This is a genomic window from Deferribacter autotrophicus, from assembly GCF_008362905.1.
Taxonomy (GTDB): Bacteria; Chrysiogenota; Deferribacteres; order Deferribacterales; family Deferribacteraceae; genus Deferribacter; species Deferribacter autotrophicus.
Genome location: NZ_VFJB01000001.1, coordinates 173,014 through 288,356, shown reverse-complemented (window position 1 = coordinate 288,356; position 115,343 = coordinate 173,014). Strand labels below are relative to the sequence as shown.

Annotated in this window: 108 protein-coding genes, 3 tRNA genes, 1 pseudogene and 1 riboswitch (2 of these 113 only partly in view); of the genes and pseudogenes, 83 read left to right on the top strand and 29 right to left on the bottom strand. The window is 31.4% G+C overall.

What is annotated here, in order from left to right; all coding sequences use genetic code 11:
• The 7 genes from FHQ18_RS01330 to truA all read left to right on the top strand — a co-directional run.
• Nucleotides 1–118: the final stretch of a lipid-A-disaccharide synthase N-terminal domain-containing protein gene (locus tag FHQ18_RS01330; protein ID WP_149265367.1), read on the top strand. It extends 170 nt beyond the left edge of the window; only the last 118 of its 288 coding nucleotides appear in the window; its start codon lies beyond the left edge, outside the window; its stop codon occupies nt 116–118.
• On the top strand, nt 105–1,709 hold the full coding sequence (locus tag FHQ18_RS01325; protein ID WP_149265366.1) for an ArnT family glycosyltransferase: 1,605 nt from the start codon (nt 105–107) through the stop codon (nt 1,707–1,709). The genes FHQ18_RS01330 and FHQ18_RS01325 overlap by 14 nt, the downstream gene beginning before the upstream one ends.
• The gene (gene lnt / locus FHQ18_RS01320; protein WP_149265365.1) at nt 1,688–3,151 is read left to right on the top strand and encodes an apolipoprotein N-acyltransferase; all 1,464 of its coding nucleotides are present in this window, start codon (nt 1,688–1,690) and stop codon (nt 3,149–3,151) included. The genes FHQ18_RS01325 and lnt overlap by 22 nt, the downstream gene beginning before the upstream one ends.
• 54 nt (nt 3,152–3,205) lie before the next feature.
• Complete coding sequence (gene tatA, locus FHQ18_RS01315; protein ID WP_149265364.1) at nt 3,206–3,418, top strand: twin-arginine translocase TatA/TatE family subunit; 213 nt, start codon at nt 3,206–3,208, stop codon at nt 3,416–3,418.
• A 3-nt stretch (nt 3,419–3,421) separates the two neighbouring features.
• Nucleotides 3,422–4,438: a DUF1786 family protein gene (locus FHQ18_RS01310; RefSeq protein ID WP_149265363.1), complete on the top strand. Its 1,017-nt coding sequence runs from the start codon at nt 3,422–3,424 to the stop codon at nt 4,436–4,438.
• Complete coding sequence (locus tag FHQ18_RS01305; protein ID WP_149265362.1) at nt 4,435–5,184, top strand: energy-coupling factor transporter transmembrane component T family protein; 750 nt, start codon at nt 4,435–4,437, stop codon at nt 5,182–5,184. The genes FHQ18_RS01310 and FHQ18_RS01305 overlap by 4 nt, the downstream gene beginning before the upstream one ends.
• A gap of 372 nt (nt 5,185–5,556) precedes the next feature.
• On the top strand, nt 5,557–6,294 hold the full coding sequence (gene truA / locus FHQ18_RS01300; protein ID WP_149265361.1) for a tRNA pseudouridine(38-40) synthase TruA: 738 nt from the start codon (nt 5,557–5,559) through the stop codon (nt 6,292–6,294).
• 137 nt (nt 6,295–6,431) lie between these two features.
• On the opposite strand, the gene FHQ18_RS01295 is transcribed toward truA, so the two are convergent.
• Nucleotides 6,432–6,665 (bottom strand): hypothetical protein, encoded by a 234-nt coding sequence (locus tag FHQ18_RS01295; RefSeq protein ID WP_149265360.1) that lies wholly within the window; start codon nt 6,663–6,665, stop codon nt 6,432–6,434.
• Between the two features lie 125 nt (nt 6,666–6,790).
• On the opposite strand from FHQ18_RS01295, the gene FHQ18_RS01290 reads away from it, so the two are divergent.
• Genes FHQ18_RS01290 through nusG form a run of 4 tightly spaced genes read left to right on the top strand, consistent with a single transcriptional unit; the run spans nt 6,791 to nt 9,339 of the window.
• Nucleotides 6,791–7,630, top strand: coding sequence for a zinc dependent phospholipase C family protein (locus FHQ18_RS01290; protein WP_149265359.1), 840 nt, complete (start codon nt 6,791–6,793; stop codon nt 7,628–7,630).
• A 46-nt stretch (nt 7,631–7,676) separates the two neighbouring features.
• A complete protein-coding gene (locus FHQ18_RS01285) occupies nt 7,677–8,501 on the top strand; it encodes a sulfite exporter TauE/SafE family protein (protein WP_149265358.1) in 825 nt (274 codons plus the stop codon).
• Complete coding sequence (locus tag FHQ18_RS01280) at nt 8,498–8,830, top strand: DUF1634 domain-containing protein (RefSeq protein ID WP_149265357.1); 333 nt, start codon at nt 8,498–8,500, stop codon at nt 8,828–8,830. The genes FHQ18_RS01285 and FHQ18_RS01280 overlap by 4 nt, the downstream gene beginning before the upstream one ends.
• An 11-nt stretch (nt 8,831–8,841) precedes the next feature.
• Nucleotides 8,842–9,339, top strand: a complete 498-nt coding sequence (gene nusG, locus FHQ18_RS01275; RefSeq protein ID WP_149265356.1) for a transcription termination/antitermination protein NusG — start codon at nt 8,842–8,844, stop codon at nt 9,337–9,339.
• Nucleotides 9,340–9,582: 243 nt separating this feature from the next.
• Here nusG and FHQ18_RS01270 read toward each other — a convergent pair whose 3' ends face one another.
• From FHQ18_RS01270 to FHQ18_RS01260, 3 genes are all read right to left on the bottom strand, one after another.
• Nucleotides 9,583–10,770, bottom strand: coding sequence for an IS110 family RNA-guided transposase (locus FHQ18_RS01270; protein WP_149265355.1), 1,188 nt, complete (start codon nt 10,768–10,770; stop codon nt 9,583–9,585).
• A 262-nt stretch (nt 10,771–11,032) separates the two neighbouring features.
• A complete protein-coding gene (ldhH, locus tag FHQ18_RS01265; protein ID WP_149265354.1) occupies nt 11,033–13,162 on the bottom strand; it encodes an L-lactate dehydrogenase (quinone) large subunit LdhH in 2,130 nt (709 codons plus the stop codon).
• Between the two features lie 11 nt (nt 13,163–13,173).
• Entirely contained in the window at nt 13,174–13,638 is a 465-nt protein-coding gene (locus tag FHQ18_RS01260) for an LUD domain-containing protein (protein ID WP_149265353.1), read from the bottom strand.
• Nucleotides 13,639–13,811: 173 nt separating this feature from the next.
• Between FHQ18_RS01260 and FHQ18_RS01255 the strand changes: the two genes are divergently transcribed.
• The 9 genes from FHQ18_RS01255 (at nt 13,812) to FHQ18_RS01215 (ending at nt 24,718) form a co-directional block, all read left to right on the top strand.
• Nucleotides 13,812–14,891, top strand: coding sequence for a TRAP transporter substrate-binding protein (locus FHQ18_RS01255; protein ID WP_149265352.1), 1,080 nt, complete (start codon nt 13,812–13,814; stop codon nt 14,889–14,891).
• A gap of 46 nt (nt 14,892–14,937) precedes the next feature.
• Nucleotides 14,938–15,441 (top strand): TRAP transporter small permease subunit, encoded by a 504-nt coding sequence (locus FHQ18_RS01250; protein WP_149265351.1) that lies wholly within the window; start codon nt 14,938–14,940, stop codon nt 15,439–15,441.
• Nucleotides 15,438–16,766, top strand: a complete 1,329-nt coding sequence (locus FHQ18_RS01245) for a TRAP transporter large permease (protein WP_149265350.1) — start codon at nt 15,438–15,440, stop codon at nt 16,764–16,766. The genes FHQ18_RS01250 and FHQ18_RS01245 overlap by 4 nt, the downstream gene beginning before the upstream one ends.
• Before the next feature lie 13 nt (nt 16,767–16,779).
• Complete coding sequence (locus tag FHQ18_RS01240; RefSeq protein WP_149265349.1) at nt 16,780–18,153, top strand: FAD-linked oxidase C-terminal domain-containing protein; 1,374 nt, start codon at nt 16,780–16,782, stop codon at nt 18,151–18,153.
• Nucleotides 18,153–19,406, top strand: a complete 1,254-nt coding sequence (locus FHQ18_RS01235; protein WP_149265348.1) for a (Fe-S)-binding protein — start codon at nt 18,153–18,155, stop codon at nt 19,404–19,406. Before FHQ18_RS01240 ends, FHQ18_RS01235 begins: the two co-directional genes overlap by 1 nt.
• On the top strand, nt 19,375–20,094 hold the full coding sequence (locus FHQ18_RS01230; protein ID WP_149265347.1) for a FadR/GntR family transcriptional regulator: 720 nt from the start codon (nt 19,375–19,377) through the stop codon (nt 20,092–20,094). The genes FHQ18_RS01235 and FHQ18_RS01230 overlap by 32 nt, the downstream gene beginning before the upstream one ends.
• An 802-nt stretch (nt 20,095–20,896) precedes the next feature.
• A complete protein-coding gene (locus tag FHQ18_RS01225) occupies nt 20,897–22,591 on the top strand; it encodes a sensor domain-containing protein (protein ID WP_149265346.1) in 1,695 nt (564 codons plus the stop codon).
• 251 nt (nt 22,592–22,842) lie between these two features.
• Nucleotides 22,843–24,072: a diguanylate cyclase gene (locus FHQ18_RS01220; RefSeq protein ID WP_223144561.1), complete on the top strand. Its 1,230-nt coding sequence runs from the start codon at nt 22,843–22,845 to the stop codon at nt 24,070–24,072.
• 343 nt (nt 24,073–24,415) lie between these two features.
• On the top strand, nt 24,416–24,718 hold the full coding sequence (locus FHQ18_RS01215; protein WP_149265344.1) for a hypothetical protein: 303 nt from the start codon (nt 24,416–24,418) through the stop codon (nt 24,716–24,718).
• 5 nt (nt 24,719–24,723) lie between these two features.
• Here FHQ18_RS01215 and FHQ18_RS01210 read toward each other — a convergent pair whose 3' ends face one another.
• Entirely contained in the window at nt 24,724–25,275 is a 552-nt protein-coding gene (locus tag FHQ18_RS01210; protein WP_149265343.1) for a helix-turn-helix domain-containing protein, read from the bottom strand.
• A 105-nt stretch (nt 25,276–25,380) separates the two neighbouring features.
• On the opposite strand from FHQ18_RS01210, the gene FHQ18_RS01205 reads away from it, so the two are divergent.
• The 6 genes from FHQ18_RS01205 to FHQ18_RS01185 all read left to right on the top strand — a co-directional run bounded on the left by FHQ18_RS01205 (nt 25,381) and on the right by FHQ18_RS01185 (nt 28,203).
• Nucleotides 25,381–26,058: an AzlC family ABC transporter permease gene (locus FHQ18_RS01205; RefSeq protein ID WP_149265342.1), complete on the top strand. Its 678-nt coding sequence runs from the start codon at nt 25,381–25,383 to the stop codon at nt 26,056–26,058.
• Complete coding sequence (locus tag FHQ18_RS01200; RefSeq protein ID WP_149265341.1) at nt 26,048–26,380, top strand: AzlD domain-containing protein; 333 nt, start codon at nt 26,048–26,050, stop codon at nt 26,378–26,380. Before FHQ18_RS01205 ends, FHQ18_RS01200 begins: the two co-directional genes overlap by 11 nt.
• A gap of 223 nt (nt 26,381–26,603) precedes the next feature.
• Nucleotides 26,604–27,350, top strand: a complete 747-nt coding sequence (locus FHQ18_RS01195; RefSeq protein ID WP_149265340.1) for an XRE family transcriptional regulator — start codon at nt 26,604–26,606, stop codon at nt 27,348–27,350.
• Nucleotides 27,351–27,375: 25 nt separating this feature from the next.
• On the top strand, nt 27,376–27,831 hold the full coding sequence (locus tag FHQ18_RS01190; protein WP_149265339.1) for an SOS response-associated peptidase family protein: 456 nt from the start codon (nt 27,376–27,378) through the stop codon (nt 27,829–27,831).
• 20 nt (nt 27,832–27,851) lie between these two features.
• Nucleotides 27,852–27,995: a hypothetical protein gene (locus FHQ18_RS12565; protein ID WP_188020310.1), complete on the top strand. Its 144-nt coding sequence runs from the start codon at nt 27,852–27,854 to the stop codon at nt 27,993–27,995.
• A gap of 135 nt (nt 27,996–28,130) precedes the next feature.
• Nucleotides 28,131–28,203: transfer RNA gene (locus tag FHQ18_RS01185), tRNA-Arg, on the top strand.
• A gap of 285 nt (nt 28,204–28,488) precedes the next feature.
• Here the strand turns inward: FHQ18_RS01185 and FHQ18_RS01180 are convergent.
• Nucleotides 28,489–28,911: a PPC domain-containing DNA-binding protein gene (locus FHQ18_RS01180; RefSeq protein ID WP_149265338.1), complete on the bottom strand. Its 423-nt coding sequence runs from the start codon at nt 28,909–28,911 to the stop codon at nt 28,489–28,491.
• A 99-nt stretch (nt 28,912–29,010) separates the two neighbouring features.
• Here FHQ18_RS01180 and hisS point away from each other — a divergent pair, with 99 nt between their 5' ends.
• From hisS to FHQ18_RS01105, 15 genes are all read left to right on the top strand, one after another.
• On the top strand, nt 29,011–30,264 hold the full coding sequence (gene hisS, locus FHQ18_RS01175) for a histidine--tRNA ligase (protein WP_149265337.1): 1,254 nt from the start codon (nt 29,011–29,013) through the stop codon (nt 30,262–30,264).
• An 11-nt stretch (nt 30,265–30,275) separates the two neighbouring features.
• A complete protein-coding gene (gene aspS, locus FHQ18_RS01170) occupies nt 30,276–32,072 on the top strand; it encodes an aspartate--tRNA ligase (protein WP_149265336.1) in 1,797 nt (598 codons plus the stop codon).
• A 77-nt stretch (nt 32,073–32,149) separates the two neighbouring features.
• The gene (locus FHQ18_RS01165) at nt 32,150–32,971 is read left to right on the top strand and encodes a DUF4398 domain-containing protein (protein ID WP_149265335.1); all 822 of its coding nucleotides are present in this window, start codon (nt 32,150–32,152) and stop codon (nt 32,969–32,971) included.
• 33 nt (nt 32,972–33,004) lie between these two features.
• Nucleotides 33,005–33,138: riboswitch (molybdenum cofactor riboswitch) on the top strand.
• A 56-nt stretch (nt 33,139–33,194) separates the two neighbouring features.
• Complete coding sequence (locus tag FHQ18_RS01160) at nt 33,195–34,223, top strand: molybdopterin-binding protein (protein ID WP_149265334.1); 1,029 nt, start codon at nt 33,195–33,197, stop codon at nt 34,221–34,223.
• Nucleotides 34,223–35,278 carry an ABC transporter ATP-binding protein gene (locus FHQ18_RS01155; protein ID WP_149265333.1) on the top strand — a complete coding sequence of 352 codons (1,056 nt, stop codon included), beginning with the start codon at nt 34,223–34,225 and terminating at the stop codon, nt 35,276–35,278. The genes FHQ18_RS01160 and FHQ18_RS01155 overlap by 1 nt, the downstream gene beginning before the upstream one ends.
• On the top strand, nt 35,275–36,012 hold the full coding sequence (gene modA / locus FHQ18_RS01150; RefSeq protein ID WP_149265332.1) for a molybdate ABC transporter substrate-binding protein: 738 nt from the start codon (nt 35,275–35,277) through the stop codon (nt 36,010–36,012). The genes FHQ18_RS01155 and modA overlap by 4 nt, the downstream gene beginning before the upstream one ends.
• A complete protein-coding gene (locus FHQ18_RS01145) occupies nt 36,009–36,779 on the top strand; it encodes a molybdate ABC transporter permease subunit (RefSeq protein WP_149265331.1) in 771 nt (256 codons plus the stop codon). Before modA ends, FHQ18_RS01145 begins: the two co-directional genes overlap by 4 nt.
• Nucleotides 36,772–37,968 carry a molybdopterin molybdotransferase MoeA gene (locus FHQ18_RS01140; RefSeq protein ID WP_246798613.1) on the top strand — a complete coding sequence of 399 codons (1,197 nt, stop codon included), beginning with the start codon at nt 36,772–36,774 and terminating at the stop codon, nt 37,966–37,968. The genes FHQ18_RS01145 and FHQ18_RS01140 overlap by 8 nt, the downstream gene beginning before the upstream one ends.
• Nucleotides 37,965–38,888 (top strand): radical SAM protein, encoded by a 924-nt coding sequence (locus FHQ18_RS01135; protein WP_149265329.1) that lies wholly within the window; start codon nt 37,965–37,967, stop codon nt 38,886–38,888. The genes FHQ18_RS01140 and FHQ18_RS01135 overlap by 4 nt, the downstream gene beginning before the upstream one ends.
• Nucleotides 38,889–38,946: 58 nt before the next feature.
• Entirely contained in the window at nt 38,947–39,459 is a 513-nt protein-coding gene (locus FHQ18_RS01130; protein WP_149265328.1) for a ferritin, read from the top strand.
• A gap of 601 nt (nt 39,460–40,060) precedes the next feature.
• Complete coding sequence (aroF, locus tag FHQ18_RS01125; protein WP_149265327.1) at nt 40,061–41,080, top strand: 3-deoxy-7-phosphoheptulonate synthase; 1,020 nt, start codon at nt 40,061–40,063, stop codon at nt 41,078–41,080.
• Between the two features lie 79 nt (nt 41,081–41,159).
• Entirely contained in the window at nt 41,160–43,769 is a 2,610-nt protein-coding gene (locus FHQ18_RS01120) for a tetratricopeptide repeat protein (protein ID WP_149265326.1), read from the top strand.
• Entirely contained in the window at nt 43,739–44,866 is a 1,128-nt protein-coding gene (locus tag FHQ18_RS01115) for a sensor histidine kinase (RefSeq protein WP_149265325.1), read from the top strand. Before FHQ18_RS01120 ends, FHQ18_RS01115 begins: the two co-directional genes overlap by 31 nt.
• On the top strand, nt 44,856–46,298 hold the full coding sequence (locus FHQ18_RS01110; RefSeq protein WP_149265324.1) for a sigma-54-dependent transcriptional regulator: 1,443 nt from the start codon (nt 44,856–44,858) through the stop codon (nt 46,296–46,298). Before FHQ18_RS01115 ends, FHQ18_RS01110 begins: the two co-directional genes overlap by 11 nt.
• Nucleotides 46,299–46,344: 46 nt before the next feature.
• A complete protein-coding gene (locus FHQ18_RS01105; protein ID WP_149265323.1) occupies nt 46,345–47,577 on the top strand; it encodes an EAL and HDOD domain-containing protein in 1,233 nt (410 codons plus the stop codon).
• A 10-nt stretch (nt 47,578–47,587) separates the two neighbouring features.
• On the opposite strand, the gene FHQ18_RS01100 is transcribed toward FHQ18_RS01105, so the two are convergent.
• Genes FHQ18_RS01100 through FHQ18_RS01075 form a run of 6 tightly spaced genes read right to left on the bottom strand, consistent with a single transcriptional unit; the run spans nt 47,588 to nt 53,005 of the window.
• Complete coding sequence (locus tag FHQ18_RS01100; RefSeq protein ID WP_149265322.1) at nt 47,588–48,331, bottom strand: DUF815 domain-containing protein; 744 nt, start codon at nt 48,329–48,331, stop codon at nt 47,588–47,590.
• A 2-nt stretch (nt 48,332–48,333) separates the two neighbouring features.
• The gene (hemB, locus tag FHQ18_RS01095; RefSeq protein WP_149265321.1) at nt 48,334–49,299 is read right to left on the bottom strand and encodes a porphobilinogen synthase; all 966 of its coding nucleotides are present in this window, start codon (nt 49,297–49,299) and stop codon (nt 48,334–48,336) included.
• Between the two features lie 15 nt (nt 49,300–49,314).
• Nucleotides 49,315–50,034: a uroporphyrinogen-III synthase gene (locus tag FHQ18_RS01090; protein ID WP_149265320.1), complete on the bottom strand. Its 720-nt coding sequence runs from the start codon at nt 50,032–50,034 to the stop codon at nt 49,315–49,317.
• Complete coding sequence (hemC, locus tag FHQ18_RS01085) at nt 50,018–50,944, bottom strand: hydroxymethylbilane synthase (protein ID WP_149265319.1); 927 nt, start codon at nt 50,942–50,944, stop codon at nt 50,018–50,020. The genes FHQ18_RS01090 and hemC overlap by 17 nt, the downstream gene beginning before the upstream one ends.
• Before the next feature lie 2 nt (nt 50,945–50,946).
• The gene (gene hemA / locus FHQ18_RS01080) at nt 50,947–52,212 is read right to left on the bottom strand and encodes a glutamyl-tRNA reductase (protein ID WP_149265318.1); all 1,266 of its coding nucleotides are present in this window, start codon (nt 52,210–52,212) and stop codon (nt 50,947–50,949) included.
• 4 nt (nt 52,213–52,216) lie between these two features.
• A complete protein-coding gene (locus FHQ18_RS01075; protein WP_149265317.1) occupies nt 52,217–53,005 on the bottom strand; it encodes a cytochrome C assembly family protein in 789 nt (262 codons plus the stop codon).
• A gap of 195 nt (nt 53,006–53,200) precedes the next feature.
• Here FHQ18_RS01075 and FHQ18_RS01070 point away from each other — a divergent pair, with 195 nt between their 5' ends.
• The 13 genes from FHQ18_RS01070 to FHQ18_RS01010 all read left to right on the top strand — a co-directional run bounded on the left by FHQ18_RS01070 (nt 53,201) and on the right by FHQ18_RS01010 (nt 65,719).
• A complete protein-coding gene (locus FHQ18_RS01070) occupies nt 53,201–54,460 on the top strand; it encodes an MATE family efflux transporter (protein WP_246798612.1) in 1,260 nt (419 codons plus the stop codon).
• Nucleotides 54,450–55,316, top strand: a complete 867-nt coding sequence (locus FHQ18_RS01065) for a DUF2156 domain-containing protein (RefSeq protein ID WP_149265315.1) — start codon at nt 54,450–54,452, stop codon at nt 55,314–55,316. The genes FHQ18_RS01070 and FHQ18_RS01065 overlap by 11 nt, the downstream gene beginning before the upstream one ends.
• A 27-nt stretch (nt 55,317–55,343) precedes the next feature.
• Nucleotides 55,344–57,032 carry a 2-oxoacid:acceptor oxidoreductase subunit alpha gene (locus FHQ18_RS01060; RefSeq protein WP_149265314.1) on the top strand — a complete coding sequence of 563 codons (1,689 nt, stop codon included), beginning with the start codon at nt 55,344–55,346 and terminating at the stop codon, nt 57,030–57,032.
• Nucleotides 57,032–57,883 (top strand): thiamine pyrophosphate-dependent enzyme, encoded by an 852-nt coding sequence (locus tag FHQ18_RS01055; protein ID WP_149265313.1) that lies wholly within the window; start codon nt 57,032–57,034, stop codon nt 57,881–57,883. The genes FHQ18_RS01060 and FHQ18_RS01055 overlap by 1 nt, the downstream gene beginning before the upstream one ends.
• A gap of 288 nt (nt 57,884–58,171) precedes the next feature.
• Nucleotides 58,172–58,375: a DUF1858 domain-containing protein gene (locus FHQ18_RS01050; RefSeq protein ID WP_149265312.1), complete on the top strand. Its 204-nt coding sequence runs from the start codon at nt 58,172–58,174 to the stop codon at nt 58,373–58,375.
• Nucleotides 58,362–59,237, top strand: coding sequence for an MBL fold metallo-hydrolase (locus tag FHQ18_RS01045; RefSeq protein ID WP_149265311.1), 876 nt, complete (start codon nt 58,362–58,364; stop codon nt 59,235–59,237). The genes FHQ18_RS01050 and FHQ18_RS01045 overlap by 14 nt, the downstream gene beginning before the upstream one ends.
• The gene (gene trmB, locus FHQ18_RS01040; RefSeq protein WP_149265310.1) at nt 59,222–59,887 is read left to right on the top strand and encodes a tRNA (guanosine(46)-N7)-methyltransferase TrmB; all 666 of its coding nucleotides are present in this window, start codon (nt 59,222–59,224) and stop codon (nt 59,885–59,887) included. Before FHQ18_RS01045 ends, trmB begins: the two co-directional genes overlap by 16 nt.
• Complete coding sequence (locus FHQ18_RS01035) at nt 59,877–61,130, top strand: NfeD family protein (RefSeq protein WP_149265309.1); 1,254 nt, start codon at nt 59,877–59,879, stop codon at nt 61,128–61,130. The genes trmB and FHQ18_RS01035 overlap by 11 nt, the downstream gene beginning before the upstream one ends.
• A complete protein-coding gene (locus FHQ18_RS01030; protein WP_149265308.1) occupies nt 61,123–62,280 on the top strand; it encodes a TIGR04013 family B12-binding domain/radical SAM domain-containing protein in 1,158 nt (385 codons plus the stop codon). Before FHQ18_RS01035 ends, FHQ18_RS01030 begins: the two co-directional genes overlap by 8 nt.
• A 37-nt stretch (nt 62,281–62,317) precedes the next feature.
• Entirely contained in the window at nt 62,318–62,587 is a 270-nt protein-coding gene (locus FHQ18_RS01025; protein WP_149265307.1) for an HP0495 family protein, read from the top strand.
• Between the two features lie 57 nt (nt 62,588–62,644).
• The gene (locus FHQ18_RS01020; RefSeq protein ID WP_246798611.1) at nt 62,645–64,387 is read left to right on the top strand and encodes a methyl-accepting chemotaxis protein; all 1,743 of its coding nucleotides are present in this window, start codon (nt 62,645–62,647) and stop codon (nt 64,385–64,387) included.
• Between the two features lie 403 nt (nt 64,388–64,790).
• Complete coding sequence (locus FHQ18_RS01015; RefSeq protein WP_149265305.1) at nt 64,791–65,576, top strand: IclR family transcriptional regulator; 786 nt, start codon at nt 64,791–64,793, stop codon at nt 65,574–65,576.
• 67 nt (nt 65,577–65,643) lie between these two features.
• Nucleotides 65,644–65,719: transfer RNA gene (locus FHQ18_RS01010), tRNA-Phe, on the top strand.
• 611 nt (nt 65,720–66,330) lie between these two features.
• On the opposite strand, the gene FHQ18_RS01005 is transcribed toward FHQ18_RS01010, so the two are convergent.
• Entirely contained in the window at nt 66,331–67,638 is a 1,308-nt protein-coding gene (locus FHQ18_RS01005; protein WP_149265304.1) for a GGDEF domain-containing response regulator, read from the bottom strand.
• 74 nt (nt 67,639–67,712) lie between these two features.
• Between FHQ18_RS01005 and gltX the strand changes: the two genes are divergently transcribed.
• Both gltX and der read left to right on the top strand, forming a co-directional pair.
• Complete coding sequence (gene gltX, locus FHQ18_RS01000) at nt 67,713–69,170, top strand: glutamate--tRNA ligase (protein ID WP_149265303.1); 1,458 nt, start codon at nt 67,713–67,715, stop codon at nt 69,168–69,170.
• 31 nt (nt 69,171–69,201) lie between these two features.
• A complete protein-coding gene (gene der / locus FHQ18_RS00995; protein WP_149265302.1) occupies nt 69,202–70,521 on the top strand; it encodes a ribosome biogenesis GTPase Der in 1,320 nt (439 codons plus the stop codon).
• A 4-nt stretch (nt 70,522–70,525) separates the two neighbouring features.
• Here the strand turns inward: der and FHQ18_RS00990 are convergent, their stop codons facing one another.
• Together FHQ18_RS00990 and FHQ18_RS12815 are read right to left on the bottom strand one after the other, a co-directional pair.
• Nucleotides 70,526–71,758, bottom strand: coding sequence for an NAD(P)/FAD-dependent oxidoreductase (locus FHQ18_RS00990; RefSeq protein ID WP_149265301.1), 1,233 nt, complete (start codon nt 71,756–71,758; stop codon nt 70,526–70,528).
• Nucleotides 71,759–71,907: 149 nt separating this feature from the next.
• Nucleotides 71,908–74,202 (bottom strand): NADP-dependent malic enzyme, encoded by a 2,295-nt coding sequence (locus FHQ18_RS12815; protein WP_149265300.1) that lies wholly within the window; start codon nt 74,200–74,202, stop codon nt 71,908–71,910.
• Nucleotides 74,203–74,319: 117 nt separating this feature from the next.
• Here FHQ18_RS12815 and deoC point away from each other — a divergent pair, with 117 nt between their 5' ends.
• From deoC to recO, 10 genes are read left to right on the top strand one after another with little or no spacing between them, the layout of a single operon-like run.
• Complete coding sequence (gene deoC / locus FHQ18_RS00980; RefSeq protein ID WP_188020308.1) at nt 74,320–74,994, top strand: deoxyribose-phosphate aldolase; 675 nt, start codon at nt 74,320–74,322, stop codon at nt 74,992–74,994.
• Complete coding sequence (xerD, locus tag FHQ18_RS00975) at nt 74,981–75,862, top strand: site-specific tyrosine recombinase XerD (RefSeq protein ID WP_149265298.1); 882 nt, start codon at nt 74,981–74,983, stop codon at nt 75,860–75,862. Before deoC ends, xerD begins: the two co-directional genes overlap by 14 nt.
• Nucleotides 75,863–75,864: 2 nt before the next feature.
• Entirely contained in the window at nt 75,865–78,498 is a 2,634-nt protein-coding gene (locus tag FHQ18_RS00970) for a CBS domain-containing protein (RefSeq protein ID WP_149265297.1), read from the top strand.
• Nucleotides 78,482–79,453 carry a PhoH family protein gene (locus FHQ18_RS00965; RefSeq protein WP_149265296.1) on the top strand — a complete coding sequence of 324 codons (972 nt, stop codon included), beginning with the start codon at nt 78,482–78,484 and terminating at the stop codon, nt 79,451–79,453. Before FHQ18_RS00970 ends, FHQ18_RS00965 begins: the two co-directional genes overlap by 17 nt.
• The gene (ybeY, locus tag FHQ18_RS00960; RefSeq protein WP_223144560.1) at nt 79,443–79,901 is read left to right on the top strand and encodes an rRNA maturation RNase YbeY; all 459 of its coding nucleotides are present in this window, start codon (nt 79,443–79,445) and stop codon (nt 79,899–79,901) included. The genes FHQ18_RS00965 and ybeY overlap by 11 nt, the downstream gene beginning before the upstream one ends.
• 3 nt (nt 79,902–79,904) lie before the next feature.
• Entirely contained in the window at nt 79,905–80,603 is a 699-nt protein-coding gene (locus FHQ18_RS00955; protein WP_149265295.1) for a diacylglycerol kinase, read from the top strand.
• Between the two features lie 11 nt (nt 80,604–80,614).
• Nucleotides 80,615–81,892 carry a hemolysin family protein gene (locus FHQ18_RS00950; protein WP_149265294.1) on the top strand — a complete coding sequence of 426 codons (1,278 nt, stop codon included), beginning with the start codon at nt 80,615–80,617 and terminating at the stop codon, nt 81,890–81,892.
• Nucleotides 81,892–82,776 carry a GTPase Era gene (gene era / locus FHQ18_RS00945; RefSeq protein ID WP_149265293.1) on the top strand — a complete coding sequence of 295 codons (885 nt, stop codon included), beginning with the start codon at nt 81,892–81,894 and terminating at the stop codon, nt 82,774–82,776. The genes FHQ18_RS00950 and era overlap by 1 nt, the downstream gene beginning before the upstream one ends.
• Entirely contained in the window at nt 82,777–84,132 is a 1,356-nt protein-coding gene (gene mgtE / locus FHQ18_RS00940; RefSeq protein WP_149265292.1) for a magnesium transporter, read from the top strand. It abuts the gene before it with no gap.
• Entirely contained in the window at nt 84,132–84,821 is a 690-nt protein-coding gene (gene recO, locus FHQ18_RS00935; protein ID WP_149265291.1) for a DNA repair protein RecO, read from the top strand. Before mgtE ends, recO begins: the two co-directional genes overlap by 1 nt.
• Nucleotides 84,822–84,840: 19 nt before the next feature.
• On the opposite strand, the gene FHQ18_RS00930 is transcribed toward recO, so the two are convergent.
• The 4 genes and pseudogenes from FHQ18_RS00930 to FHQ18_RS12910 form a co-directional block, all read right to left on the bottom strand.
• Nucleotides 84,841–85,668 carry a DUF4405 domain-containing protein gene (locus FHQ18_RS00930; protein ID WP_149265290.1) on the bottom strand — a complete coding sequence of 276 codons (828 nt, stop codon included), beginning with the start codon at nt 85,666–85,668 and terminating at the stop codon, nt 84,841–84,843.
• A 258-nt stretch (nt 85,669–85,926) separates the two neighbouring features.
• Nucleotides 85,927–86,346 carry a PIN domain-containing protein gene (locus FHQ18_RS00925; RefSeq protein WP_149265289.1) on the bottom strand — a complete coding sequence of 140 codons (420 nt, stop codon included), beginning with the start codon at nt 86,344–86,346 and terminating at the stop codon, nt 85,927–85,929.
• A 72-nt stretch (nt 86,347–86,418) separates the two neighbouring features.
• A complete protein-coding gene (locus tag FHQ18_RS00920) occupies nt 86,419–87,429 on the bottom strand; it encodes an IS110 family RNA-guided transposase (RefSeq protein WP_149265288.1) in 1,011 nt (336 codons plus the stop codon).
• A gap of 354 nt (nt 87,430–87,783) precedes the next feature.
• A pseudogene (locus tag FHQ18_RS12910) lies at nt 87,784–87,990 on the bottom strand (DUF6364 family protein); the annotation flags it as partial.
• A 495-nt stretch (nt 87,991–88,485) separates the two neighbouring features.
• Here FHQ18_RS12910 and FHQ18_RS00910 point away from each other — a divergent pair.
• A complete protein-coding gene (locus FHQ18_RS00910; RefSeq protein WP_188020307.1) occupies nt 88,486–89,907 on the top strand; it encodes a nitronate monooxygenase in 1,422 nt (473 codons plus the stop codon).
• 43 nt (nt 89,908–89,950) lie between these two features.
• Here the strand turns inward: FHQ18_RS00910 and nhaB are convergent, their stop codons facing one another.
• The 7 genes from nhaB to bioB form a co-directional block, all read right to left on the bottom strand.
• Nucleotides 89,951–91,450: a sodium/proton antiporter NhaB gene (gene nhaB, locus FHQ18_RS00905; protein ID WP_149265286.1), complete on the bottom strand. Its 1,500-nt coding sequence runs from the start codon at nt 91,448–91,450 to the stop codon at nt 89,951–89,953.
• A 177-nt stretch (nt 91,451–91,627) separates the two neighbouring features.
• Nucleotides 91,628–92,242 (bottom strand): aminotransferase class IV, encoded by a 615-nt coding sequence (locus tag FHQ18_RS00900; RefSeq protein WP_149265285.1) that lies wholly within the window; start codon nt 92,240–92,242, stop codon nt 91,628–91,630.
• Nucleotides 92,226–93,230, bottom strand: coding sequence for an aminodeoxychorismate synthase component I (locus FHQ18_RS00895; RefSeq protein ID WP_223144559.1), 1,005 nt, complete (start codon nt 93,228–93,230; stop codon nt 92,226–92,228). Before FHQ18_RS00895 ends, FHQ18_RS00900 begins: the two co-directional genes overlap by 17 nt.
• The gene (locus FHQ18_RS00890) at nt 93,231–93,986 is read right to left on the bottom strand and encodes a class I SAM-dependent DNA methyltransferase (protein WP_149265284.1); all 756 of its coding nucleotides are present in this window, start codon (nt 93,984–93,986) and stop codon (nt 93,231–93,233) included.
• Entirely contained in the window at nt 93,958–94,563 is a 606-nt protein-coding gene (locus FHQ18_RS00885) for an alpha/beta hydrolase family protein (RefSeq protein ID WP_149265283.1), read from the bottom strand. The genes FHQ18_RS00890 and FHQ18_RS00885 overlap by 29 nt, the downstream gene beginning before the upstream one ends.
• Nucleotides 94,554–95,720, bottom strand: coding sequence for an 8-amino-7-oxononanoate synthase (bioF, locus tag FHQ18_RS00880; RefSeq protein WP_188020306.1), 1,167 nt, complete (start codon nt 95,718–95,720; stop codon nt 94,554–94,556). Before bioF ends, FHQ18_RS00885 begins: the two co-directional genes overlap by 10 nt.
• Complete coding sequence (gene bioB, locus FHQ18_RS00875) at nt 95,717–96,676, bottom strand: biotin synthase BioB (protein WP_149265282.1); 960 nt, start codon at nt 96,674–96,676, stop codon at nt 95,717–95,719. Before bioB ends, bioF begins: the two co-directional genes overlap by 4 nt.
• Before the next feature lie 227 nt (nt 96,677–96,903).
• Between bioB and bioA the strand changes: the two genes are divergently transcribed.
• Together bioA and bioD are read left to right on the top strand one after the other, a co-directional pair.
• Nucleotides 96,904–98,229: an adenosylmethionine--8-amino-7-oxononanoate transaminase gene (bioA, locus tag FHQ18_RS00870; protein WP_149265281.1), complete on the top strand. Its 1,326-nt coding sequence runs from the start codon at nt 96,904–96,906 to the stop codon at nt 98,227–98,229.
• Nucleotides 98,222–98,839 (top strand): dethiobiotin synthase, encoded by a 618-nt coding sequence (bioD, locus tag FHQ18_RS00865; RefSeq protein WP_149265280.1) that lies wholly within the window; start codon nt 98,222–98,224, stop codon nt 98,837–98,839. The genes bioA and bioD overlap by 8 nt, the downstream gene beginning before the upstream one ends.
• On the opposite strand, the gene FHQ18_RS00860 is transcribed toward bioD, so the two are convergent.
• From FHQ18_RS00860 to FHQ18_RS00850, 3 genes are all read right to left on the bottom strand, one after another.
• Nucleotides 98,814–99,011 carry an Rpb4 family DNA-directed RNA polymerase subunit gene (locus FHQ18_RS00860; RefSeq protein WP_149265279.1) on the bottom strand — a complete coding sequence of 66 codons (198 nt, stop codon included), beginning with the start codon at nt 99,009–99,011 and terminating at the stop codon, nt 98,814–98,816. The two genes, bioD and FHQ18_RS00860, sit on opposite strands and share 26 nt — an antisense overlap.
• Nucleotides 99,004–100,689, bottom strand: coding sequence for a thioredoxin domain-containing protein (locus FHQ18_RS00855; protein WP_149265278.1), 1,686 nt, complete (start codon nt 100,687–100,689; stop codon nt 99,004–99,006). Before FHQ18_RS00855 ends, FHQ18_RS00860 begins: the two co-directional genes overlap by 8 nt.
• 155 nt (nt 100,690–100,844) lie before the next feature.
• Nucleotides 100,845–101,369 carry a nitroreductase family protein gene (locus FHQ18_RS00850; RefSeq protein ID WP_149265277.1) on the bottom strand — a complete coding sequence of 175 codons (525 nt, stop codon included), beginning with the start codon at nt 101,367–101,369 and terminating at the stop codon, nt 100,845–100,847.
• Nucleotides 101,370–101,487: 118 nt separating this feature from the next.
• Between FHQ18_RS00850 and FHQ18_RS00845 the strand changes: the two genes are divergently transcribed.
• The 14 genes from FHQ18_RS00845 to FHQ18_RS00780 all read left to right on the top strand — a co-directional run.
• Nucleotides 101,488–104,250: a response regulator gene (locus FHQ18_RS00845; RefSeq protein WP_149265276.1), complete on the top strand. Its 2,763-nt coding sequence runs from the start codon at nt 101,488–101,490 to the stop codon at nt 104,248–104,250.
• Between the two features lie 51 nt (nt 104,251–104,301).
• Nucleotides 104,302–104,374 (top strand) — tRNA-Gln (locus FHQ18_RS00840).
• 11 nt (nt 104,375–104,385) lie between these two features.
• The gene (gene proB / locus FHQ18_RS00835) at nt 104,386–105,528 is read left to right on the top strand and encodes a glutamate 5-kinase (protein WP_149265275.1); all 1,143 of its coding nucleotides are present in this window, start codon (nt 104,386–104,388) and stop codon (nt 105,526–105,528) included.
• Nucleotides 105,529–106,770: a glutamate-5-semialdehyde dehydrogenase gene (locus tag FHQ18_RS00830; protein ID WP_149265274.1), complete on the top strand. Its 1,242-nt coding sequence runs from the start codon at nt 105,529–105,531 to the stop codon at nt 106,768–106,770.
• 12 nt (nt 106,771–106,782) lie between these two features.
• A complete protein-coding gene (gene nadD / locus FHQ18_RS00825) occupies nt 106,783–107,421 on the top strand; it encodes a nicotinate-nucleotide adenylyltransferase (RefSeq protein ID WP_149265273.1) in 639 nt (212 codons plus the stop codon).
• Complete coding sequence (rsfS, locus tag FHQ18_RS00820; RefSeq protein ID WP_149265272.1) at nt 107,421–107,765, top strand: ribosome silencing factor; 345 nt, start codon at nt 107,421–107,423, stop codon at nt 107,763–107,765. Before nadD ends, rsfS begins: the two co-directional genes overlap by 1 nt.
• A 2-nt stretch (nt 107,766–107,767) precedes the next feature.
• Nucleotides 107,768–108,040 (top strand): HTH domain-containing protein, encoded by a 273-nt coding sequence (locus FHQ18_RS00815; protein WP_149265271.1) that lies wholly within the window; start codon nt 107,768–107,770, stop codon nt 108,038–108,040.
• Nucleotides 108,037–108,507 carry a tRNA (cytidine(34)-2'-O)-methyltransferase gene (locus FHQ18_RS00810; RefSeq protein ID WP_149265270.1) on the top strand — a complete coding sequence of 157 codons (471 nt, stop codon included), beginning with the start codon at nt 108,037–108,039 and terminating at the stop codon, nt 108,505–108,507. Before FHQ18_RS00815 ends, FHQ18_RS00810 begins: the two co-directional genes overlap by 4 nt.
• Complete coding sequence (locus tag FHQ18_RS00805) at nt 108,494–110,662, top strand: PAS domain-containing sensor histidine kinase (RefSeq protein WP_149265269.1); 2,169 nt, start codon at nt 108,494–108,496, stop codon at nt 110,660–110,662. The genes FHQ18_RS00810 and FHQ18_RS00805 overlap by 14 nt, the downstream gene beginning before the upstream one ends.
• Nucleotides 110,663–110,669: 7 nt before the next feature.
• Nucleotides 110,670–112,013, top strand: a complete 1,344-nt coding sequence (locus tag FHQ18_RS00800; RefSeq protein WP_149265268.1) for a sigma-54-dependent transcriptional regulator — start codon at nt 110,670–110,672, stop codon at nt 112,011–112,013.
• Nucleotides 112,010–112,987 carry a DctP family TRAP transporter solute-binding subunit gene (locus tag FHQ18_RS00795; RefSeq protein WP_149265267.1) on the top strand — a complete coding sequence of 326 codons (978 nt, stop codon included), beginning with the start codon at nt 112,010–112,012 and terminating at the stop codon, nt 112,985–112,987. Before FHQ18_RS00800 ends, FHQ18_RS00795 begins: the two co-directional genes overlap by 4 nt.
• A 285-nt stretch (nt 112,988–113,272) precedes the next feature.
• Nucleotides 113,273–114,457 carry a hypothetical protein gene (locus tag FHQ18_RS00790; RefSeq protein ID WP_149265266.1) on the top strand — a complete coding sequence of 395 codons (1,185 nt, stop codon included), beginning with the start codon at nt 113,273–113,275 and terminating at the stop codon, nt 114,455–114,457.
• 7 nt (nt 114,458–114,464) lie between these two features.
• The gene (locus FHQ18_RS00785) at nt 114,465–115,241 is read left to right on the top strand and encodes a 50S ribosomal protein L11 methyltransferase (RefSeq protein WP_149265265.1); all 777 of its coding nucleotides are present in this window, start codon (nt 114,465–114,467) and stop codon (nt 115,239–115,241) included.
• A protein-coding gene (locus FHQ18_RS00780) for a metallophosphoesterase family protein (RefSeq protein ID WP_149265264.1) crosses the window boundary here: on the top strand, nt 115,211–115,343 show its beginning. Its footprint extends 653 nt past the window's final position; only the first 133 of its 786 coding nucleotides appear in the window; the start codon lies at nt 115,211–115,213; the stop codon falls past the right edge of the window. Before FHQ18_RS00785 ends, FHQ18_RS00780 begins: the two co-directional genes overlap by 31 nt.

Here is a 115,343-nt window from a genome sequence, read left to right as displayed (position 1 = left end):
TATTATGCGTAAAGATATTGTGTTTATTGTGGGACAATCAACAGGATTTTTAATATACACAAGGAACTTGTATTTTATTTATAAAGAGAGGAATAGAAAACTTAATGAATCAAAATAGAAGAGTTTATCTCTTTTTGATATTTTACTTTTTTATATTGATTTACCCCCTAAAACTCATCCCTCTTTTTGAAACTACGGAAGCAAGATATTCAGAGATTGCGAGGGAGATGGTAGTTTCAGGCGATTATATAGAGCCAAGATTTAACGGTATAAAGCACTTTCATAAACCTCCTTTTGCTTATTGGATGATAGCAGCAGGTTTAAAACTTTTTGGAATAAACGGGCTTGGTGCAAGATTTTTTGGAGTATTAGCTGCTGTTATCTCGATTTTCTTTTTATACAAGATGTCTAAGATTTTTCTCAAGCAAGATGAGGACTGTTATAATGTTGCATTGATATATGCTTCGAGTTTTCTTTTTCTTGCTATTTCACGAGTGGTTTCCACAGATATTTATTTGACTATGTGGACGGTAGTTGCACAATATTTTTTATTTCGACAGATTTATTATGAAAAACAATTTGTAAATGCGGTTTTTTATGGTTTAGCTTTGGGCTTTGGATTTTTGACAAAAGGTCCCATAATTTTTCTCTTTACTTTACTTCCTTTTTTTATTGCTAAAATTTATGATAAGAATCATAGAAAAGTTTTTAAAGTATCTGAAATATTAACAGCTTTTTTTATATTTATGGTTATATCATTGCCGTGGTATGTAGCTGTGATAATCAAGAATCCTGATTTGCTTAATTATTTCTTAAAGGTACAAACCATAGATAGAGTGGCTACCAATAGATTTCATCGTTATAAGCCGTTTTATTTCTTCATTCTTGTATTTATCGGAGGCTTCATCCCTTATTCATTTTATTTTTTAAAAGGATTATTTAATTTAAAGAAAATGAGTGTAAATTATAAAGTGCTTTTTATTTATATGTTTGTTCCTTTTGTGATTTTCAGCATAGCGAAAAGTAAACTTGCCACATATATTTTACCGTTGTTTCCTGTGTCATCGATTTTTGCCTATATTGGTATTAAGGAATATGATAATAAAATTATTAGATACCTATCTCTTGTTTTTCTAGTGATAATTGTATTTGCGGTAATGTTCAGTGGCTTTTTTTATAAACCTTTAATCCCTTATAAAAAGACCATAGTTTTATACGGTATTTTGGTGATGTTGACGCTTGCGCCGGTGATTATCAATTTAAATAATGAAAAATTTATCAAGTCTGTAGCTTTTTCGATAATTTCGCTTTCTTTTATTATATATCTGGTTTTGCCCTCAATAGGTCCCAGTATAAAAGGTTATAGATTGATGACTTTTAAAATTAATGAACTTGATCCTGAAAAAAAATTAAACGTCTTGGTGTATAATGATTTTATTCCTTCTATTTCATTTTATAGAAATAAGCTTGTTGTTATTGCATATGGCAAGGAAAGGGAGATTCAATTTGAAAAGGATGAAAAGTATAAACAGTTTTATTTGACAAATGATAAAGAGATCAAAGAGTTTGTTAAGAAAAATAATAAATTCTTCCTTGTTACAAGGCCCAAAAGAATCGATATCTTTCAAAAGAAATTTAATGTAAAATGTGAAAAAATCTTTGAACAACGGAAGCAAAGTGCATACCTATGCAATCGATTGGAAAAATAGTTTTTCCCATTTTATCTGCCATTCTACTTATTTTCTCTACACCAGGTTATGACTTTTATCCTTTTGCCTTTATCGCATTTGTTCCTGTCCTATTTACAATAAGCAAAAGTAATAAGATCTTTCTTCCTTCTATCTTATTTGGCACTCTTTTTTATGTATTTACTTTGAAGTGGATAATAATAACGATTAGTGACTTTGGTAATGCACCAAAAATTGTAGGTCTACTAATTCTTGTTGCCTTTTCTATTTATCTATCTTTGTATTATTATCTTTTTTTCTTATGTTTTAAGAAAAAGTTTAATATTATTTTATTAGCATCAATATTTGTAATTTTAGAAATTGTTAAGGGGTATTTATTTACTGGATTTCCTTGGCTAAATTTAGGCTTGACTCAATATAATAATCATTTGTTTAAAAATATATATTCTGTTATTGGAGAAAATGGGGTTTCTTTTCTTATAATTTTGTTTAATTTAGCGTTGTTCAACTTGTTTTTTAAAAAGAAATATTTACCGGTAATTTTTACTATTTTATTTTTAGTTTGTTTGATTTTTGTGGGAAATTTTGGGGTGAAAGATTTCAAAAAATCAAGTGAAATAAATGTTGCAGTGATTCAACCTGCATATGATCAGAAAGAGAAATGGAATCCTTTTAAAAAAGATGATCTTATAAATGATGTGTTGGATTTGTTAAATCAAATCAAAATAGAAGATGTAGAAATAGTGGTGATGCCTGAATCAGTTTTTCCAACGTTTTGCAACAATGAAAAGGAGTTAATCGATTATTTAGCGAATTCCTTACATGATAAGTCTTTGATTTTTGGTTGTTTAAGGTATGAAGGTGAGGTGAAGAAAAAATATTATAACAGCGTATTTTTCATAAATAGGAATGAGCTCTTTATTTATGATAAAATTCATCTTGTCCCTTTTGGTGAGTATTTCCCTTTAAAGAGCTTATTAAAACCTATTGAATACTACTTTTTCCAAGGTGCTGAAGATTTTTCACATGGAAATGAATTTGTAGTGTTTAATGATGGTAACATAAAATATGCTACGCCATTATGTTACGAGTCAGCTTATACTTTTCTTATAAGAAAGTTTTTAAAAAGAGGAGCTAATGTTTTGGTATTTCTCACAAATGATAGCTGGTTTGGTTATTCGAATGGTAGAAAACAGCATCTTGCCATCGATATTGTAAGAAGTTATGAGTTTTACAAACCGGTAATAAGAGGAACACAATCAGGGATTTCAGCTTGCATTAATCCAATAAATAATGACATAAAGTTATTACCTGTAGGTGAAAAAGGGATATTAGAGTGTAAAATATCATTGATAAGTGGAAGCACAATATTTAATAAAATAACGTATTGGTGGTTGTTAATTTTTATTGTTTTAGGAATAATTATAGAAATTAAATGGAAAAAATCAAAGAAAACATATTGATAATTTTTAATAAAAAGAGTAAATATGCTAATGCTAAAAACAAGGAGGTAATGTATGTTTGGATTAGGAACACAAGAGCTTTTAATTATACTTGTGATAGTGCTTGTGATTTTTGGAGCTGGTAAGCTTCCACAGATTGGAGAGGGGCTTGGTAAGGCTATCAAAAACTTTAAAAAAGCCGCACATGAAGCTGAAAATGCTGTGGATATAACTCCAGAAGAAGAAAAGAAACAAGTGGAAGCTAAAAAGGAAGACAAAGACGCATAATAAATGCAAGTTTTAGCAATTGATATAGGTTTAGGTACATCAGATCTTTTATTGTACGATAGTAAAGAAAAAAATCCTGAGAATTATTTAAAACTTATTTTACCATCACCTACGAAATATTTTTCCAGGCAAGTTTCAAGTTTAAAAGGTGATATCTTTGTTGGTGGATACACTGTGGGTGGTGGTTTAATAAACAAAGCATTGAAGAGGCATTTGAAAGGCAACAAAGTATTTATTTCCAAAGAGGCCTCTAAAACGATCAGTGATGATATTAGTGAAGTAAAAGCTGATGGTTTTTTGGTGGTGGAGGATGTATTACATCCTGATATCTTTCTAAAAGAGGTGGATAAAGAAGTTTTGTATTTTATTGAAAGTAGGTGTCAATGTAATATTGACAAAGTGTTGATTGCTGCGCAGGATCACGGGTTTCGCAAAGGGGTGTCTGATAGGGAAGTACGTATCGAATTTCTGAAAAGTTTTTTAAAAAACGGATTGAAAAGTGCTAAGTTTGAGGCTGAAGATATAATTCCTGAAAATTTTACAAGGTGGAATTCCTTAAAAAAACAGTTTAATGATTTTGATATTAAAAATTTTGCCATTTCAGATACTTCCGTTGTGGCTGCTCTTGGAGCCGCTTTTTGTGCGAAGAAATTTCCAGTAATAACTGTGGATGTGGGAAACGGACATACTTTTGCAGCTATTGTGGATGAGAATTATAATGTTTCTGCATTTTTGGAGCATCATACATCGAAATTGACGACAGAAAAATTGATAAGTTTTTTGAAAAAGATGGTTGATTATAACTTGTCACATAATGAAATTTTTGATGATAAAGGGCATGGTGCACATACGTTTTTCAAAATTGAAAACATATCTTATGATAAAATAGATATTTTTGTAACAGGTCCAAGGAGAGAAGAGCTGTTTTGCGAAAATGATAGAGTAAAGTTTGCAAACCCTTTTGGTGATGTAATGATTACAGGTTGTGTAGGATTACTTATGCAACAGTCATTGGTATGAATAATCTTTATTTTGGCAGATACCTTCCTAAAAATTCCATAATTCATAATTTTCATCCTCTTTTGAAATTTTTGATTGGTATGAGCTTGATTTTGTTAATAGGGGTATCTAGCAATATTTATTTCCTACTTTTTAATATAATTTTGCTGTTAATTATATCAAAGACGGCAAAAATACAGGTTTCCTCACTACTGAAATCTGTTAGGCCATTTATTTTTTTGCTTATGTTTACTTTTTTTATACAGCTTTTTTTTACAAGTGCCGGTGATTTTCAATTTAATCTAAACAACTTACAGTTTAGCATAGTCTATACATTGAGATTTTTCATAATCATTTTAGTTTCATCTCTTTTGACAGTTACTACTCCGCCTTATGATTTTGTCAAAATTATTTATTTTCTTTTGCGCCCACTAAAGTTTTTGAAGGTAAATGTGAATGATATAGCTATTTCGAGTATTATTGCTTTAAGATTTATTCCTTTACTTTTTGAGGAGAGTGAAAAGATTCGCATTGCCCAAAAAATCAGAGGTGAAGAAAAAAGTTTTTTAAAAAATTTAATGAGTTTGGATGATTTTTTGATTCCTCTGTTTCATAGAATTTTTTATTATTCTGAGCAGTTATCGATCACTTTAATGTATAAACGAGATTGGGAGAAGGTGTTGAAAATATCAAAACCTGTCAAAACAGATATTCTATTTTTTTTGTTTTTTGAATGTTTGATTTTTATTGGGGTACTATATGTTTGATTTGTGGTTGTAGAGGTATTAAAGGTATTAGGGGTAGTATGGGTTGTAAGAGCAAAGGATAAGTAGAAAATGTATAAGGTTCAAAGTTCAAGGTTCAAGGTTAAAAATAGGTTGAGGGGAATAGGAAAATAATGAATGATCAATTTTAATGTTGAATTATTTGGTAATTAAGAAGTTATTCATGGTTATTAATAGGTAAGTGTAGGTGTGAATGAACGTGCTAATGAACGCTGAATATTTTGAACATTTTATATCTCCCCATTTCCCTATTTCTCCAATTCACTTAATTTGTGTGAATAGAATTTTTGCAGAAATAGGGGCGCTGGGAGAGCAGGTATACCCCAGAATTATTGTTTAGAAAGGAGTTTTTCTGTGAAAGTTAAGAAGAAATGTGTTGTGGAATATGATGGAACCAATTTTTATGGATGGCAAAGGCAGAAAAACGTAAGAACAGTGCAAAAGGTCATAGAAGATGCATTATCAAAAATTTATAAAGCTGAGATAAAAATAGTGGGGTCAGGTAGAACAGATACAGGTGTTCATGCATTGGGGCAAGTATTTCATTTTACAGCATCAAGATATCTTGAAAACAGATCTGTTTTGATGGGATTAAACAGTATATTACCGGATGATGTGGTTATTAAAAAAGTGGATGATGTGGACAACAATTTTCATGCTCAAAAGTCAGCAAAAAGTAAAACCTATCTATACAAAATTTATAATCATCCGGTACGCTCGGCTATTTACAGAAATAGGGCCTGGTGGATTAGAGAAGAAATTAGATTAGAAAAATTTGAGGAATTGTTAAACTGTTTTGTTGGAGAAAAGGATTTTAGTGCGATGTGCCTTAAAAGAAGTGTGCCTGAAAATCCAGTAAGGAAAATTAATTTTGTTAATATTTCTAAAGAAGATACCTTTATTAATATTGAGATAAATGCCAATGGTTTTTTACATAACATGGTAAGAAATATTGTAGGAACTGTAGTGGATATTTATTTTAATAATGGTTGTGTTGATGATATTGAAAAAATACTTGAAAGCCGTGATAGAGAACAGGCAGGTAGGACTGCTCCTGCCCATGGGCTTTATTTGAAAGAAGTTTTTTATTAAAAAATATTTAGTCAACGTTAAAAGGTTTTTTCCCACGAAAAGTGGGGGGTATCCCTAATTCCTGACAAAATTAGCAATTCTTGCAAACAACAAAATTAATACTTTTGGGTATTTAGTTAATGCTATTTATAGCGTTATTAGCCTGTTTTTGGTTTGATGAAAACAAGGGTTTCCATCATGATATATTTTTCATACCACTCTTTAAATTGTTCGTCAACCCATGCTAAATCTTCATCATTTAATTTGCTTTCAAGTAATTTCATCTCTTTTTGGTAATTTTCCAAATCTTCTCTTTCCTCCACATTTAAAAATTCATAGGAATCATTCATTTCGACTACTATTTTTTTTAATTCAAGGTAACGTTCTTTCATAAAACTCCTCTTTCAAATTTTTAATCATTATAAATTAGAATTTTTGTCATTTCAAGTAAAAAAAGACCAAAAAAGTATTATTAAAAAAGATTGAACATTTTTTTAAAAAGAATAAGTTAGTAACTATGGTGTTAGTAGTAGTTTTGCTTTTTTTAATTTTTCCTGTGTCTGTTTTTGCCTGGGGTTTTGAAACGCATATCACTATCGGTTTAAAAATCCTTGAGAATACAAGTTTTAGCTTGATTAAAGAATTTCCGGTTCATTTTTTGCTTGGGAATATATTTCCAGATTTTTTTAATCTTTTTAAAGAGTTATCTACGTTTAAAAAGCAACTTGAGACTCACAGTTGGAATACAGTGTCTAAACTTTTTAAAAATGCAAAAAGAGATTATGAGAAATCTTTTGTCCATGGCTACGCTGCGCATCTTTCTGCTGATATTGTGGCACATAATTATTTTGTTCCTCATAATATTCTGTTAGTAAGTAAAAAGAAATTGTTTTCCCATTTCTTAGTAGAATATGCGGAAGAATCTATTAACAGTAATGAGGTGTATTATACTTTGAGATATCTTCTTGATCATGCTTCTGAAAATGGCGAACTTTTTTTGAGAACTTTTAATGTGGACAAAAAATACTTTGAAAAACAGATAAATCTTTTGAAAAGAGGAGTAACTTATCAAAGAATTTTTGGGATTGCAAAAATTGCTGAAAAGATAAAAAGACTTCGTGTAAAGAAGTTTGAAGATAGGTGCGCTTATTTTGGTGAACAGGCTTATTTTGTAGCAAAGAATGCAGTTGAGAAAGGTTTTTTTAATCTTATAAAATATGATCCAAGTGGCAAGAGAAGGATGATAGTTGCTAGATTACAAAGGGATGTTTTGAAAAGTGATATTGGTAAGAAGAAATTACGAGAATATGATAGGAACTATCTTTTTATAGAAACTCATAAACCTGAATTTAAATAGATACAACTGTTTGATTTATTAGCTGAAATGTTGTAAATAATTTGGCATGTTCTTCTTATTGCTATTTGTAAGCGGCTTTGTGGTAGGGCTTTTGAGCGCTTTTTTGGGTATTGGGGGTGGCTCTATCATTGTGCCCGTTTTAACATTACTTTTTCACATTCCCATCCATGTAGCTATTGCAACAAGCCTAATCTCTGTAATATTTGCAAGTAGCAATGCTTCGGCAACCTATATTAGAAAAGGGTTGACTAATTTAAGATTAGGATTGTTTCTGGAGATAATTACCACAATTTTTGCCATTATAGGTGGTATTATTTCAGTTTCAGTTAGTGAAAAATATCTGTTTATTTCCTTTGGTTCTGTTCTTTTAATAACGGCTTATTTTTATATAAGGAATATTAAAAGGGGAGATCAAGAGAAATTGCTTAATTTACGTCCAGATTCAAAAAGTTTCTTCTCGGGAAAATATTATGATGAAAGATTAAATAAAGAAATTCATTATGTACCCATCAATTTATTTTTGACTTCTACGGTTTCGGGGATTGCCGGTTTACTATCTGGGATGCTTGGGATAGGGGGAGGCGTATTCAAAGTACCAGCTATGAATCTCATTTCTAAAATACCTATTAAGGCAGCCACAACGACCAGCAATTTTATGATGACTCTCACAGCGGCTGCAGCATCTATTGTGTATTTAAAAACAAATCTTATTAATCCTGTCATTGCTTCTTTTGTGGTGATGGGGGTGTTTTTAGGTTCGAATATTGGAATCAGGTTTTTCCCGAAATTAAAAGATAGTAGAATAAAAATTCTTTTTACAGCTTTTTTAATTGTTATTGCATTTCAGATGTTTTATAGGGGGATTCGTTGAAGATTTTAAGAGAAAAGGTTGCAAAAATTTATGGGCTCGGCGTTAAAATTTCGATTTTTTTAATGGTTGTTGGCTTAGTTATTTTTGTTTTAAAAGGAGAAAGATTTGATCTTTATAATCAATTTGCTGGGATAAAGGAAATATTTTTTGGTATTTTAAATTTGAAAGCCATTTCATTTTTTTTATTAGCTATTCTAGTAATAATTTTTACCCCGATTTTAGCTGGTTTTTATATGTTAATTGATTTTTTAAAAAAGAATGATTATAAAAGTGCCTTTATGTGTTTGATAATATTTTTGGTATTTGGAATTTATATTTTTATAAGTTGAAAGGATTATGTATGCAAAAGAGGTGGCGCTGTATTTATTGTAAACCGAAATCCGCGAAAATAGCAAAATTCCATTTAGAAAGAGCTGGATATGAAGTATTTCATCCTCTATTCAAAGAGAAAAAAAGAGTTGCTGGGAAATTAAATGAAGTAACAAGTGAACTTTTTCCTAACTATCTTTTTGTTAGATTTGAACTTGAAGATTATAGACTGGTTAAATACACAAGAGGGGTAAGTAAGGTAATTATGGGGGAGAATGGGGAGCCTGCTGAAGTGCCTGAAGAGATCATACTGTCTATTAAGAACCAGATGAAAGATGGTTTTGTGGTGTTGGAAAAAAGCTTCGAAAAAGGGGAAAAGGTTTATATTACCGATGGTCCATTTAAAGGTTTTGAAGCCATTTTCCTAGAAGAGATAAAACCGAAAGACAGGGTACTCATTTTATTGAAGACCATTAGCGGTGAGCTAAAAGTTGAAATTGATGAATCTTATTTACAAGCAAAAAAATAATTAGTTGCCACTGAAAAAGTGGCAACTAATTATTAATAATTGATTTATTTCAGTTTTACCATAAAAATTCCTCCAGTCTTTGAATATTTTTTATAAAAAAGCTGGGGGATGAAAATTATAATATTGTGCCATATTTCATGTTTTCATATGTGTGTCATTCTTCTTTAAATATTTGCTAGCAACTAATTTAAAAGTTATAAAGATTTTATTTAGTAATTAGTCAACTATAAATATTAAAAATTATTAAGATAATTTAGGCATATGAAAAACCTCTTTTTTTGTAAGCATGGCATAAAGTACACGCACAAGTTTGTTACACAATGCAATCATAGCTTTTCTATGAGGCATACCTTCCTCCTTCTTTTTCAAATAATACGCTCTAAAATACTCATTAAACTTCATAACACCACTTGCCATAAGATAAAGAATACGCCTAAGGGACCGGGATCCTTTTTTACTTATTCTGCCGTTACTATACATACTTCCGGATTGTTTAATAGCAGGATCTATCCCGGCATAGGCAGCAAGTTTACCTTTGTTGGCAAATCTGTTTATATCTTTAATTTCTGCAAGAAAATGGGCAGCGGTAATATCATTAATTCCTTTGATAGAAGTAATAATCTCCATATCATCTTTTTTGGAAGATTTTATTTTATCAATAAATTCCTTCGTAATATTATCAAGTCGGCTATTAAGAAATATGAGCATTTCAACATCTTCTTTGATGACAGTAGCCCAGATATCAGAGGAAATACCAATGGAGGATTTAGCAAGGGATATGAGCTTCTGAGGGGTAATATTTGACTTATGTGCAAACTTCAATTCATCAAGAATCTTTTGAATATCATCTTCATTAGCATTCCTGATGATTTCAGCTGTAGGCATATGTTTAAGGATATGCAAAATGGATTGAGTAAATACATTGGCATTTGCCACAAGTTCAGGAAATACTACAGTAAGATGCTGTTTAAGCTGAGTCTTAACTCTTGCAATCTGCTGAGTAATATGTTCTCTCATCCTGGCAAGTGCGATAATATCATTGGACTCAGGAAGAGCAAAATAATTGAAATGTTCAATATTCTTAGCTATAAATTTAGCAATGATAACAGCATCAATTTTATCGGTTTTGGTTTTTCTGAGAGTAACGGATTGGGCAAATTTTTTGATGAGAGCTGGATTAATAAGACAGACATCTTTCTTTTTGGATACAAGGGATGCTAAGAGGTTAATGTGATAGCTGCCAGTAGATTCAAGAGCAATGATAGAGGAGTCATACTTTTTAATCAAGTCATAGAAGCTGTTAAAACCATCAATGTCCATTTGAAATTCAGCTTCTTTGAGAAGTTCAAGCTTATTGTTAATAATAGCGCAATTAAACTTATCTTTGGAAACATCAACACCTATAAAGAAAGCAAATTTGTCATTTTTCATGTCAAACCTCACTTAAAATATTTTAGTCCCGAATCCAAACTCCCGTTTGACAGTGGCTTGATAGCCAAATCAACCAATAGGGACTTTCGGGACGGGGGACAGACTAAATATGAAGCTTTTAAGCTTATTCCCACTGTAGTCCTCTGTCCCATTCTTAATTCATTACATAATATAATTTTCTTATACAACAAAAAAACGTAGGAGTTCTCACTGAAAAAGTGAGAACTAATTAGAGATTGTCTAGTAAATCGAGTTTATCAAATTATTTTTTTTCTATAATTTTCGTATAATTTTCAAGAAACTCGGAGACATGCATTACTTTCACATTAACCCCTTTCTTGATGAGCCCACCTTCAATTTGCATTATACATCCCGGGCAATCTGTTAGGAGGATTTCTGCGTTAGTATTCTTTATATTGTTTATTTTATTCTCAAGTATTTTTGATGAAATTTCTGCAAAGTCAAAGGAGAATGAGCCACCAAATCCACAACATACATCGCTATCTTTAAGTGGTATAAAATAATCTTTTAAAATTTCTTGTAAAAAGTTTTCTGTTGAAAAGCACAACCCTCTTTTTTGGTGGCAAGGGGTGTGGTATGTGACTTTGTATTTTGCAGTGTATTTGAGCTCTAACCGGTTTTCTGCAAGAAATTGAGATAAAGATTTGACTTTGTTAGCCATTTTTTCACTTTTTTTATAGTCTTGTGGTGAGTTAATGGTGTATTTAGGAAATTCTTCTTTGATTGCCATTCCACAGCTTGGACAGAGAGTGATTATATCTTCATTAATTTTTTCATCAAAATATTTCAGATTTTTAATGATGGTTTTTTTACCATTTTCCCCATCTCCAGCATGAATGGCAGGAAGTCCGCAGCAGACCATTTTCTCAGGAATGTTCACTTTGATATTTGCTCTATCAAGGAGCTTCAAAAGAGTTAGTCCCATTTCCGGATAAAAATATTCAATGGCACAACCAGAATAGAAAGTAACTGATTTTTTATATTTCTTTGATGGTTTTGAGCTGTAAAAATCTTTATAAAGTGCGGTAAAACTTTTTGGTGCTATGGATGGTAATGCCCTGAAGTTTTTCTCTTTTCCCATAAAAGGGATCTTTTCGATTTTTTCATTTTTTAAGAGAGGCCTTTGAAGATATTTGCCTATCTTTGTAATTGTTTTGAATAATGCAGGGTTTGGCATAACATATGAATAAACTGCTTTTTTGGGAAGACTTAGGCCGTATTTTGGTGTAATTGTGGCGTTGATATCTGAGATGAGGCTTTGTAAATCTATTCCTGCTGGACAATTTACAGAACAGGTTTTACAGCCGATACATAGCTTTAAAATCTCATTTGCCTTCTTTTCGTCTCCATAAAATGATGTGAGAATCAATCCTATGGCACCCACATAAGTATCACCGAAAACATGTCCGCCAATTATTTCATATACGGGGCATACGTTGGCACAGCTTCCACATCTGATACATTTTAAAGCTTCTTTTAAATTTTTATTTTTGAATAGAGGGAGTCTACCATTGTCAAGGAAAACGAAATGTACTTCTTTATTTTTATCGTTTTTTGCCGGATAACTTCCTGATATCCATGTGACATAAGTACTTATAATCTGACCTGTGGCACTCTTTGGCAGTGCTCTAATTATCTGTAAAGCATCTTTAAATGTATTTACAAGTTTTTCATATCCAAGAATAATAATATGAACATCTGGGATGGTAGTTGAGAGTCTTGCGTTACCTTCGTTTGTTACAATTCCTATTGTTGCAGTTTCTGCTACGGCCACATTGGCACCGGTTATTCCTACTTTGGCATTAAAATAGTAGTCTCTAAGCTGTTTTCTTGCAATTTTTACCATTGCTTCTATATCATTTTCGTCAATCTTATTCCCTGTGACCTTTTCAAAAAGTTTTGCCACCTGTTTTCTGCTTTTATGTATGGCGGGCATAACCATATGGCTTGGCGTTTCGCCGGCAAGCTGTAAAATCCATTCTCCCAGATCCGTTTCTATGGGGGTAATACCATTTTTTTCCAGAAACTCGTTTAATTTGATTTCTTCTGAAGTCATGGACTTTGATTTAACAATGATATCGGTATTGTGTTTTTTGCAGACTTCCAAAATGTAGTTGTTTGCATCTTCTGCTGTGGCTGCTTCATAGACATAACAACCTTTTTTTAAGGCATTTTCTTTAAATTTATTATAAAGATTTATAATTTCCTCATAACTTAAATCTTTAATATTATTTATTTTCGTTCTGATTTTTTCAAAGTTTAGACCCTGGTAGGCTTTTTCTTTAGATATTTTATAGCTTTCAGCAAAGGTTTTTAAATTTTCGGATAAAATTTTATCATTAATTTTTTCTTTAATTAATTGCTTCAACATGGTAGCTACTCCTATCTGTCATTAATTATAAAAATGTTAGTTTCACAAGGACCATGTACGCCGATTGTGAGGACTCGTTCGATATCTGCCGTTCTACTGGCGCCTGTAATGAATGCGATATAGCTGTCTTCAGATGTTTTTTCTTTTAGAAATGTAGATATATCTTCAAGTTTTTTCAAAATCTTTGACTTGAAGATTACAATATCCAGCTTTTCAGCAAGACAAGTTGCTTTCCTTAAATTGTAATTCTTCGAATCAATTACAGCAGTTCCGGTTTCTGCAATTCCAAAATCAGCTTCTATAACAGCAGCAGCGATACCGTTTTTGTCAATCTCTAGGGTTTTATGTATAGAGTATGAAGGTAAATAAATAAAATCGTATTCTTTTTTTAAATCTATTTTTAAAAAGTCTTCTTCATTTAAAACATGATTTTTATTTCCCACTAATTTTGAATATTGAATAAATGTTTCAACCATATAGCCCTCCGAAATGGTAAGACCATTATAAATACATGTTGTAATGGTTGTCAATATTTTATTTATTTATAAAAATATTCTAAATATCAAGGAGAAAAGAGCTTGACAAAATATAGGTAATATTATTATATGGTATTACCAATTGTTGGTAATAAAAAATGGGAGGTCATTTTATGAAACGTTTTTTGAAAACCTTGCTTATTGCGCTGTTTGTAATTTTTATGTTTAATCAGGTTTATGCAAAAACTTACCGCTGGAAACTTATAACTACTTGGCCTACCGGGATTCCTTGGCATGAAACAGTTTTGCATTTTGCAAAAACTGTTGAGGAACTGTCTAATGGTGAGTTGAAAATTAAAGTTTTTCCTGCTGGTTCAATTGTTCCTGCGTTTCAGGTTTTCGATGCAGTAAGGAATGGTGTTGCTGAAATGGGGCATGATTGGCCAGGTTATTGGAAGGGGAAAGATCAGGCTTTTGTTGCATTTGCTTCTGTTCCTTTCGGAATGAACAATATTGAGTATTCCATTTGGCTTATGGCTGGAGATGGAATGAAGCTTGCAAAAGAGCTTTATGGGAAATACGGACTTGTACCACTTTTGGGAGGAAATTCCGGACAAGAGATGGGCTTTTTTACTAAAAAGCCTATTACTGAAGTGTCTCAACTAAAAGGTATGAAAGTAAGAACAGTGGGTTGGGCTGCTGATATTCTTAAAAATATGGGTGTATCAGTTACACCGCTTCCTGGTGGTGAAATATATCTTGCTTTTGAGAGAGGCGTGTTGGATTCTGCAGAATTTTCTACTCCATTTATTACTTATCCTATGGGTTTTCAAGAGATTGCAAAGAATGTTATGGTACCTGGATGGCACCAAACTGCAGTTCAGTTGATGTTTGAAGTAAACAAACGCGCTTATGATAAACTTCCAGATCATCTCAAAAAGGTTCTTGAGGTTGCTTCAAGAGAGACTCAACTTTGGGATTTGGCAAGAAGTGAATATAATAATGCAAAGGCAATAGAAAAATATTTGAAAGAAGGGGTAAAATTTAATAAACTTTCAGACGAGTCTTTAAATGAATTAAGAAAAACTACAAAGGCTTATTTGGATAATCTTAGAAAGCAAAGTCCGTTTCTTGATAAAGTTCTTAAATCTCAAGAAGATTTCATCGCTGAATACTCAAAATGGAAAGATTTACGCAGCGGTGTTTCTGCTTATCCATATCAAGAATACATTAATGGTAAACATTACGAGTAGTTAAAGGGGGGAGTTTACTCCCCTTTTTTTTCAATCGGAGGTTCTAATGAGAAAAATCGTAAAATTTATTGATGCTATTAATGAAGTTATAGGTAAAATAACGAGTATTTTGGTATTCGTGTTACTTTTTGTGGTGGTTTTTGAGGTTGTAAGAAGAAAAGTATTTAACAGCCCTACAATGTGGGCTTTTGAGTTAAGCTATATGCTTTATGCAGTTATGTTTTTAATGGGGTTTGGTTATACTCTAAAGCATAAAATGCATATAGGGATAGATGTTATATACTCAAGATTGAGCAAAAAAACTCAAGGTATCTTAGAATTAATAACCTTTGTTATATTTTTTCTTCCTTTTACATTGGTTGCTATAAAATCAACCTGGACTTTTATGCTGCAATCTTGGCAAGGGTTAGAACATAGCCAATCGCCTTGGGCTCCACCTGTATATCCTTTTAAAACTTTTATGCCAATAGCATTCTTTTTCTTATTGTTACAAGGAATATCAGAAGCAATCAAATCTTTTTACAAAATAAAAGGTGAGGAGATAGAATGAGTCCTGAATTTTTATCTGTTGCAATGTTTGTTGTTCTATTGATAGCTGTTTTTTTAGGTCATCCATTAGGAATTACTCTTGGTGGTCTTGGTATAATTTTTGGTATTTTGGGTTATGGTCCAGGTGCTTTTTTCATATTGGCAAATAAAACATACGGATTAATGACGAATTATGTGCTTGTGGCAATACCTCTTTTTATCTTAATGGCACAGTTTCTCGATAAATCAGGGGTAGCTGAAGAACTTTATGAAACAATGTACATAGTTTTAGGGCCTGTAAAAGGAGGGCTTGCACTTGCAACTGTTGTAGTTTGTACGGTTTTTGCAGCTACAACAGGTATTATAGGTGCTTCCGTGGTGGCAATGGGACTTTTGGCAGCTCCTTCAATGTTAAAAAAAGGATATTCCAAGGAGTTGACGGCTGGTGTTATCACAGCAGGTGGAACACTTGGTATATTAATTCCTCCTTCCATTATGTTGGTGGTTTATGGTGGGTTGATTGGAATGTCTGTTGGAAAGCTTTTTATGGCTGCATTTATGCCGGGACTATTATTATCTACACTGTATTTAATATATACATGGGTTTACTGTACATTTATAAATCCTGAAGCCGGACCTCCTATTCCAGAAAAAGAGCGTGTTCATACAACAGGTCAAAAATTATTAATGACGCTGAAATCTATGGTGCCACCTCTATTTTTAATTTTTGCAGTTCTTGGTAGTATTGCAGGTGGTATTGCTACTCCTACTGAGGCTGCTGGTTTGGGTTGTATTGGAGCTTTGGTTTTGGCTGCTTTAAACAAGAGATTGGATTTGAAAATGTTAAAAGAGGCTGGGTATTCTACTTTGAAAATTACTTGTATGGTTATGCTTATCTTTGTTGGTGCTAACTTTTATACATCTATTTTTATGGGTTTAGGTGGTGGTGACGTCTTTACAAGTATACTCTTTTCAATCAGTTCGAATAAATGGGTGATTTTAGGTATTATGATGTTTATTATTTTTATCCTTGGTATGTTTGTGGATTGGCTCGGTATATTGCTTTTGTGTGTTCCTATTTTTACTCCTATAGCTGTTGATCAGTTGAAGTTTGATCCATTATGGTTTGCAATGATTGTTTCTGTAAATTTGCAGATGTCATTTTTAACACCTCCTTTCGGATATGCACTGTTTTACTTAAAAGGGGTTGCCCCAGAAGGTATGACAATGGGACATATATACAGAGGTATTATACCATTTGTTATCCTCCAATTAATAGGGCTTGCATTATGCCTAATTTTCCCAGAGATTATTACATGGTTGCCATCTGTTGTGTTTAAACAATAACAAAGAGGTATTTATGAAGAAAAGTTTGGTCAAAGAGCTTGAAAAGAGGTTGGGCAAAAGCAGTGTTTTGATAGATGAAGGTGATAGAGCGCTTTTCAGTTATGATGCTGCTTATGGCGAAAAGGTGTTGCCTGATATTGTGGTGTTTCCTGAAAATAAAGATGATTTGCAGTTTGTTATTAACCTGATGAGTGAAAATGAGATTCCAATAATTACAAGAGGTGCAGGTACCAATTTAAGTGGTGGGACTGTTCCTGTGTCCGGTGGTTGTGTGTTGGTGACTACTAAAATGAACAGAATTTTGGAGATAAATGAAAAAGATCTTTATGCAGTTGTGGAAGCTGGGGTTGTTACAAAACAGCTTGCGGATAAAGTTGAAGAGTATGGACTTTTTTACCCACCGGATCCAGGAAGTATGAATATTTCAACCATTGGCGGTAATGTTGCGGAAAATGCTGGTGGATTAAGAGGTTTGAAATACGGTGTCACCAAAGATTATGTGATGGGTGTGAAACTATTTGATATGGCAGGCAATGAGGTAATAGGGGGCGGAAAAACGGTAAAACTCGTAACCGGTTTTAATATCCCAGGTTTGATGATTAGCTCTGAAGGGATGCTTGGTATTATGTATGAGGTGATACTAAAGCTTGTTCCAAAGCCTGCGACATCGAAATCTATGCTTGTAGAGTATTCATCGGTGATAGATGCATGTAATACGGTTTCAGAAATAATTGCTTCAAAAATTTTGCCAAGTACGCTGGAATTGATGGATAATTTTACTATTAATGCAGTGGAAGAGTCGGAAAAAATCGGATTACCGGTGAAGGCTGATGCTTTATTGTTAATAGAAGTGGATGGTCATCCTGCTGTGGTAGAAGATGAGTTTATCATGGTTAAGAAGATTTGTGAGAAAAATAAAGGGAATGTAAAGGTTGCAGATAATAATGAGGAAAGGGATAAGCTCTGGACTGCAAGGAGAAAAGCCTTAAGCTGCCTTGCAAGGTTGAAGCCAACTCTTATTTTAGAGGATGCTACGGTGCCTCGCAGCAAAATTCCTGATATGATGAAAGCTATCAAAGAGATTGCTTCTAAATATAATATAACGATTGGAACGTTTGGTCATGCAGGTGATGGTAATCTTCACCCTACAATTCTTACAGATAAAAGGGATGAGGATGAATTTAGAAGGGTAGAGAAGGCCATTGATGAAATATTTGAAAAAGCTCTTTTATTTGGAGGTACGCTGAGCGGAGAGCATGGAGTTGGCTTATTAAAGGCAAAATATATGGAAATGGAAGTGGGGAAAGGTACACTTAATTTTATGAAAAACTTAAAAATGGGAGTTGATTCGAAAAATTTATTAAATCCACACAAGATGGGGCTTTAATGAAAAAGTTAGTGGAAGATTTGAAACAGTTAGAAGATTTGATCATAAGGTGTATGAAGTGTGGTACATGCCAGGCGCATTGCCCTCTTTATAAGAAAGATTTGTTTGAAGGATCTGTGGCAAGAGGGAAAATTTCTTTATTAGAGTCTATTTATGAAGGAAAAATTGAAAATGTGGAAACTGTTTTAAAGTATCTTGATTATTGTATTTTATGCGGAAGATGTGAGACTAACTGTCCAAGTGGCGTTAAGACTGTTGAAATTTTTCTAAAAGGGAAATCAATACTGAGAGAAGTTAAAGATTTGCCGGTTTATCAAAAAGTACTTTTGGAGATTTTGCTTGGTAAACCTGAATTGATGAGTAGATTTGCTCCTCTTTTTCACATGGGGTTTAAACTTGGAACGAAAAAAGTCAAAGATGATATTTATAAACCAATATTTAAAGGAATTGGTGAGAGATTTACCAAAGGGATAAAAAAGAGGTTTTTTACAGGCGAATATGGTGGGGAGAACAGAGCTGAAAACGAAAAGATGAAAGTGATTTTTTATCCTGGCTGCGCAATAAATATGATTTATTTCGAATGGGGAGAGAAAATAGTTAAGCTTTTAAATAAGTTGGGAGTTACGGTTATTGTTCCTGAAGTAAATTACTGTTGTGGAATTCCTGCTGCTACCATGGGTAAACAGGAGATGATGAAAGCGTTGCTTGAGAAAAATTATGAGTATTTCGAAAAATATGATACGGAATATGTGATAACGGCTTGTCCAACTTGCAATCATTCTCTGGCTGATTTAGGCGAGAATCTAGGGTTAGAAGTGCCTGATAAGAAATTTATGGATATTCTGATTTTTCTTGATAAGGTGCTTGATATCAGGCTATCTAGTATTACTGATAAGAAGGTTACACTTCATATCCCGTGTCATTATGATAAAGATTTTGTGGATGATATGACAGAGTATGTTGCTAGTATCTCATCAGATTTTGTTTCTCTGGAAAATCAAAGCTGCTGCGGTTTTGGTGGTACTTTTAATTTAAAAAATTATGATAAATCGGTGGTTTTTTCAGTTGATAAAGCTAAAGAGGTAGAGAGTAAAGAGATTGAAATTCTGTTTACACCTTGTCCCGGTTGTGCTATTAATTTAACGGATGGGGTAATGCATGTAAATGCAAATTGCAAGGTTTTACACCCAGTAGAAGTAATTTACGAGGTGATTGCTGAAGATGTTTCAAAGGATCAAGCCAAAAAGAATTAGTGATGAAATTTTTGAGCAGATAAAACAGTTGATTATAGAAGGGATGTTGAAACCGGGGGATAAGCTCCCCCCTGAAAGGGAACTAGCAGCTCAGATGGGGGTGAGCAGGCCCACATTAAGAGAGGCCATCAATAAACTCGAAGCAAAAGGGTTTCTTGAGCAGGTGCAGGGTGGTGGCACTTATGTAAAATCCCTTGGTGATACTGCTCTGGATAATGCTTTTGAAGAGTATGCAAAAAAGAAGGATGCTATTCTTGAGATTATGGAAGTTAGAAAAATATTAGAAACGTGGGCTGCCTATACAGCGGCAGAGCGAATTACGGAAGAAGAGCTGAAACAGCTTGAGCAATATCTGAATGAAATGGAAGTGGCCTTAAAGGATGGGCAGATAGGTTATGATTCTGATGCAGATTTTCACTCTATAATTTCTTATGCCACAAAAAATATTTTTCTTATACATATTATGAACACAATATATCAATGGATTGAAAAAATTTCTTTTGAAGTGAGAAAGAGACTTTATAATGATTATTACGAACATGATTTGTTATATAAACAGCACAAAGCCATCTTTGTTGCCATTAAAAATCAAGATCCTTTAGAAGCTTACAATGCGATGTTAAATCATATGAACTATGTTCTTGAAAAAGTGAAAGAGATCATTTCAGAAGACGATTCTGCTAATTAGTTCCTGCTGAAAAAGTGTATTTTATTGATAATTAAAAAATTATTCATTTGTGATATTTGCAAAAATGATACTTAAAGGGGGCAAGCCCCCTTTAAAACCCCCAAAAAGATTTAGAGTTTACAATAAATTATATAAGACAATAGATTTTAGTAATTGATGGATAACAATCAGTATAATAAGGAAAAACGTATTAACTATTAATTAGTTGCCACTTTTTCAGTGGCAACTAATTAAACTTTCTAAAAATTTTATAAAAGAGGGTGGTTAGATCAACAGGATAGAGCTCGGGTATCCTGAATCTGTAGAAAATACTTATTTTATGCATTTTTTTGAATAGGTTTAACAAATGTTTAACGGAAGTCAATTTTTGTGGAAGTCTATATTAACGACTTTTGGGATAATTTCTGTACCAAATTAACGACAGCAAAGGTTTTCTCACTAACAAGTAAAGCAATAATAAAAATATTATTTTATTTTTTCTTACTTTTAACTCCAATACTATCAGGAAATTTACTTAAACAGAAGGTTTGAGGTCCATGATAGATAAATTAGTATGACATCAAATTAATAAAATATTATATATACAGAGAATATTAAAAGTTTCTTCATAAAGCCTTTTAATATTCACCTATCGTTATTGTCTAAACATATAATGAAAAAATATTGCATATCATTTTTTGGTTTCAAAGAGATGTGAATAGAAATTTGTAAAGATAATTAAAACGCTTTTATATTTGACTTTTAATTTTGTGTCATATATGATAATTAAAAAATAATAAAATACAATAAGTTACAAGGTTAGATGATTAATTTATTGAATAGTGAGATTACGTATTTATTGTTGAAATTGATTGATTCTACTGATGACCTCGTATTCATAAAAAAAAGGGAAAAAGATGATAAATTTAGGATTATATTTGTAAATAGGGCGTTTACTAATTTTTTTGAGTTAAAAGATGAAGAAATAATTGGTAAAACTAACTTTGAATTTTTACCATACGATATAGCTAGAATGTGTGAAATATCTGATAAAAATGCTTGGAAAAAAGGTACATTTAATCATTCTTTAGAAAAAGCAATCAAAGGTAATAAAACCCACTATCTTCATGTCATAAAAATTCCCATAAAAAACAAGATGGGTGAAGTGATTGCTATTGTTGGTCATGCAAGGGATGTGACTAAACTAGTAAAAGCAAAAGAAAATCTTCAGATACTTAATAAAAAATTAATTTTTATGGCAGAATGTGATCAGCTGACAGGTTTATACAATAGAATGAAGTTTAAAAATGAAATAAAGAATAGGATAAAAGAAGGTACCCCTTTTTCAATAGCAGTAATTGATTTGGATAATTTTATGAGAATAAATCAAAGTTATGGTTTTGATGCAGGTGATAATGTGTTGAAAGTAATTGCTAAAGAACTAGAAAACGAATTTTCAGACCAAATACTTGGTAAAACGGGTGGAGATGAATTTGCTATATTGTTTGATGGCATCAATGATAAAGAAATTATTTTAAAAGAAGCATACAAAATTAAAACGAAATTAGAAAACATGGAAATACCAATTTATAATGCTAATATAACATATTCTCCATCAGCAACAGTTGCTGTGTTTTGTTATAATAATGAGTTTAAAATAGATTATCAGGAATTGTTGTCAAATCTCAAATTAACGATCATAAGGGGTAAAGAAGTTGGTAAAGGTAACATTGTAGTTTTTGATGAAAGATTGGACAGTAAAGAAAGAGTAAAAAAGCTCATTAAAGAAGAAAATATATTAATGACAGCAATTAAACATAAAAGAATAGTAAGTTTTTTCCATCCTATTCTCTGTACAAAAACAGGCCAAATTGTTGCTTACGAAGCGCTAGCAAGGATAAAAATTGGTAAAGAATATATCTCTATAGGTCAGTTTTTAAATACAGCAATCACGTCTGGATTGATAACAAAAATTGATAGTTTGATGTTGGATTATTTAAACGAAAATCATGATAGATTAAGAGATCTAAATATATTTATAAATTTATCATATAAGTCATTTTTGAATAAAGATATTATAGTAAAACTCAAGAATTCAAAAGTTAATTTAACATTAGAAATTACTGAACAAATTGCAGTGGAAAATTTGCATCTACTTCAGGAAATACACTCTAAAATCAATAGGAATTATGTTGTTGATGATTTTGGCATTGGTTATTCTTCTTTGAAAACAGTAATTGATATGGTGTCAAAAGGGTTAATTTCATATTTAAAAATAGATGGATCACTTATAACTGATATAGATAAAAATAATGAAAAAAGGAATGTTATTGATGCGATAATAACAATTGCTAGAAAGCTTGGATTAAAAACTATCGCTGAATTCATTGAAGATAAAAAGACATTTGAAATTTTGCAAGAACTTGGGGTTGATTATGTTCAGGGATTTTATTTTTCTAAACCTTTACATATTGAAGAACTTAAAGTCCAATTATTCGAGCAAGTTGAAAAATCATAAGATAGTTTAATAATTTTACCAGGCTTTTCTATAGAACTCTGTCCTTTAAAGATCAAATATAATAGTGCATTGTTTAAATATTGTGGTTCATGCTTTTACAACAAATTTGATACTTCTCTTTTTTCTTTGAAAGAAGGGATACAAGCACAGGACGTAGTTTCATGTTAGATAAGTTTATATCCTATATGCAATAATTGCGAATTGGATTGCGAAATTATGTTCATTATTGTATCTTAATTAATTAGAGAATGATGAGGAAGAAAAGAAATTTAATTTATTTAATTAATTTTATTTTTTTATGGTTATTGCTAATATATTTATCGTTTTATTGTAATTATTTAAATGCAATAAACAATCATAAAAGAATTATTTTACAATCTGCAAGAAGTTTGTTCCATTTCATAGTAATAACTCGTAATTGGAATGCTCGCCATGGTGGAGTTTATGTTATTGTCAACGAAAAGACAAAACCTAATCCATACCTTAAGGATCCAATGAGAGATATAATCGTTAATGATAAGTTAATGCTGACGAAAATAAATCCTGCTTATATGACCAGGCAAATATCAGAAATTGCACAGGAGCAAAACGGGATAAAATTTCATATAACAAGTCTTAATCCAATTCGGCCTCAAAATAAACCAACACCATTGGAAACAAAATTTTTAAAAGATTTTGAAAAAGGAATTAAAGAAAAAGGAACATTTATTAACAATGGTGAAGACAAATATTTTTTTTATATGGCTCCATTAATAACAGAGGAATCATGTTTGAAATGTCATGAAGAACAGGGATATAAAGTTGGAGATATAAGAGGTGGAATAAGCATAACTGTACCTGATAATGTAAAAATATCTCTTTCATCTTTATTGATAGGACATGTTATCATAGGAATCATTGGTTTATTGATTATATTATTTAGCGGTATGAAATTAGTAATAGCCTATGAGAAAATAAGAAAACAAGCCTTATATGACAATTTAACCGAAATTCCTAATCGTAAATATTTTTTTGATAGATTATATATGGAATATAATAGATGTAAAAGATACAAGCAGCCTTTGTCGATAATATTGTGTGATATAGATGATTTTAAATCTTATAATGATACTTATGGGCATATACAGGGAGACAAATGTTTAAAAAAAGTTGCACGAACTATAAAGGCATCTCTAAGAAGACCAGGTGATTTTTGTGCCAGGTATGGTGGAGAAGAGTTTATTGTTTTACTTCCAGATACGTCAGCTGATGGTGCGATTTATTTAGCTGAGAAAATTAGATATAATGTTGAAAAACTTAGAATAACTCATAAAAATTCACCTTATAATGTTGTAACTTTAAGCATTGGTGTTGCCACTAAAAAAGCTAATATGGAAATTACAGCTATTGAATTAATCAAATTTGCTGATTCTGCCTTATATAGAGCAAAAGAAAACGGTAAAAATCGAATTGAATTTTGCGAGAGACTCGACGATACTTAAAATGTTATTTTTATGAGTTTATTTTATCCTTAAGCATCGACAAAATGCATTAATAGGTGTACGCTTATTTAAGGATTTTTTTTATTTTATAGATTTTATTAATGAACATTTTTGATATATGCTGCATTTAATGTTTATTTAGTGATTATATAAATCAAGCAATATCTTACATATATGGAAGCTTTATTCCACATAATTTTCAACAGTTTAACGAAGTCGTGGGTACTTTTAAAATCTGTTTAAACAGGATTTCAAGATAGGGTTGTTTAAAACTGGATCACCTGTGGAATATTTGTTGGTAACGGTGGTAACGACAGTATTTTTTCTGTTTGAGGTTCAAAGGATGAGAAAATTGATTATTTTTTTAGCACTAATTTTGACTGTAAATGTTCAAGCAAAAACTATAAGCGATAAGATAATGGATTGCATAATTAAAGCGTCAAACAAATATACCTGGTATAGAGAAATGATTATATCAATGCCCGTTAGTCAACGGGCAAAACTGATAGATGGTAAATATAAAAAGTTTGCAGAGGGGATTTGCACAAAAAAACGATACAGGCTCAATCTTCTTTTGACAATTGGAGACATTTCTATCACCCCGAATTTGTTTCGTGTTTTTTTTATAAGAAGTTTATTAAAATAAATAGCTTATGGATAAACTATTTCTATTATTGCCTTTACGAGTGTATCCCCAGGGTTTTTGTAGATATGTTTTACATTAGCGTTAAATTTTAATAATTCATCTTTTTTAATAGAATACTCTTTATTTTCAATTTCTATTATCAGATTACCTTCCTGTACAATGATAATCTCTTCTGTTTCACCTTCATGTGGTTCTGATTTATAGATTGTGCCAGGATCAATCTCCATATAGTACATTTCAAATGCTCTTTTAGGATCAAAGGGGATGACAGGATAAATTCTGTATTTTCCCTTTTCAGCCGAAAGCATCTTTCCTTCGGTAAGTTTTTTAACAATAACTTCTTTTTTCTGCCTGACCATCAAATACGTAAAAGATACTTTTAAGCCATTTGCTATTTTCCAGATCGTAGCTATGGTAGGGATTGACTTTCCTGTTTCAATCTGTCTGAGCATACTTTTACTGACACCTGTAATTTCAGACAGTTGCTCAAGGGTAAGTCCTCTTGTTTCCCGAATTCTTTTCAAATTTTCAGAAATAATCTCTAATTCTTGTTTCATATAATATTCTCCTTGACAATATATTGCCTTAATGGTACAAAAAATACGTTATATTATCCTGTTAGACGCTATATTATATTTTTTTTGTTTTTGCAAGGAAAGAATATGAAAGATTTTCTAAAAGGGGTCAAAGAAGTTTCACCAATTATCTCGGGAGTTGTTCCTTTTGGTCTAATATATGGAGTATCTGCCATAAATTATGGACTTAACGAAATACAGACGATCTCTATGTCGTACATAATATTTGCAGGGGCATCACAAATTGCCCTTGTAAATCAAATGTTTATTGACAGTTCCATATTTGTTTCTGTTGCAACTGTGTTTATGATTAACTTAAGAATGGCAATGTATAGTGCCTCAATTTCACCATATTTTAAAGACAACAATATCTTTACAAAGATAATTGTTTCTTATCTGTTAACTGACCAAGCCTATGCTGTATCTATTGCTAAGTTTAATGAGGATGAGAATATAAATAAAGTAAAATTTTTTCTTGGAGCTGGAATTACAATGTGGATTTCCTGGCAAATCTCAACTGTTATAGGAGTATTCTTAGGTAAAACTCTGCCTAAAGGATTGTCCCTTGAGTTTGCAATTCCCCTTACTTTTCTTGCACTTTTAAGACCGTTTTTGAATAAAAAATATTTTGTAGTAACTGCTATAATATCAGGATTTACTATGATTATTTTTAGAAACCTCCCCTATAATTTTGGTTTCTTTATTGCAGTCTTTGCAGGAATATTTTCAGGATTATTTTTTAAAAGGTTAAAAAATGCCGTATAGCAATATTGAAATTTGGATTACTTTTTTTATTTGTGGAGTATTAACGTTTTTAATCAGATTCTCTTTTATTCAGTTTGCAAATGAAAAACTTATAAACAGATTAAAAGAAGTTTTTAGTTTTATGCCTGCAAGCATACTTTCTGCATTGGTTTTTGCAGGAGTTTTTGAAAAAGGTATTAAAAGCATTGAAGTTTCAAATATTAAAATATATGCAAGCCTTTTTGCACTTTTTATAGCAGTAAGATATAAAAATACAATTTTGACAATATTATCTGGTCTGTTAGTAGTTTGGATTTATACAATTTTTAAGACTTTTGTATAAATCCCATAGTGTGAAATTGTCACCTGGATCAACTAGTTTTTCTCAAAGATTATTAATCCATTTTATTCTTTTAATCGTCTTAGATAGTATAAAATTAAGTTCGCAATTTATGATAGATCTTCTTGAGGTAAAAATAAAAAAGGTGGGAAAGAAAAAGTTTATCGTATGAATGATGGTAAAGGAAATAATATTGATAAATATAACCAATGTGTTATAGTCTGGTATGCTCACTAATAAAGAAATTGTAAATAAACTCAGGGTTGCAATTAAAAACAGTAGTAAGCCAGCCAAAAAAATAGCTGAATTAGCTGGTATTTCAGAAGTTACTTTGTACCGAATTTTAAATGGTCAAAGAAATCTAAATAATCTTGACACCCTTCAAAAACTTGCAAAAGCGTTAAACTTACCGTTAGGTTATTTCTTCGGAGAGGCTGATATGCAAAATAAAGCTTTGAACGATTTTGATAATATTCCGGATATAAGAATTTTGTATGGTGATCTTGAAAGTTTAAAGGAATTGGATTTGTCTGGATACTTAAAAATACCTTTAATGAGATCAAAAGCCGCAGCTACACCGTATGTTATTGAAATATCAAACGACGATATTGATGGCTGGGTTTGCATAAGTACTGATAAAATACCAAAAAATATCAGTGAAAAGTGTTTTGCTTTTCGGGTGAAAGGGGATAGTATGGAACCAATGTTACAAGAGAATGATTTAGTGGCAATACTACCGTATTCCTCTCAACCTGATTTGTTTTCTCTGAAATATTCAAATGTGTACCTGGTTAGAATGCCAGATGGAAATGGAGAATATGGACTAACACTAAAGCATATAAAAGTTATTGATAGAAATACTGTAGTCTTAGTTTCTGATAATAAGAATTATGAACCTGTAACTATAAATTTAAGAGAAACTCCTGGCTTTAAAGTTGTAGGCAGGGTTGTCTGGATGTGGAGAGAATTTTAAACTCAACAATGATGAAATATTATAAATGTGTGCAGGCCTTCTTTTTCGTGAAAGTTTAAATAAGACAGAATTCAATGTATTTTTCCCTCGTCCTTATGCAAAAATACACTTTATCAATGAAACAGGTGAGAAAGATATCGCTTTATGGGGGCTAAGAAACGAAAAAGAAAAAGAAGAATTAAAAGTTGATTTGCCAATCACTGGTTGGGCTAAAATTGAGAGTATTAAGAAAGGCTATTGGAATAAATTTAACCCACAAAAAGTTTATATCCCTGCAATTAAATTTATGGAAAAAGATAGTCAAAAAAAATCTCATTGGTTTGAATTGAAAGATAACGAGTTTATTTTAGCTCTTTTAGTAAAACAGAATAATATTAAAGTTTGTTATATAATAACTAAACCAGCTCCCGAAAAATACAAATTTATCCACGATAGATGGGTACTAATAACTAGTAAAACTGCTTTTTTGAAAGAGTTATAATATTATGTTTAGGATGTAAGATGGATAGGGTGAACAAAATTGATAATTTTGAATATATTTCTGATAGCGAGTATTTTTGTTGTGATGGAAAAAAGAGAGACATATTTCAGAAGTTAGAGCTTTTTACTATGGAGAGAAGGAAAGGTGTGGTGGTCAGTCAGTGAGTAGTTTTTAAAGAATATCTAACAAACTGCTAACAAAAATTGATTTCAATTGACAGTTTTTGACAGATTTTTACAGTTGACTAGACAGATGAAAAATAGTAGAAATGCTTGAAAATCCAATAAATTCTTATTTTTGGGCGGTTAGCTCAACAGGATAGAGCACGGGTCTCCGGAACCCGGTGTGGGAGTTCGAGTCTCCCACCGCCCGTGTCTAAGTTTTTTCTTTCTTTTTGGGACAAAAGGCATATATTAAGTAAAAATACATACATGTGAGTAGAAGATGATATATTTTATTTTATTTCTCATATTTTTTTTTGGGTTTATGATATTTTGTTTTATCAATGGCTGTAATATTGGTCGTAGGAAATATTATTGCGAAACTTGTGAGGGGCAAACTTTCCATAAAGAGCTTTATTGTGAATGTGAAAAAAATAGTGATAGAAGAAAGCTGATTGTTGAATGTGAGAAGTGTAAATCGAAACATGTTATTTATCTATAAATCCCATAAGTAAAGATTGGTTTCTTCATCATAAACTCTGTTTATAGTTTTACCTTCGTATTCAATAATGTCTATTTCACATGCATATACAATGGTATTTGGCAATAAATGTCCTCCCACAACAGAATAATCGCTCCTTGCTAATGATACGTGAATGTGAGCAAAAGGTTTATTCTCTTTTAATGAAATATTACCTTTTAAACTGACAATTTCCATAGCTTCATCGAAGTGAAAATTTTCGTATTCCTTTTTTTTCTGATTAAAGTATGCAATGTTAGCTTTTTTTACAGCGCCAATACCTATGATAAGACCTGTTTCTATTGAATTTTTATCAATAATATTCATTATAGAATAATACAAATCATCACCTTTTTTTAACTTGGTTCTGAATATATTTTTTACTTTGTAATTTCTCATAAATGCCTCACTACTATTTATTGACAGAGTTATTAAACTGTCATATAAAGCAAAATATTTGATATATTATAGCATAAAATTTTTAAATGGGGGCAAATTTTGTTTAAAAAGGTAAAAGGGTTCAGAGATATTTTTGGCAAAGATACCTTTTATTGGCAGATGGTTGAAGATAGATTTAAAAGTTTTTTTTCGAAGTTTGGTTATGAAGAGATTAAAATTCCGATTTTAGAACGTACGGATTTGTTTGTGAGAGGTATAGGAGAAACCACCGATATTGTTGAAAAGGAGATGTTTACATTCCAAGATAGAGATGGCACATACCTATCTTTGAGACCTGAAGGGACTGCTCCTGTAGTGAGAAGTTTTATTGAAAATAAGCTATATGAGCCACCTTCAATTAGGAAATATTATTATTATGGTCCGATGTTTAGAAGAGAAAGGCCTCAAAAGGGTAGATTTAGACAATTTTATCAAGTGGGGATAGAAGCATTTGGATCAGTTTCTCCGTTACTTGATGCTGAAGTTATTTATATCCTTTATAGTTTTTTAAATAGCTTTGGAATCAATGAATATTTAAGAATGGAGATTAATTCTATCGGTTGCCCTGAATGTAGACCAAATTATAGAGAGAAACTTGTAGAATATTTAGAAAAATATAAAAGTGATTTGTGTAAAGATTGTAACAATAGATTGGGCAGAAACCCTTTAAGAATTCTTGATTGTAAAGTGGAATCTTGTAAGGATATTGTAAAAGATGCACCTTTGATTTTAGATTATTTATGCAATGATTGTGCCGGGCATTTTGAAAAATTGAAAGAATATCTAGATGATTTTGGAGTGGAATTTGTAGTAAATCCCAAGATCGTTAGAGGCCTTGATTATTATGTGAAGACTGCATTTGAAATGGTAACGGATAAACTGGGAGCTTCATCAGCAGTAGGAGCTGGTGGAAGGTATGATGGTTTAATAAAAGCACTCGGTGGACCTGATATCCCAGGGATCGGGTTTGCAATTGGTGTGGATAGACTTGTGGAACTTATTAAAATTAAACAGGATGTGGAATACAGGTTGATCGATTGTTATGTAATCACTTTTGATGAGTATGTTAAGCAAGCTGTTTCGTTGGTAAATCTTCTTAGAAATGAAGGTTTTAATGTTACTCTAGGATATGATTTGGGGAGTATAAAGTCAGAAATGAAAAAGGCTAACCGTTTAGGTGCCAAGACAGTATTGATAATTGGTGAAGATGAAGTGAAAAATGGTGTGATTACTCTCAAAAATATGGATAGTGGAGAGCAATTGCAAGTAACAAATGATGAGTTGTTAAATAGATTGAAAAAAATAATAAATTAAGGAGGCATAGAGTGCTTGAGAATCTTGGTAGTTGGAGAAGGACCCATACTTGTGGTGAGTTAAATTTAGATAACTTAGGTGAAGAAGTCATCTTAATGGGATGGGTGCAAAGAAGAAGAGATCACGGTGGTGTTATATTTGTAGATTTAAGGGATAGAGAAGGTATCACTCAAGTGGTTTTTAACCCTGAGTACAATAAAGAGGCTCATGAAAAGGCGGAAAGTTTAAGAAGTGAGTATGTATTGGCTGTGAAAGGTATTGTGAGTAAACGTCCTGAGGGAACAGAAAACCTTAAGCTGAAAACTGGTGAAATCGAGGTAATGGTTAAGGAGTTGAAAATTTTAAATGAATCAAAAGTGCTTCCTTTTACCATTGATGAATACTCCAATGTGGGTGAAGATATAAGATTAAAGTACAGATATCTTGATTTAAGAAGAAAACCGTTACAGAAAAATATAATTTTAAGACACAATTTGGTTAGAACCATTAGGGAATTTTTGTATAAAAAAGGGTTTCTTGATATTGAAACACCATTCTTGACAAAAAGTACTCCTGAGGGTGCAAGGGATTATCTTGTACCAAGTAGAGTTAATCCTGGCAAATTTTACGCGCTTCCTCAATCTCCTCAGATGTTTAAGCAGTTACTCATGGTATCCGGTTTTGATAAATACTTTCAGATTGTTAAATGTTTTAGGGATGAAGATTTAAGGGCAGACAGGCAACCTGAATTTACTCAGCTTGATATGGAGATGTCTTTTATTGATAGAGACGATTTGATGAATCTTATAGAAGAGATGTTTGTCGAAATATTTGATAAAGTTTTAGGTTTAAAGCTAGAAAGACCTTTTCCGAAAATGAGTTATAAGGAAGCAATGGAAAAATACGGACATGATGCACCTGATACAAGGTTTGAGATGTTTTTAAAAACCATTAATGATATAATTTCAGATTGTGATTTTAGAGTTTTTGCTGAAGCTGTAAAAGCCGGCGGAGTTGTAAAGGCTATTAATGCCAAAGGCGGGGCAAAGTTTTCTAGAAAAGAGATTGATGAGCTTACTGATTTTGTTTGTAGTTTGGGAGCTAAAGGTCTTGCATACATCAAGGTAAACGAAGATGGCTTACAATCACCTATTATAAAGTTTTTGGGCGAGGAAATTACTAATAAGATTTTAAAAGAAATGGATGCAGAGCCAGGGGATATAATTTTCTTTGGTGCCGGAGATGAGAAAACTGTTAACTTATATATGTCCAAATTGCGTTTACTTCTTGGTAAAAAGCTGGGGTTAATTGATGAAGAGAAATACAGTTTTGTATGGGTGCTTGATTTTCCTCTTCTTGAATGGGATGAAGAAGAAAAAAGATATGTGGCTATGCATCACCCATTTACATCTCCTGTGGATGAAGATATTCCGCTTTTTGATACTGATCCCGGTAAAATCAGGGCAAAGGCCTATGATTTGGTATTAAACGGTTCTGAAATTGGCGGAGGTAGTATAAGGATTCACAGAAGTGATGTTCAGGAAAAGATGTTTTCAGTATTAGGGTTAACTCCAGAGGAGAGAGAATATAAATTTGGATTTTTCATAGAAGCTTTGAAATATGGGACCCCACCACATGGTGGTATAGCTTTTGGAATTGATAGAATAGCATCAATTTTTGCAAAGGCTGACTCTATAAGGGATGTTATAGCATTTCCTAAGACTCAAAAGGCTACGGATTTGATGTGTGAGGCTCCAAGCTTTGTGGATGAAAAGCAGTTAAAAGAGCTATTTATTAAAGTGGATTTACCAGAGGATATGTTAAAATAAAAGAAATAATGTTTTGTAGGTTTGACATTTGTTAACTTATATGATAGTATTAAGAAAAAACTCAGGAGGAATTTATTATGAGATATGCTAAGTTGTTTTTACTGCTTGTGTTGGCAACTGCGTTTCTTTTTGCTTGTGCAAAACCACCAATGAAAAAATATAATGATGCCCAAAAATCTGTAAATGAAGCTTGGGCTGTTGATGCTGATAAGTGTGCACCTAAAGAATATAAAGCAGCTCAGAAAGCTTTTGAAGAGGCACAAAAAGAGCTGGAGGAAGCTAAAAATCACACATTTAAAGGTAAGTATTATGACAGAGCTGAAGCAAAATTAGAGGAAGCAAAAGCAAAGGCTGAAAAAGCAAAGAAAGTTGCTCAGAAGAGAAGAGAGGCTGCTGATAAAGTTGGTAAAGAGTTGGATGAATTGAGAGATGAAATTGACGCTATTAAAGATGATGCAAAAAAATATGATCCTGTAACATTTGCTGAAGTGGAAGATTTATATGAAAAAGCTCAAAAAGCTGTAGATGATTGTGAGCCTGGGAAAGCTAATATGTTGAGAGCTCAGATTGAAGGGAAGTTGGATAAGATAAAAGAAAATATTGCTATTGCTAAGGCAGAAGAGATGAAAAAAGCTATGAAACAAAAAGAAATGGCTAAAATTGAAAAATATACAGTAGTTAAAGGTGATTGTCTTTGGAAAATTTCAGAGCTTAAATATATGAATCCTTTTATGTGGCCTCTTATTTACTGGACAAACAAAGATATGATTAAAGATCCTGATTTAATTTATCCTGGACAAGTTTTTAAAATTAGAAAAGATATTGCAAATAATGAGAAAGATAAAGCAATAAATTTTGCTAAAAATAGAGGCCCTTGGTCTCTTTTTGATGGTAAATAATTAAGTAGTATATAATTATTAGTTGTTTGAAAATTAGATTGATATCTCCGAGTGTATAAACCTAAGGCTTAGGCTATGGTTTATACGCCGGCTGGGCAGTTGCCCCCAGGGTATAAGTGGAAACACTTATGCCTCCCGACTTGGAAAGGAGATACTGGTGTGAAAATAAAGCCGGTTATCCTGGGTGGGGGTAACCGGCTTTTTTATTGTCAAGGAGGTTATGGTGTTTAGAAAGGTAAAAGTAGAAGATGCTGTGGGTTTTAGATTAGCCCATGATATTACGGAAGTTAATTTGGAAAAAAAGTTTAAAGGGGTGGCATTTAAAAGAGGATATTTGATAAAAAAGGAGGATATTGAGCGCTTAAAATCACTGGGTAAATACTATGTATTTGTATTGGATGAAATAAATGCTACTGATTTTGTTCATGAAGATGATGCTGCCACTGAGCTAGCTCCTTATATAGCAGGTGAAAATATTTTCTACGATGAGCAACCATCGGAAGGTAAAATTAATTTTTATGCAACTACTCACGGGTTGTTAAAAATTGACAAACAAAGAGTTATTTCGATAAACAAATTAAAAATACCCTCATTGCCCACTAAGCATTCCAATATCCCGGTTAAGAAAGGGGATACAGTTGCTGCTTTTCGTATTATTCCGCTTTATTGTGAAAAGGAACTAGTTGCAGAGGTAAAAAAGATACTTAGTTCACCTGCTATTAAAGTAGTTCCATATAAGCTTAAAAGTGCCGGAATAATAGTGACAGGAAATGAAATTTATAATGGAAAGATAAAAGATAAATTTTATCCCTTGATGGAATCAAAATTAAAAGAATATGGTTTGAAGATAACCGATACATCTATTTTACCTGATGATAAAGAAATTATAACGGCAGAGATTAAGATATTTCTAAAAAAAGTTGATATTCTCTTTATTACAGGTGGAACATCAGTTGATCCTGATGATAACACGAAACTGGCTATAAAAGAAGCCGGTGTGAATATCGTACAGGAAGGAAATCCTATACAACCTGGAAATAACTTTACTATTGGTTATTTTGATGACATACCTGTATGTGCAGTTCCTGCGGCAGCTTTATATTATAGAGCTACAGCATTGGATATTTTTCTGCCTAGATTGTTAGCTGGAGAACAAATTACAGCAGACGAAATCGCAGAGTACAGTGTTGGTGGGTTATGTCATTTTTGTAAAGTTTGTGTTTTTCCAGTTTGTCCTTTTGGAAAGGTGTGATGATAGAAGTTAAGATAAATAAAAGATTTAGAAAAAAATCTTTTTATTATGATTTTAAGTCTGACAAAAATAAAATTGTTGTTTTCGGTCCAAGTGGTGCCGGTAAATCCAATTTGGTTAAAATGATAGCAGGATTTTACCCACCTGATGAAGGAATTATTGTTGTAAACAAAACCGTTTTCTTTAAAAAAGGTGAAACAGATTTAGCTGTTAATAAAAGAAAAGTGGGTTATTTGCCGCAGGAATATACACTTTTCCCTCACCTAACAGTAAAGGAAAATATTTTATACGGTGTGAAAGTATGCAACGCAGAGTTTGATAAAAATTTATTTTCTTTTTTAGTAGATACATTAGAAATTGGAGAATACCTTGATTATTATCCCGATGTACTATCCGGAGGTCAAAAACAGAGGGTGGCAATAGCTCGTGCGTTCATGGTTAAACCTAAAATATTTATATTTGACGAGCCATTTTCCTCTTTGGATAAGCCCATAAAAGAAAGGTTGATTGATGTAATAAATTATTTGTTGGATATCATAGAGATACCAGCCATTTTTATTACTCATGATATTGATGATTCTTATCTTTTAGGGGAAGATGTAGTTATTATCAAGGATGGCAGGGTAATAGAATATGGCAGTAAAAATGTGATATTTGATAATCCAAGCTATGTTGAGACTGCCGGTTTGGTGAATTTTAAAAATATCTGGGAAGTGGATCAACTGGAGGAAAATCTAGCTACCATCAAAGGCGTCAAATTAGAGATAAGTAATGTTTTAGAGAATGCCACATTTTTAGGCATTAGACCTGAAAATGTGATGATTTTAAGAAAAGGGGATAATAACAGAAAAGAGAATATTTTGGATGTTACTGTAAAGAGTATCAAGAAGATGAGTGGTTATTACGAAATTTTAGTAACACATTGTAAGTTACCAGAAATAGTTATAAAGCTACCTGAGCATGCTTTTAAGAAACTGGAACCTACATTGGGAAAAGATGTAAAAATTTCATTGAAAAAGGAATCATTAATTCTTATGAGGAGGTATGAGTCATGATAAAAAAGATTATTTTCATGATTTTAGTTTTACCAAGTTTAGTATTTTCATATGATATTTATTTTTATGTTGCTGCATCGATGACAAAACCTGCCAAAGAGGTTGTTCAAAAGTTCAATATTCAATCAAAAGATGATCAAGTTATTTTAATAACAGGTGGTTCGGGGCAACTATTGAATAAAATAGTTTTTTCTAAAAAAGGTGATATTTATTTGCCAGCATCAAAATCTTTTAAAGAGAAAGCAGAAAAAGCAGGAATCGTACTGGAAACGACCAATTTTCTTTATCAAACTCCTGTGTTCGGTTTATCAAAGTCAGGAGAAAATAAAATCAAGTCATTTGAAGATCTGGCATTTAAAAAAGTAAGAATTGCGTTGGGTAATCCTAAAACAATGGCTTTGGGCAGAATTTATGAAAATATCAAGGCTAAAATGCCTGAAAATTTGGTTAGCGGTATTGATAAGAATATGGCGGTTTTAGCTGTAAATGTATCACAAATAGTAAATTATTTGAAAACAAACAGTGTTGATGCAGGGATAATTTTTGATTCTGTAGCCAGGGTAAATGATTTTAAGTATATAAATTTTCCAGATGGTTATGCAGTAAAAGATGTGGCAAGTATCAATTTGTTAAAATTTAGCAAAAATGTGGATAAAACTAAATCCTTTATTAGTTTTTTAATAAAGAATAAAGATATTTTTAAAAAATATGGGTTTGAAGTAATAGAAAAATGAAGTTTACTAGGATAGCTGGTTTAATTACATTTATTTTGTTTTTGTTAATTTTGGTATTGATACTTTTTTCTTTAAAAGAAATTTCACTTTTGCAATTAAAAGAAATAATTGCTGATAAAGAGTTTTTGAATGCAGTAACTTTTGGCTTTTTAACAGCTTCTGTTGCAACGCTGTTTTCATCTTTTTTTGGAATACCTGCCGGATACTATCTTGCAAGACATAGAAAAGGGGTTGCTAATTTTTTTGATATTTTTTTTGATGTACCTCTGATAATTCCACCATTAGTGGTTGGGGTATTAATACTCAATTTTTTTAATTCAGCGCTGTTGAATAAATTTTTTAATGTAATTTTTACCTTTAAAGGTGCCGTAATAGCACAATTTTTTATCTCTTTCCCTTTTACTTTAAAATCAGCAAAGAGTGCTTTTGAATTAGTGCCTCCCATTTATGAGAGGATTGCAATGACTTTAGGGGCTGGATATTTTAGATCATTTTATGATACAACATTTAAGCTTGCATTGAAGAGTATTCTTGCCGGGGTTATGCTTAGTTGGCTTAGGAGTTTTGGAGAGTTTGGTGCTACTTTAATGGTAGCCGGTGGTATCCCTGGGAAAACTGAAAATGTCCCCATTAATATTTATTTGAATATGACAGAGGGGAATTTTCAAAAGGGTATTGCAGCCAGTATGTTGACAATTATTCTTGCGTATTTTGTTATTATGGTTGTAAAAACAATATTTAGATATAGAAGGTGGAATGATGCTTAATTTTGAGGTAGCAAAAGAGATTATTTTAAGTAATGCAGAAACTTTACCTGAAATGACTATCAGTGTGAACGAAAGTTTTGGTTTTGTTTTGTCTGAAGATATTATAACGGATAGGGATTTTCCGGATACAAAAAAGAGTGCGGTGGATGGTTTTGCAGTTAAACTTTCTGATGGAAATCAGTATAAGATTGTGAGAACCATTGCTCCTGGAGAATTGGTTGAACTAAGACTTGAAAAAGGGGAGACTGTTTTCGTAATGACGGGAGCTGTTGTACCTGATGATGCGGATGCCGTTGTAAGAGTGGAGGATTGCGAGGTTAAAGGTGATTGGCTTACTGTTCATTGTTCTGTAAGAATTGGTGATAATATAAATCAGGTAGGTGAAGAGAAAAGGGCAGGTGAAAAAGTTATAGAGAAGGGTAGTATAATAGATGAAAGAGTTTATCCTGTTCTTTTCTATCTTGGATTAAAAAAGGTAAAAGTGTTTAAAAAGCCTAAAGTGGGAATTTTTACTACAGGTGATGAACTACTTGATATCGGGAGTGAGTATAAAAAAGGGTTTGTATTCAATACGAACAGATATATTGTGGAATCAGTTTTGAGAAAATTAAATATTCCGTTTGAGTATTATGGGAACGTTAAAGATGATGAAATTGCCGTTTCACGCGCTTTAAAAGAGATGAGTGAAAAATACGATGTGTTGATTAGCTCAGGTGGAATTTCAATGGGTAAATATGATTATATTAAGAAGATATTGAATGAGGAGAGTTATGAAATTTTGGTTAATAAAACGAGGATAAAGCCTGGTAGTCCGTTGATGGTGGCAAAAAATAAAAAATGTGTAATTTTTGGTATGCCTGGTTATCCTGCTGCATTTTTTACTAATTTAGTTCTTTATTTTTTACCTTACATAAAAAAGGTTACCGGTAAAAAGGATTATGATCATAATTTTGTAAAGGTGGAGTTGGGCTCAGACATGCATTCAAGGGAAAAGAGTGATTATTTTAACAGAGCAAATATTATGTTGGAAAATGGAAAATATATAGCTTATGATTTGGATTCGCAAAAAACTTCTCATTTTATAAATTTTGTAAACTGTAACGGTTTAGTAAGAATACCGCAAGGTGTGGGCAATGTGGAAAAAGGATATATAGCTGAAGCAATTTTGTTTGAAAAGGAGATGAAATGAAATTTGTTTTTGGCCCTGTTCCTTCCAGGAGATTGGGTGCTTCTCTTGGTGTTAATCTTGTTCCCCATAAAATCTGTTCCTTTGATTGTATTTATTGTGAAGTTGGCAAAACAACTGAATTAACATCTGAAAGAAGACGTTTTTTTAAGCCGGAGGACTTGTTAAAAGAATTTAAAATTAAATATGAAAAAAGAAAAGATAAAGTTGATGTTGTCACTTTCACTGGGGCAGGTGAGCCCACTTTGAATATTGATTTGGGTTATCTTGCTGAAAAAATTAAGGAAATAATTGATAAACCGCTAGCAATTTTGACGAATAGCAGTTTGATTATGAGGGATGATGTAAGGCGTGAGTTGATGAATTTTGATATTGTTGTGCCAAGCTTAGATGCTGTAACTGATAAAACTTTTGCAGAAGTTAATAAGCCTGTAGAAGGTATAAAAATTAATGATATTATTGCAGGCTTAAAACAGTTTTGTACTGAATTTAAGGGTGAAGTTTATATAGAAGTGTTGTTAGTAAAAGGTGTCAATGATTCAAATGAAGATTTGCAACGGCTAACTGAGGTTTTAAAGGATATAGAATATACAAAAGTTCAGTTAAATACAGTGTTTAGACCGACTGCGTATAAAGGTGTTGTTGGTCTTAGTGAAAAGGAGCTTTTGGAAAAGGCTCTATTTTTAAGCAAAAATGGTGTTAGAGTTGAGCCTGTGGGGAATTATGTAAAAAAATTAAATAATGAAGGAGAGAATATTGTTGAAGATGTTGTGGAGCTTTTAAAGATGCGTCCATGCACTGAAGAAGATTTGATTTTATTGTTTGGGACTGCTAAAATTAAAGAAGTAGTTGAGAGACTTATAGAGAAAGATATGATTGTTGAAAAAGAGCATGATGGTGAGTTATTTTATTTTAAAAAGTAGATTTTAATTTTGCATAGAAAGCATCTGATTTAGAGTGGCTATAAATAAGGAGGTTGTTATGATTTCAAAAAGAATGGCAGAAGCTTTAAACAAACAGCTCAACAATGAAATGTTTTCTGCATATCTTTATCTTTCAATGTCAGCTTATAGTGAGCATATTGGATTAAAAGGGTTTGCGAACTGGTTTTATGTTCAATATCAAGAAGAGATGGTTCATGCTATGAAATTTTATAAATATATCCTTGACCAGGGTGAAATGGTAAGACTTATGCAGATTGAACAACCAGAACAGGAGTTTGAATCTCCTTTAGATATGTTTGAGAAAACTTTAGAGCATGAAAGATTTATTACAAAATGTATAAATGAACTTGTAGATATTGCGATTCAGGAAAAAGATTATGCGACTCATACTTTTCTCCAGTGGTTTATTACAGAACAAGTTGAAGAGGAAGCAAGTGCTAGTGAAATTCTTGATCAACTTAAACTTGTTCAAAATTCTGGTAATGGGTTATTCATGATTGATAAAGATTTGGCTCAGAGGACTTTTAATGCTACCGATCTTGCGGGGTAATTTGTTATACATGAAAATTTTCCCTGCCATTAGCGGGTTTGTCCGGGTTGAGCAGAGTATATCTGTTTTTGGCAGATGTGTAAAATAAAAAAATGAAGCGTAACCTCAAAAGTAAAATAACTGGCGTCACCCCATTTTTTTAAAAGCAGTAGAAATATTTTTATGGTTATTAATTAGTTAATCTGAAATAAATTGAGGAAAAACATTTTTCTCATTCTCGCTCTACATCCAGTAGAAGCTCCGAGGCAAATACCTCTAAAACCGCCGTCCGTGGCGGTTTTATGGGCATTTGAACCCAAAAAATGTATTTCCTCAATTTTGTGTGAATAGGGTTATTTGTAAAAAATGGGGTGACTCCAGGTAAAATAATGTTTGACATTGATGTTTAATTTTGATAAAGGGAAACTATGAATTGCGAATTATTAACCAATATTTCTAATAAAACCTTCTTTGATCTATCTAACAGCTTTTTCTTTTACTTTTTTTATAGCAAGTGGAGGAGTGCCGCCTGTTGAGGCCAGTGAAGGTGTAATTGTATATAAAGGCCACAGGCGGCAAAACCGCTTGTGGCCTTTTTTTTTAGAAAATTTTGGAGGTTGTTATGATAGTGGTTATGAAGATTGGAGCAACAAAGGAGCAGCTTGAAGATGTTTGTAAAAAAGCTGAGGAGCTAGGTTTTTCTCCACATGTAATTTATGGTAAAGAGAGAAATGTAGTTGGTTTAGTGGGGATTGGGGGTAAAAGGGATGAAATTGGAATTGTAGAGGATTTGCCAGGAGTTGATAGGGTTGTACCTATTACAAAGCCATACAAGCTTGCTAGCAAGGAGGTAAAACAGGAGACAACCATTGTAGACGTAAAAGGTGTTGGGATTGGTGGAGAAGAGATTGTGGTGATTGCTGGTCCATGCTCAGTTGAGAGTGAAGAACAGATAATTAAAACAGCAGAATATGTGAAAGCTGCTGGAGCTAAAATACTTCGGGGTGGTGCTTTTAAACCGAGGACAAGTCCATATTCATTTCAGGGTTTAGGAGAAACTGGTTTAAAATATTTAGCAAAAGCAAGAGAAGTTACAGGATTGCCAATTGTAACCGAAGTAGTTAATCCCAGAGATGTTGACGTGGTATACAAATACACTGACATGTTTCAGGTTGGTGCAAGAAATGTTCAAAACTTTGCATTATTAAAGCTTCTTGGACAGACTGATAAACCGGTTCTTTTAAAAAGAGGAATGGCCACTACAATTGAAGAGTTTTTGATGTCAGCAGAATATATTTTATCTGAGGGGAATAAAAACGTTGTACTTTGTGAAAGGGGGATAAGAACGTTTGAAACAGCAACAAGAAATACACTTGATATAAGCTGTGTTCCTGTGGTTAAAGAGAAGTCTCATTTACCTATTATAATTGATCCTTCTCATGCATCTGGACACTGGCATTATGTTCCTGCATTGTCAAAGGCTGCCATTGCGGTGGGAGCTGATGGCTTGATAATTGAAGTTCATCCAGATCCAGAAAACGCATTAAGTGATGGGGCCCAATCTTTAAAACCGGACATTTTTTTGAGGTTGATGGGAGAATTAAAAAGTGTGGCTTTAGCTGTAGGTAGATACATGCATTAAAATTTTAGGGGATTGAGTTCCCCTTTTTCTTTTCTAAATTTTTCTTGTAAAAACTTTTTTATCATTTTAAAATTAGTTTATGATTAAACGTGTGTTTTTTATTCTAATTTTTTATGTTTCTTTTGTTTATGCATTAGGTGTTTATATTAATGAAACGGAATTTTCTGTAATAATAAAATTTACATCGTTAAAAGAGTATTTTGAAGTTGTTGAAAAAACTGATGATAAAATAATTTTGATTTTGAAGAGAAATATTTCATTTGAACCTATTGAAAAACCAAAAAATAAATTGTTAAAGGATATTAAAGGTGTTGATAATAAAATTATTATTACGTTAAAAACAGAGGTGGATTACTTTTTAAAAAAAGATGATAAGGATATTTATCTTTTTATTACACCAAAGAAAAAAATTGCTGACCTAAATTTAAAATCTCCAATTGAAAAACCTATATTAAAAACAAAAAGTAAAAAAATAAAAGATGATGTGGCTGAAAAAATATTAGCTGAAGTGGAAAGTGAAATTGATAATGGGTTGTACGATAGTGCTATAAACAAACTTCTTGATTTGATTGCAAAACATGAGAATGATTTTTATGCGCAAGAAGCTTATTACAAGTTAGGGATGCTCTATTACAAATTAGGAGAAAATGATCCCAAAAATTATCTACGGGCTGCCGATTATCTTTCAGATTTTGCCTCAAAATTCCCTGATAATTATAGAGCTTCTGATGCACTTTATTATTCTGCACTCAGTAAAGAAAAAGCTGGTATGTATTTTGAAGCAATTTTTGATTATAAAGCTATAATCGTAGCATATCCTGAGACTCTTTTTGCTAAAAAAAGTTATATGAGAATTGTCTCTATTTATGAAAATATTGGGCAGTATGATAAAGCTATTAATGCCCTGAAAGAATATTCTGATAAATTTAAAGATAAATCTATAAATGTGCTAGCAAGAATTGGTAAGCTTTATGCGATGTTAAAAGACTATGAATTAGCTAGAGAGTACTTTTTAAAAGTAATAAATACTAAAGATGATCTGTTAAAGCTTGGTGCGGACACTTTGTTTGCAATAGCAAAAACTTTTGAAATAAAAGGGGATGAAGATTATGCCCTATCAATATACGCTAAGGTTTATAATATTTATCCGGACAGTAAATATGCAGATATTGCGATGTATAATTCAGCACTTTTATTAGAAAAAATAGGGAAGGAAAAACTTGCAAATAGTTTGTTGTTAGAATGTAGAAAAAAATATTCAAAACGCATTGGTGGACAGAAGGCTGCAATACATTATGTCGAAAAATATTTAGACGAGAATGCTACTGAGTATTGGATAGATTTTTTAATGGATGTGTTAGATTCTTCCCTTGACGTAAATCTTACTGCAAAGGCTAATAGATTAATAATTCAGTCATATTTTAGGGAAAAGAGATATGATGAAGCTTTGGAAAAAATAAGTGAGTTTGAATCAAAATATTTTGATACACCTGAGCTTAATAATGTATATGATATAAAACAGAAAATTTTTCTTAATTTTGCAAAAAATTATTTAAAAGAGGGCAAATATCAACAAAGCATTGATTATATAAACAAGTTGATTACAGAGTTTCCTGAGACAAAATATTTGGATGAAGCTGAAAAGTTGGCTGAAAGTATTTCGCTTATTAAGGTAAGAGAGTTATATGAAAAGGGTAATTATGAAAATGTTATGAAAAAGATACAAGAATATATGGTAAATCATAAGAAAATTTATTTTAAAAAGAGTTGGGATGATATACTTGAGAACTCATATTATCATTATATAAAAAAGCTAATTGAACAAAATGTTAACGAAAAAGCTGCAACATTGTGTAAGGAGTATTTGATATATTTTCCTAAAGGAAAATATAAGAATGAGTTTTTATCATTTCTTACAGATTATTTTATTAATGAAATTTTACAATATATTAAAAAAGGTAATTATGCTAGTGGCATAACATTTTATATTAAAAATAATAGTTGGATTAAGCTATTAGAAAATAAAAATAATGTTGCCATTATAAAAGGGTATTTGGCATTTTGTTATTTTAAACTGGGTGATTTTGAGGAAGCGAAACATCTGTATGACGAAATAAAAAATTATAATTTTTCTATTGTTAATGTGCTGGGAATACTTTTTGGTGAAAAGATCACGGATGAAAATGTAAACAAACTGAGTGATGAGGACCTGAAAATAATATTTGATGAACTTAAGATTTCAAAGAAAGATGATGCTTATAAAATTTTGAAATTGTTTAGGAAAAATCCTATTTTGAAATACAGATTAATGTATGAGCTTGTAAATACCTTCGAAAAAGAAAGGAAAAGAGCTGAGCTTAAGAATATTTATAAAAACCTTGAGAATTTGAATTTAATAAAGGAATTCAAGGAAATATTATTAGATAGAGGGATGATTGCTTTTGAAGAAGGTGATTATAAGTTAGCTATTAAACTTTTTGAAAAATTTATTTTTCAAAATAAGGATTATAGCGAAATGGATAAAGTATATTATTTTCTTGGAAAATCGTATTTAAAAATGGGGGATGATAAAGCTAAAAAGTTTTATAATAAACTCATACAAAATTACCCTACCAGTTTTTATACTAAATTAGCAGAAAAAGAGTTGAAGGAGTTAAATTGGCTAAAGAGAGTAGAAGAAACGAAATAGAGCTCTTAAGTGAAGCTTTCCAAGCTTTCAATATTGCTACTGAAAAACTTCAAAATAGTTATGCTGCACTTAAAGAGGAAACTGAAAAATTGAGGAAAGAGATTGAAGAGAAAAACAAGCAGCTTGAAGAAATGTCTTCATTATTATCTTCGGTTTTGATGAGTGCAAACAGTGCCATTGTTGCATTGGATGATAATGGGAAAATAATAATATCAAATAGAAAGTTTGATGAATTATATAATTTTTATGGGGATAAATTCTTAGATTTTTTGATGAAAAATATGTCTAAAGGAATTTATGAGAAAGATTTTGAAAAAAGTGTGTTTAGAATCAGTGTGGGTAAATTTAATCATAATGGTTTAGATGGCTGGACATTTTCCATTGATGATATTACGGAATTTAAGGAGATGGAGAAGGAGCATAGAAGAGATGAACATTTAAAAGCAATGGGGGTGATGGCAGCCAATATAGCCCATGAAATAAGAAACCCCTTGGGTAGCATAGAACTGTTTGCTTCACTTCTTTCTAGGGATTTAAAAAATAATCTAGAAAAACGGTCACTGGCTGATTCAATTTTAAAAGGGGTAAAAAGCATTAATTCTACTATTTCAAATATACTACTGTTTTCTAAAGATGTTGTTGTAAAAATAGAGAAGCATTATCTTGCTGATATTATTGATGATGTGGTGTTATATCTCAGACATCTTATGATTGATAAAAATATTAATTTTATAAACAGAATAGATGAAGACAGTATGATTTACTGTGACAAGGAATTGATGAAGCAAGTTTTTATGAATCTAATTCATAATGCTATTGATGCTGTAGATGAGAATGGTAAGATTGAGTTGTATAATTTTTGTGATAAAGAATTTGATGTCATTGTGGTTGAAGATAATGGTTGTGGTATTGAGAAAGAGTTTTTAGATAAAATATTTATACCTTTTCATACTACAAAAACCAAAGGGACGGGGCTAGGTTTATCCATTGTTTATAAAATTATAAAAGCTCATAAAGGAAATATTTTTGTCGAAAGTGATGGTAAGAGCTATACTAAAATATTAATTAAATTAAAAAGAGGGGAAAATGTTTGGTGAAAAACATGTATTAGTGGTAGATGACGATGAAAATATGAGAAAAGGCTTGGAAGTAACTATTAAGCGGATGGGGATTAATGTTGATACTGCAATGGATGCTGCTGATGGTTTTGAGAAAGCAATGAAAAGAAGATATGATTTTATTATTTCAGATTTGAAAATGCCAAAAATTGACGGCTTATCTTTTTTTAAAATGTTAAAGAATGCTGGTATAGATGTACCAGTTTGTTTTATTACAGCTTATGCAACAGTAGAAACGGCTGTTGAAGCCTTAAAAATGGGGGCATTTGATTATATTGTAAAACCTTTTCCTCCTGAAGTGGTTGAAGAACTCATTATAAGAGGGTTAAATCTTGGAAAGCAAAAGGTTTCAAAGAATGACAATGAGCGTAAGGTAATTTATAAAAGCAAGTATATGGCTGAACTTTTTTCCATTGCAATGGATGTGGCAAAAAGTGAAGCAACTGTGTTAATTACTGGAGAATCAGGTACTGGTAAAGAAGTGCTTGCAAGATTCATTCATGAAAACAGCAGGAGGAAAAACAAGTCATTTGTAGCTATTAACTGTGCGGCTGTTCCTGAAAATCTTGTTGAAAGTGAGTTTTTTGGATATGAAAAAGGGGCTTTTACCGGTGCAGAGAAAAGAAAGCCTGGCAAGTTTGAGCTTGCAGATGGAGGGACTATTCTTCTTGATGAAATAGGGGAAGTGCCATTACATTTGCAGGCAAAACTACTACGAGTTTTGCAGGAAAAGGAGATTGAGAGACTTGGTGGAATAAAGCCTGTTTCTGTAGATGTAAGGATTATTGCGACTACAAATAGAGATTTAAAAGAAGAGGTGAATAAGGGTAACTTTCGAGAGGATTTGTACTATAGATTGAATGTAATAAATATTCATATTCCTCCACTTAGGGATAGAAAAGAGGATGTGCTTCATCTTGCTGAATTCTTTTTAGAAAAATATTCAAAGATAAATGGGAAAAAGTTTAAAGCTTTGAGTGATGAGGCAAAAAGAGTTCTTTTAGATTATGACTGGCCTGGTAATGTAAGGGAGTTAGAACATACTATTGAGCGTGCGGTTATTTTGAGTAAAGGAGAAAGGATTGAGCCAAAGGATTTATTTTTACATGGCCTTGTTTTTAATAATGATATTTGTGTTGATAAAAAGAAGTCGAATAATGAAATTATTGAGGAAGAGATTGTTAATTGTGTAGAAGATGATGAAGATAAAAAAATCTCATTTGAACTAAAAGGGAGAAGTATTGCAGATGTGGAAAGGGAACTAATTTTAAATACTCTAAAAGATGTTGGTGGAAATAGGACAAAAGCTGCTGAAATACTTGGTATAACAGTTAGAACATTGAGGAATAAATTAAATGAATATCGTGCTCAAGGTATAAATGTAGATGAATATCTTGGGAAAAATGATTAAATTTTACTCTTTTTAAAAATATCTTTTAAAAGAGGTATATCGTTAAATGGATTTAAATAAAACATTTATAGGTCGCCAACCTATATTAGATGAAAATAGTAAACTTGTTGGGTATGAATTATTGTTCAGAAAATCTGGAGATGCAACAAAAGCTGAGATAAATGACCCCTTTACGGCTATTATTGAAACCCTTGTTAATGCACTTGATTACTTTGGAATAGATGTACTAGTTGGAAATGGATATGGCTTTATAAATGTTAATAAAAGAGTTTTAATGTCGCCAATTATTGAGCTTTTACCTTCAAAGCGTTTTATTCTTGAAATTCTTGAAGATGTTACAATTGATAAAGAGTTGATTGAAAGATTAGAGGACTTAAGGTCGAATGGATATCTATTTGCTTTAGATGATTTTATTTTTAAACAATTCAATATTAATGCTTTGAAAAATGTGGAGCCTTTTATTGATATTATTAAAGTGGATCTTTTAAATATTAGTGAAGAAGAAATAATAAGGAATACAAAATATTTAAAGAAAACAAACTGCTTTCTTTTGGCAGAAAAGGTGGAAAATAGAGAACAATACGAACTCTGTAAATTCCTTGGTTATGATTATTTTCAAGGGTTTTACTTTGAAAAACCTGAGACTTTGGAAGCAAGAAAAATTGACCCACAGAGAATGGGAATTCTTAGATTAATTAACTTGATTAATAGAGATTCGAATATAAAAAAAATTGTAGATACATTCAATTTGTATCCAGATCTTAGTGTAAATTTATTAAAGTTTATTAATTCTGCAGCTTTTTATTTAAGAAATGAAGTAAAATCTATTCAGCATGCGATAAGTCTAATAGGTATGAAAAAACTTTTAAACTGGTTGATAATGCTAAGTTATGTTAGTAAAAATAACTTTGGACTTGATTCACCTCTTTTTCAGATGGTGGCTGTAAAGGCAAAAACAATGGAAATCTTATGTAGCGATTACCTTAAGAGAAGTGATTGCGATAGCGCTTTTTTAGCTGGCTTACTTTCAAATATAGATGTTCTTTTTTCTATGCCTAAAGAGAGGTTGTTGAATGAAATTTCTGTTTCAGAAGAGATAAAACGTGGTGTTTTACATTATGAAGGGTTTATAGGTGAGCTCTTAAAAATTGTCGAACAAAGTGATAAAGAAGAAGACATAACTGAGATTGAAAATAATTTAGGTTTGACGTTAGAACAGATTACTGATGCAAAACTGAAAAGTTATAAGTGGTTTTATACTCTTATAAGGGAATTGTAGTAACTTTTTTTTATCTAAAAATTTTTTGGTAGATGGCAAACTGCTTTGCCACTCTTGCTGTTCTCCTACCTCTGTTTATTGCAAAGTTTTCAGCTTCTTTTTCCCAATCTTCAAAAAATGGTATTGAATATTTATCCATGTAATATTTACATATATCAAGATATGTTTTTCTGCTGATTGGATAAAAACCAATTACGAGCCCAAATCTTGCATAAAGAGACATTGCTTCATTTATTTCATCTCTGTTATACGGAGTATCAGAATCGTAAGTTTTATCTTCAATGAGATGCCTCCTGTTAGACGTAGCTACAAACATAACATTTGGAGGGGTGGATTCGAGTCCACCCTCCATAATTGATTTGAATTTTCTGTAATAGATGTCTTGTTCATCAAAGGAAATATCATCAAAAAACAGGATAAATCTAAATTCTTTGAATGGACGAAGCGTTTTAAATAGCTTGAAAATTGTTTCAATTTTTTCTTGCGGAAACTCTATAACTCTCAATCCTCTTTCACTGTATTCGGTTAAAAGCATATTTATTAATGAGGACTTGCCACATCCTCTTTCACCCCAAAGAAGCATATTTAAAGAAATACCTTTTTCAATAAAAGATTCTATATTTTTTGTTGCAAAATGTATCTGATTATCGATTCCTATTAAATCTTTTCTTCTTACACTTTCTATAAAGTGTATTTCTTCAAGTTGTTGACCGTCCCATCTAAAGGCTGGGCAGTTTTTGAAAATATTCTCCACGCTTATAGCCTCATTGCAATTTCTTTTGCAAAATAAGTAAGGATTAAATCAGCCCCAGCTCTTTTTATTGAAATTAGGGACTCATATATAACTTTTTCATCTAGCCATCCTTTTTCTATAGCAGCTTTAAGCATGGAATACTCACCGCTGACGTTATAAGCAGCCACAGGTACGTTGAAATTATCCTTTATTTCTCTGATGATATCAAGGTAAGGAAGAGCTGGTTTTACCATAATTATGTCAGCCCCTTCCATCAGATCAAGTTCTGCTTCCCTTAATGCTTCTAGCCTATTGGGAGGATCCATTTGATAAGTTCTTCTATCCCCAAAAGCTGGTGTGCTTTCGGCAGCGTCTCTGAACGGTCCGTAAAAAGCTGATGCATATTTAACAGCATAACTCATAATAGGAATGTTATAAAAGCCGTTTTCATCAAGAATGTCTCTGATTGCAGCCACTCTTCCATCCATCATATCACTTGGAGCAACCATATCTGCTCCAGCTTTGGCATGGCTTAAAGCTTCAAGAGCTAAGTATTTCAGAGTTTCATCGTTATCCACATCCCCATCCTTTATGATACCACAATGTCCGTGACTGGTGTATTCGCACATGCAGACATCTGTAATTACCTGCAAAGTTTTAGTATTTTCTTTAATAGCTTTGATTGTTCTTTGAATAATCCCTTCATCGTTGTAGGCTTCACTACCCAATTCATCTTTGTGTTCAGGAATGCCGAATAGGATTACTCCAGGGATTCCAAGTTTTTCCGCTTCAATACATTCTTTAACGATATTATCAATGCTCATCTGAAATACACCTGGCATTGATGGGACTTCATTTTTTACATTTTCTTCTTCAACTACAAAAAGAGGATATATTAAATCATCTACACTTAGGTTTGTTTCCCTAATCATTCTTCTAATAGTTTCATTTCTTCTTAATCTTCTTCCTCTAATTGTCGGAAAACTCATAATATCCTCCTAGTTTTAGTTATTTTTTGAAAGAGATGAAATCAATTTTACCATCTCCTTAACAGTATATTTTTCAGGGTAGTATGATTTTATCCCTTCTTTTTCCAGAAACTTTGCGGTGGTTTTTCCTATTGAGATAATAGTGAGTAAATTTAAATTTATATTTTTTGCTTGCTTTAAAAAACTTCTTGCAGCCGACGGCGAAGCGAAGGTTACAGTATCAATATTGTTATTTATAACAAAGTTATCAATATATCCTTCTGGATAATTTTCTTCCACAGTTTTGTAAATATAGCAAATTTCTACTAGAGCTTTTCTTTGCTTTAGATAATTTTCTAAGAGGTCACTTCTAGCAGGGGTTGTGGGGATGAGGAAAAAATTATTTTTTATGTCCATATTGTCTAAAACTTTTATTAAGCCTTCGGCAGAAAATTCATCAGGTATTATATTGGGAATGATATCAAATTGTTTTAATAAAGAAGCCGTTTTTTCACCAACGGCAATTATATTTTTGAATTTTATTTTTTTTAAATTGTTTGCGAAATAAGTTACGGCATTTGTGCTTGTAAAAACGATAAAGTCGTAGTTGTTTGAAGAAACCGAATAATCCAAAGGGATAGTTTTTATCATAGGTAGTAAAAAAGGGTGAAAACCGGATTTGGACAATTCATTTATAAATTCTACCGACTGATTAGGCTGTCTTGTTATTAATACATTTTTAATTCTCTGTTTCATAGATCTCTTGAATTATTTTGTCTCCACCTTTATCAAGAATTGTTTGTGCTAGTTTTATTCCGAGTTTTTCAGCATCCTCTTTTTGACCGGTTATCTCTTCGTATAAAAATTTTGAGCCGTCTAAATTTGCAAGAAACCCTTTTATAAAAAGCTTATCTTTATCAAGCTTAGCATAGCAGCCTATTGGTACCTGACATCCACCTTCGAGAGTTTTAAGGAAAGCTCTTTCAGCTTTTGAGCAAATATTTGTTTCTTCATCATTTAGAAAGGAGAGGATATCGATAGTTTCTTTATCTTTTTCTCTAACTTCGATACCGAGAGTACCTTGGCAAACTGCGGGTATCATGAAATCATCGGTCAAGGTTTGTTTGATATGTTCTGTAAGTCCAAGTCTTTTTAAACCTGCTTTTGCAAGAATGATAGCATCAAATTCACCGCTTACAAGTTTTCTAATCCTTGTATCAACGTTACCTCTTAAATCTTTTATCTTTAAATGAGGATATTTTCTAAGAAGTTGAACCTTTCTTCTCAGACTACTTGTTCCAACCACTGCCCCATCAGGTAAACTATCAATACTGTCATATTTTACTGAGAGAAAAGCGTCAAAAGGTTCTTCTCTTTCAGGATGAATAAAAATATCAAGTCCTTCAGGAAGCTCTACAGGGACATCTTTCATTGAGTGTACTGCAAGGTCAATTGTACCTTTAAGTAGCTCCTGCTCTATTTCTTTTACAAAAAGCCCTTTACCACCTATTTTGGCTAGAGGAGTATCAAGAATTTTATCTCCGGTGGTTTTAATGATTTTTAATTCCACTTTGATACCGTGTTTCTCTTCAATCCTCGATTTAATATAGTTTGCCTGCCAGAGAGCAAGCTTACTACCTCTTGTGCCAATTACAATTTTTTCCATCGTCACTCCTTTATGTTAAATAAAATTTGTGCTGCTTCTGATATAGTATATTTTTCTTTTTCAATACTTTTGTTTTTAAGTACTGTGAGAGGGTTGTGCAAGATTTTATTCATATAAGATGTGAGAAGATAATCTATCTGTTTTTTCAAATCTGCATCTTCAATTTGGTTTTTTGAAAAGAATTTTTCAAGTTCTGTTTCTTTTATTTTTTCAAAATTTTGTCTAATTAATTTTATGGTTGGAACAATTTTTAGAGATTCAAGCCACTTGTTAAATTCTTCAACATAATACTCAATAAATTTCAGTGCCTTTTGTGCTTCTTTTTCTCTTTCTCTTTTATTTGCTTCAACTACATCTTTCAAATCATCAATATCATACACGTAAATATTGTCCAAATTTGAAATGTCTGGATCGATATCTCTTGGGACCGCAATATCAATGAAAAACATTGGAGAATATTTTCTTTTTTTCATTATATCTTTAATGTGTTGATATGTTACAATGTAGTTTGGAGCTCCTGTAGAACTTATGACGATATCGACCTTTGGTAAATAATTGATAAAACTGTCGAAAGGAATAGGTTCACCATTCACTTCATTTGCAAGAGTTACTGCTCTCTCAAAGGTTCGATTTGTCACATATATTTTATTGATATTTGAAGTTTGCAAATGCTTAGCAGCAAGTTCACACATTTCACCAGCACCAATTATTAGTGCTGTGTTATTTTTTAAATCACCAAATATTTTTTTTGCAAGCTCAACGGCAGCATAACTAACTGATACAGGATTTTCTGAAATAGCAGTATGAGTACGCACTTTTTTAGCTGTTTTTAAAGTAAATTGTTCAAGTTGTTTTAAATAGGTTCCAAACTTACCGTACAGTCTTGCTTGATTGAATGAATCTTTTACCTGTCCAAGAATTTGTGGTTCACCAAGAACTAGAGAATCAAGTCCACACGCTACCTTAAATAAATGTTTTAATGCTTCAGTTCCGCAGTAAACATATGTGTAATTTTTTAATTCCATTATATCAATACCGCTGCGTTCAGATAGTCTGTTGATAATTGCTTCAACATTACATAGGAAATCATCAGTAATAATGTAATATTCTACTCTATTGCATGTTGATATAATTAATGTTTCATAAATTCTTTCAGTTGATAGTAAAAGCGAATATTCTTTTTGAAGTTCGTCTTCTTTAAGACTTAGTTTTTCTCTAATTTCTACTGGTGCTGTATTGTGATTTAATCCTACTATGGCTAACTGCATCAGATTATCCTTTTAAAAATGTTATTACAGTAAAATAAGTGATAATTAGTGATATAAATCCAATTATGCTCCATAATGCACCACTTTTTGGGCTTAATCCCCTTATAAACTTTAGCAAAATAATGATGCCAAAAATAATCCATGAAATTAAAGCAAAAATTATTTTGGGATGTGTGGTAATAGATATATTTTGCAAACTTAGAGCCCACAGAAAACCACTGATTACACCAATTGTATAAAAGGCAAATCCGGAAAGTAGAGTTATGTTGTTTAATTTATTAATTGTTTCTAAAGGTGGGAATCTATTAAAAATCAAACCAAAATGTTTCCTTTTGATTTGTCTTTCTTGAAGGAAGTAAATTAGACCTGTTATTGCTGATAAAAAAAACAAAGAAGTACCAAATATTATGAAAGGAAGATGAATATAAAGCCAAAAATCTTTATTTGCTGTAGGAATACCAACAGTTTTCAATTTTAATATAGCTATTATTGAGCAAATAATGACAACAGGAGATATGAGAAGATAAAGTAAAGGTCTTTTGTACGTTAGATAAAGAATTATATAAATAATATTCATGGATAGCGCCATAAAAGTAAAAATTTCACCTATTGTATCAAAGGGGGAGTTGCTTTCAATATAAAAAAGATTGATAGTGAACGTAATATTAAAGAGTAACCCGATTAATATAAAAAGGTTTGTTATTTTAAAGAGGTTTTTATATCCTAAAAAGAAATAGAGCATTATATGCAAAAAGGCGAGTAAATAGAAAAGGAAAGCAATATCAAATAACATATTCTCCTCCAAATACTACAATCAAAATAACCATAAATTATTTATTATTACAAGCATAAAGTTTATATATCTAAAATAAATTTGTCAAAAAATTTATTGTTTAATTTATACTTATTTAGTATGGTTGTCCATAAAAATATGATGGGAAATTCGGTGAAAAGTTTAATTAAAAAAAGTTGGTCTATAAGTTGGCCAATGATTTTGATTATGTTTTTTGAGTTTATAATAAGTCTTACAGATGTATACATTGCCGGAAAGTTGGGTAAAGAATATCAAGCAGCTGTCGGTTTTGTGTCTCAAGTTTATTTTATTTTTATCGTGGTAGTTAACGCTATAACTATGGGGACTGTAGCTGTAGTTTCAAGAAAATGGGGTGAAAAAAACAGAGAGGAATTGGAAACAACTATTTCATCGGTTTTTACATTGGCTGTGGTTGCAGGAATTATTTTATCAACTTTGGGAGTTTTTTTTGCAAAAAATATAACTCTTAAAATCCCTATTGAGATTCATGTTAGAAAAATTGCAGCAGAATTTGCTTTTTTTTATTCATTTGGAATTGTTTTTCATTACTTACTGATTTTAAGTAATGGTGTATTAAGATCAATTAAGAGCGTAAAAAAATCTCTTCTTACTATGTTTATTGTAGCTGTTAGTAATGTTGCTCTCAATTTTTTCTTTGTATTTGCTACACCTATTGGTTTTAGGGGAGTGGCTCTTTCCACTGCAGTAAGTGTATTTATTGGGGCTTTAATAAATTATTTAAATTTGAAAACGTTGGTTAATAGATTAGTTTTGAAAATCTATGTTATTAAAAAAGTATTGAAGATAGGTATTCCAAGTGGAATTTTGCAGATAGGGTGGCAACTTGGTTCAACAGTTTTATTTCTAATAATAAATTCTTTAAAAGAAAATCGTGTAGAAGTTATGGCTGCTTTTACTAATGGTATCAGAATCGAAGCTGCTATTTATTTGCCAGCATTTGCTTTTAATATGGCAAATGCTGTGATTATAGGTAATTTACTTGGAGAAAATAAAAAAAAGGATGCTTTTAAAAATGGTCTTGTTACCGCAATTATGGGGACAATTGTTGTAACAATTATGACAATTTTTATTATAATTTATGCTAAAAGTATTGCAGAATTTCTTTCACATAACAGTGTTGTTATAAATGAAACTATAAGATATTTGTATATTAGTATGATAAGTGAACCTTTTATGGCCTGGGGAGTTATTTTAGGAGGAGCAATGTCAGGAGCTGGTGATACAAAAACAGTTATGAAGAATGTACTTTTTTCATTATGGTTTATAAGAATACCTTTAGCATTTATTTTTGTGAGTGTGTTGGGGTTTGGTGCTTCATTTATATGGTGGAGCATGAATATATCGATTTTAATTCAATGTTTTTTGATGACAAGACAATATTGGAAGAAGAGGTGGATGGAATATGTTTTGTGAAAAAATAGGTCTTCAGCATAAGAATATTTTATTTGAGAGGTTTAAAAAAGTTGATACTATGATATCTGAATATAATTTTGCAAATATTTATCTTTTTCGAGATAAACACGACTATGAATTGTGCTGGTATAATGGGAAAAATAATTCGGAATATTTATTTATTAAAGGTATTACATACGATGGATTGCGCTATGTTATGCCTACTATGAATCTTGAAGAAGTCCCAAAAGATATACTTAGAGATGTTTTGAGTTATGTGGATGCTATTTTTCCAGTGGATGAGAAATGGCTTGATTATTTAAAGGATCAGTTTGTTTTTGATTATAAAGATGGAGATTCAGATTACATATATACAGTTGAAAAAATTAGTACCTATAAAGGGAGAAAATTGCATAAAAAGAGAAATCTATTGAAACAGTTTTATAAACTTTATGAACATGAGTGTAAACCATTAACAGATGATTTTGTAAATGATGCGAGGGAAATTCTTGATTTATGGATAGAAGAAAACAACTTTAAAAAAGATGATACAGATTATTATGCATGTCAGGAGGCTCTTAATTTACTAGATGAGCTCGTTTTGTGTGGCCTCATTTATTATGTAAACGGAAAACCTGCAGGTTTTATTATAGGTGAGGAGCATAATGAAGATATGTTTGTTATTCATTTTGCTAAAGGGTTAAAAAGATATAAAGGTATTTATCAGTTTATTTATAATGATTTTGCAAAGAGATTACCTAAAAGATATAAATTTTTAAACTTTGAGCAGGATCTAGGACAGATGGCTCTAAGAAAAGCAAAATCATCTTATTATCCAGACATATTGTTGAAAAAATTTAGAATTAGTTTAAAATAAAAGTAGTGGTTTTTATTGAGGTAATTTATGAGTATGCTGAAAATTAAAATAGCGGCTCCTGCTGGTTTTGGTATTATGAGTATGGGGCCTTTGCTTGCTAAAGTATTAAAAAGGTATGGATTTTATGTGATGGGTTATCCAGAATATCCATCACTTATTCGAGGTGGCTATAATAGTTACCTGCTTATGATATCGGATGAGCCAGTTTATAGCCCTTATGAAAAAACAGATATTTTATTAACTTACAGTAAATTGTCATTTGATAAAGAAGATTTGAAATCAGATACTATTGTAATTGCTGATTTTGAAAAACTTAGAGTTGATAAATCAAATTTAAATTGCAAAGTTTATGACATCCCCTTTGCAAAGACTGTTAAAGAAGAAGGATTACCAGATATAGTTCAAAATATTATTGGTATAGCCTATCTTTGTAAGGGTATGGGGATAGATATCTCCGTTTTAAAGGAAGTTTTAAAGGGAGCATTATCTGATAAAGTGTTAGAGGTTAACTATAAAGCCGCTGAGTGTGGTTACAGGCTGTGTACAGAACATTTTGTTAATGTGGAGTGGGAAAAGAGGGATTTGAATGAACATATAATAATGACTGGGAACGAAGTGGCTGCAACTTCTGCAATAACTGCAGGTGTAAATTTTTACAGTACGTATCCTATGACGCCTGCTTCCACTGTTCTTCATTTTTTGGCAAAGTATGCTAAGGATTACAATATCATTGTAAAGCATACAGAGGATGAAATTGCTGGGATTACAATGGCAATTGGTGCTGCTTATGCAGGTGCAAGGGCTATGACTGGAACATCAGGTGGTGGATTTTCCTTAATGGTAGAGGGGTTAGGACTTGCTGCTATAACCGAGACTCCGCTTGTATTATTTATTAGTCAAAGGCCCGGCCCGGCTACTGGAATGCCCACTTGGCAGGAGCAGGCTGATTTGAGGTTTGTACTCCATGCATCTCAAGATGAATTTGTAAGAGCAGTTTTTACACCAGGGGATTTGAAAGAACTTTTTTATGCAGTGTTTGATGCGTTTAATATTGCTGAAAAATACCAGATTCCTGTCTTTGTTTTATCGGACAAATATCTATCAGAATCAATATTTATGGAAGATGGTTTTAAAACGGAAGGTTTGAAAATAGATAGGGGGTATATTTTTGAAGGTGACAAATCAGATCCTATGAATCTGTTTCCAAGGTATAAAGAGTATAAAGATGGTATTCCCAAGAGAGCGTTTCCTGGTACCCCAGGGGGGATTCATAAAACTCCTAGCAATGAGCATGATGAATACGGTTTTGTAAGTGATGATGCTTTCATCAGAAAAGAGCAGCAAGAAAGACGATTTAGAAAACTGGAAAATTTAGTTAAAGAAATGCCAACTCCTCTGCTTTATGGGGACGAGACTGCTGATATTACCTTTGTATCCTGGGGTTCTACAAAAACAGTTCTTTTTGAAGCGATGAAATATGAAAAGAATTTTAATTTTATTCACTTTCCTTCAATATATCCAATTGATTGGAAGAGTACTAAGGGGTTACTTGAAACCAGGAAAAAATTAATTCTTATAGAAAATAATTTTACCGGGCAACTAGGGGGTATCATTGCTGAAAACACCGGAGTATTTATTGAAGATAAATTTCTAAAATATGATGGAAGACCGTTTTTTGTGGAAGAAGTTTTAAATATATTAAAGAGGGTTTCATAATGAAGCCAATGGAGCTTAATACAAATAAAAAACCAGTATGGTGTCCAGGATGTGGTAATTATGCTATTTGGAATGCTTTAAAGGGGGCTATTGCAGAGCTTGGTTTAAATCCTTGGGAAGTAGTAACTGTTTCAGGGATTGGTTGTTCTGGAAAAATGGTAAATTATATCAAATGTTATGGTTTCCATTCTCTACATGGTAGAGTGATACCTGTTGCTACAGGTGTGAAGTTAGCAAATAAAAATCTCACTGTTATTGCTAATGGTGGAGATGGGGACGGCTATGGAATGGGGCTAGGTCATTTTATACATGCAATGAGAAGAAATGTGGATATAACTTACATTGTTCATAATAACAGGACGTATGGCCTTACAACAGGCCAAGCATCTCCAACAACATTAAAAGGAGTTGTTACCAAGTCAACTCCGGAAGGTGTGATTGATGAGCCGGTTAATCCTATTGTTTATGCTTTGAGTGCTGGGGCTACATTTATTGCAAGAGGGTATTCAGGGGAAAGCGAGTTGTTAAAAGAATTAATAAAGGAAGGAATTAATCATAAAGGTTTTGCACTTATAGATGTTTTACAGCCATGTGTATCGTTTGCTAAAGAATTTTCTTATGATTTTTATGATAATAGAGTGTATAAGTTGGATGATAATTATGATTTTACCTCTAAAGAAAATGCATATAAAATAGCTTATGAAGAAGATAGATTTGCATTAGGGATTATCTACAAAGATATTTCGAAGCCATCTTATGAAGAGCAGCATTCGGTTTTGAAAGACAAGGCATTGGTGGAAAGAGAGGTAAGGGTTAGAGATATAAGTAATATTTTATCAGCTTACAAATAATTGGTTAGTATTTAAAAAGAAGCTAACTAATTGATGGGATGTTGTAAAGGTAGTAAAGGTATTAGGGGGAAAAAGAGAAATAGGAAGATAGATTTGTAGAATGGGTAACATTCACTAAGTTTCTTATAACCTTTACAACCCTTAATACCCCTAAAACCCCTAAAACCTCTACTACTATTACAACCCTTATTAATTGGATTATTTATGAAAATTGAGGTGATGCCAGGTTAAGTGTCTATTGCTTTTCATTTCATTTGGTGTTAAATTTTAAAAAAATGGGGGTGAGTTATGCAAGTTAGTAAGGATATGGTAATAGCTGATGTTTTAAGGAAATATCCTAAGGCTGTGGAGGTGTTTGAAAAGTTTAATATGGGTTGTGTAAGCTGTTTAGGTGTGCAAAATGAGACTCTTGAAAAAGGGTGTATGATGCATGGAATAAATGTAAATGAACTTATCAGGGCCTTGGAGGATTATATAAGTGAAAATTACTGATTTAACAGATCGGTTTTTTCTGATTGACCATGGCCCAACATATACCTGTGGGGTAAATACAGAGGATGGAGTAATTCTTTTTGATACATCACTTGATGGCTCAAATGCTAAAAAAATTGATAAAATTTTACAAAAAGATGTAAAAGCCATTTTTCACACCCATTCGCATGCTGATCACATGGGAGGAGATTTCTTCTTTGTAAACAAGTATGATTGCCAAGTTTATATAGATAAAAGGGAATTATCTTTTGTAGCGGATACCTTTTTGGAGCCTTCACTACTTTATGGTGGAGCTGCTTATATTGAAATTACAGGGAAGTTTTTATCGGCTAATTCTGTGGAAAAGGTGGAAAAACTTGAAAAAGGGGTTCATTTTTTGAATAAGAACGATATAACTGTTTTTGATCTAAGCGGTCATTCACCAGGACTTACTGGGTATCTCGTTGATGAATATCTGTTTGTTGGTGATGCTTTATTTTCACCTGCCATAATAGAAAAGTACAAGATTTTGTATCTTTTTAATCCGTTTGCATATTATCAGTCTTTAAACAAGATTATGGAAATTGAATGTGAAAATGTAATTTTCTGCCATAAGGGCATGATAGATAAGGAAGAACTGAAAAGTTTAATTGATGTGAATATTAATCATCTTGACAAGATGTATAACACTCTTTATGAACTTTGTGATGGGCTAACGGCCGAAGAGATAAGTGATAGGCTTTTTGAAAAATTTGATATTAAGCTGAATATGGATTTAATAAATTTGATAAATTCTACCGTAAAAGGTTATTTATATTGGCTAGAAAAGGATGAAAAGATAAAACCTTATTATGATAAAGGGATAAGATGGAAAAGAGTTTAATGGAAAGAGAAAAAATAATTTTGGATTTTTCTGATAAATGTTATGTTTTTTCCGAAGAGATTAAACCGCAGGTAAAACCTTTCGTTGTCTATGAGGAAATCAATTTTACGGAAATTTTTAATAACAATAATCCTGTGAATGTAGAGATTGGAATAGGAAATGGTGAATTTATTACTCATTACGCTGAATTGAATAGCGATGAGAATTATCTTGGTTTTGAAGTGGTTAAAAAGGTTATAAGAAAAGCAATCAGTAGAGTAGAAAGAAAAGGGCTTGAAAATGTAAGACTTATACATTTTGATGCAAAATTTTTTGTAAACCTTTTTCCAAATAACTCAGTAAGAAGGTTTTATATAAATTTCCCTGATCCATGGCCTAAAAAAAAGCATCATAAAAGAAGATTATTAAAGCCTGAGTTTCTTAATTTGATGTCAGAAAAATTAGTAGATGATGGTGAACTTTTTATCGCCACTGATCATGTAGGATATAAAGAGGAGATTGTAACTAATTTGATTACATCTGGTAAATTCAAATCAGTTTTTGATAGCTGGTATATTAATGAGTTGCGCGATTATTATCCCACGAAATATTATCGAAAATTTGCTTCTAAGACCGGTGTTTATTTCTTCCATCTGAAAAATGAAAAATAGATCAGTATATATTTTCATAATTTTCTTATTTTTCATAACCTTAAATTTATATGCAAAAGATGTAGTTGTAATTGATATTAAAGGGATTATAACTTCTGCGACTACCAATTTTGTGAAAAAAGGAATTGTATCAGCGGAAAAAGTGAATGGGATATTACTGTTAAGAATTGATACTCCAGGAGGTCTTCTTTCTTCCACAAGAAATATAATACAGCTTATGTTTAAAAGCAGTGTGCCTGTTGTTTCTGTGGTTTATCCTGCTGGTGCAAGGGCTGGTTCTGCAGGTTCTTTCATAGTAATGGCATCAGATTATGCTTTAATGTATGAAGGTTCTGTTATCGGTGCGGCTCATCCAGTATCAATAACAGGAAAGAACATTGAAGGGGATATGCGAAAGAAGGTTGAAAATGATACTGTAGCTTTTATGAAGGCCATTGCAGAAAAGCGTAAAAGAAATGTAAATAATGCTGTTTTAATGGTAACTGAATCAAAAAGTTTTACAGCTAAAGAAGCTTATGAAAATGGATTAATTGATGGAATAGTTAATTCTGATGATGAAATCGATAAGTTTTTAATGGATACCTTTAACTTTAAAAGTATTAACTATACGTTTTTGAAGCCTACTACTTTTGAAACAATAAAATTTTTTTTGAGTGATCCGAATGTTCTTGTGTTTTTACTTTTAATAACTTTGCTTTCTCTTTATCTTGAGATAAAATTTGGTGGGACGTTTATTTTTGCCGGAATATCAATAATATCTTTTATTCTTTTTTTAATCGGGCTTAATATTATTCCTGTCAATTATTTTGCTTTATTGCTGTTTTTGGCTGGGATTGTGTTACTTATTATGGAGATTTTTATCCCAAGTTTTGGGCTTCTTGCACTTTCTTCTATTGTATTAATAATCTTAGGCCTTAATTTACTTTTTAGAGTTAATGGAAATTTGGGGATAAAAGTGGCTTGGTATGTTATAGCATCGATTGTTTTAATTATAGTTATATTAGTGTTGGTAATTGGCAAGGTTATTATAAAAGATTATAGAAAAAATCCAGTTACAGGAGCTGAGAAATTTAAAGATCTTGAAGGGGAAATAGTTTATTGGGATAAGGGTAAGGGGAAAGTTTTTGTCAATGGTGAGTATTGGGATGCAGTGAGTGATCAAAAATTTAAAAAAGGTGATAAGGTTAAGATAAAAGAAGTAAAAGGGCTAATCCTATTAGTGGAAAAGATCAAGGATGAGTGATTTTATTTTCGTTAAGGATAAATTTAATAAGTATTCCATAAGAGCATTAATTTCATCTTTTGAAAGACATTTTCATTTTGATTACAAATTATTAAACATTGAAGAAATAGAGAATTATAATGTTAAAGGTAAACTCATATTTTTTTCGTTTAACACTTTCAATAAAGAGAAATATTATTTTTTGTCAAAAAAAATAAAAGATAAAGGTGCCATCACAGTTTGCGGAGGACCTCATCCCACTGCTAAACCCTCTGAATGCATAAAATATTTTGATGCTGTTTGTATAGGGGAAGGTGAGGAGATAATTAAAGATGTTGTGGAGGATTTTTTAGATGGTGCTCTAAAGAAAATTTATGAAAATTTTGGTTTAGTCAATATTGATGATTATCCGTCTTTTCCTAAAAAAGAGAAGATGTTTGGGCCTATTGAGATTACAAGAGGATGCTTTTTTAGGTGTAAATATTGTCAGACTCCAAATCTTTTTGATAGAAAGGTAAGGCATAAAGATTTGAGTCGAATTTTTGAAGATGTTGAGTATGCATATAAAAATAATAAAACGGATTTTAGGTTTATTACTCCTGATGCTGCTATTTATCAGTATAACAAAGGAGTAAATTTAGAAGCTATAAAAGAACTTTTTGAGGGGATAAAAAAAATAACAAAATATGATGGTAGGATATTTTTTGGATCTTTTCCTTCAGAGATAAATCCCTATCATGTAAGTAGGGAGTTGATTGAACTAATGAAAAGTTATTGTTCAAACACAAGGGTAGTTATAGGTCTACAGACGGCAAGTGAAAGATTATTATCTATTATAAATAGACCGACTGATTTGGCAAAGGTAGAATCTGTTATAAATGATTTTTTGCAATTTGGTTTTGGTGTGGATGTGGATTTTATTTTTGGACTCCCTTTTGAAGAGGAAAAAGATGTAATTGAGAGTATAAAGTGGATTGAAAAATGGAATGATAGGGTGAGAATCCATGCTCATTATTTTATGCCCTTACCAGGTACTGAGTTTGAAAATGAAATGCCGTCACAATTGAGCGAAAGATCATTATTGAAGCTTAAATCGCTGGAAGGAGAAGGAAAAATATTTGGTCAGTGGGTAAGGCAGATGGACTATTCTAAAAAACTTGTTGAAATATAAAACAAAGTATGATTATAATTATACATGCGGGGGCGGTATGAAAGGTATAGATAAACAAAAAATAAAGGATTTAATTGATTTTCCGGTAATATATACTTTCAAAATTATTGGTGTAAATAGTGATAGTTTTATTTTAGATGTTGAGGGTATTTTTAGCCAAAAAGAAATTTTATCTCTTAAATGGGAAAAAAGTAGGTTGAATAAGTACATATCAGCTACTGTTATTGTTGAGATATCGAATGAAGATGAATTAATTGCATATTATGAAAAGATTAAAGCCATTAAAGAGGTAAAGTATTTTTTGTAAGGGAGAAACATATTGAAGAACCTTTATTTATTTTTAGAAAAGAACCTATTTAACTCTGTGACTAAGAAACTGGTTGGTAATATTTCTGTTTTAGTTCTGCTTCAATTAATAAATATAGCAGTTTTTTTTAATATAAAATCAAAACTTTTATCTTATGCAGAAGAAGGGAATATAGCTCTGATAAGAAAAGTATTACAGGATGGCTCGTTATATTTTATTGTGATTTCAGTAGTATCTATATTTGTAGCTTTTTTTCTTATTTATTTTTTAAGATTTCTAATACTTGTTCCATTAAAGAAAGTTATTAAGATTTTTAACGAAATTGGGAGAGGTGAGGGGGATTTATCTCAAGATTTACCTGTTATTACATATGATGAGTTTAGAGGTCTTTCAGATAGTTATAATGAATTTATAAGAAAACTTAGAGAAATCATTGATAATGTAAGATCTCATGGAATACTTATAGCGATAAGTTCTGCAAAGGTAAAGGCTAAAATAGGCCAGGCTACTATTAATGCTGAAAAACAAAATGAACTTGCTCAGTTTATATTTAACGCAAGTAATGAAGCAAATATTGCAATTTGTGAAGTCACTAAAAATACACAATATGTGACAGAAACGACAAAGGAAAATTTAGATTCTGCCAAAGATTCTTTGGTGAAGATGAACAGTATTGCAGATAAAGTGAATAAGATAAATGAGCAGTTTCAACATTTTGTAAGTGTTGTAGATATGTTAAGTCTAAGTTCTGAAAAGATTAAGGGAGTTTTAGGTTTAATTCAGGATATTGCGGATCAAACTAATTTATTGGCATTAAATGCTGCTATTGAAGCTGCAAGAGCAGGTGAACATGGAAGGGGGTTTGCAGTTGTTGCTGATGAAGTGAGAAAACTTGCTGAAAAAGTTAAAGATGCTACTGATGAAATTAATCAGAATATTAAAAATATGATAGATAATGTTAATGCTACCAAAGGTGAAAGTGAGCATATTGTAAAAGATGTTAAAGAAGCTACAGTGGTTATTGATAAAACAGCAAAACAATTTGAAAAAATGATTAATGATTTTGAGAATAATAGTGATCAATTATTGAAAATAGCTTCGGCAATTGAAGAGTTGTCAATAACAAATGATGAAATCCATAAGAATGTTGAGGAGATACATTCTTTGAGTAAAGATGTTTTAGATAAAATGAATGAGGCAAATATTGCTACAGATGAATTGAATAAAGAAACACAGCTTATGCAGGTATTAGTATCCAAATTTAAAACTGGTGCTGGAGAATGTAAGTTTGAGTCAATATTAAATATTGGGATGAAATACAGAGACCTTTGTTATGAAAGAATAAAGTCACTTAAAGATAGAGGTATTAATGTATTTGATATAAATTATATTCCCATACCTGATACAAATCCTCAAAAATATAAAACAAGCTATGATTCTTATTTTGAAAAAGAACTGCAGCCAATATATGACAAAGGTGTAGAGGAGGTGCCTGGGGGGATTTTTATGTTGTGTGTTGATAAAAATGGGTATGCACCTACACATAATTCGAAGTACTCAAAACAACTTACAGGTAATTATGAAGCAGATTTGATTAATAGTAGAGATAAGAGGATTTATAATGATCCAACGGGGATAAGTGCTGCAAAAAATAGAGAAAAATTTTTATTGCAAACATATATGAGAGATACAGGTGAAATTCTTTGTGATCTTTCTTTTCCAATATTTATAGATGGAAATCATTGGGGTGCCATCAGAATTGGTTTTGATCCTAAAGAGGCTTTTTGTTTAGGTAAATAAAACAAGTACTGGGGTCACCCCATTTTTACTAAGACTATTTTGAATTATGCTTATATGTCAATAAGTTATGTGGAATTGTTTATGGGAAAACATTTTGCTCATTCTCGCCAAACGTCCAGTTTGGCTCCGAGGTAAGTTCCTCTAAAACCGCCATCCATGGCGGTTTTATGGGAACTTAAACCCGCAAACTGTTTTCCCATAAACCTATAAAACAACCTTTTGCAAAAAATGGGGTGACTCCTGAAACAAGTAGTGTTGAAAAATTTCAAAAAATTGGTTATAAGAAATTTACATAAATTGTTTGATTGTGTTGATTTTTTATTTAACAGTGTTATATTTTTAATAATGGTTATGTATGCTAATTTAGATTTATGACATATTTATTAAAATTGAGAGGTGTGTTGTGACTTATAAGGCAAATGTAAAATTAGTTCAATCAGTGCTTCATGCATTGCAGTTGTTTGAAGTGTTTAGAACAACTGAAAATAAGGATGAATTTGGTGTTACTGAATTGAGTAAATCATTAGGGCTACATAAGAACAATGTATTCAGATTATTGGCTACCCTTGAGTCTAGAGGGTATATTGAGCAAAATCCCGAGACAGAAAATTACAGGCTTGGAATTGAAATTTTCAATTTGGGGCAACAATTTATCAATAAGCTAGGTATTTTAAAACTTGCAAAACCGTTTATGGAAAAAATAGTATCTGAGGTAAATGAATCCGTATATATTGGTATTTTGAGAAAAGGGTTTGTTGTATATTTAGATATTGTGGAAGCAAATCAAAATGTAAGGGTAGTTTCAAGAGTAGGAAAAGATGTGCCAGCGTATTGTACTGCTATTGGTAAAATCCAGCTTGCTTATGCTTCCGAAGAGGAAATTAACAGTATTTATATGGGTGCTAGATTAAAAAGATATACAGAAAATACAATTACTTCCTTGCCTGAATTGAAAAAACATCTGAAAGAAGTATTAGCAAATGATTATGCCTTAGATAATGAAGAGTATGAAGAAAGAGTTAGATGTATTGCTGTACCTGTAAAGGATTATTTAGGGGTACCTGTTGCAGCTCTTAGTGTGACTGGACCTGCTTGCAGAATGACTGATGATAAAATTTTTAATGAAATATATCCTGTAGCAAAGAAGTATGCAAGAGAGATATCAAAAAGGCTTGGTTATCAAGGGTGATAAATTTTTAAAAAGTGCTTGACATTATAGAATAAATTATGTAAAAGCTTCTTGCCTTCGATGAGGAGCCCAGGTAGCTCAGTCGGTAGAGCAGAGGACTGAAAATCCTCGTGTCGGTGGTTCGATTCCGCCCCTGGGCACCATCTTTTTTTCTCATTTTATTACCCTCTTAGATTAAAACTCCTTTTTAAGCTATGCACTTCTAGCTCCGAAAAGTCTAGCTTTATAGAAAATAAGAATTAAATAATTAGCATAAAGCACCATAATTGTTTCATAAGGTATAAAGTGTTTTTTGATGAAATAAGATAAATATAAGAAATCGAGGATGTTGCACAATAACAAAAGACTAATCTTGTAACTTTTTAGTAAATAAGAGATTGCTTCGTCGCTGCCGCTCCTCAATGGTGACAGAACAGCCGAATCCTCACCAGCGAGCGTAAGCGAAGCAATCTTTTTGTTATAAATATGTTACAGATTAAATTGAAATTTTGCAGCTTTTCAATTTTTATATTATGCAACATCCTCAAATCATAACTTTTCTTAAGTGTATCCAAAAAAATATAATTTTTAGCCGAAGGCAGATCCGTGAAAGAGTGTGGTTATGAATTTTATGATGAGCAAAAAATTCAGCATAATAGATTTAAAATATCTGTTACGGAAAGATATTTTAGAAGTTTCAAATGATTGATTTGTGCATAATATTTAATATGGACAAAAAATTTATAAAATTTTATTCGATAAAAAAAATTAAATGTTATGTAATTTCTATTATATCATCATCAATTTTTAAATAAGCTCTGTTTCTACCATTGTTTTTAGCCATGTACAGCATTTCATCAGCACATTTTATGATTTCATTACTAGTTTTGTAGTTTTTATTGAAAATACAACAACCTATACTCACAGTAAAAGTTATTGTCTCATTATTGGATTTTATTTTGTAGCTTCGAACGTTTGATAATATCTTGCTTACAACTGTAGCTATAGATTCATTTGAAATGTTTGGGATTAAACATAAAAATTCTTCACCACCAAACCTTCCTATTATATCTGTTTTTCTTAGTGTTGCCCTTAAAATGCTTGAAAAATGAACAAGAACGTCATCTCCTACATCATGTCCATATGTATCATTAATATGTTTAAAGTGATCTAGATCTAAAATTATTACTGCAAAAGGGGTGAGGTATCTATTGAAATTTGCTATTAAAATATTTAGTTGTTCTAAAATAAATCTTCTGTTGTAAAGTTTTGTTAATGGGTCAGTTGTTGCTTTTAAAAATAGTTCTTTATTTATTTCATCAAGCTCATCATTAATTTTTTTTATTTTCACATTATTTATGATTTTAAGAAGCAACTCTTCTGGTGAATATGGTTTTAATAAGTAGTCATCAGCACCAAAAACAATGAGTGTTCTAATTAAGCTACTTTCTCTTGAACCTGTTTGTATTACTATTCTTGTGTTTACTAGTTTTTTATTTTTTCTTATAGCCTTTGTAAGCTCTATACCGTCAATTTCATCCATAAAAATGTCGATAATACATATGTCTGGAATTTGTTTTTCAATTTCCATTAAAAATTTTTTTGGATCAGAAAATAGCTTATATTTTGCATTAGTTTGTTGTAAAACATTTTCAATGAATTTTAATTGAGTAATACTATCATCCACAGCCACAATATAAGAATCTGAGAGATTAATATTTGAATATAAGTTAATTATCTCGTCAACAATATCGACAATGGATTCATCTATTTTATCTCTATCTAAAAATTCAATTATACCATACTCATAAGCATCATATTTTGAAATTTCTTCTTTGTTAGAAGTGATAATTACGAGAGGAATATTCAGATTTTTTTCCTTTAACGATTCACAAAACTGGAAAGCGTTACCGTCTTTTAATTCATAACTCATTATTACTAAATCTGGTTTAATCTCATTTGATATATCAAGAGCCTCGGATATAGATGAAACAGAAGCCACATTAAATTTTTCAGATAGGTAGTTTTCTAAAACATATCTTGACACTTTAGAGGTGTCTGCTATAAGTATGTGTTTTCTCATGATAAATAAACCTTAAGCTTTAAAAAAAGTTTACTATAAAAAAAATAAATATTCAATATTTAGTTGGAGGGATTATGGCTGTTAGAGTGAGATTCGCACCAAGTCCTACTGGTCATATACATGTAGGTAATGTGAGAACGGCATTGTTCAATTATTTATTTGCAAGAAATCAAAAAGGAAGTTTTATTTTAAGAATAGAGGATACTGACCTTGAAAGGTCGACTTTAGAGAGTGAAAAACTAATCTATGAAGACTTACAATGGTTAGGGCTTGATTGGGATGAAGGACCAATCAAAGGTGGTGATTATGGTCCTTATAAACAGACTGAGCGCTTTGATATATATAAAAAATATGTACAAAAGTTACTTGATGAAGGTAAAGCGTACAAATGTTTTTGTTCTAAAGAAGAACTTGAAGAGATGAAGGAAAAAGCGCTTAAAGAAGGGAAACCACCGAGATATAATGGTAAATGTCGCAATTTAACCCCTCAAGAAATTGAAGCTCTTGAAAAGGAGGGTAAGAAGGCATCTATTCGTTTCAAAGTAGAGGATGAGGAAGTTACTATATACGATATTATCAAAGGCGAAATTACTTTTAAAACCGATGCATTTGGTGATTTTATTATTGTAAGACCTGATGGAACGCCAGTATATAATTTTGTTGTGGTGATAGATGATGCGTTGATGAAGATTACTCATGTTATTAGAGGTGATGACCATTTAAGCAATACTCCTAAACAGGTTTTAATTTATAGAGCTTTAGGTTTTGAAGTTCCTAAATTTGCACATATTCCAATGATATTGGGGCCTGATCACTCCAAGCTCAGTAAAAGACATGGTGATACTAGTGTAAATCAGTTTAGGGAAAAGGGGTATTTGCCAGAGGCGTTGTTTAATTATTTGGCACTTTTATCCTGGTCTCATCCTGAAGAAAAAGAAGTTTTATCAAAGGAAGAGCTGATAGAGGCCTTTTCACTTGATAGGGTGTCAAAAAGTGCTGCGGTTTTTGATTTTGAAAAATTGAAATGGATGAATGGCATATATATCAGAAATAAGAGTAAAGAAGAGCTTGCAAAATTGTGTGTACCATATCTTGTTTCAAGTGGCTTGGTGAATGAGGCTTATGTTGAGGAAAATTTTGATTTGTTAGCAGATATGATTGAATCCGTTAAGGATAATCTTGAGTTGTTGTCTGACATTTCGCAATATATAGAAGTTTATTTTAAACTCAATACTGTGTTTGATGAAAAGGCTAAAGAGTTACTTGCACTGGAAACATCAATCCCTGTTTTGAAAACCTTTTTATCTGAAATTGAAAAGGTTGATAAATTGGATGAACAGATTTATAAATCTATTGTGAAAAATGTGCAAAAATCTACTGGTGCTAAAGGTAAAAGCCTTTTTATGGTTATAAGAATCGGTGTCTCTGGGTTAACAAAAGGGCCTGAGCTTGATAAACTGGTAATCAATCTTGGTAAGGATGAAGTTATAAAGAGGGTTAAAGAAGTTTTAGAATTAATTGAAAAACAATGATTTATAAAAAGTTTGAGATTTAGGAGTTTTGATGTTTACTGTTGGGATTATAGGAAGACCAAATGTGGGGAAATCCACGCTGTTTAACAGGATAGCCGGCAGGCGTATTGCCATTGTGGATGATATGCCCGGTGTTACCAGAGATAGGATCGAGTATATTGCCGAATGGCAGGGGAAGAAGTTTAAAATTCTGGATACATGCGGTTATGATTTGAGGGAAGATCTTTTAAAAAAAGAGATGTTAAAGCAGTTTTACGCTTCCCTTGATGAGTCTGATTTCTTCATTTTTTTGGTGGATGGAAAAGAGGGAGTACACCCTCTTGATGAAATTGTTTGCAATATTTTGAGAGAGAAAGAGAAGCCGTTTATTTTGGCGGTTAATAAGATTGATAATGAAAAGAGCGAAGCTAATGTTTTGGAGTTTTATGCTTTAGGTGTTGATGAGATTATACCTATAAGCGCCACTCATGGTAAAAATATAGATGAATTGTTGGATAAGATTGCTGAAAATGTTGTGGAAGACGATGAAATTGATGCGGAAAGTAGGATAAAAATTGTGGTGGTGGGAAGGCCGAATGTTGGTAAATCAAGTTTGATAAATAAATGGTTAAAAGAAGAAAGATTAATTGTTACTCCTATTCCAGGTACTACGCGAGATAGTGTAGATACTTTTTTTGAGTATAATGATGAGAAATATATTCTTATTGATACAGCCGGACTTCGCAAAAAGTCTGTAATGTTTAAAGATAGGATAGAGAAATATGGATATTACAGAAGTTACGATGCCATAGAAAGAGCCGATATTGCTGTAGGGCTTATTGATGCTACACAGGGTGTTACCGAAAGGGATGTAAAAGTTATTGCAGATGCTTATGAGGCTGGCAGGCCAGTGGTGATTGCGGTAAACAAATGGGATGCTGTGGAAAAGGATGAAAAACTCGGTAATAAATTTAGAAGAGAAATTGCAGAGAAGTTTAAGTTTTTAAATAATCCGCCTGTTTTGTTTATTTCTGCTGTAACCGGTAAAAACATTTATAAGATTTTTGATGCGGTTAATGAACTATATAAAGAATATACAAAACGGATTCAAACTTCAAAATTGAATAAATTACTTGAAGAAGTGCAAATGAAACATCAACCACCTGTTGTTAGAAACAGAAGGGTTAAATTTTATTATATGACACAGGTAGGGGTGAAACCGCCTGAGTTTGTTGTTTTCGTTAATTATCCTGATGCCGTTCACTTTTCTTATAGAAGATTTATAGTTAATCAGCTTCGTGAAAGTTTTGGATTTAGAGGTGTTCCGCTAATTGTTAATTATAGAAAGCGAGGAGAGAAGAAAGAGTTTTAGTTTGTTAATCGTCTATTATCAGCCTTGCTCCTTTTTTCAATGTGAGGTAGGACCAGGCCCACTGAAGCATTACAAATATTCTATTTTTGAATCCGGTTAAGTACATAATGTGTACCAAAATCCAGGTAATCCAGGCTATGAAACCTGATAATTTTAAATTTTTAATTTCAGCAATAGCTTTACTTCTACCTATTGTGGCCATCTGACCTTTGTCAAAATATTTAAATTGTGTTCTTTTTTTGCCTTTAAGTTCGGCTAAAATTAATTTTGCTACGAATTTCCCTTGTTGCATGGCAACCGGGGCAATACCAGGCAATATTTTTCCATTTTGCTCAAAATGGGCAAGATCACCTACCACAAAAACATCCGGATAATTTTCAATGGAGAGATCTTTATTTACGATGATTCGCCCCATTTTATCCTTATTGCCAGGCAATTTTTCAGACAATGGATTGGCTTTAATTCCTGCAGCCCAGATTATTGTAGCAGATTCTAATCTCTCATTGCCTATTGTAACGCCTTTTTCATCGATATCCGTGACCATACTTTTTGTCCATACCTGGACACCTAAAGACTCAAGATTTCTTACTGCTTTATTAATCAGTTTATCATCAAAGGTTGCAAGGATTTTATCGGCTGCTTCAATAAGAATAATTCTTGAAAGGCGTGGATCAATATTTCTGAAGTCTTTTGCTAGGGTAAATCTTGTCATTTCACCAATAGCACCAGCAAGTTCTACCCCTGTGGGACCGCCACCGATTACTACAAATGTTAAATATTTTCTTTTTTCATTATCATCTTTTGTTTTTTCTGCCATTTCAAAAGCATTTAAAATTTTATTCCTAAGTTGCTGTGCATGGTTAAGATTTTTTAAGGTTGGAGCATATTTAGCCCATTTATCTTTTCCGAAATAATTTTCTACAGCACCACATGCGATGATGAGATAGTCGTAACTGTGTTTATTTGAATCTGTGATTACAGTCTTGGTATTGAAATCAAAATCGATTACAGTTTCTTTATATACAGTGACATTTTTTTTATTTCGAAAGATGCTGCGAATAGGATAGGCTATATCCGACTCATTGAGTCCTGCAGTGGCAACCTGATATAGAAGCGGTTGAAATAAATGATGGTTTTTTTTATCAATGATGGTAATATTTAGCTTTTTATTTTTGCACAGAATCTTAGCTGCATTAAGCCCTCCAAAACCCGCACCTATTATTACAATCTTTTTCAATCTGAATACTCCTTAAAAATTTGAAGATAATATTTCTATAAATTAAAATAATTATAATTTCAAGCAGAATAGTAGAAGAATTGGTTTGGAAATAGAAAAGGGCGCTTAATAAGCGCCCTTTGATGTAGCTGTTTGTTTAATTGGATAATTTATAAGCAGATTTTATCCTTGTTATTTTCTTTCCATTCTGCGTCAACCACTGCAATTGCAGCCATGTTAACGATTTCATTTACATCACTACCTCTTTGTAAAACGTGAACAGATTTGCAGAATCCCTGAAGAATTGGTCCAATTGCAATGCCATTACCAAGTCTGTAAAGCAATTTGTATGCAATGTTACCAGCTTCCAGGTTAGGGAAGATAAGTATATTTGCGTCCCCTTTTATTTCTGAGAATGGGAATGCTTCTTCTGCAATAGGTGGATAAGTAGCAGTATCAGCTTGCATATCTCCATCAATAATGAGTTCAGGATATTTTTCTTTTACAATTTTTATCGCTTCTGCTACCTTTATTGTTCTAGGAATTCTTACACTACCAAAGTTTGAAAAACTGAGCATAGCTATTTTAGGCTCGATTCCAAATTTTTCTAAAGTTTCAGCTGATTGAATTGCTATTTGGGCAAGTTGTTCAGCATCAGGATCAATATTTACAGTTGTGTCAGCACAGAGCACTAATCTATTTTTAAATACCATGAAGTATGAGCCTGAAGGAACAGTGTAACCTTTTTGAAGAGATAATGTCTCAAGAAGTGGTTTTATAGAGTCGCCATAGCTCCTTGAATAGCCTGTAAGTAAGCAGTCAGCTTCACCGTTTAAAACCATTAATGCTGCATAATAGTTATAAACTTTTGATAGTTTTCTTTTTGCTTCTACCAATGTCATCCCTTTTCTTTGTCTCATTTCAAAGAGTTGCTTAGCATATTCATCCAGTTTTTCAGATTTAGCAGGCTCAATAATTTCACAACCATTTAAATTGATATTGTATTTTTCTGCAATGGAAAGAATATTTGATTTGTCTCCGAGTAGAATAGGTGTCCCAAATCCTTCTTCAACAATTTTTTGAGCAGCACGAAGCACTTTTTCAAAATCACCTTCTGGCATAACAATTCTTTTTGGAGTTTGTTTAGCAATATGAATAATTTCTCTAGTAAATTCTTTTGCAAAGGAAAGTCTTGATTCAAGATAGTCTTTATATTTTTCAAAATCTTCAATTGGTTTTCTTGCAACACCAGAATCCATAGCAGCTTTAGCTACAGCAGGAGCAACCCAAGTTAATACTCTTGGATCAAAAGGTTTTGGAATAATATAATCTTTACCAAACTCGATTCTTTCAACTCCATATGCTTTACATACATTTTCAGGTACATCCTCTTTTGCTAAAGCAGCAAGGGCTTTTACAGCAGCAAGTTTCATTTCTTCATTGATGGCTTTTGCTCTTACATCAAGGGCCCCGCGGAAAATAAATGGAAAACCAAGAACATTATTTACCTGGTTTGGATAGTCTGATCTACCAGTTGCCATAATTGCATCGCCTCTAACTTCAGCCACTTCTTCAGGGGTGATTTCAGGATCAGGATTAGCCATTGCCATAATGATAGGGTTTCTAGACATCATTTTTACCATTTTTTTAGTAACAGCACCTTTTACAGAAAGACCCATAAAAACGTCAGCACCATCCATTGCCTCTTCAAGTGTTCTTTTATCCGTTTCTATGGCAAATTCTTCTTTGTATTTATTCATTCCTTCTTTACGACCTTTATAAATAACACCTTTTGTATCACACATGATTATGTTTTCTTTTTTAGCACCAAGAGAAAGGAGTAACTTCCCAATGGCAATTCCTGCAGCCCCAGCACCATTAATTACAATTTTTATTTCATCTATTTTTTTATCAACAAGTTCAAGAGCGTTTAAAAGGGCAGCTGCTGCAATAATAGCAGTTCCATGTTGGTCGTCATGAAAGACAGGTATTGATAATCTCTTTTTTAATTCTTCTTCAATGTAGAAGCAGTCAGGTGCTTTTATATCTTCAAGGTTTATACCACCGAAGGTTGGCTCTAAAAGTTCACATACTTTTATTACATCATCAGGATTCTGTGAATTTACTTCTATATCGAAAACATCGACATCAGCAAATCTTTTAAATAAAACCCCTTTTCCTTCCATAACAGGTTTGCCAGCAAGGGCACCAATATTTCCAAGTCCCAAAACAGCTGTACCGTTTGATACTACGGCAACAAGATTACCTTTAGCAGTATATTCAAAAGCTAAGTTAGGATCTTTTTCAATCTCTTTACATGGTATTGCCACTCCTGGAGTGTAGGCAAGAGATAGTTCTCTTTGAGTATAACATGGTTTTGTTGGTACTACTTCGATTTTACCTGGTCTCGCTCCTGCGTGATATTCAAGAGCTTCCTCTCTGGTTATTTTTCCTTTCTTTTCCATAAAAGACCTCCGATATGTTGTTATTGACCATAAGTAATGTTTCATGTAAACTATAAATCAACTGAATTGATATGTAAACAAAAAAATGAAATTTTTCGTGAGGAGGAATTCAATATTATGAAAATTTATATTGAACCAAGAGATGTTATAGAAAAAATCGATATAACTTATTTGAAGGGTGATATTACTAATGAAATAATAAAAAAATATATAGCATATTGTGAAAGGTATAATTTTTATGGATTATGTTTGCCTATAAGCAAACTATATGAAAATAAAGAATTATTTAGTCAGAGAAGTTTTAAAACCATAACTGTAATAGGTTTCCCGTTTGGGTATGATTTTATGGATAATAAATCAATTGAAATAAGCTATGGAAAAAATATAGGGATTGATGAATATGATGTGGTTATGAACATCTCAAAATTTCTTGAAAATGACTATAAAACGGTTTTGCAGGAGTTAACAGGTATTAGAAAGTTAATTAAAAATAAAATAATGAAAGTTATTATAGAAACATGTTATTTATCAGAAAAACAAATAATTGATGCAGTGAAACTTTTAATTGATGCGAATGTTGATTATGTTAAAACCAGTACTGGGTTTGGAAGTTCTGGGGCAAGGCTATCTGATGTTGCATTGATTAAAGATAAGTTTGGTGATAAAATTAAAATAAAAGCATCTGGCGGAATTAAAACATATGAACAAGCTGTCTTGTTTTTAAAAGCAGGAGCTGACAGGTTAGGAATGAGTAATGTGGAGGATATCATAGTTCAATATGAAAGAAATTGATTTTTACAGACATTATTTGATTAATGAGGAATCATTATCTAAAAACAGTGTTGAGGCCTATGTTAGAGACTTAAAAGGGTATGTTGAATTTGTTAAAAGAAATAAAATCAAGTATGATAGTGTAGAGTCTATTCTTTCATATATAAAAGAGCTTTTAAGTAAAAAATATGCAGTAGAAACTGTTTTAAGAAAATTATCAAGTTTATCATCTTTTTTTGATTTTTTGATCAAGGAAAAAAAGATTGATAAGAATCCTATTGTTTTATTGGATAAACCTAAAAAGTGGTTTAAATTGCCTGAATTTTTAACAGAAGATGAAGTCAAAAGGATTTTTGACACGGTTGATACAAGTACCGCAGTTGGTTTAAGGGATAAAGTGATTCTGAAGTTGTTATATTCTTCTGGAGTTAGAGTTTCGGAACTTATAAATATAAAAGTATCAGATTGTGATTTTAAGAGGGGTGTAATTAAGGTAAAAGGGAAAGGGAATAAAGAGCGTTTTGTACCTATTCATAAAAATCTTATTGAAATATTAGAAAATTATTTGCATATAAGACATAATTACTTAGTTAAAGGAAGGGATGAAGGTTATCTTTTTTTGAATAAAAATGGGAAAAAATTGAGCAGAGTTTATTGCTGGAATATTGTGAAAAAGTATGCAGAAAAAGCTGATATTAAAAAGAATATTTCTCCCCATAGTTTTCGTCATTCATTTGCTACCCATTTATTAGCAAATGGTGCAGATTTGAGAATAATTCAACTATTACTTGGACATGCATCCATTTCTACAACTGAAATTTACACACAAGTTGCAGATGATAAAATGCGTGAAAGTCTTCTAAATTATCATCCAAGGTTTAAGAGGTAACTTTGAAGATAGTCTTGACGCATGTAAATCCTGACTTCGATGCAATTGCTAGTGCTTATGCTGCTCTCAAAGTGCATGCATGTGACTTTATAGTTTATACTACAGGTTTTGATGAAAATATTAAAAAGTTTATAAGGAATTATGATATTAATATTCCTCTAAAACATGTGAATGAGATAGTTGATGAAGATATAGAATTAATAATTATAACGGATTGCAAAATTAAAGAACGTTTGGGAGAGGCTGCTTTACTGCTTGATAGAGCAAAGAGAGTTATTATTTATGATCATCATCCTATTAGTGGTAAAGATATTGAGGCAGATGAAGAGTTTATTTTTAATTTTGGTTCAACTTCTACCATCATCACTGAAAGAATAAAAGTGAAAAACTTGGAAATGGATAGTGAACTTGCCACATTTCTTCTTTTAGGGATTTATGAAGATACAGGATTATTAACATTTAGTAATACAACTCCAAGGGATTTATATGCGGCTGCATATTTGATTGAAAATGGTGGAGAGTTATCAGCGGTGCCAATTTATATAAATAGAGAATTAAACAAGGCTCAAGTTTTTATTTTAAATCAGTTGTTGCAAAACCTAACTGTTTTAAAAATTGCAAATTTTTCTGTTGGTGTTTCTTATGCTAGTCATGATGAATATGTAAGTGAGGTTTCTATCCTTGCACATAAAATTATGTACATTGAGGGGCTTGATGCTCTTTTTATACTTGTTAGAGTGGAAGATAGAGTCCTTTTTATTGGCAGAAGCAATGCTGATGAGATTGATGTAAGTAAGATTGCAGAGGGATTTAAAGGTGGTGGGCATCCTTATGCTGCAAGTGCCATAATTAAAGACATGACGTTGCATGAATCGCTTGAAAAGCTGAAATATCTGATAAAAGAAAACATTAAGCCTGTTAAGATTGCAAAAGAATTTATGACTTTTCCGGTTAAGTATATTGAGCATGATAAAAAGTTTAAAGAAGCTTTAGAACTTTTTATGAAATATAATCTTAACACTATGCCTGTGGTAAAAAATGGAAAGACAGTGGGGCTAATTTCAAGAAAAGATATTTTACAAGGGATTAAACATGGTTTATCAAATGAACCTGTAAATTCTATTATGCAGACAGAATTTTATACTGTGAATCCTGAAACTCCCTTTCATTTGGTAGAAGATATTATTCTTGAAAAAAGACAAAAACTTGTGCCTGTGGAAGAAGATGGAAAGCTTGTGGGGGTCATTACTAGAACTGATTTTATTAGGGCAATGTCTGAGTTGAGTAAGACACCCAAATATATAATGGGTCGAATTTCTCAGATGGATAGTAGAAGGTTTAAAAATGTAAAAAATTTGATGAAAGATAGATTGCCTGAAAAGATTTTCAATATTTTACAGGAAATTGGTGAGATGGCACAAGAGTTGGGTATGAATGCTTATGTTGTGGGGGGATTTGTAAGAGATCTTATAATGAAGATAGAAAATTACGATATAGATATTGTGGTGGAGGGTGATGCTGTTATTTTGGCTAAAAAGTACGCGAAAATAAAAGGAGCAAAGGTATCGGCTCATTATAAATTCAAAACTGCTGTGGTTATAATGAAAGATGATTTCAGAATTGATTTTGCTACTGCTAGAATAGAGTATTACGATTTTCCTGCTGCAGCTCCAGTTGTGGAAGATTCATCCATTAAAACTGATCTATATCGAAGAGATTTCACAATAAATACTATGGCAATAAAACTTAACAAAGATGAATTTGGTCAGTTGATTGATTATTTTGGAGCGCAGTCTGATATAAGGGATAAAAAAATCAGGGTGTTGCACAACTTGAGTTTTGTGGATGACCCATCGAGAATTTTTAGGGCAATCAGGTTTGCAGTTCGTTTTAATTTTGAAATTGGTCCCCATACTGAAAGATTGTTGAAACATGCAGTGAATTTAAAGCTTATTGATAGAATTGTTGGACAACGGTTGTTTTTAGAAATGAAATATATTTTAAGTGAAAAAGATTATATAAAAGCCTTAAAAATGCTGCAGGATTATGAAGTATTGAAATTTTTTCATGAAAATATATATTTATCAAAGGACAGATTGGAAGATTTTGAGTATCTAGAAAAACTACTAAATTGGTTTAATATTCAATTTAAAAAAGAGCTTGAAGTTTGGAAGACGAGATTTTCTCTACTTTTCCATCCTCTAAAAGTGGCTGGTTTGCAAAAATTAATGACGAGATTCGAATTTACAAAAAGCTATAAAAAGCATTTTTTAACGCAAATTTTAAAAGCAAGAAATGCTGCCATCAAGTTTAAAAAACAGAAGGTGATACAACCTTCTTTTGTATATAATCAGTTTAAAGAGGTTGAAGATGAATTCGTTTTTTATACTGCAGCTATTATTGGGGAAAAATATGAGGAGTATATAAAAGATTATTTTCTTAGGATTAAACATGTTAGTCTTGAAATTAATGGTGATACTCTGATATCTTTAGGGTATAAACCATCTAAAAAATTCAAGGTTGTGCTTGAAAAGTTGTTGGATATGAAACTTGATGGTATTATAAAAACTATGGAGGACGAAAAAATGATGGCAAAAAAGATTTTTGAGGAGCTTTCTTGTGAAAGAGATTGTTGAGATTAAAAAGGTAGTCACAATTCAAGAACCGATTATTCCTATTATTTTAGGTGCAAATGATGATAACTTAAGGACAATAAAAGATCGAATGGATGTAAAAATAGTAGTAAGAGGTTCAGAGTTTATTATAAAAGGTGACTATGATAATGTGGAAAAAACAGTTAAGCTTTTGGACCACTTAAAACATGTGGCTCTTGTTAGGGATGTCAGTGCTGAAGATGTTTCTGATGCAATAAATATGATTAAGGATGATAAAGATGAAAAAATATCATCAATACTTACTGATCATATAAAAGTGGCAGGATTTGTAAAACGAGTTACACCTAAAACAAAGAAGCAACATGAATATATAAATGCTATAAGAGATTTTGATGTGGTTTTTGGTATTGGTCCTGCAGGGACGGGTAAAACATATCTTGCTATGGCTATGGCCATAAATCTTTATTTAAATAAGATGGTTAATAGAATAATTTTGACACGTCCTGCAGTGGAAGCGGGTGAAAGGTTAGGATTTTTGCCAGGGGATATAGCAGATAAAATAACCCCTTATTTGAGGCCATTATATGATGCTCTTTACAGTATGTTAAGTATTGATAAAGCTGCAAAGTTAATAGAAAAAGGTGTAATCGAGCTTGCACCCCTTGCTTTTATGCGTGGAAGGACTTTGGATGATTCGTTTATTATCCTTGATGAAGCACAGAATACTACGGTTGAGCAGATGAAAATGTTTTTGACAAGGCTTGGTTTTAATTCAAAGGCAGTTATAACAGGTGATATTACACAGATAGATTTACCAAAAGATAAACAGTCTGGTCTTGTGATGGTTAAAAATATATTGAAGAATGTGGAAGGGATAAAATTTATCAATTTTACGGAAAAAGATGTGGTAAGACACCCTCTTGTTCAGAGGATAATTAAAGCTTATGAAAAATATGAGTCAGAAAGTGAGAAATGAGATAAACTTACTAATTGATGACCGTGTTGATTCCGGTTTTTCTGAGGATTTTTTTGAAAAAATCACACGTAAGGTTCTCGAAATGGTTGGATATTCATTAGATTTTGCTGAAATTTCAATTGTTTTGTGTGATAATGATGAAATAAGGGAAATAAATAAACAGTTTAGAGGAATGGATAATCCCACTGATGTTTTATCTTTTCCGATGAATGAGGATGAAATTTCTGATGGAATGTTGGGTGATATTGTGATAAGTATTGATAAAGCTAAAGAATTTAGCAGTGAACACGGTTTTCCATTAGATAGGGAAGTTTCATTTTTATATATACATGGATTGCTCCACTTGTTAGGTTTTGACCATGAGAGGAGCAAGCAAAGTGAAGAAGAAATGTTTGATTTACAGGAAGGTATATTAAAGAGTTTAATAAATGAAAAAATATGCAGTTAGTATATGAAATCTGATAGTTGGTGGAAATCCTTAGGTTTTGCTATTGAAGGGATAATTTACGCAGTAAGGCATGAACGAAATTTAAAAATTCATACTATTTTGGCGATTCTAATTCTGTTTTTTGCTCTATTTTTTAAATTAAAATTTTTAGAATATATTATACTTGCCATTACCATTACTTTGGTTATTGCTGCTGAGCTTTTTAATACTGCGATAGAGTATATTGTTGATTATATATGCAAAGAAGAGAGTGAAGAGGCAAAGCATATAAAAGATGTAGCGGCCGGTGCCGTATTGACTACTGCATTTGGAGCTATTTTTGTCGGATATTTTGTACTATTTGATAGGATTAAAGAATATGCAGGTTTTGCTTTAAAAAGATTGCCTGGTTTACCGTCCCACTTAGCTGTCATCTCTTTATTTATCACGATATTATTAGTGGTAGTGTTAAAGGCAATTTTTGGTAGAGGTGAACCGTTACATGGTGGGATGCCATCTGGGCATGCTGCAACAGCGTTTTCAATTCTTGTTTCCATAACATATTTAACTAAGGATGTTATGGTGATTATAATGGTTTTTTTACTTGCTATTCTTGTTTGTCAATCAAGGGTTCAACTGAAGATACATAACACCACAGAAGTAATTTTTGGTGCAATATTAGGTACTTCGGTGACCTTTTTAATGTATAAATTTTTTTTATAGGGGGTTAAAAGTTGGAAATAAGTATAATGGCTGAGATTTTTATAGTAATTGGTTGTCTAATTTTGTCGGGATTTTTCTCAGCGAGTGAAACTGCGCTTACAGCGTTGAATGAGTTGAAAGTTAAACATATGCTGGAAGAGTATGGCAGCCGTGTAAAAGATTTGGAATTGTGGCTTTTGCATCCTAACAAGGTATTGAACACGATATTAATTGGTAATAATATTGTAAATATATTTGGTTCTATAGTGGCTGCGGATATTGCAGAAAAGTATTTTGGTAATGCTCAGATAGCTCTTACAACGGGTGTAATGACATTTCTTGTGCTTGTTTTTGGTGAAGTGATGCCAAAGACATTTGCCAAATATAATGCTGAAACAATATCAAGAATTTTTATTAAAATACTTAAGATTTTTTATAAGGCTTTTTATCCTTTTACCTTTTCACTTAATATCCTTGTTAAACTTTTGATAAGGATAATGGGTGGTAAGTTGGAAAATAGCCAACCAAAAATTACTGAAGATGAATTAGAATTTTTAATAAACATTGGTGGTGAAGAAGGGATTTTGGAGAATCAGAAAAAAGAGATGTTGCATAACATTTTTGAGATTAGTGAGACTCTTGTAAAGGAAATTATGGTTCCACGAACTGATATGGTAGCCGTAAGAGTTGATTTACCCATTGAAGAAGTATTAAAAGTAGTTATTGAGACTGAATATTCTAGAATCCCTGTATATGAAGGAAAAATGGACAACATAGTAGGTATTTTATATACAAAAGATTTGATAAAAGAATTAAAGAACGGTTTTGAACATTTTGAATTGAAGAAGATTTTGAGGAAACCATATTTTGTTCCTGAGACAAAAAAAATTGATGATTTGCTGAGAGAATTTCAGATAAACCATATTCATCTTGCCATTGTTATTGATGAGTATGGAGGGGTAGCTGGTCTTGTGACACTTGAGGATATAATTGAGGAAATTGTGGGAGAAATAAGAGATGAGTTTGATAAGGAAGAGGATAGAATCATTCCGGTAGATGATAACACATTTATAATTGATCCACTTTTAGATATTGATGATTTTTGTGAGTATTTTAAACTTGAAAGGGATGAAAGTATGGATGATTACGAAACAGTGGGTGGACTTATTTACTTCTTAGCTGGGAAAATCCCAGAAGTTGGAGAAGAATACAGATATAAAAATTTTCTGTTTAAAATATTAGAAAAGGATGGTAAAAAGTTGGAAAAGCTCCAACTTACAATCCTTGGAGATACAGAGGTTGAAGAGTAATGGGTTTTAAGTGTGGTTTTGTTTCAATTATCGGAAGACCTAATGTAGGTAAGTCTACGTTATTAAATAGAATTTTAGATGAGAAAGTTACAATAGTATCAAGCAAACCAAATACCACAAGAACAAATATTAAAGGGGTTAAAACTGGTGAAAATTATCAATTAATTTTGATTGATACACCTGGGATTCATATTGCAAAGGATAAAATAAACAGACTAATGGTTCAAAATGCATTGGACAGTCTTGAAATGGTGGATATTGTATATTTTATGGTAGAACCTGGTGAATTTATTGGTAAAGAAATTAAATTTATCCTTGAAGTTTTGAAAAAGTACGAAGGAAAGAAATATCTTCTGATAAATAAAGTGGATAAATCCACAAAAACGAAAGCGATAAATACAGCAAATGAAATTTTCAAATATTTGGAATTTGATTATGTATTACCTATTTCAGCTCTCAAAGGAATAAATATTGATAAATTGATTGATTTGACTGTGAAAGACTTACCTGAAAATTATAAAATATTTGATAATGACTATATTACGGATATACCTGAAAAATTTTTAATAGCTGAATTTGTGAGAGAGCAAATTTTCAGACTTTTAAAGGAAGAAGTACCTTATGATACAGTTGTTGAGTGTGAGATGGTGGAAGATAGAAGTGAAAACTTACTTTATACAGCTTGTTCAATAATTATTTCGAGAGAATCCCAAAAACCCATTCTTTTGGGGAAGCGTGGAAGAACAATTAAAGAGATTGGAAAAAGGGCTAGGGAAAATTTAGAAAAATTTTTCGGCGTTAAGGTATATCTTGATTTATGGGTGAAAGTAGTTAATAATTGGCAGGAAAAAGATGAATATTTAAAAATTCAAAGGTTGTTGTAGATGATTACTCCTGCATTAAGGGTAAAAATTGAAACTGTAAAAAAACTAGTTAGAAAAAATGCAAGAACGAGCCTTGAAAAGGTTTTAGCTAAATTGCACCCTGCTGATATTGCATTAATTATAAAGAACTTGAGCGATCTGGATAGAAAAAAGATATGGGAATCTATTTCTGATAAAAGCAAAATCGCAAGTATCATACTTGAGCTGGAAGACTCTCAAATAATCGAATTTTTTGACGCTATGCAGCCAAATGAAATAGCACTTATCTTGAATGAAATGGAAAGTGATGATGCTGCAAATATTTTGAGATTGCTTGATCAGGATAAGGTAAATGAAATTCTCAAATACATGAAAAAAGATGAGGTTGAAGCAGTAGAAGAGCTCCTTCACTATCCTGAAGATAGTGCAGGGGCTGTGATGAATCCAAACTTTTTTGCCCTACATGAGGATACAACTATTAAGGAAGCTACCAAGGTTTTGCATAAAGCTGAAGATGTGGAGATGGTTTTTTATCTTTATGTGGTTGATGATGAAGGGAGGCTTGTTGGAGTAATTTCTCTTAGACAGCTTATTTTGAATCCTCCAGAGAAGAAATTGAAAGAGATTATGACAAAAGATGTTATTCGTGTAACTGTTGATATGGACAGGGAGGATGTTGCAAAGATTGTTGAGAAATACGATTTACTTGCGATACCTGTAGTTGACGAGCAGAACAGGCTTGTGGGTATTATTACAGTGGATGACATTATTGACATTATTCGTGAAGAAGCCACTGAAGATATTTATAAAATGGCCGGTACTACGGATGATGAAGTATTAATGGGTAATAAATCTATTAAAATTGCAAGAGTTAGACTTCCTTGGCTATTAATTACTTTTGTGGGTGAATTAATTTCAGGTTTTGTTATTACTTTTTTTCAGGGAAGGGTTCATGAATTTGCCATTTTGGCTAGTTTTATGCCACTTATTATGGCTATGGGTGGTAATGTGGGAAGCCAATCGGCCACTATACTAATTCGTGGAATGGCGCTCGGTAAAATTGATAGTAAAGATCTTAGTAAGGTTATTTTTAAAGAGATTAGGGTTGGTATGATTATGGGTTTGATTATGGGGATACTGCTTGCTTTGGTGGCTCCGATATGGCATGGAGATCCAAAACTAGGCATTGTGGTAGGATGTGCAATGTTTGCTGCTGTAACGTTTTCTACTTTTACTGGGACTTTTGTTCCTGCTACACTAATAAGGTTTAATTTTGATCCTGCCGTTGCTTCAAGTCCTTTCATATCAACTTTGAATGATATTACTGGCCTCACAATCTATTTCACCGTCTCAATAGTATTATTATCTATTCTTTGATGGGTAGAGTAAAAACTGAGGCAATAATATACAAGCTGCTAAATTATTCTGATAGATCAGCTGTTGGGTTTCTTTTTTCAAAAGAATTTGGCCTTATAAAGGCTTTTATATCGAGGGCTTTTGGAAAAAAGGGTGGAATTTTTAAATTTTTGCCTGGTACAGTTGATTTACTTTTGAAAGAGAATTCAGAGCTACACAAATTTTATGGATTTGAGCAAAATGTTAAGTATTATTTTTTTATTGAAAATCCATATATACTTATGAGGCTCAATTTAATCTTTAGCTTACTTGATGAATTTGGTTTAGATTCTGAACATAATGAGATGTTGTGGAAAATGATTTTGAGTATAAGAGAGAATAATATTTATAAGTCCACGATCTTTATAACATATTTTATTTTAAAACATTCCGGATTTTTGCCTGAAATGAATTGCCATGAATGCGGTAAAAAGAAAAATCTCTTTCTTGAAGATGATGGAACGATAAAGTGTAAAAACTGCTGTAGTGGGACTGGTATAGCAATTGAAAATGAGTTGGTGAATTTGTTTGAATTATTGCAAGATGTGAAGAAATATAAAGTTACAATGGTTGATAGAAAAATAGAAAGACTCTATATGAATTTTATAAAAAATATAGTAAATCAAACTTTAAAAAAAGAGATAAAAGTGTTTGAAATGCTCTATATTTAAAGGAGGGGTACTCCCTCCTTTATTTTTTGAGCATTTTGTAAATGTCAACAGGTAACATACCCTTTTGAACACTTATATCTTTAATTTTTGTTTTATCATCAAACTCGAATCCCTTCTCTTTTAAAATGTTTTTCGCCATTTCAAAATTAATATTATATTGATCACACATTTCTTTTAAAGTGAGCCTACCAAGACCTGTTGGTGTTTCCTCTTCCATGTTGTTTTTGATTTTGGTTGGAGAAAGTTTTTTAGCATCTTTAATTAAGTCGTAGATTTTTTGTGGTGTGGTATTATTAGTTATTGCAATTGTTTTTAATGTATCTTTAACACTGGTGATTTTAATACCATTTTCTTTTAAAATTGATTCTGCTTTTTGTAAGTCAATATTGAATTTTTTACAGAAGTTTTCTAAAGATAAAAGTTCTCCGTGGGAAATTGGTGGGGTTCCAAGCACTTTTTCCCAGTAGGTTTTAATGTTATCGCTAAAAGTTATGACTGAGCTAAAAGGTTTTAAATTGTAATATGTCCCTAGAAATGTGATTAGCGTTAATAATAATGCTATTACAAAATTTGGTGTGAAAATGACAAGTTGTTGACTTTTGTTTTTTAGGTAATGTAATATAGCTTTCCAATTATAATAGATATGAAGAATCCCAGAAATTAGAAAAATAATTGAAAACATAATATGAATGTTTGTATATTCGGTTTTTGTTAAACCGGCAAATTTCCATATTGCCCAATAGGCTACTCTTCCTTGAGGTGCAATATAAAGCATTACCCCAGTATAAACTAGCATTAAAAAAGATAGTAAAAGAACTAAAGAAGTAATTTTTCTTAAAGAGAACATAATGTAACCTCCACATTTTTTTAAGTTTGATAATCAAAAACTGTGCCAAATATATTTAATTATAATGCATTTTAAGAAAATATGTAATCAATTATATTTTTAATGAGTTGAGAGATTTTTTTTTGTGAGAAAAAAATATACAATACTGTGTAAAATTTACACAAATAGCGTCATTGGCCTGAGTGCTCAAATATCTAAAATTTTCATTATATAAGAACGTGAGCAGTCAGATGCAATTAATTGTTAGGCATTATTTTTTTAATTTTCTATTATATTTGTTAATTCAACTGGCTCAAATACTGGTATCATGGAACATTTGAAGTCACATACATTTCGGGTTACAATATATTTCGCTCCTACATGAATTGTAGATTCATGTAATACAGCATCTTCGAAATCTTTAAATTTACTGGATAAAGCACTTTCAAGAACTGTCCGGGTTACCGGAGCTATTTCAAATAATGTCAATAACGACCCAATATGTTGTTTTGCGGCAGCATCTCCAAGATTTTTCGATATAAGATAATGTATTGTCGTAATGGTAGTTGCATAAACATATCCCAGAAGTTCGGATCGTTCAACTTTGGACATCAAATATGCCGCAGGCTTCGAAAATGGTTGTCTATCTAATAAAACATCTAGTATAATATTTGAGGATATTGCATAAAAAGATATCATAGATCTGTAACTTATTGATATCCAATAGATTGCTTCGTCGCAAATGCTCCTCGCAATGTTCTGTGTTAAAAGTCAAGCATTTTTTGCACTATGTGTTAATCCTGCATGATAATCAGGATCATAAGGTTTTCCACTTTTCAATATCCCAAAAGCTTGTCTTATTAATTTATTTGCAACAGCAATTAACGCTAGCTTTTTAGGTTTCCCAGATGCAATCAACCTATAATACAAAGTCCTACAGCTCCTGTTATGCTTACAAGCACTTAATGAACACATAAATAATATTTTTCTCATATACGTGTTACCCCTCTTGGATATTTTACCTCTGCCTTTAATTGAACTCCCTGACTCATAAGGACTAGGACAAATCCCAATATATGAACTTACTTGCTTAGCCTTATCGAAATTTTTAAAACATTTAAGTTTACCTATTACAAGTGAACAAAACTTTAATCCAGCACCTGGAATACTACGTAAAAGCTCATATTCCACTTTAAAATTTTTCTTTATTAATCTCTCTAGTTCCTTCTCCGCTTCTCTAATCTTTCTTTGATATGTTTTTATCATGCTTTTGTAACTTTTTATTATTTCAGGAAATTTATAGTATCTTTGCATTAAACTTTCCAATTGATTACTTAGCGTGTTTATTTGATTATAAAAATCATCTATCATGTTTAACGTTAATTCTATCTTTTCTGAGAGTTCATCTGTAGGACTAAATAAGTATTTATCACCATAAATATAACCAAACTCTGCTATCTTTTTAGAGTCTGCCTTATCTGTTTTTAATCTGTTTAAATCAATACCTATAAAGTTTTTTATTGCAAGCGGATTTACTACTGATACTATACATCCTAATTCTTTTACTAAATAGGTTGCTAACTTTAAGTGATATACTCCTGTGTTTTCCATTATGAAAAGTGTGGTTGATAAATCTAATCTCTCTTTGTCAAAAAAATCTTTTTTAAATAAGTTAGTATTATTAGAAACTTCGTAAAAACTATACTTCTTACCATCATATACGCTTATGGATAAATTCAACTTCGATACATCAATACCTACCACCTTTTGATACTTATACATTTACTCACCTCAAATTTTTTATTGAGCTTGCTCCCTTTTTACTCTATCATCGTAAATACAGGCTTTATGCCTAATGTTCTGTTCTGAGTAAAGGGAGCCTAATGTGGGGATAACATTGCGAACGGTCTTTTTAGACCAATGACAATCATATCCTTCTCCACATTAGGTACTCTCTATAATATTAAATTAATTTTTACTGCTCGTTAATATCTTTTAATAATTTGCAATATACGATGACGGCAAGTAGTTTCGTCATTGCGAGCGAAGCGAAGCAATCTATTGTTCATCAAACAATTATGGAGTTGGCTATCCATTACCGTGCAATACCCTTAATATTTGTATCAAATAATATTTTCATAAATATTTATCTTCGAGGTATTTTTTATAATCTTTTTCAGATAGTTCTTTTTCTTTTAATATACCCTTTAAAGAACGGACTGTAGGAGTTATTTCATAATCTTTTTGTAATTTTTCATTTTTAATTATTTAAAAAAAATCAGCAACCAGGCGAGAAACTGACTTTCCTTTTTTAGCGGAATATTGTTTTGCAGCTTTAATTAGTTCCTGCTGAAAAAGTGTATTTTATTAATAATTAAAAAATTATTCATTTGTGATATTTGCAATAATGATACATAAAGGGTGTAAACCCCCTTTAAAACCCCCAAAAAGATTTAGAGTTTACAATAAATTATATAAGACAATAGATTTTAGTAATTGATGGATAACAATCAGTATAATAAGGAAAAACATATTAACTATTAATTAGTTGCCACTTTTTCAGTGGCAACTAATTAACTCTTCATCTATTCGCAATGTTAACTTTGGAGGAAAAAAGTTGGTTTTGGTTTAAAATTTTTGCAAAAACAAGTGTAAATAAAAGCTATATTTGTTAAAAATTCTTTTAAAAATGCTATCTTTGACAAAAATGATGGTTTTCTTGTTTCTATTACAGAATTAAAGAACAATTAAACGGATTGACTATTTATTCACCTTTTATTGTTGTGTCAAACTGAGTTAAGTTATATTATTATTATGAAAAAGAACATGGGGTGGAGTATGAGTTATCCAGATTTAATTCAAGGGGGGATGGGAGCTGGAGTTTCCCATTGGAAATTAGCTAGAGCAGTATCTTTGTTAGGTGGATTGGGTGTTGTTTCAGCAACTGCACTTGATACAATTGTAGCGAGAAGGTTACAGGAAAAAGATGAAGATACCGTTAATGCATTGTCACATTTCCCAATAAAAGAGATTGCTGAGAGAATTTATAAAAAATATTTTGGCAAGAAAAGAGAGGATGGAAGCTATTTACCCGTGCCTTTTTTCTCATTGAATCCCTCAGATGAATTGATTGAGCTCACAGTTGCTGCAAACTTTGTAGAAGTTTTTCTTGCAAAAAAGGGGCACAATTACCCCGTTGGTATAAATTTGCTCGAAAAAATTCAGCTAACAACCCTTTACTCACTATATGGGGCAATGTTAGCCGGTGTAGATTATGTAATTATGGGTGCTGGGATTCCACGGGAAATTCCAGGAATTCTCGATAAATTTGCAAGAGGATTAGATGCTGAACTTACTTTGAATGTGACCGGAGCTTCAAAAGATGAAAAATTTAAAATGCTTTTTAGTCCCAGAAGTTTTATGCAGAATAAAGCAGTGGAATTAAAACGTCCATATTTCTTTGCCATTGTTTCTTCAAATGTATTGGCAACAACTCTTGTTAAAAAATCCACAGGAAAAGTGGACGGGTTGGTAATTGAAAATTATATGGCTGGGGGGCACAATGCTCCTCCAAGAGTAAAAGGGGTTTTTGATGTGAATGGAGCTCCTGTTTATGGTGAAAAGGATAAAATTGATTTTGAAAAAATTAAAAAGCTTGAGGTACCTTTTTACTTAGCAGGAAACTATGTAACTCAAGAAAAAATATCAGAAGCGTTATCAAAAATTGGCGCTACAGGTGTTCAGGTAGGAACTATCTTTGCTTTGACAAAAGAATCCGGTTTTAATGAAGATATTAAACTTAAATTAATAGAAATGATAAAAGATGGTACAATAAAAGTATTTACTGATCCACTAGCTTCTCCTACAGGTTTTCCTTTTAAAGTTGCACAAGTTGAAGGCACTTTATCTGATGAGAAGATTTACTTAGAAAGAAAAAGAATATGTAATTTTAGATATTTAGCAGAGCTTTACAAAGATAAAGAAGGTAATATAGGTTATAGGTGCCCAGCTGAGCCAGTTGATGAATATGTGAAAAAAGGCGGAGATGTGAAAAATACCGAAGGTAGGAAATGTCTTTGCAATGCCTTGTTAGCAAATATTGGTTATGGAAATGTATATAAAAATGGATATAGAGAACCGTACCTTATTACACTGGGTGATAGTGTGAGATTTTTAGAACATTTACTTCCTGATAAAGGGTTACCGACTGTCAAAAGTGTGATTACAAAATTGAAAGAGTATATAAACAGCTGTCACTAAAGAAGTGACAGCTTGAAGCAAATACTTGAAAATTTTTTTTGAATTACAAGAAATACATCCCAATTAAGCCCGCAGTTGTCATTGTGAAAAAATATGGAATGGCTAACTTTATCATTTCAAAATAGGATAATCTGATTAGTGGTGCAACAGCAGAAGTTAATAAAAACAGGAATGCTGCTTGTCCATTAGGTGTTGCTATCGAGGGGATATTTGTTCCCATATTTATAGCAACTGCCAACTTTTCAAATTGAGCTTTGGAAATAAGTCCAGCTTTAAACGCTTCTAATGTTTCGCTTGCGTAAACAGTTGCAACAAAGACATTATCACTTATCATAGATAATATCCCATTTGCTGTAAAATAGGCAACTTTTTGGGTATTTCCGTCAAGACCTATTACAAGTTTGGTTATAGGTGTAAAAAGATTTTGATCATGAATAATAGCAACAATGGCAAAGAAAACTACTAAGAGTGCAGTAAAAGGTAATGCTTCTGTAAATGCGTTACCTATTTTGTGTTCATCAATTATTCCTGTAAATGCTGTAAGTAATACAATTATCATTAGACCAATAAGGCCAATTTCTGCAATATGGAAAGCTAGGGAGATAATAAGAATTATCCCTATAAATCCTTGAGTCAGTAGTCTTGCTTTATATTTATTATCTGACATTAGGTTTTGTTCTTCTTTATATTTTTCCAAAATAGTTCTAACGCTTTGTGGTATCTCATAGTGATAACCGAAAATTTTAAATTTTTCTAATATGATACATGTAATTAGACCTGTGATTAATACGGGAATTGAGACTGGGGCAGTATGGATGAAAAAATCTAAAAAGTCCCAGCCTACAATCTTTCCAATAAGTAAATTTTGTGGTTCACCAACTAGTGTGGTGGCTCCACCAAGAGCAGTCCCAATAGCTCCATGCATTAATAAGTTTCTTAAAAACCCTCTGAAATTTTCTAAATCTTTTTTGAGATTATCTTTAAACTGACTATCATCTGATAAATCAAATTCCTTATCCGTATGACTTTCTGATACTACTTTGTGATAAATTTGATAAAATCCGTATATAACCGCTATGATAACTGCCATAACAGTTAAAGCATCTAAAAAAGCCGAAAGTAGTGCTGCAAAAAATGAAAATAATAGAGATAAGTAAAGTTTTGATTTTACTTTAATTAAAACTTTAGAAAAGATAAAAAGTAACCCTTCTTTCATAAAATATATTCCGGCTACCATGAATATCATAAGTAAAATAAGAGGAAAGTTGACCACGACTTCTTTGTATACTGTTTTAGGAGATGTCATGTTTAATATAATGGCTTCAAGAGCTATTAAACCACCAGCAGGTAAAGGATAACATTTTAGAGCCATAGACAATGTGAATATAAATTGAATCATAATAATCCAACCAGTTATAAAAGGTCCTAAAACTTTTAAAAGAACAGGGTTGATTAACAGAAAGATTATGATGGTATATTTATACCAGTTTGGTGCATTACCAAGAAAGTTATTCATCATGCTTTTCAAAATACTTTTTTGCATAAAACCTCCATTTTTATGTAAATGTATTAGAAATTAAGATAACTAAACTAAAGGATAATTTTTATTTGATCTTATATTTTTTATAAAAAAATATAAAACTCCGTTATACAAATACTACTAATTAAACAAGTTAGTCTAAATTAGCTAATTATATATTAAAGATATTTTTTAATTAAGTCAAACACTATTTTGATTTGATAGTAGGATGTTTTCTGTAGAAATTTCTATTTCAGCTATATCAAGCATGGTATTTATTAGAGATACTTTTAAGAATTTTCTTAAATCATGCAATGTGATTGTGGATTCAAGTAGTAATTTTTTATCAATATAAAACTGCCTTTTTGTGCCATTTAAAAGATAAGTATTTGGTGTAAACCAGTTTTGTCCATCATAAAAAGCAAGATTAGAAAAAGTTGTATCAGTTATAAAGCCATTTTTAACTATAATTGCTTCTTCATTTTTGGATAATTTTTTTTTAATTGTTTCAAATGCCTGTCTGTTAAGAAATTTGTATGGGTAAGTTATATTATTATTGACAACCATTTTTAACTTTTCAATATGCTTAATTTGATATTCTTCAAATTCTATTTTTACTATTTTTTCATCGTAAATGATTCTGGTTTTGAAAAGACCTGATGTTGGAAAATTAGATAATTGTAAAACATCTTTTAAATCAATTTCTTTTTTTACTCCAAAGAGTTCAAATCTTGAACGGTTAAATCTTTTGGTATGATAATCTAAATTATAGAATGTTCCATCTTTTAATTTAATTGTTTCAACAAGTAGGGACATAAATCTTATTTATAAGCTCCATATATTCTTTTTCAGGATCGGAATAGATTGTAATCCCACCACCACTTTTATAAATTAACTTGTCATCAATCCTTTCAATAAATCGGATTATAACACATGAATCAATGTTTTTCCCATCAAAAATGCCTGCAATACCTGTATAAAAACCTCTGTCATAGATTTCAGCTTCTTTAATTATTTCCACGGTTTTTCTTTTTGGAGCACCAGATATTGAGCCAGCAGGAAGAAGTTTTAAAATAATCTCTGCTAAGTTATTTTTGTAATCTGGCGGTAATTTTCCTTTTATTTCTGAGCTTACCTGTAAAAGGTCTTTATTGTTTGATTTGATTTTTGAGATGAACCTGAATTTTGTTACAGTAACGTCAGTTGATATCATATTTAAGTCATTTCTCAGCAAATCCACAATTGTTATGTGTTCGGCAAGCTCTTTTTCATCTTTTAAAATTCTTTCTTCTGCATTCCACAATGAGGCATCAATTGTTCCTTTCATGGGGTAGGTATATATGAACCCATCTATTATTTTTATAAAAGTTTCAGGTGAAAAGAAGATAAAGTGATCATAAAATTTCAATTTATATAATGCCTTACTTTTATAAAAAATTTCATCAAAGCTAAAGTTTGTGTAAATTTCAGTAGGAAAAGTGAGGTTAACAAGATAGCTGTTACCAAGTTTCAGGTGATTTTGAACTATATTAAAGCTTTTCAAATATGTTTCATAATCCACAGGCGTTGATATAAGTTCTACTTTTTTATCAATCTGCTTATTGTGAAAGTTTGAAATTCCGTTGAAATTAAACATTATTTGGTTTGTTTTTAATTGATCTAACGGTGATATGAAAAAATTTTTCATATGAAAGTCAATTAAAAATAAGAATGGAGTTTCAGCTTTAATATAATAATTAAAATTATTTATGAAAGAATATTTATCAACGTATAAATTCTTTTTACTGTTTGCTACAGTAGTCAATTACTTAACACCCCGAATATAAAGAATTGAGTAAGTTACGGGTATTTTGTTATTTTCATTTTTAAATAGTTCCTCATAAAGCCTGCAGAAATTAATGTAAGATTGCTTAGATGTAAAGGATTTTTTTTCTGTGTATCTTGCCCCAGTTTTCTTGTGTTGCTTTAAAAACTCTTGTACAGAATCATAGTAGAGGACATAATTCTGTTTCTCAAAAATCCATTCACTTTTATTAAAATTATAGAAAATGTCTTTATAGAAATTCTCATCTTTTAAATTAAACACTGAACCAAAGCCAGTAAGGTGGTATAGGTGTTTCATTTCAGAGAAAGTGCCTTCAAGAAAAATGGAAAAATAAAACTCCGTGCCCTTTTTAGCATTTTGAATCAAAAGGCTGATTGTATTTTTAGGAAATTCCAGCCACTGTAATACTGAAGAGCCTGTAATTATATCAAACCTTGCAATATCTACTGGTAAATAATCAATATCGGCATTGATAAAGCTTAATTCATCAAATTTACTTTTTGCTTTTGTTAGTAGGTTGTAAGAAAGGTCAATTCCAACATATTTTTTAAATGAAATTTTATCCATTAAAAGTTTTGTAAATAAACCACTTCCAACCCCAAGCTCTAAAACTTGTTCATAATAATTTTTGCTTATATGCCCAGCAAGATGATTTGCTATAATTTTTTGTATATTGGCATTGTTATCATAAGTTTTAAATGAATTGTCAAAAAATCTTTTTACCTGTAATTTCATAGATATACTTTTCTAGTATTTTTTCCTCAATGTAGTGATTCATTCCTTCAATAATCACTGGATTGTTTACTATTTTATAACTTTCTTTAAAAGGGACTATTTTATCCTTTTTTCCATGAATAACAAAAAGGTTATTTGTTTTGTGAATGTGGCCAATTTTTGATTTTTTTAAAAATTCTAGGCCTGTTAGCATAAGTTCTGTATTGTATTTTTCTGTAAAATGGTAGTTAGCACCACATTTTGTTATAAAGTTTTTTATTACTTTTTCTGGATTTGATTTAAAATTTTCAATCATGATATCAAGGATTTTTTCCTTTGTAAAAGATATAAAATCTAAGAAAGGAGCTATTAGAATTATACTTTGAAAGTTTTTTGAAATGGTTTCTAATTCTTTTAAAATAATATGTGCTCCGGTTGACCAGCCAATTAGGATTTCGCCACCTTGTGATTTCAGGAAATTAACCGTTTTTTCTTCATCGAAATCAACGGAAAATGGGGTGATGAAAATCCCAAATTTTGAAAAATTAGGATAAAGATAAGAAAATCCAGCCCATCCTGATACAAAAATCAAAGACACTGTGATAGCTCCTTAAATGCTTGGATTATCAAATTTAGTTCATCATCTGTGAGGTCAGCTCTTAAAGAGATTCTGAGCCTTTCAGTGTTTATGGGCACTGAAGGCGGTCTGATAGCTGCCGCAAATACCCCTTTTTTTATCAAAAAGTCTTTAGCCATAAAAAGCTTTTTTCTGTCACCAATTATAACAGGTATAATCTGTGTGGAAGAATTTAGGGTGTTGAAACCTAAACTAGCTAGAGATTTTCTGACAATTTCCGAAATATTGATAAGCTTTAGACCTAAAGAGTAATTGTTTTTTAACAGTTCTATTGCTGCAAGATTAGCACCTATTACAGAAGGGGGTAAACTAGTGGAAAATATAAATCCTCTTGATTTGTTTATTAGATATTCGATTATTGTTTTTGAAGCACAGACATATGCTCCAAATGAACCAAGCCCTTTACTGAATGTTCCCATGTTTATATCTATCTCTTTTTCCATTCCAAGTTCATGGACTAAGCCTCTACCTTTTCCAAAAATACCCGTTGCATGAGCTTCATCAACCATCACAATTGCTTGATAATCTTTTGCAAGCTTAACAATTTCTATTAGATTGGCAGTATCTCCATCCATACTGAATACAGTATCAGTAACAATTAATTTTTTTACATCTTTATCATATTTTTTTAAAGAATATCTCAAATGATCCATGTCGTTGTGTTTGTATCTAACGTGTTTTGCCCCTGATAATTTTATACCATCGATGATGCTTGCATGGTTCAATCTATCTGAAAAGACAATCCACTTATTATCACAAATGGCAGAAATAATAGAGAGGTTTGCTACATAGCCGCTACCCAAAATTAATCCTTTTTCATATCCTTTAAATTTTGCAATTTCTTCTTCGAGTATGGTGTAAAGAGAATAGTTGCCAGTAACGATTCTTGAAGCAGACGATGAGCATCCGTACTTATTAATGGCTTTTATACTTTCTGTTTTTAATTTTTCGTTGAGAGATAGACCAAGATAATTGTTTGATGCAAGGTTAAGGCATTTTTTCCCTTCTATAGTAATATATTTTTCAGCACCAGCTGTTATCTCAGGTATAGTTCTGAAAAGGTTTGCTTTTTTGATTTCTTGAATTTTTTGGGCAAATAAATTTTCGTAATTTATCATACTAGTTTTAAATTCAATTTTTTTATGTCTTCTAGATCTGAGGGGATATCAAATCCTGATACTGTAAGGTAGTCACCTACCATTATACCAAAGGCACCGCTTTCCAAAATTTTATGTTTTGTGGTTTTTGTAAAGACAATATTTCTTCCACCACATACTCTTATCTGCTTATTGGGGAGTAAAAATCTGTAAAGAGCTATAATCTTTAATGCTTCATCTTCGCTTAAAGGAGATAAATGCTCATAAGGTGTTCCTTTTATCGGATTTAAAAAATTTAATGGGATGGAATCAACATTTAACTCTTTTAATGTTAAAGCAAGTTCAACTCTGTGATACCAATTTTCACCGATTCCAAATATCCCTCCTGAGCATACAAAAAAGCCAAGCTCTACGGCATTTTTTACACACAATACATCCTCTTCATAATCATGAGTGGTGCATACATTTTTAAAATAACTTCTTGATGTTTCAAGGTTGTGGTGAAAACCTGATAATCCAGCATTCTTCAATTTAATCAATGTGTCTTTATCTAGAATGCCTACAGATACATCGGCAAGGAGGCCATTTTCTCTAACTATTTTAACTCCTTCCACAAGTTTATCGATATCCTTCCTGGATAAAGATTTACCACTAGTAACTATGGAAAATCTTTTTATTCCATATTGTTTATATTCTTTTACCCTTTTTTCTATATTATCCAAATCTATAAATTCATAAACGGGTGACTCAGTGTTATAATGAGCAGATTGTGCACAGAATTTACAGTCTTCAGAGCATCGACCGCTTTTAGCGTTTATTATTGAGCAGAACTGAACTTTGTTGTCGAAAAAATGTTTTTTTACTTCGTCTGCTGCTTCACAAATTTCTTTGATATTATCGCATCTAATGATAAATTCTATTTCATCGTTATTTAAAGTTTGTAACTCTTTGGATTTTTTAATAATTTTTTCAATCATAATATCTCCAATTAGATTTGCATATTGTTGAATTTTAAAACAAAGTATGATAATTTTCAATATCTTTGTGGAGGTACTGGCATCTTCCCATTTTTTTGAGGAGTTGAATGGGTAGGTTTATATGTCAGTATATTATAAAGTTTATGTAAAAGAAAATACTTTTTTCTTTTTAAATATGATGCCCGATTTGCAAAAAATGGGGTGACGCCAGCATTGTGGAGGTAAAGATGAAAGGATATTCAATTTGGCATCCATGTACGCAGATGAAAGATCATGAGAAGTACCCTCTTATAAAAATTGTTAGAGGTAAAGGAATATATCTTTATGATGATAAAGGAAAAAAATATATTGATGCTATATCTTCGTGGTGGGTAAATTTATTTGGGCACTCCAATGAAAGGTTGAATAATGCTTTAAAACAGCAAGTTGAAAAATTGGAGCATGTTATATTTGCAAACTTTGTCCATGAACCTGCCTTAGAATTAACTGATAGGTTACTTAAAATTGCTCCCAAACCTCTTTCAAAAGTTTTTTTTGCTGATAATGGCTCAAGTGCTGTGGAAGTGGCAATGAAAATGAGTTTTGGTTATTTTAAAAATAAGGGTGAGCTGAGGAACAGGTTTGTTTATTTAGATAGTGGATATCATGGAGAAACACTGGGTGCTCTATCTGTATGTGGAGAAGAACTGTACAGTGATATGTACAAGGAAATTATGATTAATAATATCAGGGTTAAAGGGCCTGATTGCTTTAGATGTCCTTATGGAAAAGATAGAGATAGTTGTGATGCAGAATGTTTTGAGTTTATGGAACAAGCCCTATTGCGGCATAAAAACGAGGTATGTGCAGTTTTAATTGAGCCAATTGTGCAGTGTGCTGGAGGTTTTAAAATTTATTCGCCAAAATATTTGAAAAAACTAAGAAGCTTAACAAAGGAGCTTGGAATTCATCTTATTGCTGATGAAATAGCGGTTGGTTTTGGAAGAACTGGTAAAATGTTTGCTTGTGAGCATGCAGATATTACTCCAGATTTTATGTCACTTTCAAAGGGGCTTACAGGTGGGTATTTGCCGCTTTCAGTGGTATTAACAACTGAGGAAGTATATGATGCATATTATGATGATTACACTTCTTTAAAGGCATTTTTGCATTCTCATAGTTATACAGGTAATCCTCTTGCATGTGCTGTGGCAGTGGAGGTCTTAAAAATGTTTGAAGAGGAGAATGTTTTGGAAAAGAATAAAGCAAAAGGGGATTATTTGAGAGAAAGGGTTATGGAGGTTTTTGCTGATTACAGATTTTGTGGTGAGGTAAGATCTAAAGGGTTCATTACAGCTGTAGAGCTTGTGAAAAATAGGGGAAATAAGGAGCCATTTGATTGGAAAAAGAGGATTGGATTTCAAATTTATAGAAAAGCCATTGAAAAAGGTGCTCTTCTTAGAAATTTGGGTGATATTATTTACTTTATGCCTCCCTATGTGATTGAGTTTGATGAAATAGATAGACTTGTGGATATTGCAATTAGTGCTACTGTGGAGGTACTTGGTGAGTAAAAAAATAATGATATTAGGTACCAATACTGAGGTGGGTAAAACGTTTTTTTCTGCAATTTTGTGTAAATACTTAAAAAGAAAAGGGTATAATGTGAAATATGTAAAGCCAGTTCAAACAGGATATCCAAAAGATGATGATGCAAAATTTATTAAGGAATTTGCGCATCTTAAAGATAATGAAGCATTTTCAATAATCAGGGGAGAGAAACCTGTAGCGTCAGCTGCTCTATTTGAGAGATTTCCTATTGAAAGAGTGGTGGAGCACCTGAAGAGAATTGATGACTGCGATTTTTTATTAATTGAAACTGCAGGTGGGGTTTGTTCTCCCATTGATAAAAAAATTTTGAATTATCATTTATGTAAAATTTTGAAAGTTGATTTTAATATAGTTGTATTGCCTGATAAACTTGGTTGTATAAATGATGCCCTACTTGTAGATTATCTGTTCAGAAATGAAGGAATTGAATACTGTTTTGCAATGAACAGGTATTTTAGTCAAACCGATGAGCAAAAAAATACAGAATTAATTAATCATTTTACTGGTGAAAGGATATATATTATTTTTGATAATGATTTAAAGTTGATTAAGGAAGGTTATTTAACTCTTTAATTATATTTTCTATTTCTTCATCACTAAAGCCTTTTTCTTTACACACCTCAAAAACTGTTCCCCAGATAGGTTCGCCACACTTGACACATACAATTCCCTTTTTTCTTAGAAAATCCACGCTGGATGGTTTTATGTTTACCAGTTCTTCGATGGTTGTATTTTTGTCAATCATCAACAACCCTCCTTATTAATCTTAATATTGTAGGATGACCTGTTGAATATTTTATTCCTCTATCAATAAGAAATGATTTTATAGTATTAAAGTTATCGTTACTGATATAATTGGTTAATTTATGCAGATTTAACCCCATAATTCCAACAGGGGAATAGATTGCATCATCAAAGGTATCTAAGATACTTTTGTTTATGTCGAGAAAAAGGTAGTTTTCATTGTAAAACTTTTCAAATGTTGTCTTAGTTATTGAGTTGGCTAGAGATAAAAACTCCTTTTCTTTTGTCATTTCAAAAAAATGAATGAGTGCCATAATGGTAAATGAGTAATCTTCAAGGGTTTCATGTTTAAATATTTCACTGTGATAGTTGATTCTGTAAATACGAGATTTTGATATTTGAAAGGTTTTCAACTTGTTAAAAAGTGAGATTGCATGGTTGAAATAGTAATCATCATTAGTAATTTCTGCAAATGTCAGTAGTGCATCCACAAAAAGCATATTCCAGCTACAGATTATTTTATTGTCTTTTTCAGGTTTTTCTTTGGTATGGTTTTCTGATATTTTTTCAAAGTAAATATCAAGTTTTTTATATGTTTCATAATCAACGTTATCTTTCAAGTATGTGAACCCATTGTTATTTATTATAAAGTTTTGTAAGTTTTGAGGCAAGATAGATAATTGCTCTTCAGGTAAATGATAAAAATAGCCTTCTTGAAATTTCCCTTCTTCATTTAGGCTATCTGCATTCATCGATGCTATAAGACCGTTTTCGGTATTGAACTCTTCTAAAATGAAGTCAAGAGTTTTTCTTGCAATGTGGTAAAATAACGGCTCTTTTGTTTTTTCATAAAGCTTTATTAGAAACAGTGAGTTGAGTGCATTGTCATAAAGCATCTTTTCAAAATGTGGATAACTCCAGTTTTCATCCACACAATATCTAAAAAATCCACCGTTTATATGGTCATATAATCCTGAAAGAGCTAGCTTTTTACCAGTGAGATAGAGATAGTCCTGTAGTTTTTCATCTTCACTTTCTAGTAAATATAGAAGATAGGGGATGTTTGGGAATTTATTGTTGCCTTTTAGTCCCCCTTTTTTAAAATCTAAAAGGGATATGATTCTTTCGTGAAGCTGTGAAATGTTTATTGAGTGAAGGGGAAAACTATCTATTTTGTAAAAGTCTGAAATAAATTGGTTATATTTCTTAATCGATTTATCAATTTGTTCAGACTGATTATGGAAGATATTTATTATTTGATTTAATAAATTTTTAAAAGATATTATTCCGTATTTTTCCTCTTTTGGAAAATATGTACCGGCAAAAAAAGGTTCTCCTTCAGGGGTAGCAAAAACGGATAGCGGCCATCCACCTTGTTTATTCGTAATTTGAATATAAAACTGGTATTTTTTATCGATTTCAGGGTATTCTTCTTTATCAATTTTTATGGGGATAAAATTTTTATTTAAAATATTTGCAGTTTCATTATCTTCAAAAGATTCGTGAGCCATTACGTGGCACCAGTGACAGGATGAGTATCCGATACTTATGAAAAGGGGTTTATTCAATCTTTTGGCAAGCTCTAGTGTCTCATTATTCCAAGTTTGCCATGCAACTGGATTATCTTTATGCTGAAGTAAATATTTGCTTTTCGCTTTAGAAAGTTCATTTTTTATCATTTTTTACCCTTTTTTTTTATTTCATAAAATAGTTATGGGTAGTAAGGTACTAGGAGTTGTATATGTATATTTTTCAACAACCCTTATTCCCCTTACGCCCTTAAATACCTCTACAACCTCTAATACCTCTAATACCTTTACTACCCCTAATACCCTTACTTCCCATAGGAGTTCCAATGAATTTTATTAAAGTGCAGTTCAGAAGTTGTATGACCTTTTTTGGTTTCAGCCGGATAACCAATGCCAATGATACATTCCACCATATAATTTTCGGGAATGTTTAATATGTTTTTCACATAATCTTCCGCACTCATTTCTTTATTATGTTCCCTTAATCTAATTTGTGCCCAGCAGCTGCCAAGCCCTAAAGATTCTGCAGTGTACTGAAGCGTAATTGCTGCTATTGAGCAATCTTCAATGCAAACATCCGACTTATTTGTATCTGCAATGACCACTACAGCTAGCGGTGCGTTTTTAATGAAAGAAGAGCCATGTGTTTTTGCCGTGGATAGCTTTTGTAAAATATTTTTATCATCGACAAAAATAAATTCCCAAGGGGTAAGGCCTCTTGATGATGGTGAGCGAAGAATTGCTTCTTTTAGTATTTCGATTTTTTCAGATTCGATTTTTTTGTCTTGAAATTGCCTGATACTTCTTCTTTTTCTCAATAACTCTAACATATCTCTCTCCTTAATTTTAATATGACTAAATATGACTAAAAGATAATGACAAAATAAAACAAAATTTACTAAAGTCAATTGATATTGATAAAAAAATTAAAAAATGTTATAATTGCTTATGTTATCGAGGTTTATGTTATTCTTTGCTTTTCTTTTTATTCTTTTCTACCCTGATTTTAATTATGCTAAAACTTTTAAAGTTGGTATTTGGCACAACCCACCACTATCATATGTGGAACATGATAAGGTTAGTGGATTTGTCGTAGATATTTTTAAATATATTGCTGAAAAAGAAAATATAAAATATGAAATTGTAACAGGTAATTGGAACGGTCTTTATGAAGAATTAGTAAAAGGAAATATAGATATTTTTTTACCTATCGGTTATTCGGATGAGCGTCTAAAATATATGAAATTTAGCTCACCTGATTTTCCACTGTTGACTAATTGGGGACAGATAGTTTCTGTTGATAAAAGTATTAAGTCGGTATTGGATCTTGAAGAGAAAAGAATTTTAGTTGTCAATAATGATATATTTTTTGAAGGGTTACAAGGATTAAAAAGTAATTTAAAGAGTTTTAATATAAAATCTAATATTATTGTAGAAGAAGATTACGACCAAGTGATTAGCGGATTAATCAAAAGGGAAGGTGATGCAGGTTTAGTAAGTAGACTATATTTGTTACAAATGAAAGATGTAAAATTATATAAAACAAATCTGATATTTAATCCAGTCAAAATTGTTTTTGCATTTAATAGAAATTTTGATGGTAATATAATATCAAAAATAAACAATGAGTTAAAAAATTTAATTGAGAATAGAGATTCTTATTATTATAAAAGATTAAATTTCCTTTTGAATAACTATGTTGAGAATTATAATTACTCTATCTTCATAATTATTTTAATAATTTTAACAGGAATATCTTTGTTTTTATTCATTTTTAATAAATATCTTCATAATAAGGTTGAGGTTAAAACTGCAGAGTTAAAAGAGGCGCTTCAAAAATTATCTGAAAGCGAATTAAGATTAAATTTAATTCTTAATTCTGCACCTCATGTTATTTTTATTTTTGATGAAGATGGCACTTATTTGGAGATTATAACTTCTAATGAAGGTTTATTATTTGATTTTAAAGAGAACTTATTAGGGAAAAAAATTGACGAAGTAATGGATGGGGCAAAAGCCAGAGAGTTTATGAGTGTTATAAAGAAAGCAATTGAAACCAATGAAATGCAGATATTAAGGTATGAGTTGGATGTAAAAGGAGGGTATGAATATTTTGAAGGGAGAGTTATCCCTATTGAGCTTGGATATCCCAAAAAAACAGTTGCATGGTATGCTATTGATATTACAGAACTTAAAAATGCGATGGATAAAGTGATTGAAGAAAAAGAGAAGCTTAATGCAATTTTAAAATCAATATCTGAGGGTGTAATCGGTATAGATAAAAGTATGAAGATTATTTTCTATAATGACGCTGCTTTAGATATTTTGAAGCTTAGAGGTTTCAATTTGTTGGGAAAAGATTTTGGTGATGTAATAAAGATTTATAAAAATGGTAAAAAAGTTAATATCCCCTTCAAAGATATTTTTGATAAAGGGATAAAAGGTAAATTAGAGAATGATTGTATTTTAAAGCTACATGATGGTTCACCAATATATATTGGTGATAGTTTTGCTCCACTTTTTGATGCAAAAAGTAAAATATCTGGAGCAGTTTTTGTTTTTAATGATATTACAGAAAAAAGATTGGTTGAGAGTCGGCTTTATCAAACGAAACAGTTTGAATCAATTGGCAAGTTTGCTGGTGGTTTAGCTCATGATTTCAATAATTATCTTGCTGCCATACGAAATTATGCGAACCTTCTTGCAAATTATGAGGACAATTATGTTAGAAATATTGCTATTGGTATAGATAAAATTGTAGAACAATCGGTTGGGATTACTAAGCAGCTTCTTACATTTTCCAAAGGTGGCGAACCAGTTAAAAAGAAAGTTGATATTATTAATATAATAGAGAATTGTATTGAAATAGTTTTAAGTGGTACAGCTATTGAAGTAAAAACAGATTTTTTGGAAGAGCCCATTATTTGCGAGGTGGATCCACATCAGCTAGCTCAAGTATTTACAAATTTACTTTTAAATGCAAGAGATGCTATAAAAAATAAAGGTGAAATAGTAATAACTACAAACAAAAAATTATTAGATGAAAATAATGTTTTTGGGTTATCCTCAGGGAAATATGTAGAGATTAGAGTTAAGGATAGTGGACCTGGTATACCTTATGAATTATCTGATAAAATTTTTGAGCCTTACTTTAGCACAAAAGAAAAAGGACATGGTCTTGGATTGGCAGTATGTTATTCTATAATAAAAAAACATAATGGGATTATATATTTAAATCAAGGGGCTGATAAAGGTGCTGAATTTGTCATTTTGCTAAAGAGCTTTGAAGGTAGTTACTTAGAAAGTTTTAAGCAAGAAACTGTTTCTGATTATAAGCTTCAAGTACTTTATATGGATGATGAAAAAATGTTAAGGGATTCGTTTGGGATGTTGATTAAATCACTTGGTTGTGAAGTAAGAGTCACAAAGAGTGGTGAAGAGGTTCTAGAGGCAATAAAAGATGAGAAATTTGATATGATTTTTCTGGATTTAACAATCATTGGCGGAATGGGTGGCATTGAAACTGTAAAAAAAATTAAAGAAGAGGATCCTGGTTTATATGTAGTAGTTACTAGTGGTTATTCGGATAATGATGCTATTTCAAATTATAAGAAATATGGGTTTGATGATTGTCTTATTAAACCTTTTAGCCTTGATGAAATAAAAAGAATAATTGATAGATATTTAAGGAACGAAAAGAAAAAAATATAAATCGCTTGACAAGTTTGAGAAATTTATATATTTAGAGCGACGGATTTGAATTGGGGCGTCGCCAAGCTGGCAAGGCAGCGGACTTTGGATCCGCCATTCGCAGGTTCGAATCCTGCCGCCCCAGCTGATAAATTTATGAGAAGATTACCTCAGGTTAAAACCCTAGTCATTAAAATCGGCAGTAACATCTTAACCAATAATTCAACAATAATCGACAACAACTATATTAATAATCTTGCAAAAGTAATAGGTGAGCTTAAATCACAAATTGAAAATATACTCATTGTAAGCTCTGGTGCAGTTGCAGCAGGGATACAGGTATTAGGATTGCAAGAAAAGCCTAAGGAAATTTCAAAGCGGCAAGCTTGTGCTGCTGTTGGACAGCCGAAACTAATTCAGATCTATGAAAATGCATTTGAACATTGTGGTTTAAAAGTAGCTCAAATTTTGATAACAAAAGATGATTTTTCAAACAGAAGAAGATATCTTAATGCCAAATATACAATCAGAGAACTTTTTAGCAATAATGTTATTCCTATAGTAAATGAAAATGATACTGTTGTAGTGGAAGAATTAAAGTTTGTAGATAGTTTTGGCGATAACGATAATTTATCAGCCCTTATGGCAGGATTAATTGGTGCTGAATTGCTTTTGATTTTATCTGATGTGGATGGTTTTTTTACTGCAGACCCTTCCAAGGATAAAAGCGCAACTCTTATTTCAGAAATAAAGTATTTTGATAGTAAATTACTTGGAATGGCTGGAGATTCCATTACATCTGTGGGAACAGGGGGGATGAAGTCCAAGATTTTGGCTGCAAAAAAAGCACTGAATGCTGGGTGTTATGTGGGCATAATAAATGGAAAAGATCCTGAAAATATTAAAAGATTTTTAAATGGTGATGAAATAGGCACATACTTTTCTCATCTTGAAGATCCTTTAAAAAAGAGGAAACTTTGGATAGCATATGCAGCGATTCCAAAAGGTGAGATTGTTGTTGATGAGGGTGCTAAGAAGGCTATTGTTAATGACAAAAAATCTCTTTTACCAAGTGGTATAGTGAATGTTAATGGTCGATTTAATGTAGGAGATGTGGTAAGAATTGTTGACCAAAAAGGGAAAGAGCTTGGAAGAGGTAAAGTGAGATACAGTAATATTGAAATTGAAAAAATAATGGGGAAAAAAACTGCTGAAATAATAAATATTTTAGGCTATAAATTTAGTGATGAGGTGGTGCATAGAGATGATTTTGTTTTATCCGATTTTTTGGAGGGGTAGATGAGTTTTTTAGAGCAGTTAAAGAAGGTAAAAGAAGCATCTTTAAAGTTGATGCATTTGAAAAGTGAAGTAAAAAATGACCTTTTGAAACAGATTGCTGAAAATTTGGATAAAAATAGAAATAGAATAAAGAACGAAAATGCAAAGGATCTTGCTGAAGGGGAAAAGGCGGGGTTGAGTAAGGCCCTCATGGATAGATTGTTGTTAAATGATAAAAGAATAGATGCAATGATAAATGGGGTTATGGATATAGTAAATCAAGATGATCCGGTAGGGGTGGTTGAAAAAGGGTATAAAAGACCTAATGGTTTGAAAATATATAAAGTGAGAGTGCCTATCGGGGTGATAGGTATAATTTATGAGTCAAGACCTAATGTTACTGTAGATGCAGCTGCACTTTGTTTAAAATCAGGTAATGCTGCTGTTTTGAGAGGTGGTAAGGAGGCTGTTAATTCTAACAGAATTTTGGGAGAAATAATTCAGGAAGCCATTGTTAATAATGGTTTGATGAAAGAGACTGTTTTGGTAATAGAGGATAGTGAGAGAAAGCTTATTTATGATATGTTAAAAGCAAAAGGTTATATTGATTTAATTGTGCCAAGGGGTGGTGAAGGGCTTATTCAGTTTGTTACAGAAAATAGTCTTATCCCCATCGTGAAACATGATAAAGGGTTGTGTCATGTGTATATTGATAAGGATGCTGATATTGATAAAGCTGTAAAAATTGCTTTTAATGCCAAAGTGCAGCGCCCTGGGGTATGTAATGCCATGGAAACACTTTTAATTCACAAAGATGTGGCTGAAGTAGTTTTACCAAAACTTAAAGATGAGTATGAAAAAGCTGGTGTAGAATTGAGAGGGTGTGAACTAACGAAAAGTGTTATAGATGTTATTCCTGCTACAGAAGATGATTGGAAAACAGAATATCTCGATTTGATTTTGTCTATCAAGGTAGTAGGATGCATTGATGAAGCTATCGAACATATAAATAGATATGGATCTTCACATTCTGAAGCAATTGTTACGGAAAATTACACTGTTGCACAAAAATTTTTGGATGAAGTGGATGCTGCTGCTGTTTATGTGAATGCTTCTACAAGATTTACCGATGGGGCAGAGTTTGGGCTTGGTGCTGAGATTGGTATCAGTACGCAAAAGCTTCACTGTAGAGGTCCTATGGGAGCTTACGATTTGACAACAACGAAATATATCATCTATGGCGATGGACACATAAGAAAGTGAAGGGTTGATTAATTGAGGATAGTACTTTTCGGGGGGACCTTTAACCCAATTCATAATGGCCATATAGAGTTGGCTAAGAAGGTGTATAAAGACTTCAATATAGATAAATTCTTTTTTATACCTGCAAAAATACCACCTCATAAAAATTTGGGATTGGTTCCTGCTGAGAAAAGATTTGAAATGGTAAAATTGGCTTTGGACTTTTGTTTGAGAGGAAATTTTGAGGTTTCAGATTATGAGTTAAAACAAGAAGGTATCTCTTTTACATACAAGACATTGAAATATTTTAGAAAGTTGTATCCAGACGATATACTTTTTTTCTTAACAGGTAGTGATATATTTGCTACAATTGAAACATGGCAAAATTGGAGAGAGCTGTTTAAACTTTCTAATTTCATTGTTGCAAACAGGAGAGAGATGCCTTTTGAAAAAATGATGAATATAATACCTGAAGAGTTAAAATCTTTGGTTATTAATTTTTCAGATTATGTTGATCAAAAAGAAGGAGCCATAATTTTGTATAAAATTGATGAAATACCTATTTCTAGCACTGAAATAAGAGAAAAATTTAAAGATAAAACTATTTTTAGCTGTTTACCTAATGTTGTTGTAGATTATATTAGAAAAAATAAATTATATCAGGAGGTGTGATGGAAAATTTGAAAGAAATTGTAAAAATACTTGATGACAAAAAGGGTGAAAATATTGTTGCTTTTAACATTTCACCTGTTTCAGCTTTGGCTGATTATATGGTTATATGTACTTGTAATTCTGAAGTGCATTTGAATGCTATTACAGATGCTTTACTTTATGCGATGAAGCGGAAGGGTGTTATGCCTATTGGTGTGGATGGAACGGGGAAGTCAAAATGGGTGTGTATCGATTTTGGAGATGTTATTGTTCATCTTATGACGGAGGATAGTAGGAACTTTTATGATTTAGAGTCTATATGGGGTGATTGTGATAAAGTAAATGTTTTTAATGTGGGTCAGTAATTATGGGTACAGTCAGGCAGGAAATAATTGAGATATTAACTAGTGGTTATTTTACCGCTAAAGAGCTTTCCAAAAAGCTCTCTTTGAGTGAAAAAGAGATTGTGGAGCATTTGAAAGAGATAAATAAAGGTCATGTTAAAATCGAAGTCCGCAATCCTCAATGTAAAAAATGTGGTTTTAAATTTACAAACCTAAGGCACTTTAAAAAGCCTTCCAAATGCCCTTCTTGCAAATCAACTTATATTAGTGAGCCTGAATTTACGGTTAGAAAATGATTGTTGCTCTTTTTGAGCCTGAAATACCACAAAATACAGGTAATATTGCAAGATTATGTGCAGCTACAGGGATTAGACTGTTGTTAGTTGGGAGGCTCGGTTTTAGCCTTTCAGATAAATATCTTAAAAGAGCAGGAATGGATTACTGGAATTATGTGGATTGGGAGTGGATAAAAAGTATAAATGAGTTTTTCGAAAGATTCAAACAAGAGGAATATGATTACAGGTTTATTTCTAAATTTGGCAAAAGTTACTATACGGAGATAGAAAAAGATTTAAATAAAGAGCTTATATTAATTTTTGGAAACGAATCTTACGGTTTGCAAGAATGGGTAAGAGAAAAATATAAAGATTATCTATACAGGATTCCTATGAAAGAAGGGATGAGGAGCTTGAATTTGTCAAATTCTGTTGCTATAGTTGCGTACCATCTTTTGGCAAAAAAAGGTTTTCATGGACTTTGTTAAAAATTATTTCAAATATTTTGAAACTTATGAAATTTTGCTCTTTTTATTCATTTTTTTGTTGTTCATTTTTGGTTCTGTAATTTTCATTGATATAAAAAGTAATTCAAAGTTGATCAATTATGCTTATTCTTTCCAGAAAGAATTGATATTAAAAGTTAAAGATAAGATTGAAAGTAATTCTGTAAAATTTCAGAGGGAAGCTGAGAATCTAATCAATATAATTGAGGATAATCGAACGGTTGATAATGATGGAATTTTAATCTTTAAAGATAAAAAAATTGTTGTTGATAATTCGGATATTTACTTTGATGATTTGTATTCTTTTTTGAGTAAAATTGATGATTTTTATTTAATTAAGATTATTAAGAGGACTCCCTATGTTGTTTATATTTTTAAAAAAAGTAATTACCTAGTTATTAAGTATCAAGAAATTAAAGAAATTGTTGATGAAGTTGTTCCTAAAAACTTTTATTTTGTTTTAATAAAAGATAATAAAACGTATTTTTTAAGTGATTCATTGTATGGTTTTAAATTTGAAGATAAAAAATATTATACTGCAAGTTATGAAAACAAAGATTATATAGTAAGTTCAGATCTACTTTTTGATAATTTTAAGGCATATGTATTATCTAATAAAACTGATTATTTCAGAATAATGAACAAATTAGAAAGGGTATCTTTAATAAATGTTTTTATCGGCATTATTTTTATAATTATGTTAATTCTAATCAGATATTATATAGGTAGATTTTATTATGAAAGAGAAAAATTTGAACACCTATTTGAACTTGAACATGAGAAATTTGAAAGCATAGTTGAGGCAATTGGTGAGGGTGTAGTCCTTATAGATAAAAATTATAATGTTTTATGGGCAAATAATTATATCAGAAACTTTGTAGATTTGAATGAAGGTGATAAATGTTTTTCAGCAATTTGTGGAAATGAAAATGTTTGTGAAAAATGCAATCTAAATGATGTAATAAAAGAGAAAAAAGTTAAAACTTATAGATATAAAGATTTTATAAAAGGTAAAACAGGGCATTACGATGTGATATTGTCACCTTTATTAGATAGTCAAGGTGAAGTTGTGGCTGTTGTGGAATTGATTAGGGATTTAACTGATTTGGTCAATTTGCAAATTCAGGTGCAGGAGAGTGAAAACTATCTAAGGAATATTTTAGAAAATATTCCTGATGCTATAATTACATTTGATGCTGATTATAAGATATTAACAACAAATATTCAGGCACAAAAACTGTTTTGTGAGAATAAGCTAGTAGATGATGATATAAGAAATTATATCAATGATAATCATTTATTTGAACTTTTAAAAAGTAATAATTTAGTAGAACATTTTGATACCTATATTCAAAATAATGAAAAAAATATTCCTGTAAGGATTTCAGCTTTAGAGATAATAAATGAAAATGACAAGCATAGCCTTATGATAATAAGAGATATGTCTAAGATAAGAGAACTTGAAGCACAGTTAATTGAAAGAGAAAAACTATCTGCATTGGGTTTACTAGCAGGAGGAGTAGCGCATGAAATAAATAATCCTCTTGTAGGTATTTTAAATTTTGCTCAGCTTCTCGATAAAAGGCTTCCTGAAGGTAGCTATGAAAAAAGGCTTGTTAAAACAATTATTGAAGCAAGTAAAGATACTAAAAATATTGTTTCAAATTTATTATTGTTCGCAAGACATAAGGAAGGGGAATACAGTAATTTTGATATTAAAGAGTCAATAGATTTTGCTCTCAAAATTCTTGGTTCAACGATAAAAAAGAAAAACTTAAATGTAAATGTAGATATTTTATGTGATTCCGTTGTTTACGGGAATAGAGGTAAGGTACATCAGGTAATAATAAATTTAATTTCCAATGCCATAGATGCATTAAAGAGTGGTGGATGTATTGATATAAAGTTTGAATGTATTGATGACAAAAAGATTTTTACTGTAAGAGATAATGGTATAGGTATTCCTGATGAGGTTAAATCGAAAATTTTCGATCCATTTTTTACCACAAAAGAGGTTGGAAAGGGTACTGGTTTAGGGCTTGCTATCGTTAAAAGTATAGTGGAAGAGCATGGTTGGAGTATAAAAGTAAAATCAGAAAAAAACAGCTATACTGAGTTTAAAATTATTATGACATGAGGTGGTTATGAAAAGGATATTTGTTATTGATGACGAGCGCTATACACTTGATTTTTTTGAAGCATTGTTGATGGATGATGAAGATATAGTTGTATACAAATATGATTCTCCTTTAAAAGCCTTAAACGATATAGATAAAATTTATCCAGATTTAGTTATTACCGATATATTAATGCCAGAAATGGATGGTCTAGGAGTATTAGAATTTATAGTTAAGAATTATCCTGATATAACTGTGATACTTATTACAGCTTATGCTTCCATTGAGAAGGCTGTAGAAGCCATTAAAAAAGGAGCATTTGATTTTATTACAAAACCGTTTGAAGATTTGGAAGAAGTAACAGTAAGAATTAAAAAAGCTCTGGAAAACAGTCAATTAAAAACGGAATTAAAAACCTTACAAGAAAATATTAAAGAGGTTTATGGTATTGAAAACATTGTGGCAAAAAGTAAGCAGATGCTTGATATTTTATCACTTATAAAAAAGATAGCTAGAATTAATAGTAATGTGTTAATTACTGGCGAGTCAGGTACAGGTAAGGAACTGATTGCAAGAGCGATTCACAGTTTAAGCGATAGAAAAAGTAACCGTTTTTTACCGGTAAACTGTGCTGCAATTCCTGAAAATTTATATGAAAGTCTTTTCTTCGGATATGAAAAGGGAGCTTTTACTGGTGCTTATACGAATAAAAAAGGGTATTTTGAGGAGGCCAATGGTGGCACCATATTTTTGGATGAAATAGCTGAGACCTCACTTAATTTCCAAGCAAAATTGCTTAGAGTGATTCAGGAAAGAACAATAAAAAGATTGGGATCTTCTGATATTATTAATGTGGATATAAGGATAATTGCGGCTACTAATAAGAATTTAAAAGAAGAAGTGGCAAAAGGTAATTTCAGGGAAGATTTATATTATAGACTGAATGTAATTAATATTGAAGTTCCCCCGCTGAGAGAAAGGAAAGAAGATATTCCTTACTTGGTAGAGTATTTTATGAAAAAATATTCTAAAGAGTTTAGTAAAGATATAAAGAAGATTTCATCTGAATTTTACAAGTTTTGTTATGAGTATGAGTGGCCTGGTAATGTGAGAGAGTTGGAAAATATTATCGAAAGGTGTGTTGCTTTGGAAGATGGAGAAGTGTTAACGGATAAATATCTGCCAAATGAATTAAGTCAAATTAAAACTAAAGAGGTGAAGCCTTATAAACTTGCTAAAGAAGAGTTTGAAAAAGAATATATTAAAAACCTTTTAATGATTACTGGGAACAGTATGTCTGAAGCCGCTAAACTTGCAGGTATAGATATTTCAACATTACATCGAAAAGTTCAGAAATACTTTAAAAAATGAAAAATAAAGTTTTATTAATAATAAGTTTATTCTTTTTATGCAATGGGATTGCCTGGTCTCAATTAGTATTAAAAATTAGTCATGTAGTGAAAAACAACAGTCCAAAGGGGAAGGCCGTAATTTATTTTAAAAAGATTGTAGAGAAAGAGAGTAAAGGAGCAATAAAGGTAGAGATTTATCCAGAAGGTATTCTTTTTGACGATAGAGAAGCATTGGGTGCTCTAAAAAATGGTTTGATACAGTTTGCAGTTCCAAGTTTTTCAAAATTTGCAGATATTGTACCAGAATTTCAAATTTATGATATACCATATTTATTTAAGAATATACAGCATGTACATAGGAGTTATTTCGGTAAAATAGGTAATTTATTGAAAAGTAAGTCATATGAAAAAGGTTATAAACTGTTGGCAATGTGGGATAATGGATTTAAGGTTATTACAAATAATAAAAGAAAAATAAAATATCCTCAGGATTTAAAAGGACTAAAGATAAGGACTCAGGGAAGTAAAGTGATTAATAAATCTCTTGAAATTGTGGGTGCTGTACCTGTTTCTAAACCTTTTAAAGTTGTGGTGGATTTACTTAAAGCAGGTTTGATTGATGGTCAGCAAAATACTTATAATAATATTTATACACAACAATTTTTTAAATATCAAAAATATTTAACTATTACGAATAATGGATTTTTAGGGTATGTTTTTATTAGCAGTGTGAAATTCTGGGAAAATCTTGATATAAAGAGCAAAGAAATAATTTTAAATGCTTTGGAAAAGGCAACGATATATGAATATGAGTTAGCTGAGGAGATAAATTACGAAGATTACTATAGAATTATTATACATTCCAATATTGAGATAATACCGTTGAATGATAGGGAGAAAAAGATTTGGGAAGATTTTTATTATGAACATTATAATGTATTTTACGAATTCATTGATAAAAAAATTGTGGATGAGGTGTTTAAATTAGAGTAATATTTTATAATTTGATATTTGCTGTAATGCTTTTTATCTCATTTGTATATGTTGATCAGCTAATTATCTTCAATATCAGTAGTAAGTTACATATTGTTTTGATCAACTTCTTAGTTTTCATTTCTATCATGTCATTATTAAGTGGAAAAATGTATTCTTTTGAAAAATATATAAATAATCAGCAAAATATTTTGAATCATGTTTTTGTGATTATATTTATTTTCTTACTTACTTTTAATACGTTATACTTCTATTTCTATTCAATAGTTATAATTATTTATTTTTATGGTAGAGCAAATAAATGGTTTTGATATTTATTTAGTTAATATTTTTACATATTTGGTAAGTATTTCATTGCTAATTGCTTTTTTTCTGAATATTAATTTAGGGCAACTGCAATTTCTTATGTATATTTCATTAAAGAGAGTTGTAAATTCTGATGAATTATTTGTAATACCATTTTTTTTGTTGTTATCTCAGTTATTTATAAAAAGCAAACTATTTGATAGTAACTTATTTTTTATACTAAATTCAAAGATTCCTAAATTTTTTAAATTTTATTTTATGTTTTTTCTAACTTGTTCCTTTTTACCATCTGCAGTATTTGCTAACAGTTATATAGTAAGATTTTTGAAAATGAACTGTTTTGCTAGTGATGAAGATAAAATTTGTTTAGCTCAGTTTTTTTCAGTATTTAACTTTATAAGCCCAATTTCTATACCAATATTGATTTATGCTTATCTTTTGAGATTACCTATAAAAACTGTTATAATAATGTTTATACTGTTGTCGCATATATTTTTTATAGTAGGTTATCTGTATTTATTGAAAAAAAGAAATTACAATTTTATGAGAAAGAAAAGCAATAAAATTGATGTATTATTTTACTTTTTTATTATGATTTTCTTTTATTATTATCTTTTCATTCCAGAGTCCATTATGAAGGTTGTTTCTGTTACTATTGTGATTACATTTGTATATTCTTTATTCACAAGGAAATTAAATGTAGTAAGAAATGCTTTATTGGTGAGAGATGTTTTATTTAGAAGTGGTGTGATTGTTTCGATTTTAATTATGCTTTTTTTTATGAATATGATAATCATTTATGGAAAATACAACGTATTAACATCAAACTTTTTTACTTCATTTCTTTCAGATAGATATATCATTATTGTATTTTTACTATGTGTAAGTTTTATTTTGTTGCAGTTTATAGATCCAATGGCTGTACTAATTGTTTTATACCCTTTTTATCGCATCTTAATAGATGAATATAATTTTAATGAGTATGTTTTTGGCATGGGATATATTTTATTTCTATCATTAGGTTTTTTTAGTTATATAAAAAACTTAGTAATTGAAAATTATATTTTAAAGTTTAAAATAAGTTATGAATATTTGGGGCATTATTTTTTAAAGCTGATGTTATTAATTTCTTTGTTATCTTCAGTTATTATGATTTTTATATGAGGGTGCTATGTATAAATATATTATTAATGCAGAAGATATCGATGTGTTAAATCAAGATGAGAAACTATCATCAATGGTTGTCGAGGAATATTTTAAAGGGAATAAAGAATATATCATTTATTCTGAAGAGGATTTAATTAATAAATTGAAAAAATATAATATTAGATTTGATTTACAAAAAATTGTCGATGAGGATTGGAGTGTTAAGTGGAAAGAATATCTAAAAGACGGATGGCTTACATATACTACCTATTTTACACATACTCCAAAACAGTTTGATGACAGAGATGTATTATACATTAATCCATCTATGGCTTTTGGGACAGGTGATCATCCTACAACGAAAATTGCTGCAAGACTTTTGGAACCTTTAGTAAAAGATAAGGTAGTGTTGGAAGTTGGTTCTGGAAGTGGCATATTATCTATTTTATCTGCTAAGAAGGGTGCTAAAAAAGTTTTTGCATGCGATAATGATATAAATACATTTGGTAATTTTAAAGAAAATTGTAGATTAAACAACGTAAATAATATTTATATGTGGTGTGGTTCAATTGATTCTTTCAAAACATCTGTTAAAGTTGATATTGTGGTTGCAAATATTATCAGCAGTGTTCTTTTGATGATAAAAGAAACGATTTTTAATATAAATCCTGAGTTTATAGTTTTTTCAGGTATATTGGTTGGGGAAAGGGAAACATTTCTAAAGAAAGTATCAAATAATTACCAAATAGACAGGGAGAATATAATTGATGGATGGTGGGGGGTGAGATTAAAGAGATGTTAGCTGCGATTGGTGATATCCATGGATGTATAAAAACAGTTAATAAACTCATAGACAAATTGTTTGCAAAATATGATATTGATACATTTATTTTTTTAGGTGATT

Bases quoted from the DNA above. Each gene is read 5' to 3' on its own strand.
- FHQ18_RS00920 (WP_149265288.1), bottom strand. From the start codon at position 87,429: ATGTATAAGTATCAAAAGGTGGTAGGTATTGATGTATCGAAGTTGAAT.
- FHQ18_RS00815 (WP_149265271.1), top strand. From the start codon at position 107,768: ATGGGTACAGTCAGGCAGGAAATAATTGAGATATTAACTAGTGGTTAT.
- FHQ18_RS01060 (WP_149265314.1), top strand. From the start codon at position 55,344: ATGAGTATGCTGAAAATTAAAATAGCGGCTCCTGCTGGTTTTGGTATT.
- FHQ18_RS12565 (WP_188020310.1), top strand. From the start codon at position 27,852: ATGGATAGGGTGAACAAAATTGATAATTTTGAATATATTTCTGATAGC.
- FHQ18_RS12815 (WP_149265300.1), bottom strand. From the start codon at position 74,202: ATGGAAAAGAAAGGAAAAATAACCAGAGAGGAAGCTCTTGAATATCAC.
- FHQ18_RS00805 (WP_149265269.1), top strand. From the start codon at position 108,494: ATGGACTTTGTTAAAAATTATTTCAAATATTTTGAAACTTATGAAATT.
- FHQ18_RS01260 (WP_149265353.1), bottom strand. From the start codon at position 13,638: ATGGTTGAAACATTTATTCAATATTCAAAATTAGTGGGAAATAAAAAT.
- FHQ18_RS01025 (WP_149265307.1), top strand. From the start codon at position 62,318: ATGAAAGGTATAGATAAACAAAAAATAAAGGATTTAATTGATTTTCCG.
- FHQ18_RS00810 (WP_149265270.1), top strand. From the start codon at position 108,037: ATGATTGTTGCTCTTTTTGAGCCTGAAATACCACAAAATACAGGTAAT.
- FHQ18_RS01130 (WP_149265328.1), top strand. From the start codon at position 38,947: ATGATTTCAAAAAGAATGGCAGAAGCTTTAAACAAACAGCTCAACAAT.
- gltX (WP_149265303.1), top strand. From the start codon at position 67,713: ATGGCTGTTAGAGTGAGATTCGCACCAAGTCCTACTGGTCATATACAT.
- FHQ18_RS00925 (WP_149265289.1), bottom strand. From the start codon at position 86,346: ATGATATCTTTTTATGCAATATCCTCAAATATTATACTAGATGTTTTA.
- FHQ18_RS01225 (WP_149265346.1), top strand. From the start codon at position 20,897: ATGATTAATTTATTGAATAGTGAGATTACGTATTTATTGTTGAAATTG.
- mgtE (WP_149265292.1), top strand. From the start codon at position 82,777: ATGATTACTCCTGCATTAAGGGTAAAAATTGAAACTGTAAAAAAACTA.
- hemB (WP_149265321.1), bottom strand. From the start codon at position 49,299: ATGAGTTTTCCGACAATTAGAGGAAGAAGATTAAGAAGAAATGAAACT.
- FHQ18_RS01005 (WP_149265304.1), bottom strand. From the start codon at position 67,638: ATGAGAAAACACATACTTATAGCAGACACCTCTAAAGTGTCAAGATAT.
- FHQ18_RS01205 (WP_149265342.1), top strand. From the start codon at position 25,381: ATGAAAGATTTTCTAAAAGGGGTCAAAGAAGTTTCACCAATTATCTCG.
- FHQ18_RS00890 (WP_149265284.1), bottom strand. From the start codon at position 93,986: ATGAAATTACAGGTAAAAAGATTTTTTGACAATTCATTTAAAACTTAT.
- hemC (WP_149265319.1), bottom strand. From the start codon at position 50,944: ATGGAAAAAATTGTAATTGGCACAAGAGGTAGTAAGCTTGCTCTCTGG.
- bioF (WP_188020306.1), bottom strand. From the start codon at position 95,720: ATGATAAATTACGAAAATTTATTTGCCCAAAAAATTCAAGAAATCAAA.
- FHQ18_RS01035 (WP_149265309.1), top strand. From the start codon at position 59,877: ATGAAAAATAGATCAGTATATATTTTCATAATTTTCTTATTTTTCATA.
- recO (WP_149265291.1), top strand. From the start codon at position 84,132: ATGGGTAGAGTAAAAACTGAGGCAATAATATACAAGCTGCTAAATTAT.
- FHQ18_RS00790 (WP_149265266.1), top strand. From the start codon at position 113,273: ATGGTAGAGCAAATAAATGGTTTTGATATTTATTTAGTTAATATTTTT.
- FHQ18_RS01310 (WP_149265363.1), top strand. From the start codon at position 3,422: ATGCAAGTTTTAGCAATTGATATAGGTTTAGGTACATCAGATCTTTTA.
- FHQ18_RS00795 (WP_149265267.1), top strand. From the start codon at position 112,010: ATGAAAAATAAAGTTTTATTAATAATAAGTTTATTCTTTTTATGCAAT.
- FHQ18_RS00910 (WP_188020307.1), top strand. From the start codon at position 88,486: ATGAGTTATCCAGATTTAATTCAAGGGGGGATGGGAGCTGGAGTTTCC.
- trmB (WP_149265310.1), top strand. From the start codon at position 59,222: ATGGAAAAGAGTTTAATGGAAAGAGAAAAAATAATTTTGGATTTTTCT.
- FHQ18_RS01235 (WP_149265348.1), top strand. From the start codon at position 18,153: ATGAAAAAGTTAGTGGAAGATTTGAAACAGTTAGAAGATTTGATCATA.
- FHQ18_RS01240 (WP_149265349.1), top strand. From the start codon at position 16,780: ATGAAGAAAAGTTTGGTCAAAGAGCTTGAAAAGAGGTTGGGCAAAAGC.
- xerD (WP_149265298.1), top strand. From the start codon at position 74,981: ATGAAAGAAATTGATTTTTACAGACATTATTTGATTAATGAGGAATCA.
- FHQ18_RS00955 (WP_149265295.1), top strand. From the start codon at position 79,905: ATGAAATCTGATAGTTGGTGGAAATCCTTAGGTTTTGCTATTGAAGGG.
- FHQ18_RS01295 (WP_149265360.1), bottom strand. From the start codon at position 6,665: ATGAAAGAACGTTACCTTGAATTAAAAAAAATAGTAGTCGAAATGAAT.
- FHQ18_RS00845 (WP_149265276.1), top strand. From the start codon at position 101,488: ATGTTATCGAGGTTTATGTTATTCTTTGCTTTTCTTTTTATTCTTTTC.
- FHQ18_RS01195 (WP_149265340.1), top strand. From the start codon at position 26,604: ATGCTCACTAATAAAGAAATTGTAAATAAACTCAGGGTTGCAATTAAA.
- FHQ18_RS01190 (WP_149265339.1), top strand. From the start codon at position 27,376: ATGTGTGCAGGCCTTCTTTTTCGTGAAAGTTTAAATAAGACAGAATTC.
- FHQ18_RS01270 (WP_149265355.1), bottom strand. From the start codon at position 10,770: ATGAAAAATGACAAATTTGCTTTCTTTATAGGTGTTGATGTTTCCAAA.
- FHQ18_RS01055 (WP_149265313.1), top strand. From the start codon at position 57,032: ATGAAGCCAATGGAGCTTAATACAAATAAAAAACCAGTATGGTGTCCA.
- FHQ18_RS01210 (WP_149265343.1), bottom strand. From the start codon at position 25,275: ATGAAACAAGAATTAGAGATTATTTCTGAAAATTTGAAAAGAATTCGG.
- nhaB (WP_149265286.1), bottom strand. From the start codon at position 91,450: ATGCAAAAAAGTATTTTGAAAAGCATGATGAATAACTTTCTTGGTAAT.
- aroF (WP_149265327.1), top strand. From the start codon at position 40,061: ATGATAGTGGTTATGAAGATTGGAGCAACAAAGGAGCAGCTTGAAGAT.
- FHQ18_RS01230 (WP_149265347.1), top strand. From the start codon at position 19,375: ATGTTTCAAAGGATCAAGCCAAAAAGAATTAGTGATGAAATTTTTGAG.
- FHQ18_RS01180 (WP_149265338.1), bottom strand. From the start codon at position 28,911: ATGAGAAATTACAAAGTAAAAAATATATTCAGAACCAAGTTAAAAAAA.
- FHQ18_RS01140 (WP_246798613.1), top strand. From the start codon at position 36,772: ATGCTTAATTTTGAGGTAGCAAAAGAGATTATTTTAAGTAATGCAGAA.
- FHQ18_RS01220 (WP_223144561.1), top strand. From the start codon at position 22,843: ATGAGGAAGAAAAGAAATTTAATTTATTTAATTAATTTTATTTTTTTA.
- tatA (WP_149265364.1), top strand. From the start codon at position 3,206: ATGTTTGGATTAGGAACACAAGAGCTTTTAATTATACTTGTGATAGTG.
- bioA (WP_149265281.1), top strand. From the start codon at position 96,904: ATGAAAGGATATTCAATTTGGCATCCATGTACGCAGATGAAAGATCAT.
- FHQ18_RS00800 (WP_149265268.1), top strand. From the start codon at position 110,670: ATGAAAAGGATATTTGTTATTGATGACGAGCGCTATACACTTGATTTT.
- FHQ18_RS01165 (WP_149265335.1), top strand. From the start codon at position 32,150: ATGAGATATGCTAAGTTGTTTTTACTGCTTGTGTTGGCAACTGCGTTT.
- proB (WP_149265275.1), top strand. From the start codon at position 104,386: ATGAGAAGATTACCTCAGGTTAAAACCCTAGTCATTAAAATCGGCAGT.
- FHQ18_RS01070 (WP_246798612.1), top strand. From the start codon at position 53,201: ATGATTTTGATTATGTTTTTTGAGTTTATAATAAGTCTTACAGATGTA.
- FHQ18_RS00855 (WP_149265278.1), bottom strand. From the start codon at position 100,689: ATGATAAAAAATGAACTTTCTAAAGCGAAAAGCAAATATTTACTTCAG.
- FHQ18_RS01120 (WP_149265326.1), top strand. From the start codon at position 41,160: ATGATTAAACGTGTGTTTTTTATTCTAATTTTTTATGTTTCTTTTGTT.
- rsfS (WP_149265272.1), top strand. From the start codon at position 107,421: ATGGAAAATTTGAAAGAAATTGTAAAAATACTTGATGACAAAAAGGGT.
- FHQ18_RS01200 (WP_149265341.1), top strand. From the start codon at position 26,048: ATGCCGTATAGCAATATTGAAATTTGGATTACTTTTTTTATTTGTGGA.
- FHQ18_RS01145 (WP_149265331.1), top strand. From the start codon at position 36,009: ATGAAGTTTACTAGGATAGCTGGTTTAATTACATTTATTTTGTTTTTG.
- nusG (WP_149265356.1), top strand. From the start codon at position 8,842: ATGCAAAAGAGGTGGCGCTGTATTTATTGTAAACCGAAATCCGCGAAA.
- FHQ18_RS01245 (WP_149265350.1), top strand. From the start codon at position 15,438: ATGAGTCCTGAATTTTTATCTGTTGCAATGTTTGTTGTTCTATTGATA.
- era (WP_149265293.1), top strand. From the start codon at position 81,892: ATGGGTTTTAAGTGTGGTTTTGTTTCAATTATCGGAAGACCTAATGTA.
- der (WP_149265302.1), top strand. From the start codon at position 69,202: ATGTTTACTGTTGGGATTATAGGAAGACCAAATGTGGGGAAATCCACG.
- FHQ18_RS01250 (WP_149265351.1), top strand. From the start codon at position 14,938: ATGAGAAAAATCGTAAAATTTATTGATGCTATTAATGAAGTTATAGGT.
- FHQ18_RS01290 (WP_149265359.1), top strand. From the start codon at position 6,791: ATGGTGTTAGTAGTAGTTTTGCTTTTTTTAATTTTTCCTGTGTCTGTT.
- ldhH (WP_149265354.1), bottom strand. From the start codon at position 13,162: ATGTTGAAGCAATTAATTAAAGAAAAAATTAATGATAAAATTTTATCC.
- FHQ18_RS01065 (WP_149265315.1), top strand. From the start codon at position 54,450: ATGTTTTGTGAAAAAATAGGTCTTCAGCATAAGAATATTTTATTTGAG.
- FHQ18_RS01110 (WP_149265324.1), top strand. From the start codon at position 44,856: ATGTTTGGTGAAAAACATGTATTAGTGGTAGATGACGATGAAAATATG.
- FHQ18_RS00860 (WP_149265279.1), bottom strand. From the start codon at position 99,011: ATGATTGACAAAAATACAACCATCGAAGAACTGGTAAACATAAAACCA.
- hemA (WP_149265318.1), bottom strand. From the start codon at position 52,212: ATGCAGTTAGCCATAGTAGGATTAAATCACAATACAGCACCAGTAGAA.
- FHQ18_RS01090 (WP_149265320.1), bottom strand. From the start codon at position 50,034: ATGAAACAGAGAATTAAAAATGTATTAATAACAAGACAGCCTAATCAG.
- FHQ18_RS01215 (WP_149265344.1), top strand. From the start codon at position 24,416: ATGAGAAAATTGATTATTTTTTTAGCACTAATTTTGACTGTAAATGTT.
- FHQ18_RS01305 (WP_149265362.1), top strand. From the start codon at position 4,435: ATGAATAATCTTTATTTTGGCAGATACCTTCCTAAAAATTCCATAATT.
- FHQ18_RS01105 (WP_149265323.1), top strand. From the start codon at position 46,345: ATGGATTTAAATAAAACATTTATAGGTCGCCAACCTATATTAGATGAA.
- FHQ18_RS01030 (WP_149265308.1), top strand. From the start codon at position 61,123: ATGAGTGATTTTATTTTCGTTAAGGATAAATTTAATAAGTATTCCATA.
- FHQ18_RS00785 (WP_149265265.1), top strand. From the start codon at position 114,465: ATGTATAAATATATTATTAATGCAGAAGATATCGATGTGTTAAATCAA.
- FHQ18_RS01075 (WP_149265317.1), bottom strand. From the start codon at position 53,005: ATGTTATTTGATATTGCTTTCCTTTTCTATTTACTCGCCTTTTTGCAT.
- FHQ18_RS00850 (WP_149265277.1), bottom strand. From the start codon at position 101,369: ATGTTAGAGTTATTGAGAAAAAGAAGAAGTATCAGGCAATTTCAAGAC.
- FHQ18_RS01050 (WP_149265312.1), top strand. From the start codon at position 58,172: ATGCAAGTTAGTAAGGATATGGTAATAGCTGATGTTTTAAGGAAATAT.
- bioB (WP_149265282.1), bottom strand. From the start codon at position 96,676: ATGATTGAAAAAATTATTAAAAAATCCAAAGAGTTACAAACTTTAAAT.
- FHQ18_RS01255 (WP_149265352.1), top strand. From the start codon at position 13,812: ATGAAACGTTTTTTGAAAACCTTGCTTATTGCGCTGTTTGTAATTTTT.
- FHQ18_RS01155 (WP_149265333.1), top strand. From the start codon at position 34,223: ATGATAGAAGTTAAGATAAATAAAAGATTTAGAAAAAAATCTTTTTAT.
- deoC (WP_188020308.1), top strand. From the start codon at position 74,320: ATGAAAATTTATATTGAACCAAGAGATGTTATAGAAAAAATCGATATA.
- lnt (WP_149265365.1), top strand. From the start codon at position 1,688: ATGCAATCGATTGGAAAAATAGTTTTTCCCATTTTATCTGCCATTCTA.
- FHQ18_RS01285 (WP_149265358.1), top strand. From the start codon at position 7,677: ATGTTCTTCTTATTGCTATTTGTAAGCGGCTTTGTGGTAGGGCTTTTG.
- FHQ18_RS00830 (WP_149265274.1), top strand. From the start codon at position 105,529: ATGAGTTTTTTAGAGCAGTTAAAGAAGGTAAAAGAAGCATCTTTAAAG.
- FHQ18_RS01325 (WP_149265366.1), top strand. From the start codon at position 105: ATGAATCAAAATAGAAGAGTTTATCTCTTTTTGATATTTTACTTTTTT.
- FHQ18_RS00930 (WP_149265290.1), bottom strand. From the start codon at position 85,668: ATGTTCTCTTTAAGAAAAATTACTTCTTTAGTTCTTTTACTATCTTTT.
- FHQ18_RS01135 (WP_149265329.1), top strand. From the start codon at position 37,965: ATGAAATTTGTTTTTGGCCCTGTTCCTTCCAGGAGATTGGGTGCTTCT.
- FHQ18_RS00900 (WP_149265285.1), bottom strand. From the start codon at position 92,242: ATGTCCCTACTTGTTGAAACAATTAAATTAAAAGATGGAACATTCTAT.
- modA (WP_149265332.1), top strand. From the start codon at position 35,275: ATGATAAAAAAGATTATTTTCATGATTTTAGTTTTACCAAGTTTAGTA.